At 72.2% G+C, this 89,098-nt stretch carries 85 protein-coding genes, 3 tRNA genes and 1 pseudogene; 40 read left to right on the top strand and 49 right to left on the bottom strand.

Going from position 1 to position 89,098, the window contains the following annotated elements; translation table 11 throughout:
- Positions 1-325 (bottom strand): annotated as a pseudogene (locus IF61_RS33540) (hypothetical protein); the annotation flags it as partial.
- A gap of 281 nt (positions 326-606) precedes the next feature.
- On the opposite strand from IF61_RS33540, the gene IF61_RS0125195 reads away from it, so the two are divergent.
- Together IF61_RS0125195 and IF61_RS0125200 are read left to right on the top strand one after the other, a co-directional pair.
- Positions 607-1,458, top strand: coding sequence for a helix-turn-helix domain-containing protein (locus IF61_RS0125195; RefSeq protein WP_030368819.1), 852 nt, complete (start codon positions 607-609; stop codon positions 1,456-1,458).
- 10 nt (positions 1,459-1,468) lie between these two features.
- A complete protein-coding gene (locus IF61_RS0125200; protein ID WP_030368820.1) occupies positions 1,469-1,660 on the top strand; it encodes a hypothetical protein in 192 nt (63 codons plus the stop codon).
- A 10-nt stretch (positions 1,661-1,670) separates the two neighbouring features.
- On the opposite strand, the gene IF61_RS32660 is transcribed toward IF61_RS0125200, so the two are convergent.
- Positions 1,671-2,642 (bottom strand): ArsR/SmtB family transcription factor, encoded by a 972-nt coding sequence (locus IF61_RS32660; RefSeq protein ID WP_043190667.1) that lies wholly within the window; start codon positions 2,640-2,642, stop codon positions 1,671-1,673.
- A gap of 148 nt (positions 2,643-2,790) precedes the next feature.
- Here IF61_RS32660 and IF61_RS0125210 point away from each other — a divergent pair, with 148 nt between their 5' ends.
- A complete protein-coding gene (locus IF61_RS0125210; RefSeq protein WP_030368822.1) occupies positions 2,791-3,171 on the top strand; it encodes a hypothetical protein in 381 nt (126 codons plus the stop codon).
- A gap of 111 nt (positions 3,172-3,282) precedes the next feature.
- Here IF61_RS0125210 and IF61_RS0125215 read toward each other — a convergent pair whose 3' ends face one another.
- Both IF61_RS0125215 and IF61_RS0125220 read right to left on the bottom strand, forming a co-directional pair.
- Positions 3,283-4,176 (bottom strand): NAD(P)-dependent oxidoreductase, encoded by an 894-nt coding sequence (locus IF61_RS0125215; protein ID WP_030368823.1) that lies wholly within the window; start codon positions 4,174-4,176, stop codon positions 3,283-3,285.
- Positions 4,177-4,228: 52 nt separating this feature from the next.
- Positions 4,229-4,723, bottom strand: a complete 495-nt coding sequence (locus IF61_RS0125220; protein WP_030368824.1) for a DUF3145 domain-containing protein — start codon at positions 4,721-4,723, stop codon at positions 4,229-4,231.
- A gap of 321 nt (positions 4,724-5,044) precedes the next feature.
- Here IF61_RS0125220 and IF61_RS0125225 point away from each other — a divergent pair, with 321 nt between their 5' ends.
- Both IF61_RS0125225 and IF61_RS0125230 read left to right on the top strand, forming a co-directional pair.
- The gene (locus tag IF61_RS0125225) at positions 5,045-5,938 is read left to right on the top strand and encodes an SGNH/GDSL hydrolase family protein (protein WP_030368825.1); all 894 of its coding nucleotides are present in this window, start codon (positions 5,045-5,047) and stop codon (positions 5,936-5,938) included.
- A 349-nt stretch (positions 5,939-6,287) separates the two neighbouring features.
- Entirely contained in the window at positions 6,288-6,803 is a 516-nt protein-coding gene (locus tag IF61_RS0125230; RefSeq protein WP_030368826.1) for an isochorismatase family protein, read from the top strand.
- 190 nt (positions 6,804-6,993) lie between these two features.
- On the opposite strand, the gene IF61_RS0125235 is transcribed toward IF61_RS0125230, so the two are convergent.
- Complete coding sequence (locus tag IF61_RS0125235) at positions 6,994-7,434, bottom strand: MarR family winged helix-turn-helix transcriptional regulator (protein WP_030368827.1); 441 nt, start codon at positions 7,432-7,434, stop codon at positions 6,994-6,996.
- An 89-nt stretch (positions 7,435-7,523) separates the two neighbouring features.
- Between IF61_RS0125235 and IF61_RS0125240 the strand changes: the two genes are divergently transcribed.
- Together IF61_RS0125240 and IF61_RS0125245 are read left to right on the top strand one after the other, a co-directional pair.
- On the top strand, positions 7,524-8,537 hold the full coding sequence (locus IF61_RS0125240) for an NADP-dependent oxidoreductase (RefSeq protein WP_030368828.1): 1,014 nt from the start codon (positions 7,524-7,526) through the stop codon (positions 8,535-8,537).
- A 124-nt stretch (positions 8,538-8,661) separates the two neighbouring features.
- Complete coding sequence (locus IF61_RS0125245) at positions 8,662-9,468, top strand: EI24 domain-containing protein (protein ID WP_030368829.1); 807 nt, start codon at positions 8,662-8,664, stop codon at positions 9,466-9,468.
- Here the strand turns inward: IF61_RS0125245 and IF61_RS0125250 are convergent.
- Positions 9,461-10,195 (bottom strand): carbon-nitrogen hydrolase family protein, encoded by a 735-nt coding sequence (locus tag IF61_RS0125250; protein ID WP_030368830.1) that lies wholly within the window; start codon positions 10,193-10,195, stop codon positions 9,461-9,463. The two genes, IF61_RS0125245 and IF61_RS0125250, sit on opposite strands and share 8 nt — an antisense overlap.
- Before the next feature lie 7 nt (positions 10,196-10,202).
- Positions 10,203-11,489 (bottom strand): pyroglutamyl-peptidase I, encoded by a 1,287-nt coding sequence (locus IF61_RS0125255; protein ID WP_030368831.1) that lies wholly within the window; start codon positions 11,487-11,489, stop codon positions 10,203-10,205.
- A 90-nt stretch (positions 11,490-11,579) separates the two neighbouring features.
- Between IF61_RS0125255 and IF61_RS0125260 the strand changes: the two genes are divergently transcribed.
- From IF61_RS0125260 to IF61_RS0125270, 3 genes are all read left to right on the top strand, one after another.
- Positions 11,580-12,341 (top strand): MgtC/SapB family protein, encoded by a 762-nt coding sequence (locus IF61_RS0125260; protein ID WP_030368832.1) that lies wholly within the window; start codon positions 11,580-11,582, stop codon positions 12,339-12,341.
- A gap of 153 nt (positions 12,342-12,494) precedes the next feature.
- Positions 12,495-13,301: a VOC family protein gene (locus IF61_RS0125265; protein ID WP_030368833.1), complete on the top strand. Its 807-nt coding sequence runs from the start codon at positions 12,495-12,497 to the stop codon at positions 13,299-13,301.
- Positions 13,302-13,397: 96 nt separating this feature from the next.
- On the top strand, positions 13,398-13,913 hold the full coding sequence (locus IF61_RS0125270) for a DinB family protein (protein ID WP_030368834.1): 516 nt from the start codon (positions 13,398-13,400) through the stop codon (positions 13,911-13,913).
- A gap of 67 nt (positions 13,914-13,980) precedes the next feature.
- Here IF61_RS0125270 and IF61_RS0125275 read toward each other — a convergent pair whose 3' ends face one another.
- The 3 genes from IF61_RS0125275 to IF61_RS0125285 all read right to left on the bottom strand — a co-directional run bounded on the left by IF61_RS0125275 (position 13,981) and on the right by IF61_RS0125285 (position 17,122).
- Positions 13,981-14,499: a hypothetical protein gene (locus tag IF61_RS0125275; protein ID WP_030368835.1), complete on the bottom strand. Its 519-nt coding sequence runs from the start codon at positions 14,497-14,499 to the stop codon at positions 13,981-13,983.
- 176 nt (positions 14,500-14,675) lie between these two features.
- Positions 14,676-16,409 carry a DUF6297 family protein gene (locus IF61_RS0125280; protein ID WP_052393021.1) on the bottom strand — a complete coding sequence of 578 codons (1,734 nt, stop codon included), beginning with the start codon at positions 16,407-16,409 and terminating at the stop codon, positions 14,676-14,678.
- Positions 16,406-17,122, bottom strand: coding sequence for an ATP-binding cassette domain-containing protein (locus IF61_RS0125285; protein WP_052393022.1), 717 nt, complete (start codon positions 17,120-17,122; stop codon positions 16,406-16,408). Before IF61_RS0125285 ends, IF61_RS0125280 begins: the two co-directional genes overlap by 4 nt.
- A 94-nt stretch (positions 17,123-17,216) precedes the next feature.
- Here IF61_RS0125285 and IF61_RS0125290 point away from each other — a divergent pair, with 94 nt between their 5' ends.
- Positions 17,217-17,837 (top strand): hypothetical protein, encoded by a 621-nt coding sequence (locus tag IF61_RS0125290; protein WP_052393023.1) that lies wholly within the window; start codon positions 17,217-17,219, stop codon positions 17,835-17,837.
- Positions 17,838-18,002: 165 nt separating this feature from the next.
- The gene (locus IF61_RS0125295; protein WP_030368838.1) at positions 18,003-18,584 is read left to right on the top strand and encodes a class F sortase; all 582 of its coding nucleotides are present in this window, start codon (positions 18,003-18,005) and stop codon (positions 18,582-18,584) included.
- A gap of 36 nt (positions 18,585-18,620) precedes the next feature.
- Here IF61_RS0125295 and IF61_RS0125300 read toward each other — a convergent pair whose 3' ends face one another.
- From IF61_RS0125300 to IF61_RS0125325, 6 genes are all read right to left on the bottom strand, one after another.
- Complete coding sequence (locus IF61_RS0125300) at positions 18,621-19,046, bottom strand: OsmC family protein (protein WP_030368839.1); 426 nt, start codon at positions 19,044-19,046, stop codon at positions 18,621-18,623.
- A gap of 107 nt (positions 19,047-19,153) precedes the next feature.
- Complete coding sequence (locus tag IF61_RS0125305; protein WP_030368840.1) at positions 19,154-19,750, bottom strand: histidine phosphatase family protein; 597 nt, start codon at positions 19,748-19,750, stop codon at positions 19,154-19,156.
- On the bottom strand, positions 19,743-20,159 hold the full coding sequence (trxA, locus tag IF61_RS0125310; RefSeq protein ID WP_030368841.1) for a thioredoxin: 417 nt from the start codon (positions 20,157-20,159) through the stop codon (positions 19,743-19,745). The genes IF61_RS0125305 and trxA overlap by 8 nt, the downstream gene beginning before the upstream one ends.
- Positions 20,160-20,415: 256 nt before the next feature.
- A tRNA-Ile gene (locus tag IF61_RS0125315) sits at positions 20,416-20,489 on the bottom strand.
- 191 nt (positions 20,490-20,680) lie between these two features.
- Positions 20,681-20,753, bottom strand: a tRNA-Asn gene (locus IF61_RS0125320).
- Positions 20,754-20,758: 5 nt separating this feature from the next.
- A tRNA-Asn gene (locus IF61_RS0125325) sits at positions 20,759-20,831 on the bottom strand.
- Positions 20,832-21,032: 201 nt separating this feature from the next.
- Between IF61_RS0125325 and IF61_RS0125330 the strand changes: the two genes are divergently transcribed.
- Both IF61_RS0125330 and IF61_RS0125335 read left to right on the top strand, forming a co-directional pair.
- Complete coding sequence (locus tag IF61_RS0125330) at positions 21,033-21,320, top strand: hypothetical protein (RefSeq protein WP_030368842.1); 288 nt, start codon at positions 21,033-21,035, stop codon at positions 21,318-21,320.
- 131 nt (positions 21,321-21,451) lie between these two features.
- Positions 21,452-22,879, top strand: coding sequence for an FGGY family carbohydrate kinase (locus IF61_RS0125335; RefSeq protein WP_030368843.1), 1,428 nt, complete (start codon positions 21,452-21,454; stop codon positions 22,877-22,879).
- Positions 22,880-22,927: 48 nt separating this feature from the next.
- Here the strand turns inward: IF61_RS0125335 and IF61_RS0125340 are convergent, their stop codons facing one another.
- The 4 genes from IF61_RS0125340 to IF61_RS0125355 all read right to left on the bottom strand — a co-directional run bounded on the left by IF61_RS0125340 (position 22,928) and on the right by IF61_RS0125355 (position 29,347).
- On the bottom strand, positions 22,928-24,118 hold the full coding sequence (locus IF61_RS0125340; protein WP_030368844.1) for an RNA polymerase sigma factor: 1,191 nt from the start codon (positions 24,116-24,118) through the stop codon (positions 22,928-22,930).
- A 475-nt stretch (positions 24,119-24,593) separates the two neighbouring features.
- Positions 24,594-26,525: a DNA primase gene (gene dnaG / locus IF61_RS0125345; RefSeq protein WP_030368845.1), complete on the bottom strand. Its 1,932-nt coding sequence runs from the start codon at positions 26,523-26,525 to the stop codon at positions 24,594-24,596.
- 39 nt (positions 26,526-26,564) lie between these two features.
- The gene (locus tag IF61_RS0125350) at positions 26,565-27,842 is read right to left on the bottom strand and encodes an NAD(P)/FAD-dependent oxidoreductase (protein WP_030368846.1); all 1,278 of its coding nucleotides are present in this window, start codon (positions 27,840-27,842) and stop codon (positions 26,565-26,567) included.
- A gap of 179 nt (positions 27,843-28,021) precedes the next feature.
- Positions 28,022-29,347: a deoxyguanosinetriphosphate triphosphohydrolase gene (locus tag IF61_RS0125355; protein WP_030368847.1), complete on the bottom strand. Its 1,326-nt coding sequence runs from the start codon at positions 29,345-29,347 to the stop codon at positions 28,022-28,024.
- Positions 29,348-29,512: 165 nt separating this feature from the next.
- On the opposite strand from IF61_RS0125355, the gene IF61_RS0125360 reads away from it, so the two are divergent.
- A complete protein-coding gene (locus tag IF61_RS0125360; RefSeq protein ID WP_030368848.1) occupies positions 29,513-30,196 on the top strand; it encodes a SanA/YdcF family protein in 684 nt (227 codons plus the stop codon).
- A 147-nt stretch (positions 30,197-30,343) separates the two neighbouring features.
- Here IF61_RS0125360 and IF61_RS0125365 read toward each other — a convergent pair whose 3' ends face one another.
- Together IF61_RS0125365 and IF61_RS0125370 are read right to left on the bottom strand one after the other, a co-directional pair.
- Positions 30,344-31,291: a trypsin-like serine peptidase gene (locus IF61_RS0125365; RefSeq protein ID WP_245684606.1), complete on the bottom strand. Its 948-nt coding sequence runs from the start codon at positions 31,289-31,291 to the stop codon at positions 30,344-30,346.
- Positions 31,292-31,439: 148 nt separating this feature from the next.
- Positions 31,440-32,228 carry a sulfite exporter TauE/SafE family protein gene (locus tag IF61_RS0125370; protein WP_030368850.1) on the bottom strand — a complete coding sequence of 263 codons (789 nt, stop codon included), beginning with the start codon at positions 32,226-32,228 and terminating at the stop codon, positions 31,440-31,442.
- A 208-nt stretch (positions 32,229-32,436) separates the two neighbouring features.
- Between IF61_RS0125370 and nirD the strand changes: the two genes are divergently transcribed.
- Together nirD and IF61_RS0125380 are read left to right on the top strand one after the other, a co-directional pair.
- Complete coding sequence (nirD, locus tag IF61_RS0125375) at positions 32,437-32,802, top strand: nitrite reductase small subunit NirD (RefSeq protein ID WP_030368851.1); 366 nt, start codon at positions 32,437-32,439, stop codon at positions 32,800-32,802.
- A 137-nt stretch (positions 32,803-32,939) separates the two neighbouring features.
- Positions 32,940-33,869, top strand: coding sequence for an oxidoreductase (locus IF61_RS0125380; protein WP_030368852.1), 930 nt, complete (start codon positions 32,940-32,942; stop codon positions 33,867-33,869).
- Positions 33,870-33,909: 40 nt separating this feature from the next.
- On the opposite strand, the gene IF61_RS0125385 is transcribed toward IF61_RS0125380, so the two are convergent.
- A complete protein-coding gene (locus tag IF61_RS0125385; RefSeq protein WP_052393025.1) occupies positions 33,910-34,521 on the bottom strand; it encodes a hypothetical protein in 612 nt (203 codons plus the stop codon).
- Between the two features lie 220 nt (positions 34,522-34,741).
- Here IF61_RS0125385 and IF61_RS0125390 point away from each other — a divergent pair, with 220 nt between their 5' ends.
- From IF61_RS0125390 to IF61_RS0125405, 4 genes are all read left to right on the top strand, one after another.
- Complete coding sequence (locus IF61_RS0125390; protein ID WP_043190672.1) at positions 34,742-36,643, top strand: APC family permease; 1,902 nt, start codon at positions 34,742-34,744, stop codon at positions 36,641-36,643.
- A gap of 74 nt (positions 36,644-36,717) precedes the next feature.
- Positions 36,718-37,968: an ABC transporter substrate-binding protein gene (locus tag IF61_RS0125395; RefSeq protein ID WP_030368855.1), complete on the top strand. Its 1,251-nt coding sequence runs from the start codon at positions 36,718-36,720 to the stop codon at positions 37,966-37,968.
- The gene (locus tag IF61_RS0125400; RefSeq protein WP_030368856.1) at positions 37,968-38,897 is read left to right on the top strand and encodes a carbohydrate ABC transporter permease; all 930 of its coding nucleotides are present in this window, start codon (positions 37,968-37,970) and stop codon (positions 38,895-38,897) included. The genes IF61_RS0125395 and IF61_RS0125400 overlap by 1 nt, the downstream gene beginning before the upstream one ends.
- Before the next feature lie 4 nt (positions 38,898-38,901).
- The gene (locus IF61_RS0125405) at positions 38,902-39,738 is read left to right on the top strand and encodes a carbohydrate ABC transporter permease (protein WP_030368857.1); all 837 of its coding nucleotides are present in this window, start codon (positions 38,902-38,904) and stop codon (positions 39,736-39,738) included.
- Here the strand turns inward: IF61_RS0125405 and IF61_RS32665 are convergent.
- The 3 genes from IF61_RS32665 to dusB all read right to left on the bottom strand — a co-directional run bounded on the left by IF61_RS32665 (position 39,696) and on the right by dusB (position 45,610).
- Positions 39,696-40,730 carry an ArsR/SmtB family transcription factor gene (locus tag IF61_RS32665; protein ID WP_030368858.1) on the bottom strand — a complete coding sequence of 345 codons (1,035 nt, stop codon included), beginning with the start codon at positions 40,728-40,730 and terminating at the stop codon, positions 39,696-39,698. The two genes, IF61_RS0125405 and IF61_RS32665, sit on opposite strands and share 43 nt — an antisense overlap.
- 629 nt (positions 40,731-41,359) lie before the next feature.
- Positions 41,360-44,077 (bottom strand): pyruvate, phosphate dikinase, encoded by a 2,718-nt coding sequence (gene ppdK, locus IF61_RS0125415; protein WP_030368859.1) that lies wholly within the window; start codon positions 44,075-44,077, stop codon positions 41,360-41,362.
- Positions 44,078-44,467: 390 nt separating this feature from the next.
- Entirely contained in the window at positions 44,468-45,610 is a 1,143-nt protein-coding gene (dusB, locus tag IF61_RS0125420) for a tRNA dihydrouridine synthase DusB (protein WP_030368860.1), read from the bottom strand.
- 102 nt (positions 45,611-45,712) lie between these two features.
- Between dusB and IF61_RS0125425 the strand changes: the two genes are divergently transcribed.
- Both IF61_RS0125425 and IF61_RS0125430 read left to right on the top strand, forming a co-directional pair.
- A complete protein-coding gene (locus IF61_RS0125425; RefSeq protein WP_030368861.1) occupies positions 45,713-47,140 on the top strand; it encodes an MFS transporter in 1,428 nt (475 codons plus the stop codon).
- A complete protein-coding gene (locus IF61_RS0125430; protein WP_043190674.1) occupies positions 47,137-47,571 on the top strand; it encodes a MarR family winged helix-turn-helix transcriptional regulator in 435 nt (144 codons plus the stop codon). Before IF61_RS0125425 ends, IF61_RS0125430 begins: the two co-directional genes overlap by 4 nt.
- A 153-nt stretch (positions 47,572-47,724) precedes the next feature.
- Here IF61_RS0125430 and IF61_RS0125435 read toward each other — a convergent pair whose 3' ends face one another.
- Entirely contained in the window at positions 47,725-48,642 is a 918-nt protein-coding gene (locus IF61_RS0125435; RefSeq protein WP_078660487.1) for a helix-turn-helix transcriptional regulator, read from the bottom strand.
- A gap of 101 nt (positions 48,643-48,743) precedes the next feature.
- On the opposite strand from IF61_RS0125435, the gene IF61_RS0125440 reads away from it, so the two are divergent.
- The 3 genes from IF61_RS0125440 (at position 48,744) to IF61_RS0125450 (ending at position 52,420) form a co-directional block, all read left to right on the top strand.
- Positions 48,744-50,219, top strand: coding sequence for an MFS transporter (locus IF61_RS0125440; protein WP_030368864.1), 1,476 nt, complete (start codon positions 48,744-48,746; stop codon positions 50,217-50,219).
- 164 nt (positions 50,220-50,383) lie between these two features.
- Positions 50,384-51,388, top strand: a complete 1,005-nt coding sequence (locus tag IF61_RS0125445; RefSeq protein WP_030368865.1) for an aldo/keto reductase — start codon at positions 50,384-50,386, stop codon at positions 51,386-51,388.
- Between the two features lie 447 nt (positions 51,389-51,835).
- The gene (locus IF61_RS0125450) at positions 51,836-52,420 is read left to right on the top strand and encodes a TetR/AcrR family transcriptional regulator (RefSeq protein WP_030368866.1); all 585 of its coding nucleotides are present in this window, start codon (positions 51,836-51,838) and stop codon (positions 52,418-52,420) included.
- 7 nt (positions 52,421-52,427) lie between these two features.
- Here IF61_RS0125450 and IF61_RS0125455 read toward each other — a convergent pair whose 3' ends face one another.
- Positions 52,428-52,784, bottom strand: a complete 357-nt coding sequence (locus IF61_RS0125455; protein ID WP_030368867.1) for a DUF6415 family natural product biosynthesis protein — start codon at positions 52,782-52,784, stop codon at positions 52,428-52,430.
- Positions 52,785-52,972: 188 nt separating this feature from the next.
- Between IF61_RS0125455 and IF61_RS0125460 the strand changes: the two genes are divergently transcribed.
- Positions 52,973-54,250 carry an NsdA family TPR-like regulatory protein gene (locus IF61_RS0125460; protein ID WP_030368868.1) on the top strand — a complete coding sequence of 426 codons (1,278 nt, stop codon included), beginning with the start codon at positions 52,973-52,975 and terminating at the stop codon, positions 54,248-54,250.
- Here IF61_RS0125460 and IF61_RS0125465 read toward each other — a convergent pair.
- From IF61_RS0125465 to IF61_RS0125475, 3 genes are read right to left on the bottom strand one after another with little or no spacing between them, the layout of a single operon-like run.
- Complete coding sequence (locus IF61_RS0125465) at positions 54,231-54,893, bottom strand: HAD family hydrolase (RefSeq protein ID WP_030368869.1); 663 nt, start codon at positions 54,891-54,893, stop codon at positions 54,231-54,233. The two genes, IF61_RS0125460 and IF61_RS0125465, sit on opposite strands and share 20 nt — an antisense overlap.
- A gap of 31 nt (positions 54,894-54,924) precedes the next feature.
- Positions 54,925-55,569: a response regulator transcription factor gene (locus IF61_RS0125470; RefSeq protein WP_030368870.1), complete on the bottom strand. Its 645-nt coding sequence runs from the start codon at positions 55,567-55,569 to the stop codon at positions 54,925-54,927.
- A complete protein-coding gene (locus IF61_RS0125475; protein ID WP_030368871.1) occupies positions 55,557-56,759 on the bottom strand; it encodes a sensor histidine kinase in 1,203 nt (400 codons plus the stop codon). The genes IF61_RS0125470 and IF61_RS0125475 overlap by 13 nt, the downstream gene beginning before the upstream one ends.
- 167 nt (positions 56,760-56,926) lie before the next feature.
- Here IF61_RS0125475 and IF61_RS0125480 point away from each other — a divergent pair, with 167 nt between their 5' ends.
- Complete coding sequence (locus tag IF61_RS0125480) at positions 56,927-57,541, top strand: Uma2 family endonuclease (protein ID WP_030368872.1); 615 nt, start codon at positions 56,927-56,929, stop codon at positions 57,539-57,541.
- Between the two features lie 72 nt (positions 57,542-57,613).
- Here IF61_RS0125480 and IF61_RS0125485 read toward each other — a convergent pair whose 3' ends face one another.
- Positions 57,614-58,996 carry a glycine--tRNA ligase gene (locus IF61_RS0125485; RefSeq protein ID WP_030368873.1) on the bottom strand — a complete coding sequence of 461 codons (1,383 nt, stop codon included), beginning with the start codon at positions 58,994-58,996 and terminating at the stop codon, positions 57,614-57,616.
- A gap of 187 nt (positions 58,997-59,183) precedes the next feature.
- Here IF61_RS0125485 and IF61_RS0125490 point away from each other — a divergent pair, with 187 nt between their 5' ends.
- From IF61_RS0125490 to IF61_RS0125505, 4 genes are all read left to right on the top strand, one after another.
- The gene (locus tag IF61_RS0125490; RefSeq protein WP_030368874.1) at positions 59,184-60,170 is read left to right on the top strand and encodes a metal ABC transporter substrate-binding protein; all 987 of its coding nucleotides are present in this window, start codon (positions 59,184-59,186) and stop codon (positions 60,168-60,170) included.
- Positions 60,171-60,190: 20 nt separating this feature from the next.
- Positions 60,191-60,958, top strand: coding sequence for a metal ABC transporter ATP-binding protein (locus tag IF61_RS0125495; RefSeq protein ID WP_030368875.1), 768 nt, complete (start codon positions 60,191-60,193; stop codon positions 60,956-60,958).
- Positions 60,958-61,848, top strand: coding sequence for a metal ABC transporter permease (locus tag IF61_RS0125500; RefSeq protein WP_030368876.1), 891 nt, complete (start codon positions 60,958-60,960; stop codon positions 61,846-61,848). Before IF61_RS0125495 ends, IF61_RS0125500 begins: the two co-directional genes overlap by 1 nt.
- Before the next feature lie 105 nt (positions 61,849-61,953).
- A complete protein-coding gene (locus IF61_RS0125505) occupies positions 61,954-62,364 on the top strand; it encodes a Fur family transcriptional regulator (protein ID WP_030368877.1) in 411 nt (136 codons plus the stop codon).
- An 87-nt stretch (positions 62,365-62,451) separates the two neighbouring features.
- Here the strand turns inward: IF61_RS0125505 and IF61_RS0125510 are convergent, their stop codons facing one another.
- Positions 62,452-63,273, bottom strand: coding sequence for an isoprenyl transferase (locus IF61_RS0125510; RefSeq protein WP_030368878.1), 822 nt, complete (start codon positions 63,271-63,273; stop codon positions 62,452-62,454).
- Positions 63,274-63,303: 30 nt separating this feature from the next.
- Positions 63,304-64,050 carry a DNA repair protein RecO gene (gene recO, locus IF61_RS0125515; RefSeq protein WP_030368879.1) on the bottom strand — a complete coding sequence of 249 codons (747 nt, stop codon included), beginning with the start codon at positions 64,048-64,050 and terminating at the stop codon, positions 63,304-63,306.
- Positions 64,051-64,351: 301 nt separating this feature from the next.
- Between recO and IF61_RS0125520 the strand changes: the two genes are divergently transcribed.
- Entirely contained in the window at positions 64,352-65,401 is a 1,050-nt protein-coding gene (locus IF61_RS0125520) for a hypothetical protein (protein WP_157848662.1), read from the top strand.
- Positions 65,402-65,403: 2 nt separating this feature from the next.
- Here the strand turns inward: IF61_RS0125520 and IF61_RS0125525 are convergent, their stop codons facing one another.
- Together IF61_RS0125525 and leuA are read right to left on the bottom strand one after the other, a co-directional pair.
- Positions 65,404-66,141, bottom strand: a complete 738-nt coding sequence (locus IF61_RS0125525) for a TerB family tellurite resistance protein (protein WP_030368881.1) — start codon at positions 66,139-66,141, stop codon at positions 65,404-65,406.
- 274 nt (positions 66,142-66,415) lie between these two features.
- The gene (leuA, locus tag IF61_RS0125530; RefSeq protein WP_030368882.1) at positions 66,416-68,188 is read right to left on the bottom strand and encodes a 2-isopropylmalate synthase; all 1,773 of its coding nucleotides are present in this window, start codon (positions 68,186-68,188) and stop codon (positions 66,416-66,418) included.
- A 307-nt stretch (positions 68,189-68,495) separates the two neighbouring features.
- On the opposite strand from leuA, the gene IF61_RS0125535 reads away from it, so the two are divergent.
- Together IF61_RS0125535 and IF61_RS0125540 are read left to right on the top strand one after the other, a co-directional pair.
- Positions 68,496-69,554 (top strand): M4 family metallopeptidase, encoded by a 1,059-nt coding sequence (locus IF61_RS0125535; protein WP_030368883.1) that lies wholly within the window; start codon positions 68,496-68,498, stop codon positions 69,552-69,554.
- Between the two features lie 94 nt (positions 69,555-69,648).
- Positions 69,649-69,921, top strand: coding sequence for a protealysin inhibitor emfourin (locus tag IF61_RS0125540; RefSeq protein ID WP_030368884.1), 273 nt, complete (start codon positions 69,649-69,651; stop codon positions 69,919-69,921).
- A gap of 19 nt (positions 69,922-69,940) precedes the next feature.
- Here IF61_RS0125540 and era read toward each other — a convergent pair whose 3' ends face one another.
- The 4 genes from era to IF61_RS0125560 all read right to left on the bottom strand — a co-directional run bounded on the left by era (position 69,941) and on the right by IF61_RS0125560 (position 73,088).
- Positions 69,941-70,882: a GTPase Era gene (gene era, locus IF61_RS0125545; protein WP_030368885.1), complete on the bottom strand. Its 942-nt coding sequence runs from the start codon at positions 70,880-70,882 to the stop codon at positions 69,941-69,943.
- A 159-nt stretch (positions 70,883-71,041) separates the two neighbouring features.
- Positions 71,042-71,392 (bottom strand): cytidine deaminase, encoded by a 351-nt coding sequence (locus IF61_RS0125550; protein ID WP_030368886.1) that lies wholly within the window; start codon positions 71,390-71,392, stop codon positions 71,042-71,044.
- A gap of 44 nt (positions 71,393-71,436) precedes the next feature.
- Positions 71,437-72,195, bottom strand: coding sequence for a hypothetical protein (locus IF61_RS0125555; RefSeq protein ID WP_030368887.1), 759 nt, complete (start codon positions 72,193-72,195; stop codon positions 71,437-71,439).
- Positions 72,196-72,269: 74 nt separating this feature from the next.
- Positions 72,270-73,088: a helix-turn-helix transcriptional regulator gene (locus tag IF61_RS0125560; RefSeq protein WP_078660488.1), complete on the bottom strand. Its 819-nt coding sequence runs from the start codon at positions 73,086-73,088 to the stop codon at positions 72,270-72,272.
- Positions 73,089-73,229: 141 nt separating this feature from the next.
- Here IF61_RS0125560 and IF61_RS0125565 point away from each other — a divergent pair, with 141 nt between their 5' ends.
- Entirely contained in the window at positions 73,230-74,708 is a 1,479-nt protein-coding gene (locus tag IF61_RS0125565) for an MFS transporter (protein ID WP_030368889.1), read from the top strand.
- 75 nt (positions 74,709-74,783) lie between these two features.
- Here the strand turns inward: IF61_RS0125565 and IF61_RS0125570 are convergent, their stop codons facing one another.
- From IF61_RS0125570 to IF61_RS0125590, 5 genes are all read right to left on the bottom strand, one after another.
- Positions 74,784-75,806, bottom strand: coding sequence for an alpha/beta hydrolase (locus tag IF61_RS0125570; RefSeq protein WP_030368890.1), 1,023 nt, complete (start codon positions 75,804-75,806; stop codon positions 74,784-74,786).
- 237 nt (positions 75,807-76,043) lie between these two features.
- Positions 76,044-77,339, bottom strand: coding sequence for a hemolysin family protein (locus IF61_RS0125575; RefSeq protein ID WP_030368891.1), 1,296 nt, complete (start codon positions 77,337-77,339; stop codon positions 76,044-76,046).
- The gene (gene ybeY / locus IF61_RS0125580) at positions 77,336-77,833 is read right to left on the bottom strand and encodes an rRNA maturation RNase YbeY (protein ID WP_030368892.1); all 498 of its coding nucleotides are present in this window, start codon (positions 77,831-77,833) and stop codon (positions 77,336-77,338) included. Before ybeY ends, IF61_RS0125575 begins: the two co-directional genes overlap by 4 nt.
- A 7-nt stretch (positions 77,834-77,840) precedes the next feature.
- The gene (locus tag IF61_RS0125585; protein ID WP_030368893.1) at positions 77,841-78,842 is read right to left on the bottom strand and encodes a PhoH family protein; all 1,002 of its coding nucleotides are present in this window, start codon (positions 78,840-78,842) and stop codon (positions 77,841-77,843) included.
- A gap of 140 nt (positions 78,843-78,982) precedes the next feature.
- The gene (locus tag IF61_RS0125590) at positions 78,983-80,188 is read right to left on the bottom strand and encodes a carbohydrate kinase family protein (RefSeq protein WP_078660490.1); all 1,206 of its coding nucleotides are present in this window, start codon (positions 80,186-80,188) and stop codon (positions 78,983-78,985) included.
- A 71-nt stretch (positions 80,189-80,259) separates the two neighbouring features.
- On the opposite strand from IF61_RS0125590, the gene IF61_RS0125595 reads away from it, so the two are divergent.
- The 4 genes from IF61_RS0125595 to IF61_RS0125605 all read left to right on the top strand — a co-directional run bounded on the left by IF61_RS0125595 (position 80,260) and on the right by IF61_RS0125605 (position 85,456).
- The gene (locus IF61_RS0125595; RefSeq protein ID WP_052393026.1) at positions 80,260-81,627 is read left to right on the top strand and encodes a 6-phospho-beta-glucosidase; all 1,368 of its coding nucleotides are present in this window, start codon (positions 80,260-80,262) and stop codon (positions 81,625-81,627) included.
- 72 nt (positions 81,628-81,699) lie between these two features.
- A complete protein-coding gene (locus tag IF61_RS0125600) occupies positions 81,700-82,503 on the top strand; it encodes an HAD family acid phosphatase (RefSeq protein ID WP_030368896.1) in 804 nt (267 codons plus the stop codon).
- Positions 82,504-82,757: 254 nt separating this feature from the next.
- A complete protein-coding gene (locus tag IF61_RS35990) occupies positions 82,758-84,695 on the top strand; it encodes a tetratricopeptide repeat protein (protein WP_157848663.1) in 1,938 nt (645 codons plus the stop codon).
- A gap of 38 nt (positions 84,696-84,733) precedes the next feature.
- Entirely contained in the window at positions 84,734-85,456 is a 723-nt protein-coding gene (locus IF61_RS0125605; protein ID WP_030368897.1) for a hypothetical protein, read from the top strand.
- An 86-nt stretch (positions 85,457-85,542) separates the two neighbouring features.
- Here the strand turns inward: IF61_RS0125605 and IF61_RS0125610 are convergent, their stop codons facing one another.
- The 4 genes from IF61_RS0125610 to IF61_RS0125625 all read right to left on the bottom strand — a co-directional run.
- On the bottom strand, positions 85,543-86,451 hold the full coding sequence (locus IF61_RS0125610; protein WP_030368898.1) for a ribonuclease Z: 909 nt from the start codon (positions 86,449-86,451) through the stop codon (positions 85,543-85,545).
- Positions 86,452-86,461: 10 nt separating this feature from the next.
- A complete protein-coding gene (locus IF61_RS0125615) occupies positions 86,462-86,818 on the bottom strand; it encodes a histidine triad nucleotide-binding protein (protein WP_030368899.1) in 357 nt (118 codons plus the stop codon).
- A 61-nt stretch (positions 86,819-86,879) separates the two neighbouring features.
- Complete coding sequence (locus tag IF61_RS35475) at positions 86,880-88,040, bottom strand: tetratricopeptide repeat protein (protein ID WP_030368900.1); 1,161 nt, start codon at positions 88,038-88,040, stop codon at positions 86,880-86,882.
- A gap of 2 nt (positions 88,041-88,042) precedes the next feature.
- Positions 88,043-89,098: ATP-binding protein (locus IF61_RS0125625; protein ID WP_030368901.1), on the bottom strand; the 1,056-nt coding region annotated here is incomplete at its 5' end.

Raw genomic sequence — 89,098 nt, forward strand, 5'->3', positions numbered from 1 at the left:
CGTCGCACCAGCGGAGGGAGTGGTAGAGGTCCTGTCCGGGCGCGAACCGTGTCGCGCAGGCGACGAGTTCTCCGGCCACGGAGAGGGCGGGCTCTTCGACCGCGGTGAGCCCGTGGGCGCGCAGGACGCTGCGGATGGTGGCCCGGACGACGGTCGCGGAGAGCGGGCCCCCGGGCACGGTGAAGCTGTAGGAGAGCGCGGAGGGGTCGGAGGAACGGGGCTTGTAGACGGGGCGCTGGGTGGTGGCGAGGGTGGACGGGTTGAGCGGGGTGGGAGTGATGAGGGGGCAGAGGGCGTCGGAGGCGGTGTCGGTGGAGGGCAGCATGGAGCGGCTCCGGGTGGGGTGAGGGTGTGCGGGGTGTGCGGCTGAGCCGGTGGCCTGTCTCCCTGACGCGGGCACGCCCCTCCCAGGGCAGGAGGACGCGGGCATGCTCGCGCGATGCGCTTCCGGCTGGCGCCGTTGCGTGTGCGGTGCGGCACCGACTGTAGGACACGCAGGAGTACACGTACTACGGTTCCGTGAGGTCATCACCCTTCGGTGGACCGGGCGATCGCGACGCGGGCAGACTGCTCCCGACGTCCGCCGGCCCGGAGCAGGGAGAACGCATGCCCCCTAGAAGCACACCAACGGCGCGCCAGAAGCGGCTCGGCACCGAGCTGCGGAAGATGCGTATCGCCGCGGGCATGACCACCGAGTTCGCAGCCGGGCTGCTGGGAGTGCCCCGTACGAACGTGCCGAACATGGAGTCCGGGCGATCCGGGATCAGCGCCGACCGGGTGCGCATTCTTGCCAGCAACTACGGCTGCACCAACACGGAGTTGGTCGAGGCATTGGCGTCGATGGCCGCAGAGCGCGGCAAAGGCTGGTGGGAGTCCTACCGCGGGTCATTGCCGGCCGGTTTTCTGGATATCGCCGAGATGGAATGGCACGCCACACGGCTGCGCATCGCATTGACGGTGCATCTTCCCGGGCTGCTCCAGATCAAAGACCATGCTCGCGCCCTCTTCGAGCACGTTGTGCCGCGCCTGCCCAAGGCTGAGGTCGAAGCCCGGGTGGCCCACCGTATGGACAGGGCGCAGGTCCTCGGCAAGGCGAACCCGCCACAGGTCGACGTAATCGTCCATGAGGCGGCGCTGCGTATGGAGTTCGGCGGCCGCGAGGTGTCACGCCGACAGCTCACGCACCTCCTCGAGGCGAGCTGCCACGACAGCGTGACGTTGCGGGCCATCCCGTTCCGAAGCGGCGGGTTCCCCGGGGCAGGCCACTCGGTCGTCTACGCCGAGGCCGAGGTCCCCCAGCTCGACGTGGCCGAACTCGACTGCTCTCACGGTCCGGATTTCCTCGACTCGGAGATGCAACTCAAGAAGTACCGTACTCAGCTGGAGCAGTTGGAGGCCGTGACGCTTACACCGAAAGCGTCACGCGACTTCATCCGCGATATTGCCCACCAGCTCTGAGGAACGCCACATGCCAATGATCACTTGGGAAGAAGCCTTCTGCGGCGAGGGAGCGAATTGCTTCCGCGTGGGCACTGACGCCGCCGGCAACGCCTACATAGCCGTATCCGGCGCCGAAGACCACTACATCACCGACACCCACGACGCCCTCCGCGCCCTGATCCGCGACATCAAGGCGGGCAAGGCCGATCACCTGCTCTGAGACCGGCAGGTCACGACGCCGGGCGGTGCGCGTGCACGAGCAGGTCCAGGCCGAGCGGTGTGCAGCAGTGCCACACCGCCTTGCCCTCCCGCCGGGAGTGGACCAGCCCGGCGTACCGGAGGGCCTTGGTCTGTGTGGAGGCGGTGCTGATGCTCATCGTGAGCTGCCGTGCGAGGTCCGTCGTCGTGCGGCGGTGGACCAAGAGGCCCAGGATGTGGGCCCGCGTGCTGCCCAGCAGGGTGACGAGGGGGTCGTCGGCCGGTCCGAGGGGGTGGAGGCTCAGCGGGGTGACGGCCGGGTAGACGAGGAGGACGCGTCCGTCGGGCTGCGGGGCCGCCAGGAGGTGGTGCGTCCAGAAGAAGGTCGGCAGCAGGACGATGCCCTGCCCCTGCAGGGTGATCTCGACGTCCCGCGGGAGGTCCGCTTCCAGGGTCGTCCCCCGCCACCGGGTGCCCGGGGCCAGCGAGGTGATCGCGGCCTGCAGTCCCTGCTGGGCGATGACGCGGGAGCGCCAGGCGGTCTCGGCGCGGAAGCCGGACGCGAGCCGGGCCCAGTCCCGGCGGATGACGTGGCGGTGGCCCGCGCGGACGGCGAGTTCGAGTTCGTGCCACGCGGAGCGGTCGAGGTCCGCGAGGGAGCGGAGCCACGGGGTGGCCGGCAGCCCCGTGGCGCACACCCGCTGGAGTTCGGCCCGCACCCGTGCGCGGGGTGTGGCCAGAACCGACTCCAGGCCCTCCTCGAACCCCTCGCTGGGCGGGTCCAGGAAGAGCGGGCCCGCGCCCTGCGGCGAGACCAGCTGGAACAGCGGGCGCGCGGCGCGCGGCAGGCCCCTCAGCGACCGTCTCCACCACCGGCCCTGCTCCGGCGGGACGTCGTGGCGCTGCAGTGCCGCGAAGGCCAGGGAGAGTTCGAGGAGCGGCGCGGGGTGATCCGCGACGGTGACGTTGAGCAGGTCCTGAGGGGTGCAGTGGATGCGCAGCATGACGACCTCTTGCCCGGCGCGACCTTTCAGCGGGAGCCGAAAGGATGGCGGCCGCCGCGCGGGGTCGGGAAGTCTGTTCCGAGTCAAACCGCTCGCCCGTTCGCCGAACGTCCGGCGCAGGGCGAACCGCAAACGACGGGGAGAAACCATGAACAAGGTCCAGAGGGCCGGGCTCGCACTGGCCGCCGGCGTGGCCGGACTCACCGTGGCCGTGGCACCGGCGGGCGTCGCCGCCGCCGACGGCGGCGGGGCCGGCATCCTCAGCGCGACCGGCTGTCACGGGACGACGTGTATCTACGTCAACGGCAGCGGCCTGAAGGTCAATTACGCGGTGGTGACCAACAAGAAGGGCAGCACGGTCGGCCGCGGGATGATCTCCAGCAACTGGGACGGCCGTACGCACACGGGCCCCCGGCTCAAGAAGGGCCAGTCCTGGCGGTTCGACTACAACCGCATCATGAACAACGGCAACAAGGTGTGCGGCTCGATCGAGGGCATCGACGTCGCCTGCGTGACGATCCACCGCTAGCGGGCCGCCCGACGACGTGGGCGGCAACGTCCGTCGAGGCGGTCGCCGGGCGTCGTCCTCCGGCAGCTGGGCAGGGTGATGATTCACCCTGCCCAGCCCTTGATCCGGCCTTCACACCGCGTCGAAGGACGCGTAGTACGAGGCCGCCATGTCCTCCTGCGCGTGCCCCTGCTCGGCGGCCCGCCGGAACCGCTCGGCGCCCGCGGCCGCCACGTCCATCCGTACGCCCGCCTGCTCGCCCGCCGCGACGATCAGCCGGGCGTCCTTCTCGGCGGTGGCGGTGGTGAAGCTGGGGGTGAGGTCGCCGCCGAGGATCAGGCCGGCCTTGGCGCGCAGGTAGCCCATGTCCAGGGGGCCGCCGGCGACGGCGTCCAGGAAGCCGGCCGGGTCGACGCCGAGGCCCTTGGCCAGGGCGAGCGCTTCGGCCGTGCCGTGGGTGACGGCCAGCACCCAGCTGTTGATGACGAGCTTGAGCCGGGTGGCCGTGCCGCTCGCGGCGTCGTCGCCGAGCCACGTCGTCCGGCTGCCGACGGCGGCGAAGACCGGCTCCAGGACCTTCCGCGCCTCCTCGGGCCCGGCGGCCAGCACGGTCAGCTTCCCCTCCTCCGCGGGCTGCTTGGTGCCGAGGACGGGCGCGTCGACGAGGGTGAGGCCGTGCTCGCGGGCGAAGGCGGCGAGGCCGCCGAAGCCCTCGAGGCCGACGGTGCCCGACTGGGCCCAGACCGTGCCGGGCCGCAGGGCGGGGGCGGCGGCGCGCATCGCGTCGAGGGTGGCCGGGCCGTCGCGGAGCATGGTCAGGACGACGTCGGCGGTGCGGACGGCGTCGGCGGGGGTGTCCGCGATGCGCACGCCGTCGGCGGCGAGGGGCTCGGCCTTCTCCCGGCTGCGGTTCCAGGCGGTGACGGGGAGGCCCGCGCGGACGAGGTTGCGGGCCATGGCGGCGCCCATGATGCCGGTGCCGAGGACGGTGACGGACGGTGCCGGGCTTGCGCTGGTTTCGGTCATGGCCCCGACGCTAGGTGCTGGAGCACGCTCCAGGGCAAGCGCGCACGTCCGGTCAGACGACCTGGTGCAGCCAGCGGACCGGGGCGCCCTCTCCCGCGTACCGGAAGGGCTCCAGCTCGTCGTCCCACGGCTTGCCCAGGAGCTTGGCGACCTCCGCCTCCAGCTCCGTCTCGCCGCGGGCGGCGCGGGCGAGGGCGGCGCGCAGCCGGTCCTCGGGGACGAGGATGTCGCCGTGGATGCCGGTGACGGCGTGGAAGATGCCGAGGTCGGGGGTGGAGCTGTAGCGCTCGCCCTCCGCCGTGGCGCACGGCTCGGCGGTCACTTCGAAGCGCAGGAGGTGCCAGCCGCGGAGCGCGGAGGCGAGCTTGGAGGCGGTGCCGACCTGTCCCTGCCAGGAGAATTCGGCACGCCAGGTGCCGGGTGAGGCGGGTTGTCGGATCCAGTCGAGGGAGACCCGCACGCCGAGCACGCCCGCGACCGCCCATTCGACGTGCGGGCACAGCGCGCGCGGTGCGGAGTGCACGTAAAGAACTCCACGTGTCGTCACCGGGACCTCCAGTGCGGTTCGAGGTTCGCCTTCCCCAGCGGCCTCGCACCCGTACCGGTCCCGCCCGGGACAGCATGCAAGATTCTGCCCCAATGGCCACTCCCGCACCAGCTCGCGAGGTTACCAACAGTAAACACCATCGGGAGCATTTCTCCTGAAAGGGACAGGATGTGACGTGTCGTATTTCAGTTGTGCCGGAAGTGCGAAGCCGCCCCGGGGCACGGCACGACCGCCCCGGGGAAAAGCTACCGTGCGAACGGACTCCCGCGGTGACGTACCGTCGGACCCGAACAGATATCACCCGGCCGGAGGGGAAGAGCGATGCACCGCAGCACGGGACGGAAGGCGCGCGGGGCCGCCAGGGCCGCCGTCGCGGCGGCCACCGCCTTCTCGACGGCACTCCTTGTCACGGGATGCGACTCCGGCAAGGAGGACGCCTCCGCCGGAAAGCCGAGCGCCCGCCCCGCCGCCGCCCCCGTATGGAATACCCGCCCCGCGTCGATCGCCTCACTGGGCGACTCCATCACGCGCGGATTCGACGCCTGCTCGGTCCTCGCGGACTGCCCGGAGGTCTCCTGGGCCACCGGCACCCGGGTCGACAGCCTCGCCCGCAGGCTGCTGGCCTCGCCGCAGACCAGCAGCTGGAACTACGCGCGGACCGGCGCGCGAATGGCCGACCTCCCGGGCCAGATGCAGTCCGCCGTCGCGCAGAAACCGCAGCTGGTGACCGTGCTCCTGGGCGCCAATGACGCCTGCCGCGACAAGGTGGCCGACATGACGCCGGTGAGCGCGTTCCGCGCGGACTTCGAGGCGTCGGTGAAGGAGCTGCGCACGGCGCTCCCGAAGTCCCAGCTCTACGTGGCCGGCGTGCCCGACCTGCAGCGCCTGTGGTCGCAGGGGCGCACGAACGGCTACGCCAAGACCGTCTGGAAGCTGGGCATCTGCCCCTCGATGCTCAAGGACTCCGAGTCGGCCGATCCGGCGGCGGAGCAGCGGCGCGCCCAGGTCGTACAGCGGGTAGGCGAGTACAACGCGGTCCTGAAGGACGTCTGCCGCCGGGACGCGCTGTGCCGCTTCGACGGGTCGGTCACCGCCTACGAGTTCACGGGCGAGGCGCTGAGCAAGTGGGACTGGTTCCATCCGAGCCAGCAGGGTCAGGGCGAGCTCGCGGCGCTGGCCTACCGGACCGTCACGGCCGAGAAGCACCCCTCTTAGGGCGGACCGGCGAGGGGGCTTGGTGGGGCGGGGCCTGTCAGGTGGCCCCGCCCCGGTCAGACACGGGCCGTGCGGGCTGCGCGCGGCGCGAACGTACGTACCCTCGCTCCGGACATCCGGCACCGCGCACACGCGCCCGGAGGCGTCCGTGCCTGCTCTTCAGCACGGTATCCGATGAACAGACCTTACTCATAAGCAAGTTCACCCCCGCGCTGGTCAACTTCCGTACGGCGGGGGTGACGGCGGGGTGCGGGCTGCCACGCGGACGTAGGGCAAGCTTTACCTATCGTCATCCCGGAGGGGGTTCGGAGGCCGCCCGCGGCCCGTGCCCGACCGGTACGGTCTGGCCATGACGGAAATCGACCCGCGGACCACCGCCCTCGTCCTCATCGACCTGATGGAGCGCGTCGTCGCGCTCCCCCTCGCCCCGCGCAGCGGGGACGACGTGGTCCGTACGGCGGAGGAATTGGCGCGGTCGTTCCGGAAGTCGGGCGGCACGGTGGCCGTGGTGCGCACCGAGCGGCCCGGGCCGGCGGAGCAGCCGCCGGGCAGCGGGCTGCTCGCGGGGGTCGCCGAGGAGGGCGACGTCGAGGTGGCGAAGCGGTCGCTGGGGGCCTTCCACGGCACGGAGCTGGACGCGCGGCTGCGGGAGCGGGGCGTGCGGACGCTCGTCCTCGGCGGGATCGTCACCAACCTGGGCGTGGAGTCGACGGCCCGGGCGGCGGCCGACCGCGGCTACGGGCTGGTGTTCGTGGAGGACGCGATGAGCGCGCTGACCGCGGAGGAGCACCGGGGTTCCGTGACGCTGAACATGCCGCGCCTGGGCACGGTGGTGCGGGCGGGGGACTTGCGGTTCCCCGCGTAGGGGCTCGGGGCGGCCCGGAGCCGGCGCTTCTTCTCCGCCGCGACGGCGGGCCACCGCAGCGAGGCTGACCGGCGGTGCCGGATCGCTCCGCGCCCTCGACGGAAGCACCCTGGAGGCAGGATGCAGTCAGTCGGCTGCGGGTCGCAGGTGGCTGGTCGCGCAGTTCCCCGCGCCCCTTAAGGGGCGCGGCTCAGCGGGGCGCGGCAGTGCCAGGGTCCAGGACCCGCCGCAGCAGGTCCCGCAGGGACGTCCGTTCCTCGGCCGAGAGGCCGGCCAGCGGCTCGCGGGCGAAGTCCAGTGACTCGCCGAGGCGGCCGGCGGTCTCCAGGCCGGCCGGGGTGGCCGCGGCGAGCTTGACGCGGCGGTCGTCCGGATCGGGGCCGCGCTCGACGAGGCCGCGGGCCTCCAGGCGGTCGACGATGCCGGTGACGTTGGACGGCTCGCACTTCAGGAGCTGCGCGATCCGCCGCATCGGCATGGGCTCGGCCGCGAGCAGGCGGAGGACCTTGGCCTGGGCGCCGGTGAGCGCGTGCTTGGCCGCCGCCTCCTCGTACTCCTCGTGGTAGCGGGCCACGACGGCCGCGATGAGGTCGACGACCTCACGGGTCAGGGCATCGGTTCGGGGGACCATGACACCCAGGTTACCGCGTTGCTTGACAACATGAAATATCGAGGCGCATGGTTGTTTCAGTTACTGAACCATTTAGGAGGCCGGGTTCCATGTCCGCAAAGCCCACCACCAGCCGTGAATGGCACCTCGTCGCCCGCCCGCACGGCTGGCCGAAGCCGGAGGACTTCGCGCTGCGCGAGGCCGCCGTGGCCGAGCCCGGCGAGGGACAGATCCTGGTGCGCAACATCCACATGTCCGTGGACCCGTACATGCGCGGTCGGATGAACGACGTCCGCTCCTACGTCCCGCCCTTCGAGCTGGACCAGCCGATGCAGGGCGGTGCGGTCGGCGAGGTCGTCGCCTCGCGCAGCGACGCCTTCCAGCCCGGTGACCACGTCCTGCACCCCTTCGGCTGGCGCGAGTACGCCCTGGTCGGCGCGGAGCACGCGGTGAAGGTCGACCCTGAGGTCGCGCCCCTGTCCGCCTACCTCGGCGTGCTCGGCATGCCGGGCCTGACCGCCTACGCGGGCCTGCTGGAGGTCGCCTCCTTCAAGGAGGGCGACGCCGTCTTCGTCTCCGGCGCCGCGGGCGCGGTCGGCCTGCAGGTCGGCCAGATCGCCCGGCTCAAGGGCGCCTCGCGCGTCATCGGCAGCGCGGGCACGGACGAGAAGGTCAAGGCGCTGGTCGAGGAGTACGGCTTCGACGCCGCCTTCAACTACAAGAAGGGCCCGGTCGCCCAGCAGCTGAAGGAGGCCGCGCCCGAGGGCATCGACGTCTACTTCGACAACGTCGGCGGCGACCACCTGGAGGCCGCGATCGGCGCGCTGAAGCTGCACGGCCGCGCCACGCTCTGCGGCGCGATCGCCGGTTACAACGACACCGAGCCGCAGCCGGGGCCGCGCAACATGGTCGCGATCATCGGCAAGCGCCTGCGCCTGCAGGGCATGATCGTCCGCGACCACCAGGCGCTGCAGCCGCAGTTCGTCCAGGAGGTCGGCGGCTGGGTGCGCTCCGGCGAGCTCAAGTACCGCGAGACGGTCGTGAACGGCGTGGAGAACGCCGTGGACGCGTTCCTGGGCATGCTGCGGGGCGAGAACACCGGCAAGATGATCGTGACGTTCTAAGGCCGGTCCGGCACCGCCGGACACCTTGCCGGTGGTTGCTCGCCGGCTACGTGACCGGCGGTGCCGAGCCCACCGCGGCCGCCGCCGGTCCGGCCCCGGCAGCGCTGCGGATACCCTTCCCGCCATGCGAGATCTCATGGCGGGAATGGCGTACCTCGGCAAGGGCCAGCGCTGGGTGGCCCGCAACCGCCGGCAGTGGGGGTTCGGGCTGCTGCCGGGGCTCGTCACGCTCGTCGGCTACGCGGTCGCGGTCGTCTGCCTGGCCCTGTACGCGGACGACGCCGTCGCCTGGGCCACGCCCTTCGCCGACGACTGGGCCTCCCCGTGGTCCGGCCTGTTCCGGGGCGCGCTGACCGGCCTCCTCTTCGGCGGCGGCCTGCTGCTCGCCCTGATCTCCTTCACCGCCGTGACCCTGCTGGTCGGCCAGCCCTTCTACGAGGAGCTGTCCGCGCGGGTCGACCGCTCGGTGGGCGGCGAGGCGCCCGAGTCCGGGCTGCCGCTCTGGCGGGAGCTGTGGATCTCCGCCCGCGAGAGCCTCGCGGTGCTCGTGCGCGTCGCCGCCTGGGGCGTGCTGTTCTTCGCCCTCGGCTTCGTGCCGTTCGCCGGGCAGACCGTGGTCCCCGCGGCCGGCTTCTGCGTCTCGGGCTTCTTCCTCGCCGAGGAGCTCACGGCGGTCGCCCTGCAGCGCCGCGGGGTTTCGCTGCGAGAGCGGCTGCGGCTGCTGCGCTCCCGCAAGCTGCTCACGCTGGGCTTCGGCGTGCCGCTGGCGCTCCTCTTCCTCGTGCCGGTGGTGGCGGTGTTCGTGATGCCGGGCGCGGTGGCGGGCGCGACGCTGCTCGTACGGGACCTCATGGGGGAGGAAGCTCCGGCGGAGGCGGAGGCCGAGGCCGAGGCCGAGCCCGAGACGGTGGGCGACGGCGCCCTCACCTGAGGGACAGCTCCGCCGCCACCAGCCCCTCCCCCGCGTCCGGGCCCTCGGCGAGGACACTGCCGTCGGGCGCCCACACCGCGCTGAGGCCGCAGGCGTCGTAGGGGCCCGAGGGGCCGTAGTGGTTGGCCAGCAGCACGTGGAGGCCGTTGTCCTTCGCGAGCGCCGGGAAGATCTCCATCCGCTCCCGGGCGCCGCCGCCCCGCCCGTACAGCGAGCTGGCGAGCAGCACGCGGCACCCGTCGGCGGCGGCACGGGCCGCGCACTCCGGGAAGTGGGCGTCGTAGCAGATGACGTGCCCGAAGCCGACGCCGTCCAGCGTGAACCGGCCCTCCCCCGTCCCCGGCACGAAGCCCGCGGCGATCTCCGCGCCGGTCACGTGCACCTTGTCGTAGCGGGTGAGCAGCGCCCCGTCCCGGCCGTAGACGAAGCTGCTGATGGTGGGGCCCGACCCGCCGGCGGCCCGCCCGGGGGCGCCTACGACGGCGGCGACGCCCGCGGCCCGGCACGCCTCCCGTACGGGGGCGAGCCGCGGGTCGCCGGGGTCCAGGAGCAGCCGGTCCCCGCCGGCGACGATCGCGTCGAGTTCGTAGCCGGTGACGGCGAGTTCGGCGAAGACCACGAGCGCGGCACCGCGCTCTCCTGCCTCGGTGACGAAGGCGGCCATCCGGGCGGCGTTCGCCGCGATGTCGCACGGCCGGGAGGTGAACTGCGCTGCTGCGATGATCATCCGTCCATCATGGCGTCCGGGCGTGCGCGACGGCCACGACTGTGAGCGACCGCACCTGCTCGACGATCGCGAGCCGGTTCCGTACGAACTCGGGGTCGGTGACCGTGCCGGTCGCGGGATCGGTGTTGCCCGGGCCGAACTGCAGCACCGGGGTGTGCAGGTGCCCGCCGGGGACGGGCAGGCGCACGGCGTCGCGCAGCAGGGTCGCACGGTAGGCGATCTCGTTGGAGAGGTAGTCGCCCCCGCCGCCGGCGCGGGCGGTCGAGCCCGGGGTCGGGCCGTCCGGCCGGTCGACCGGTTCGGTGGCGCCCGCGGGTATCTCGGTGACCTCGGTGTTGTCGTGCACGGGGAACGGCCCCGTCGTGGCGGCCGTCATGGCGGCGTACGGGAGGCTCGTCGACGTCCACTGCGGCTGCGGGCGGACGATCGGCACGCCGGGCGGTACGGGCACCGTCTCCGTACGGGAGGCGTTCGCGTTGTCGGGGGAGCCGCCGCGCCAGGCCCCGTTGGTGCGTTCGACGTCGAAGCGGCCGGGGCGGCCCTGGCTGATCGTGGTGAAGAGGTCCGCGCGGCGGGGGCCCGGCCGGAAGTGCGGCAGCAGCGTGCGCTCCACCGTGCCGTCGGCGAAGTCCGCCCAGCGGACGGGGAAGACGGCGGCCTCGATGCGGGCCGGGCCGGCCGGGGTGTCGACGGTCGTGCCGTCCAGGGCGAGGGCGGCCGCGCCGGAGGGGTTGGAGCGGCGGGGGTCCGCGTCGAGCTGGAAGGGGTCGAAGCCGGTGACGATGACGCGCTTGACCTGCGTGCCCGCCGGGAGGTCGAGGGAGTCCTGGCCGCGCGAGGAGCGCTCGACGCGGCCGGTGAGCTCGGTGCGCTGCGCCCCGGACAGCCGGAAGGCAGGCTTCCATTCCTGCAGGGCGCGGGTCATGCCGAGCCGCGCCCAGTACAGCGGGCGGTCGTCGTCGCGGCTCAGGTCCCCGGCGCGCTCCGGGCCCGGCCCGCGGCCCTGCGCCCGGTCCACGGCCCGCCGCCACAGCCGCTGTCCTTCGGCGGTCGCGAGGCGCTGCGCCTGCGGGAGCGTGCGGGTGCGGTCCAGGGCGGCGGCGAAGCCCGGAGCCGCGCCGGCGAAGCCGCCGCGGCGCAGGATCTCCTGCGGCACGGGGCCGTCGAGCCGCTGCTCCTCGACAGTGAGGGACGGCCGGGGCGCGGGGGCGGCAGCGGCGGCCGTGGGAACGGACGCGCCGGCGGCGAGGAGGGCGGCGGCGAGGGCTGTTCCGCCGAGTCTGGTGGGATGCATGAGGCGGAAGCTACCCACTGCGTCCGGCCGCGCGATAGAGAGGCCGTCAACTCTCTTTTGAGGCAGTCGAGTTCAAGCCACAATGGCGCAATGAACATAGCTCAGCACTTAGCGGCCCCGCTCTTCGACCCCGGCAGCGGTCAAGGCGTGCGGCAGTTCACCGAGTTGGGCCTCGCACTGCTGCTCTCCTCGCTCATCGGCCTGGAGCGCGAGCTGCAGCAGAAGAGCGCCGGACTGCGCACCCACACCCTCGTCGGGGTGGGCAGCGCGCTGTTCATGGAGGTGTCGATCCACGGCTTCGGCGCGGTGTCCGCGCTCGCCGGCGCCCGGCAGGACCCCTCGCGGGTGGCCGCCCAGATCGTCTCCGGCATCGGCTTCATCGGCGGCGGCCTGATCTTCGTGCGCCGCGACGCGGTGCGCGGCCTGACGACGGCGGCCACGATCTGGCTGACCTGCGCCCTGGGCATGGCCTGCGGCGGCGGCCTGCCGCTGCTCGGCGCCGCCGCGACCCTGGTGCACTTCCTGGTGGTGCGCGGCTACCCCGTGATCACCCGGCGCATGGCGCTCGTGCCCGGCGACCGGGTCGAGCTGCACCTGTCGTACCGCACCCGCAGGGGGCTCCTGGGGCGCGTGCTGGAGCTGTGCACGAAGCGCGGCTTCCGGGTCACGGACGTCCACATCGAGCCCGAGCAGGCGACGGCGGACACGCGGGAGAAGGGCAAGGCCAAGGAGGCGGGGGTGGTGCTGAGCCTGGAGGGGAAAGGCCCGGCCCATCCGCTCGTGGAGGAGCTGACGTACTGGGACGGGATCACCGGGGTGGGCCTGCGGGCGCACCAGGACAGCGGGGACTGAAAAGGGGTGCGGATGGGGTGCAGCCGGGGGGCAGTCGGGGGTGCGGTGGGCGGGCCGGGTGACCGCATGCCCCCGGACCTGCGCCGACGGGCGATTGTCAGTGGGGGGTGTCAGGCTGACTTCGCAGAGGATCCGCGAAGGGAGATCGCTTCCATGATCACCACTGACTTTGTCCCCGGCTCCCCCGTCTGGCTCGACCTCGGCTCGCCCGACACCGCGGCCGCCGCGCGCTTCTACGGCTCGGTGTTCGGCTGGGATTTCCAGCCCCACGGCCCCGAGACCGGCGGCTACGGCATCTTCCAGCTGGAGGGGAAGACCGTGGCCGGGATGGGTCCGCTCACGGAGGAGGGCGCCCGCTCCGCCTGGATGATCTACTTCCGGACCGCCGACGTGGATGCGACGGCCGCGTCCGTGCAGCGCGCGGGCGGCACGGTGCGGGTGCCGCCGATGGGCCCCGGCGAGGGCGAGGGCCGGATGGCCCAGTTCACCGACCCGCAGGGCGGTCAGTTCGCCGTCTTCCAGCCCGGGACGTACCGGGGCCTGGAGACGGCCGACCGGGCGGGCACCCTGTCCTGGACCGAGCTCTACACCACCGACGCGGCGGCGGCGAAGCAGTTCTACGGCACGGTCTTCGGCTGGGCCACGGAGGACATGCCGCTGCCGGGCGGAGGAGGCACCTACTCCCTGATCACGCCGGTGGGCCAGGGCAAGGAGCGGATGCAGGGCGGCCTCATGGAGCTCCCGGCCGAACACCTCGCCCTGAACAGCGGCCGCCCCTACTGGCACCCGGTCTTCGGCTCCGACGACTGCGACGCGACGGTGGCGAAGGTCACCGAGGGAGGCGGCACGATCCAGATGGGCCCGGAAACCGCACAGGGCGTCGGCCGCCTGGCGGTCTGCCTGGACCCCGCGGGGGCGGACTTCGTCGTCCTCCAGCCGGAAGAGGGGTCACTCGGCTGACGGCCGGGCAGCACCGCAGGCCGGGCGGCAGGGCCGCAGGCCGGGCGGCCGGGGAAAGGGCTCGCGCAACCGTACGGACATCGACATGATCACGACATGACATGGACAGCACCCGGGGTCACCCGGCCCGGCGGATCGCTCGCGGCCGACGAACGCACCCTGCTCACCGGCCTCCTCGCCTGGCACCGCAGCACCCTGCTGCACAAGTGCGCGGGGCTGACCGGTGAGCAGTTGGCCGAGCGGTCCGTGCCGCCGTCGGACCTGTCGCTGCTGGGGCTGATCCGGCACTTGGCGAAGGTCGAGCGCATCTGGTTCCGCGAGCGGTTCGCCGGCCAGGACGTGCCCCGGCTGCACGGCACGGAGGAGAACAAGAACGCCGACTTCGACGAGGTGGACCCGGCCCGTGCCGCCGAGGACTACGCCTGCCTGCTGGAGGAGCAGCGCCTGGCCGACGCGGTCGTGGCGGAGGCGTCCCTGGACGAGACGTTCACCGCCGGCGGCGAGACGTACTCGCTGCGTTTCGTCCTCATCCACCTCATCGGTGAGTACGCCCGCCACAACGGGCACGCGGACCTGGTGCGGGAGCGGGTGGACGGCGTCACAGGAGGCTGAGCGGGCGAGGCGGTGGCCCCGCCGGTGAGGCGGTGGGCCGGCGGGGCCACGTGTGACGCGCTCGCGGTCAGCCGAGGGCCCCGTCGGTCAGCGCGAGGGTGAATCCGTTGTTGATGACGAAGTGGTGGGCGTGGTTGACCGACTGGGTGCCGCCGCCGAGTTCCTCTTCGTCGGCGGGGTGGAAGAGACCGTTGACGGTGGCTCCCGCACCCGTTTCCGTCACCCTGTTGCCGCCGGTCGGCACGAACGTCCTGGCCTCGGTCAGCCTGGTCTGGGCGCCCGTGTTCCACTTGATGGTGTCGCTGGTCGTGGTCTCCACGATGCTGTCGGAGACGGTGGGCAGCCCCGCCATCTTGATCGTCGCGGACGTCAGGTTGGGGTGTCCGGGAGCGGAGCATCCGGTGAGGGTGCCGCTGCCGGTCGCCGTGGCGTTGACGTCCATGGTGAAGCCGCCGCCGGTGCAGGTGACGAGCGTGGCCTGCTGGGCCGACGCGGCCGTGCTGCCGAACGTCCCGAGCCCGAGCGCGAGCGCCCCGGCGAGTGCGGCCGCGCCGGCCGTCAGCCGGCGGGGCGTGGATGGGAACATGCCGTCCTCCTTCGCTTGGCAGGCGTCCCGGCGGAACGGCAGCCGGGAGCCCCTGTTGGAGGGAGGGTGCGCACCATCCTGCCCAGAGTGTGCTCGCGTCAGCACTAGTTGCGGAATCACCCATTCAGGTGAACCGCGGCGGGTGCGCGAACCCCCTGCGACCAGTGCGAAGAGCGTCAACTCCCGGGCCGTACGAGCCGGTCGGCGGACCGTGCGGCGAAGAACAGCAGCCCGGCCGTCAACACCGCCGCCGAACCGGCCGCAACGGCCACGGCACCCGCGCCCGGCGCGTGCCTCAGCACCCCGTGGAGGACGATCCCGAGCCCGCCCACCGACACCAGCGGCCCCGCCGCGTACCAGAAGAAGAAGCGGAACACCCCGGGGTCGCCGATCGGCGAGCTCACCCCGGAGAACAGCATGTCCGTACGGGCCGGTCCGCGGCTCGCCGAGAAGACCGCCGCCGCGGCGAACGGCAGCGCGCACACCGGCATCAGCACCAGCGCCCACGGCGCCCCCGCCACCGCGAACGGCACCGCCGCGAGCAGCGCCAGCAGGGCTCCGAGCACCGCCGGCATCACCGCGTGCTGAAGCATGAGCGTACGGAAGCGGAAGGGGGACCAGGCCGCGCGCCGCACGTCGTCCGTCTCCAGCCGGGCCGGCTCGGCGAGGACGCCCACGGCGAAGTAGCCGAGCAGCAGGGCGGCGGCGAGGCCGACGGCGCGGGCGCCGCCGGAGAACTGCAGGCCCAGGGCGGCCGCCGCCGTGGCGCAGGCCAGCCACATCAGGGCCTTTCCCGGGCGGGCGGGCGTCCGCAGCAGGGACAGCAGGTCCCGCCAGACCACCACGAGGTATTTGCTGCGCGGGCGCGGCAGCCGGACGCTGCGCATGCGGCCGGCGCCGGGGCCGGCGGCGGCGGCCGCGTCCATCAGGGCGAGCTTGGCGGCCCGCAGCTCCGCCGAGTACATCACCGACGACACGGTCTGGGCGGTCGCCGCCCGCCGCCGCAGCTGCGCCGTGGGCACGAGCGCGGCGTCCCGGTGTCCCTGCACCAGGCCGGCGGCCGTCAGGAGCGCCAGCAGGACGACGGCGGCCGGCCAGCCGGCGGCGTGGCCGCCGGTGACGGAGACGACGGGCTGGGCGGCCCAGCCCCACGGCCCGGACCACAGCTCCACCTGCTCCAGCAGGGTGCTCCGGTGCCCGGCCGCGGCGGCCGCGGTCTGCCCGGCGAGCAGCATCAGCACGACCACGGCCAGGGGCGAGAAGCGGCGGACGAGGTGCGCGAGCCCGGCCCGGTGCTCCACCGCCATGCCCGCCGCGACGGCCAGCAGCGGCAGGCACACCGCAGCCGGGAGCAGCGCGAGCAGGGCGCCGCCCGGCGAGGCCAGGCCCAGGACGCGCAGGACGACGGCCGCGGCGACCGCGGCCACCAGGGCGGTGACGGCCGACACCCCCGACGACAGCCAGAACCAGGGGCGCAGGATGACGGACCTGCGCACGGGCTGCGCGAGGAGCCAGCCGACCGAAGGGGCGGGGACGACGACGGGGCCGCGCCACAGGGCGTCGCGCGCGGCGAGCAGGGCCAGGGCGGCGGTCAGGAGCGTGAAGAAGGCCGGCAGGGCGGCCTGGACGTGCGCGCCGACGTCGCTGTAGTCCGCGCCGAGCCGGAGCCGGTGCAGGAAGTAGACGGCGTACCCGCCGCCGTAGCCGGCGCCGAGGAGCACGAGCGTATAGACGAGGACGGCGACGTCGCGGCCCTTCTGACGGCGGTGGGACTTGCGCTTCTCCCGCAGCCAGCGCAGCGTCTCGGCGGTGCGGTCGTCCTCTCCCTCGCTCCACACGAGTTCGTCCTCCGCGGACTCGTCCCGTACCGGCTCGTCGAGCTCGCCCCGTACGGACTCGTCGTGGCTCATCCGCGCAGCCCCAGCTCGGCCAGGACCTCCGCCGGCGGGCCCTCCGCGATCACCCGGCCGTCCTCCAGGGCGATCATCCGGTCCGCGATGGTCTCCGCGAGCTCGGCCTGGTGCGTGGCCAGCAGGACGGCCACGCCGTCGCGCTTCTCGCCGTTCAGGAGCTCCGCGAGGCGGACCCGGGCGTCCGGGTCGAGCCGCTGCTCGGGCTCGTCGAGGACGAGCAGGTCGCGGGGGCGGACGAGGGCGGCGGCCAGCAGAAGGGACTGGAGCTGGCCGGAGGAGAGCGAGCCGGGCAGCGCCTGCGCGTGGCCGGACAGCCGGCGGTCGGCGAGCACCTCGTCGATCCAGGCGTCGGCGTCCTCCACGGCGTGGGCGACGGTGACGAGTTCGAGGTGCTCGCGCACGGTCAGGTCCGGGTAGGTCGCGACGGTGTCGCCGACGACCGCGACCCTGGCCCGTACCTCCGGATCGTCCTCCGAGATCTTGCGGCCCGCGAAGTGCGCAGTGCCGCTCGTCGGCTCGTCCCGGCCGCACGCGATCCGCAGCAGCGTGGACTTGCCGGAGCCGTTGTGGCCGAAAAGGGCGGTGCAGGTGCCGGGTTCCAGGTCCAGGTCGAGCGGGAGCAGCGCCTTCCGTTCCCCGTAGGTGCGGCTGACCCCGCGCAGCCGCAGCAGCGGGGCGGGGGCGCCTTGCGGCGCCGTCGAGCCGGTCATGAGAAGCCTCCGTACGCGGGTGATCACTCAGCCAGACCCTAGTGAACGGACGACGCCCGGCGGTGCCCGCCTCCCGTGCGCGACGATGGCCCCCATGAACCCAGCGCGCGACTCCGCACCCGAGCCCGCACCCCTGTCCGGCACCTCCGGCACCGCTGGCGCCTTCGGCCCGCTCGGCTTCCAGCTCGTCCTGCTGCGGCGGATGGCCGACCACCAGCCCGGTCTCGTCGAGGACGCCCTGCACGAGCTCGGCGTCGGCAGGGCGGAGATGCGGGAGGCCAACCGGCGCTGGCAGGCCATGCTGCGGGCCCCGGGGCGGCGCGGGGCAGGCCCGCGCTACCGCTCGGTACTCGGCCCGCCCGACGCCACCGGCGAGCGCCGCATCGGCGACCTGCCCTTCGAGGCGTCGGCGTGGCGGCTGCCGCTCTGGCCGGACCTGCGGTTCGAGGTGCTGGCGGCGCCCGGCGGGGCCGTGTGGAACGAGTGGCTGGTCCGCGCGCCCGGCGCGCCCGGCCCCGAGCTGCGCACGGTGGAGGACCTGCGGCCCTGGTCGTGCACGGTGGACGAGGTGGCGCGCGCCTTCGCCCCCGCCCGCCCCTTGGAGGGCACGGCCCCTACCCGCTGGCGCCTCGCGTTCACCGCGCCGGACGCCGCCGGGAAGCGGGGAGAGTACGTGGTCGAGTTCACGTGGGGGCTGCTGCAGCGGTTCGTCTGAGGCGGACAGGGCGCACGGTCTGCGGGCTGCAGTAGTTCAAACCCGAACCGTCCTCATCCTTTAGAGGGAGACAGAACTGGCCGTTCACCCGAGGCGGCGGACACCGGCCGGTCCCTAGCGTGAACGGGTACCACGACCGGATCCCCCACACCGGACGGACAGCCCATGCCCCGCAGGACCTCCTCCGCACCCGCCCTTGCAGCGGCCCTGATCCTGCCCGCCGCGCTCGCCACCGCCCTGCTCACCGCCTGCTCGTCCGGCACGGCCGGCAGCACGGCAGCCAGCGGCACCCCGGCCTCGCCCGAGGAGCCGGCCCGCCTCTCGATCCCCTCCATCGGCGTGGACAGCGCGCTGCTGCGCCTCGGCAGGAACGGCGACGGCACCGTGCAAGTGCCGCCGCCGGAGAAGGGCATGACGGCCGGCTGGTACACGGGCGGGGCCGTGCCCGGCGAGCCCGGCGCCGCCGTCGTCATCGGCCACAGCGACACCCGCGAGGGCAGGGCCGTCTTCCACGACCTGGAGAAGGTGGACGAGGGGACGGCCGTCGACGTCCGGCGCGGGGACGGCAAGCTGCTGCGCTTCTCCGTCACCGGCAAGGAGACGGCCGGCAAGTCCGCCTTCCCCACGCGGAAGGTCTACGGGCCGACGAAGGAGCGGGTGCTGCGGCTGGTCACCTGCGCGGGCGGCCCGGACGCGAACGGGCACCCGGTGAAGAACCTCATCGTCTACGCGGCCCTGACGCCGTGACGACGCGGGCCGCGCAGACGCGCGGGGCGGGAGGGGTCAGGCCAGCTCGGCCGTCAGCGTGATCGTCGTCCCGGTGAGGGCCTGGCTGACGGGGCAGTTCTTCTTGGCGCCCTCGGCGGCCTCCTGGAAGCCCGCCGCGTCCAGCCCCGGGACCTCGCCGCGGACGGTGAGGTGGATGCCGGTGATGCCCTCGCCCGGCTGGAACGTGACGTCGGCCTTGGTCTCCAGGCGGGTGGGCGGGGTGCCCGCGCCCGTCAGGCCGTGCGAGAGGGCCATGGAGAAGCAGCTGGAGTGCGCGGCCGCGATCAGCTCCTCCGGGCTCGTCTTGCCGTTGGCCTGCTCGGCGCGCGACGGCCACGACACCGGCTGCGAGCCGATGCCGGACGAGTCGAAGCTGACGGTGCCGCTGCCCTTGAGCAGCTCGCCTTCCCAGACGGTGTGCGCGGTGCGGATGGTGGCCACGGATCGTCCTCCAGATCACTGCTCGGTTTCGGAGATCAAAGCTTATGGGCTCGGCGCGGGCACGGGGCCCTGCTGCGCGCGGGCACGGTGAAGAGGAACGTGCCGGATCACGCCGAGCGCACGTTCCAGGCCACGAGCGCGGGGCGCCCGTGCTCGGCGCCGATCCGGCTGACGGTCGCGGTGTCGAGCCGGAAGAGCGCGCCCGCGGCGGGCGGCAGGCCGAGCCTGCGGGCGGTCAACACGCGCAGGAAGTGCCCGTGCGCCACGAGGACCACGTCCCCGCCGCCGGCCTCCAGCAGGGGGACGACGCGGGCCAGCACCCGGTCGGCGCGCGCGCCGACCTGCGCGGGCGTCTCGCCCGGGTGCTCCGGCGGCCCGGGGACGACGCCGTCGTCCCACAGGTACCAGCCGGGGCGGGTGCGGTGGATCTCCTCGGTGGTGACGCCCTCGTAGCCGCCGTAGTCCCACTCGTGGAGGTCCGGGTCGGTCTCCGTGTTCTCCAGCCCGGCGAGCTCGGCCGTCCGCAGGGCCCGCTTCATCGGGCTCACCAGGACCTTCGCGGGCGTGCTGCCGGCGAGCAGCGGGCGCAGGGCCTCCGCCTGCAGCTCGCCGCGGTCGGTCAGGGCCACGTCCGTGAAGCCGGTGTGGCGGCCGTCGCGGCTCCACTCCGTCTCGCCGTGCCGGATCAGCAGCAGCTCACTCACCGGAGGGCTGCCCCTCGCCCTGCGCCGCCGGCTGCCCGGCCTTGGCCTGCTCCTCGGCGACGGAGGCGCGCACCTCGTCCATGTCGAGCCCGCGGGCCTGCCGGATGACGTCCTCCAGCGCGGCCTCCGGCAGGGCGCCCGGCTGCGCGAACACCGCGATGTTGTCCCGCACGATCATCAGCGTCGGGATCGACCGGATGTCGAAGGCGGCCGCCAGCTCGGCCTGGGCCTCGGTGTCGACCTTGGCGAAGACCAGGTCGCCGTGGCGCTCGGCGGCCGCCTCGTACACGGGCGCGAACTGCCGGCAGGGGCCGCACCACGACGCCCAGAAGTCGATGAGCACGAATCCGCTGCCGGAGACGATCTCGTCGAAGTTGTCCTTGGTGAGCTCCACCGTGCTGCTGCTCATGCGTCGCTACCTGCTTCCGCTGTGGCGTCGGGTGACCGTCGGACCGGCCCAGCAGCGCCAACAGGATGACGCCGGGCCGTATTCCGCCGCATACCCGTGCGGGGACGGGGCAGACGGCCCGCGGGGCAGGACGTGGCCGAAGTCGTGCGGTCCCGGGCCCGCACAGCGCGAAGCCCCGCCGGGCCGAGCGGGAGCCGGGCCGGGCGGGGCTTTCGAAAACGCAGGTCGCATCGTTTCTGCAGCGACATCGCGTGGGTGGGGCGGGTGGGACTCGAACCCACGGCCGACGGATTATGAGTCCGCTGCTCTAACCGGCTGAGCTACCGCCCCGTTCACGGCGCGTCGCGCACATCTGTGCGCGCCGTCTGCCGCAGCATAGCCGCTCATACGATCTGCTGCCCCTGAGGGGGCGTATTGCGTGACCTACCTGACCATGAGGACTTCGATCACGGCGGGACGGTTCCCTCCGGAAGCACTTCCGGACACGAAAAAGGACCCCCGAAGGGGTCCTCGATCGCTTGCTCCTCCGACTGGACTCGAACCAGTAACCTGCCGGTTAACAGCCGGCTGCTCTGCCAATTGAGCTACAGAGGATCGCGCTCCCCCGACTGGACTCGAACCAGTAACCTGCCGGTTAACAGCCGGCTGCTCTGCCAATTGAGCTACAGGGGACTGCTGCGTTTGCTTCGAATGCCCTTCCGACCGGTCTTCCGGGCGGCGGGCGCTCGCTGCGAGACATACATTAGCGCAAGCAGGGGGGTGCTCCGCCAATCGGTACCCCGGGAGTGACCTTCGCACCCGGCGGGTAGGCGGCGACCACGGTGCGACGACGGTGTCCGAGGGATCCGAGGGATCCAAGGAAGGGTGTGCGGGATGCGCTACCGGCTGACGTTCATGTTGGGAGCAGCCGTCGGATACGTCCTGGGGGCGAGGGCCGGCCGGGACCGTTACGAACAGCTGCGCAAGGGGGCCCGGCAGATCGCGCAGAACCCCGCCGTCCGGAACACCGTCGAGTCCGCCGCGCAGAACGGCCGGGCACTGGCCTCCCAGGCCCTCGCCAAGGCGGGCGACCGGATGCCGGAGTCCGTGGCCGAGCGCGTGCGGTCCCTGCGCGAGCGGGGCCGGGGCTCCGAGGACGACTGGGGCACCAGCAACACCTGACCCGGCCGTCCCGCCCGCCCCGCCGCGGTCACACCCGTCCCGGCGGTTTACTCCTGACCCCGGCCGGTGGCCGACCGGCTAACACCCCTCCGGCGCGCGGAGCATGCCCCGGGGTTTGGCATCATCTCGGCATGGGCATAGTCGCGGGCTTGGACAGTTCCACCGAGAGCACACGGATCGTCGTCTGCGATACGGACACGGGTGCCGTGCTCCGGCAGGGGTACGCCCCTCATCCGCACACCGAAGGCGACCCTCAGGCCTGGCTGATCAGCCTGGGCGAGGCCGCCGCCGGCGGGCTCCTGGAGGGCGTCCAGGCCATCGGGGTGTCCGCGCAGCAGAACGGCCTGCTCGCGCTGGACGCCGGCGGGGTGCTCGTACGGCCCGCGATGCTCGGCAACGACAAGCGGATGCAGCCCTCCGCCGCCGACCTGACCGACGCGCTCGGCGGGCGGGCCGCGTGGGCGCAGGCCGTCGGCTCCGTGCCGCAGCCCGGCCAGATGGTCGCCAAGCTGCGCTGGCTCGCCCGCAACGAGCCCGAGTCCGCCCAGCGCATCGCCGCCCTGCTGCAGCCCCACGACTGGCTCGTGTGGCAGCTCCTGGGCCGCCCGCTGCGGCGCACGACCGACCGCGGCGACGCCTCGGGCACCGGCCTGTGGTCGGCCGCGACCGGCTCCTGGCGGCCCGACCTGGTGGAACTCGCCCTGGGCCGCCAAGCGGTGCTCCCCGACGTGCTCGCGCCCGCCGAGCCCGCCGGGCACACCCCCGAGGGGCTGCTGATCTCCGCGGGCACGGGCGAGACCATGGCCGCCGCCTTCGGGCTCGGCGTGGGGCCGGGCGACGCGGTGATCTCGCTCGGGGCCTCGGGCTCGGTGTTCGCCGTCCACCACGAGGCGCTCGTCGACGACACCGGGACGATCACGTCCCTCGCCGACGCGACCGGCATGCACCTGCCCGTGGTGCACACCCTCAACGCCGTACGGGTGCTGCGCGGCACGGCCGAGCTGCTGGGCACGGACCTCCCCGGCCTGTCCGAGCTGGCCCTGCAGTCCTCCCCCGGCTCGTACGGGCTCGTGATGCTGCCGTACCTGGAGGGCGAGCGGACCCCGCACCTGCCGCACACGGCGGGCAGCCTCGCGGGGCTGCGGCGCGAGAGCATGAAGCGCGAACACCTGGCGCGGGCCGCGTTCGAGGGCATGCTGTGCGGGCTGACGGACGCCCTCGACGTGCTGCGCACGCGCGGGGTGCAGGTGCGGCGGGTGTTCCTGCTGGGGCCCGCGGCGGAGCTGCCCGCCGTGCAGGTGATAGCGCCGGCCCTGTTCGGCACGCAGGTCGTCGTGCCGCAGCCCGCGGACTACGCGGCCCTGGGCGCGGCCCGGCAGGCGGCCTGGGCGCTGGGCGTCCAGCAAGGGGGGCTGGCGCCCCACGAGCCGCCCATGTGGCCCGCCGCCGCCGGTCAGGCGTTCGACCCCGGGGAGGATCTCGCCGTGGGGCAGGCGGTGCGGCAGCAGTACGCCGCCGTGCGCGATCAGACGCACCCCGGAGCGTTCCGGGCCGGCTAGCCGCGGCTCCGCCGTCCCGGGCTCCGGTCCCGGGCCCGGCCCGCCGGGTCAGTCGAGGTAGCCGCGCAGCTGGTCGGCGAAGGCGTGGTCGCGGAGCTTGTTGAGGGTCTTGGACTCGATCTGGCGGATCCGCTCGCGGGTCACGCCGAAGATGCGGCCGATCTCCTCCAGCGTGCGGGGGCGGCCGTCGACCAGCCCGTAGCGCAGCTGCACGACCTTGCGCTCGCGCTCGCCGAGCGTCGACAGGACGGCCTCCAGGTGCTCGCGCAGCAGCAGGAACGCGGCCGACTCCACGGGGGAGGCCGCGTCGCCGTCCTCGATCAGGTCGCCGAGGGCGACGTCGTCCTCCTCGCCGACGGGCGCGTGCAGCGAGACCGGCTCCTGGGCCAGCCGCAGCACCTCGCTGACCCGCTCCTGGGTGAGGTCGAGGTGGGCGGCCACCTCGTCGGCCGTGGGCTCGTAGCCGCGCTCCTGGAGCATGCGGCGCTGGACGCGCACGACGCGGTTGATCAGCTCGACGACGTGCACCGGGACGCGGATCGTGCGGGCCTGGTCCGCGAGGGCCCGCGACATGGCCTGGCGGATCCACCACGTCGCGTACGTGGAGAACTTGTAGCCGCGGGCGTAGTCGAACTTCTCCACGGCCCGGATCAGGCCCAGGTTGCCCTCCTGGACGAGGTCCAGCATGGTCAGGCCGCGGCCGATGTAGCGCTTGGCGACGGAGACGACGAGGCGCAGGTTGGCCTCGATGAGGCGCCGTTTGGCCATCCGGCCGAGCACGACCAGGCGGTCGAGGTCGAGGGCGAGCCGGGAGTCCAGGTCCGGGGCGCCGGCGAGCTTCTCCTCGGCGAACAGGCCGGCCTCCACGCAGCGGGCCAGCTCGACCTCCTCGGCGGCGGAGAGCAGCGGGATGCGGCCGATCTCGCGCAGGTACTGGCGGAAGAGGTCGGAGGAGGGGCCGCCGGTGTCGGGGCGTACGGAGTCCGCGGAGGCGGCCCGGGGGGCCTCGGGTTCGGCCTCGGGTTCGGCCTCGGACTCGGCCTCGGACGCCGCTTCGGTCTCGTTCTCGGTCTCGGTCTCGGCTTCGGATTCCGCTGCCCGGCTCGCGGCCGGATCCGGCAGGAGCGGCTCGTCGGGGAGGCTCTCGGCCTGCGGTGCGGCGGGCTGCCGGGGCACGCCCTGGGCCGGGGCGGCGGCCGGGGGCCGTGGCTGGGGCCTGGTCGGGGTCCGGGTCTGCACGGGGGCGACCTCCAAGGTGATCGCTGCCAGTTCGGGGCGGCATGCGCCGGAGGGGCGGCAGCGGCCTGGCCGCCGGCCGTCCCGGGGATCAGGAGCGGCTTCGCGAAGGGTTCCGAGTTCCGGGTCCGAGCGGCCGGGCCTGCCGCGTCCGAGGACTCAGGCACCGCCCACCAGTGTGGGGTACGACGCGGGCCCGCCACGAGGGGCTTGCGGGCACTTTCTGAGTCCGTTCCGTGACCGGTGGTTACGACCTCCGCTTCCGCGGCGGTGGGCCGACAGGGCCGGGCCCTTGGATCCGCCGCCGCGGCGATCAGCCGGTACGGCGCGGTCCGGCGGTGCCGGACGAAGCTGCCGGGCAGCCCGGCACCGCCGGATCACTCCGTGGGGGTTTCTCGCCGTCGCGGCGGAATTGAAGGGCATGCGCCCTTCACCCGCCGGTTCCCGGCGGCAAGCCCGGCCCCCTCGGGGGCGGGCCCTACAGCGCCGCCGCCCCGCGGTCCTTCAGGGAGCGGGCGTACTGCTCCAGGACCCACAGTTCGTTCTGCACGGCGGCCAGGTGTTCCGGGTCCGGGCGGCTGCCCAGGCGGATCAGGCTGCCCTGGACCTCCTGGATGCGGCGTTCCACGGCGCGCAGCCGGACCTGGACGAGCTGTATTCCCGCGTAGACCTCGTCCACGTTCTTGTGCCGGATCGCCTCGACGGCCAGCTCCGTGATCATCGCCCGGACGGTGTCGTCGGGGGCGGCCTCCCGGACGCGGGTGAGGTAGTCGGCGGGGGCGGCGGTGACGCCCCCGGCCTCCTCGATAGCGCGGCGCACGGCCACGTAGGGCGCGGCGGTGAACTCGTCCTCGCCGTACGCGTCGAAGGCGGGGGCGACGAGCTCGGGCCGCTGAAGGGCGAGCTTGAGCAGCTCGCGCTCGGTGAGCGCGACGGGGCTGCGCAGGTTGAGCGCGGGGCCGCGGGCGGCCTGCGGCCCGCCGGCCCGGTGGTGGGCGAGCCCCGCCGCGGGCCCGGTGGCCGGCGCGCCGGCCCGGCCGGCGGAGCGCTGCTGGGGGCCGCCGCGCTCCCCGCGCTCGCGCGCCCAGCGAGCCAGCTGCCCGACGCGCATGACGACGAACTGGGTGTCGAGGATGCCCAGCAGGCCGGCGAGCCGGACGGCGTACTGGTGCCGGATGGAGCCGTCCTTGATGTTCGCCACGATGGGCGCGGCTTCCTCCAGAGCGGCGGCCTGGCCCTCGGGATCCTCAACGGTGTGCCGGGCGACCACGGAACGGATCGCGAACTCGAAGAGGGGGGTGCTCTCCTCGACCAGTCGCCGTACGGCGTCGTCGCCGTCGGCGAGGCGGAGCTCGCACGGATCCATCCCGCCGGGGCTGACAGCGATCTTGGTGCTCGCCGCGAACTTCTGGTCGTCCTCGAAGGCCCGCAGGGCCGCGCGCTGCCCGGCGGCGTCACCGTCGAAGGTAAAGATCACCTTCGCGCCGGAGTTGTCCATCAGCAGCCGGCGGAGGATCTTGATGTGGTCGCCGGCGAAGGCGGTGCCGCAGGTGGCGATGGCGGTGGTGACGCCGGCCAGATGGCAGGCCATGACGTCGGTGTAGCCCTCGACGACGACGGCGCGGCTGGTCTTGGCGATGTCCTTCTTCGCGAGGTCGATGCCGTAGAGGACGTGCGACTTGCGGTAGAGGGGCGTCTCGGGGGTGTTGAGGTACTTGGGGCCGTTGTCGTCGTCGCGGAGCTTGCGCGCGCCGAAGCCGACGACCTCGCCGGTGATGTCGCGGATGGGCCACATCAGGCGGCCGCGGAAGCGGTCGATGGGGCGGCCGCCGCGGCTCTCCTGGGCGAGGCCGGAGAGGATCAGCTCCTTGTCGCTGAAGCCCTTGCCGCGCAGGAAGCGGGTGAGGTGGTCCCAGCCGGCGGGGCTGTAGCCGACGCTGAAGTGCTCGGCGGCGTCCTGGCCGAAGCCGCGGCTCGCGAGGAACTGCCGGCCGATCTCCGCCTCGGGGCTGCCGAGCTGCTCGGCGTAGAACTTCGCGGCGTGCTTGTGGGCCTCGACGAGGCGGATGCGCTCGCCCTGCTGGCGGCCCGGGGTGTAGCCGCCCTCCTCGTAGCGCAGGGTGATGCCGGCCTGGCCGGCCAGCCGCTCGATCGTTTCGGCGAAGGAGAGGTGGTCGATCTTCATGACGAAGTCGACGGTGTCCCCGCCCTCCTGGCAGCCGAAGCAGTAGAAGAGCCCCTTGGCCGGGCTGACCTGGAAGGACGGGGACTTCTCGTCGTGGAAGGGGCACAGGCCCTTGAGGTTGCCGCCGCCCGCGTTGCGCAGCTGGAGGTACTCGGACACGACGGCGTCGATCGGGACCGCGTCCCGGACCGCCTTCACGTCGTCATCGTTGATCCGTCCTGCCACGCGTGAATTCTACGGGCGGGGGGCGGCGGCGCGGACCGGTCAGGACTGTGCCGGGCTGGGCAGCAGGGCCTCCAGGGGGGCGGCGGGGTCGGCGAGGGCCTCGGGGTCCAGGGGGGCGCCGGAGCGGATGAGCTTCTGGATGGTGTCCGTGACATCCCACACATTGACGTTCATCCCGGCGAGGAGGCGCCCCCCGGCGAGCCAGAAGGCGATGAACTCGCGCTTGCCGACGTCGCCGCGGCAGACGACCTGGTCGTAGGAGCCGGGCGGGGCGTAGCCGGAGTACTCCAGGCCGACGTCGTACTGGTCGGAGAAGAAGTACGGCACGCGGTCGTAGGCGACCTCCTGGCCGAGCATGGCGCGGGCGGCGGCCGGGCCGGTGTGGAGGGCGTTGGCCCAGTGCTCGACGCGGAGCCTCGTGCCCATCGACGGGTGCTCGGCCGCGGCGACGTCGCCCGCGGCGTAGATCTCGGGGTCGGAGGTGCGCAGGGAGGCGTCGACGGCGATGCCGCCGCCGTCGGCGCGGTCGACGAGGGCGAGGCCCGCGGATTCGGCGAGGGCGGTGCGGGGGGCGGCGCCGATGGCGGCGAGGACGGCGTGGGCGGGGTGCTCCTCGCCGTCGTCGGTGCGGGCGGCCAGCACCATGCCGTCCTGGCCGGTGATCTCGGTGAGGCGGGCGCCGAAGTGGAAGCGGACGCCGTGCTCGCTGTGCAGGTCGGTGAAGAGCTGGCCGAGCTCGGGGCCGAGGACGGGGTGCAGCGGCGTGGGCTCGGGCTCGACGACGGTCACCTCGGCACCGTAGGAACGGGCGGCGGCGGCCACTTCGAGGCCGATCCAGCCCGCGCCGGCGATGACGAGGTGGCCGTTGTCGCGGCCGAGGGCGGCGAGGACGCCGCGCAGCCGCTCGGCGTGGGCGAGGCGGCGCAGGTGGTGGACGCCGGCGAGGCCGGTGCCGGGGATCTCGAGGCGGCGGGGCTCGGCGCCGGTGGCGAGCAGCAGCTTGTCGTAGTGGACGCGGGTGCCGTCGCCGAGGCGGACGGAGCGGTTCGCGCGGTCGAGGTGGACGGCGGGCTGGCCGAGGTGCAGCTCGATGTCGGCCTGGGCGTACCAGGCGGGCTCGTGGACGAAGACGCTGTCGCGGTCTTCCTTGCCCGTGAGGTAGCCCTTGGAGAGCGGTGGGCGCTCGTAGGGGTGTTCCCGCTCGTCGCAGATGAGGATCACCCGGCCGGTGAAGCCTTCCGTGCGGAGGGTCTCCGCGGCCTTCGCCCCGGCCAGGCCCCCTCCGACGATGACGAACGTCTGGTTCGCGTCGACCACTTGCTGCCTCCTCGCTGCCACGCGCTGCGTCTGCAGTGCGTCTGCGGTGAACCGCCCCCGGCCGGAATCGGCCCGTGCAGAGGTTGCCGCACGGGGCCCGCCGCCGGAAGAGGGACTACCCCGGACGGGTCAGTACCCGCAAGGTGTGGGGGAAGTCCTCGGATTCTGTGGACATTCGGTCACCCTTCTGACACACGACGCCCTTCGGTGAGGCGGGCGAGCAGGGAGCGCGCCGAGACGTCGGTCAGGGCGGAGATCTGGTCGACGACGGCGCGCTGGCGGCCGGCGTCGTCCGTGGCGGCGGCGTGGAGGGTGCGGAACTGCGGGTCGAGGCCGTCGGGGGCGCGGGCGGTGAGGGCCGCGGCGAGCTCGGCGATGACGACGCGCTGCTCGGCGCGGAGCTTCTCCTGGTCCTCGCGCTGCATCACGTAGCGGTCGGCGACGGCCTTCAAGACCGCGCATTCGAGGCGGATTTCGCGGGGGACGACGAGCTCGGCGCCGTAGCGGGTGAGCCGGCCGGGGCCCCATGCGGCGCGGGTGGCGGCCTCGGCGGCCAGGCAGAAGCGGCCGATGAGCTGGCTGGTGGCGTCCTTGAGGCGGGCCTGGGCCACGGCCGAGCCGTCGTAGCCGTGCGGCCACCACTCCTGCTCCAGGAGCCGGTCGAGGGCCTCGGCGAGCTCGCCGGGCTCCGCGCCGGGGGCGTAGCGGCCGGCGGCGACGTCGAAGACGTCCCGGCGCTCGGGGGCGGCGAGCAGCACATTGGGGTCGAGGTGGCCGGCGTGCAGGCCGTCCTCGACGTCGTGCACGGAGTAGGCGACGTCGTCGGCCCAGTCCATGACCTGGGCCTCGAAGCTCCGCCGGCCCGCGGGGGCGCCCTGCCGCAGCCAGGTGAAGACGGGCATGTCGTCCGCGTAGACGCCGAACTTGCGGGAGGCCGGGTCGGTGGGGTGGCCGCCGCGCGGCCAGGGGTACTTGGTGGCGGCGTCGAGGGCGGCCCGGGTGAGGTTGAGGCCGACGCTGACGAGCTCGCCGCCGTCGCCCGCGGGCACGAACCGCTTGGGCTCCAGGCGGGTGAGGAGGCGCAGCGACTGGGCGTTGCCCTCGAACCCGCCGCACAGGCCCGCGACTTCGTTGAGCGCCTCCTCGCCGTTGTGGCCGAACGGGGGGTGGCCGAGGTCGTGCGCGAGGCAGGCGGCCTCGACGAGGTCGGGGTCGCAGCCGAGGGCCGCGCCGAGCTCCCGGCCGACCTGGGCGCACTCCAGGGAGTGGGTGAGGCGGGTGCGGGGGCTGGCGTCCCAGGCCTGGGCGCTGACGCCGGGCGTGACGACCTGGGTCTTGCCGGCGAGGCGGCGCAGGGCGGCGGAGTGCAGCACGCGGGCCCGGTCGCGCTGGAAGGCGGTGCGCCCCGGGCGTTTGTCGGGCTCGGGGGCCCAGCGCTCCAGGTCCTGCTCGTCGTATCCGGCGATGGGGGGCTGCTCGCCCTCGGTGCGTGCCGTTCCGTTCATACTCCTGACGGTAACCGCCGGGTCTGACAGCAGCGACGGCGCGGGCCGCCGCGGGCCCCGGTTCCGGACGCGGCGTCGGGCGCACGGCCCTGACCTGCGGGGGCCGGGGAACCGGCCGGGTGTCCGGTGCGTTCTTACCGGTCGACGGGGAGGGTGATCGACATGATGCGGGGCCGCGTGCTGCGGATGCGGGTACGGCTGCCGCGGACGCGGCGGGAGCGGCGGCGGCTGCTGTGGGCCGCCGTGGCCGGCTGTGTGCTCGGGCTGCTGCCGGCGACGTGGGTGTACGCGGCGGCGGAGCCGCGGATGCGGACCGCCCGAGACGTGCCGGCCGCGCCGGTCGCCATGGTCTTCGGCGCGGGCCTGTGGGACGGCAAGCCGTCCCCGTACCTGGCGCACCGCCTCGACGCCGCGGTCGAGCTGTACCGGGCGGGCAAGGTCCGCGTGGTGCTGGTCACCGGCGACAACAGCCGCGAGGAGTACGACGAGCCGGACGCGATGCGGGCGTACCTGACGGAGCGCGGGGTGCCCGCGGACCGCATCGTCAGCGACTTCGCGGGCTTCGACACGTGGGACTCGTGCACGCGCGCCGTGCGCATCTTCGGCGTGAAGAAGGCGGTGCTCATCACGCAGGGCTTCCACGTCCGGCGGGCGCTGGCGCTGTGCGGGGCGGCGGGGATCGACGCGTACGGGGTCGGGGTGGCCGCCAAGCACGACGTGACCTGGTACGCGGGCGGTGCGCGGGAGGTGTTCGCTTCGGGAAAGGCCGCCCTGGACGCGGTGATCCGCCCCGGTCCGCGGTTCCTCGGCCCCCGCGAACCGGGCGTGGAACAGGCGCTTTCGCGTTAGGGCCACCGGCTCCGGGTTACCGCGCGTTCCGCCGGAGCCGCGGCGCGGTGGCCTGTCTCCGTTGCGGCGGGCCGCTTCTTTCCGCCGCTTCTTTTCGCCGCGGCGGCGCGCAACCACGACGGTGCGGACCGGCGGTGCCGGACCGGCCTAGTCCCGTACGGGCTCGCGGTCGTTTATGGCGTCCAGGTACAGCTTGAAGATCTCGTCGTCGTTGACCGGGCTGTACGAGATCCGCGCGCTCTCGTCGCCGTCCGGCCCGCCGCCGTTGAGGCCGCCCAGCACGCCCACGAGGTCGCCGGTGCGCGTGCGCTCGTCGAAGTGCGTGAGCCACGGGCTGCCGGAGGTGCCCGAGACGAAGCCGTCGCAGCGCATCCGCAGCTGGTTGCGGTCTTCGAGGCGGGTGGTCATGGCGGTGCAGCGGACGGCCTTGTCGGCGGGGTCGTCGTCCGCGTCGGGATAGCCGATGACGGTGACGCGGTTGACGTAGCCGGGCGTGCGGACCAGCCGGTTGGCGCCGGTGACGCGCTCGATCTGGCGGCCGCGGCCGTCGGCCCTGACGGTGGCGAACGCGAAGTCCAGGTCGGAGCCCGCGCCCGTGTCGCTGCGGCGGGGGTCGGCGTAGACGTGGTCCACGGGCCACACCCCGTACGGCTGCTTGCCGGCCCCGGCGCGGTAGTCGGGGACGAACGCGGCGTCGTCGCCGAAGGAGCAGTGCCCGGCCGTGACGATCAGATTGCCCTTGGGGCTGTGCACCACACTGGCGGTGCAGTGGTGGTTGCGCATGTCCTCGCCGACGGAGAAGAGCATGCCCACGGACGGCACCCCGTCGAAGTGGCGGGCGCTGCCGGTGATGCGCTGCGTGTCGGGCGCGGCGTCGCCGTTCTCGCCGTCGGCCCCGTCCTGCGCCGGGTGCTCCAGCCGCGTCGGGCCCCAGAACCGCCGGGCCTCCTCGCTGGACCAGCTGCCCTCCCGGCCGTGGCCACCGGCCCCGCGCGGCACGGCCGCCGCGAGGGTGACGACATAGAGCCCCGCGAGCACGGCCCGGACCCACCGGGCCCGGCCCCACCGGGAGAAACGCACGAGAACCCCCACCACGTCAGGAAGGTAGTGGTCAGGCTAGCCCCATTCACCGGCACACCGGATCGCGCCGGGCCTATTTAAGGGATTTCTTATGCAAGCGCCAGCCGTTCGGTGCATCCGGGCGCCTTTGCGCAGCTCAGACGGCCCGGGCGGCTCGGGCGGGTCAGCCGCCCCACTGGTCGTAGCCCAGCTTGCACACCAGCGACAGGACCACCACGACGAGCACCCCCCGGACGAAGCCGCTGCCCCGCTTCAGGGCCATGCGGGCGCCCAGCGCGCCGCCGGTGAGGTTGAACAGCGCCATGGGGGCGGCGATCTGCCAGATCACGGCGTGCTGGAAGGAGAAGGTGACGAGCGCGCCCACGTTGGTGCACACGTTGACGATCTTGGAGGTGCCGGAGGCCGTCACCAGGTCCATGTGCAGGATCGCGGCGAGGGCGAGCACGAGGAACGTGCCCGTGCCGGGGCCCATGAGCCCGTCGTAGAAGCCGATGCCGAGACCCGCGACGACGATCGCGGCGAGGACGCGGCGGCGCGTCACCGGCTCGGCCGCCGGGAGCGCGCCCGTGCCGAAGGAGGGGCGCAGCAGCACGAAGGCCAGCACGGCCACCAGGATCGCCATGATCAGAGGGCGCAGGACGGCGCTGCTGATGGCGGAGGCGAAGAAGGCCCCCGCGAAGGAGCCCCCGAGCGCGGCGAGGCCGATACGCAGCGCGGTGCGCCCGTTCACCGGTGCGCGGCGGGTGTAGGTGACGGCGGCCGCCGCGGTGCCGCAGATGGCGACGGCCTTGTTGGTGCCGATGGCGTGCGGGACCGGTACGTGCGGCAGGGCCACCATCAGCGCGGGGAGCTGCAGGAGGCCGCCGCCGCCCACCACGGCGTCGACCCACCCCGCCGCGGCCGCGGCGAGGCAGAGCACGAGCAGCGTCGTCAGCGATATGTCGGTGGTCACCCCGGCGATCGTACGGGTTCCTCCCAACTCGCTTGCGGAAGACGGCGGCAGGCCGTGCCGGAGCCGGACACACAGCCGTCACAGGTGTGGGGAAAACGTGTGCCGGGGTGGCGACAGACGGCGGCGGCTGTGCCACAGTGCTGGGCGCTCCGCAGCCCGGCCCGCTCCCCCACCGTCCCTGTCCGCTCGCCCGAAGGGACCTCCCGCGATGACCGTCGCTCCCGAGCAGCTCCCGCCCGCGTCCGCCTCCGCACGCGTCGAGGCGTTCCTCGGGCGCCGCTGGCAGGCCCTCTGCGAGCTGGGCGATCTGACGCCCGGGCGCGGGGTGGCGGTCCTGCTGCCGGACGGCCAGCAGGCCGCCGTCTTCGTCGACCGGGCGGGACGCGCGTACGCCATAGGCAATCAGGACCCGTTCAGCGGGGCGTTCGTCCTCGCGCGCGGCCCGCTGGGCTCCGCGGGCGGGCGGCCGTACGTCACCTCGCCGCCGGCCGGGCGGCGCTTCGACCTGACGGACGGCCGGTGCCTGGACGACGCCGCCGTGTCGGTCCCGGCGTATACGGTCCGGCTGCGCTGAGCGGGGGCGCCCCGCGCGCGGGCCACCGTATCGGGCGAATGCCCGCCCTGCACCCGCTTCCCCTCGCCTACGCTGGGACCGACGAGGGCTACTGACGCGTATGTGCCGGGTGCGGACCGCAGAGGAGCGCAGCAGACGTGACTGGATGGAACGCGAGCGAGATCCCCGACCAGAGCGGCCGCACGGCGGTGGTCACGGGCGCCAACAGCGGCCTCGGCTACGTCACGGCCCGCGAGCTGGCGCGGCACGGCGCACGGGTCGTCCTCGCCTGCCGCGACGCGACGCGCGGCAAGGCCGCCGAGGAGCGGGTCCGCGCGGCGGCGCCCGGCGCCGACGTGCAGTTCGCCCCGCTCGACCTCGCGGACCTGTCCTCGGTGCGGGCCTTCGCCGCGGACCTGCCCGGCGACCGGCTGGACCTGCTGATCAACAACGCCGGGGTGATGGCGCTGCCGCAGCGCCGCACGGTCGACGGGTTCGAGATGCAGTTCGGCACGAACCATCTCGGCCATTTCGCACTGACCGGCCTGCTGCTGCCGCGGCTGCGGGAGGCCGGGCACGGCGCGCGGGTCGTCACCGTCGCCAGCGGGCTGCACGTCCTGGGCACGGTCGACCCTCGCGACCTCAACATGGAGCACCGCTACCGCCGCTGGATCGCCTACGGCCGCTCCAAGAGCGCCAACCTGCTGTTCACGCACGAGCTGGCGCAGCGGCTGACGGCGGAGGGCTCGCGCGTCATCGCCGCCGCCGCGCACCCCGGCTACGCGGCCACGAACCTGCAGACGGCCGGGGCGCGGATGGAGGGCCGGACGACGGCCGAGCACCTCGCCGAGCTGGCCAACCGGCTCTTCGCCCAGAGCCCGGAACAGGGGGCGCTGCCCACGCTGTACGCGGCGACCGCGCAGGACGTCCGGCAGGACGACTACTTCGGGCCGCGCTTCGAGCTCCGCAGCGCGGGGGCGCCTACGCGGCGGGCGGTACGGGCGTGGTGGACGCGCAATGACCGTGCCAGTGCGGGGCTTTGGGCGGCGTCGGAGCGGCTGACGGGCGTGACGTACACCTGGCTGTGACCCGGACCTGACCACGGCCATTGTCCTCAATCTCCCCCAGCTACCGCTGGGAGGTGCCCCCGGACGGGCTTTGATGGGTGAGCGTCTCCAGCAGCCGCCGCGCCCCCTCCCCGTCGATCCGTTCCGCCAGCTCCGCCAGCGGCGCCCCGCCCTCCCGCAGCAGGCCGCTCTCGCGGGCGCGCCGCACCCCCGTGTCCAGCCAGTGCCAGAGCAGCGGGTTGGCAACGAGCACCTGCGGGTCGAACTCCACGCGGTTGCCCCCGGCGTCCCGCAGCACGAGCCGCGGTGTCATGCCGTCCGCCCGGCGCACCTGTGTGAGCAGGTCCGTACGGACGCGTTTCTCGCCCAGCAGGCCGCGCACGGCGAGCCAGCCGTCGCCGGCGGTGACCCGCTGCGGCAGCAGGACGGCCAGCAGGAGCGCGCCGAGGCCGGTCCAGCAGGCGGCGCGCGGTCCGTCGAGCCCGCCGCGGGCGAGGTCGGCGAGGAGGAGGACGCCCGCGAGGGCTGAGCCGCAGTACCAGGCGGCCCGCGCCTCGCGCCGCCAGCCCCGGTCGTGGGCGAGGACCGCACCGCCGGGCGGCCGGGCCTTGGTCCGTGCCGTCCGCGCGACGGGTCCGCCCGCCCGCGCCTTCGAGAGCTGTCGCCGTCCCATGCCCGTGACGCTAGGCCCGTACCGGGGGCGGAACGTCCGGTATTGACGGGCTGCTGACGTCACTTGGGCCAACCCTTACGCCCCGCTGACGTATCCCGGCCCCGGCCGTCAAGAACGCGTGAAGATCCCTCCGGAACGCGCCAAGAGCCCGCCAAGGGTGTGCGCGGGCGCGCGGGGCCGGCTGCACGCTGGGCGTCCCACTCACGGAGGTACGAACAGAATGTCCCTGCTCGCGCACGCGCACCAGCGGCCCGAAGGGGCCGACGAGGAACCGCCCGATACCGGCGCCGCGCAGCCGTCCGCCGAGGACCGGCACCGGCTGACCGCCCCTCAGGGGCTCGCGGCCCTCTCGCTGGACGCGATGGCGTCGGTGGCCTACGGGCCCGAGGCGATCGTCCTGGTGCTGGCCGCGGCGGGCGCGTACGGGCTGGGCTTCACGCTCCCCGTCACCTTCGCGATCGCCGCGCTGCTGGCGGTCCTCGTCGCCTCCTACCGGCAGGTCATCGCGGCGTTCCCGGACGGCGGCGGCTCGTACGCGGTCGCCAAGCGGCACCTCGGCCGGCGCACCGCCCTGGTGACCGCGGCCTCCCTGGTGCTGGACTACGTGCTGAACGTGGCGGTGTCGGTCACCGCCGGCGTCGCCGCCCTGACCTCCGCCTTCCCCTCCCTCTACGCGGACCGGCTGTGGATCTGCCTGGGCGTGCTGGCCCTGGTGACGGGGGTGAACCTGCGCGGCATCGTGGAGTCCGCGAAGTGGTTCATGCTGCCGACCGCCGTGTTCGTCGGCTCGATCCTGACCATGATCGTGGCCGGGCTGCTGCGGGACGCCCCCGCGAGCACCGAGGCCGCCGCCGGGCACGCCTCCGTGCTCGCCGGGAACGCCACGTCCGTGGGTGCCCTGCTGCTCCTGAAGGCGTTCGCCGCCGGCTGCTCCGCCCTCACCGGCGTCGAGGCCGTGGCCAACGCCGTGCCGGCCTTCCGCGCCCCGGCGCAGCGGCGGGCCCAGCGCACGGAGGTCGCACTGGGCGCCCTGCTGGGCGCCATGCTGATCGGCCTGGCGGTGCTCATCGGCCGCTTCCACCTGCAGCCGGTGGAGGGCGTCACCGTCCTCGCGCAGCTCGCCGACGCCTCCCTCGGTCACAACTGGGCCTTCTACGTGGTGCAGTTCGCGACGGTCGTGCTGCTGGCGCTGGCCGCGAACACGTCCTTCGGCGGGCTGCCCGTCCTGATGGCCCTGCTGGCCCGGGACAACTACCTGCCGCACGTCTTCGGCCTCAAGGCGGACCGGCAGGTGCACCGGCACGGCGTGCTGGCCCTCGCGGCGGTCTCCGCGCTGCTGCTGGTCTTCTCCGGGGGCGACGTCAACACGCTCGTGCCGCTGTTCGCGATCGGGGTGTTCGTGGGCTTCACGATCTGCCAGGTCGGCATGGTGCGGCACTGGCGGCGGGAGCGCTCGGCGGGCTGGCGCGGCAAGGCGCTCCTCAACGGCTTCGGCGCGCTGCTGACGGGCGTGTCAGCGGTCGTGGTCACGGCCACGAAGTTCGAGGAGGGCGCCTGGCTGATCGCCCTGGCGCTGCCGCTGATGGTCCTGGTCTTCGAGGCCGTGCACCGTTCGTACGGGCGGATCGGCGAGCGGCTGGGGCTCGGCCGGGTGCCCGAGGCGCCGCGCCGCTGCCACAGCGTGGTCGTCGTGCCCGTCTCCTCCCTCTCCCGGCTGACCAGCAAGGCCCTGACCGCCGCCGTGTCGCTGGGCGACGAGGTGATCGCGGTGACCGCCGTCCAGCCCGACGCGGAGGGGGCGCGGGCCGCCGAGACGCTGCGGCGCGACTGGGAGCTGTGGAACCCGGGCGTCGACCTCGTCGAACTGCCCGCCCCCACGCGCGCCCTGGGCCGCCCCATCGTCGCCTACGTCCACGAGCTCACCGACCGGCACCCCGGCAACCGCGTCACCGTCCTCATCCCCGAGGTCGAGCCCGCCCACGTCTGGCAGCGGCTGCTGCAGAACCAGCGCGGCGCGGTCGTGGCCCACGCGGTGCGCCGGGACACGGACGCGGTGATCTGCCGCCTCCGCTTCCGCATCGGCGCGGAGCCGGCCGCCCGGCGGACCGGCACACGGCGCTAATCACCCTGTCGTAATCCTCCCCCATCGTTGATCGTTGGTCCGTACGGTCCCGACCGCGAGGGGGAGAACCGAACATGCCGATCAGCCGCAGACTGCTCTTGGCCGGGGGTGCGGGCATCGCACTGACCGGGTGCGGGTCCAATACGGGGCGCGGCGGGGAGGAGGGGCCGGGCCGGCCCCGGCTCTCCCACTGGTACCACCAGTACGGCGAGCCGGGCACGCGGCAGGCGGTGGGCCGGTACGCCGCCGCGTACAAGGACGCCGCCGTGCGGATCGAGTGGCGGCCCGGGAACTACGACCAGCAGACCGCCGCCGCCCTGCTGACGGACTCCGGGCCGGACGTCTTCGAGGTGGCCGGCCCGACGGTCGAGCAGATCCAGGCCGGCCAGGTGACCGACCTGACCGGCCTGCTGAAGGACGTCAAGGGCGAATTCGACCCCGTGATCCTCGCGCCCCGGACCTACCGGGACCGCGTCTGGGGCATCCCCCAGCTCGTCGACACCCAGCTGCTCTACTACCGCAGGAGCATGCTGGACGCGGCGGGCGTGCGGCCGCCGCAGTCGCTGGACGAGCTCGTGGACGCCGCCCGGCGGCTGACGCGCAAGGACGTCAAGGGGCTCTTCCTGGGCAACTCCGGCGGCGCGGGCGCCCTGGGCGGCACGCCGCTGTACGCGGCCGGGCTGTCCCTCGTCACCCCCGGCGGACAGGTGGGCTTCGACGACCCGGCCGCGGCGCGCACCCTCGGCAAGCTGCGCCGGTTCCACACCGACGGCTCGCTGCTGCTGGGCGCGCCCACCGACTGGTTCAACCCGGCGTCCTTCACCCAGGGGCTGGCCGCGATGCAGTGGTGCGGGCTGTGGGCGCTGCCGCAGGTGAAGAAGGCCCTCGGGGACGACTTCGGGGTGCTTCCCTTCCCGCCGGACGGGCCGGCCGGGCGGCCGTCCGTGCCCGTGGGCGCGTGGGCGGCGGCCGTCAGCAGCCGCAGCGCGCACCGGGAGGCGGCCGAGGCGTACGTGAAGTGGCTGTGGGTCGAGCGCACCGACTACCAGCAGGACTTCGCACAGTCCTACGGGCTGCACATCCCCGCCCGCGCCTCCCTCGCCGCCCGGGCCGACCGGCTGAAGTCCGGGGCGGCCGCGGAGGCCGTGCGCTTCACCAAGGAACACGGCTACGCGCGGCCCCTTTTGTGGACGGAAGCGAGCCAAACCGCCTATCTGGATGCCCTCAGCCGCATCACCCGGGAGGGCGCCGACCCCGGCAGCGAGCTCAAGGCGGTGGTGCGCAAGGCGAGCGCCGAGCTGCACCGCGTACGGAGCCGCGGCTGATGCCCGCGGCCCCGCGCCGCCTCCCCGCCGCCCGGCAGCGGCACCGCGCGCTGTGGTTCTGGGCCTTCGTGGGCCCCTTCGCCGCGGGGCTCGCCCTCTTCACCTACGTACCGCTCGCCTGGAGCGTGTACCTGAGCTTCTTCGACGCCCACAACACCGTCTCTCCCACCGAGTTCGTCCGGCTGGACAACTACGCGACGCTGCTGGCCGACGCCTCCTTCCGCTCCTCGCTCGTGACCTTCGCGGTCTTCAGCGCCTTCATCGTGCCGGCCACGTACGCGCTGTCCCTGGGGCTGGCGCTCGCGGTCAACCGGCTGCGCGCGGGCCGGGCGTTCTTCCGGTCGGTCTTCTTCCTCCCCACGGCGTGCAGCTACGTCGTGGCGGCCACGGTGTGGAAGCTGTCGGTGTTCAACGGAGTGCGCTTCGGGCTGGCCAACACCGTCCTCGGCTGGTTCGGGGCCGAGCCGGTGGCCTGGCTGGCCGCCACCGACCCGCCCTGGTACTGGCTGGTCATCGTCACCGTTCGGCTGTGGCTCCAGGCGGGGTTCTACATGGTGCTGTTCCTGGCCGGCCTCCAGCGCATCCCGCCGCGGCTGTACGAGGCGGCGGCCCTGGACGGCGCCCGGCCCGGCTGGCAGACCTTCCGCCACATCACGTTCCCGGCGCTGCGCAGCACCTCGGTGGCCGTGGTGCTGCTGCTGATCATCAACGCCTTCCAGGCGTTCGACGAGTTCTACAACCTCCTGTCGGACCAGCGCGGCTACCCGCCCTACGCCCGGCCGCCGCTGGTCCACCTGTACTACCTCGCCCTCGGCCAGGGGCAGGACCTGGGGCTGGGCAGTGCCGGGGCGGTGCTGCTGGCGCTGATCATCGCCGTGGTGACGGTCGTGCAGGCCCGCTGGTCGGGGCTCGGCCGGAGAGAGGACTGACGACGTGGACGACGCCCTCGTACGCACCGGGCGGGCCCTGCGGCTGATGCTGCTGACGGCCCTCGCCGTGCTGTTCCTCATCCCCTTCTACCTGCTGGTGCGCGGCGGCCTGGCCTCCGAGGAGGAGATCACCGCACCCGGCTGGACGCTCTTCCCCACCAGCCCGCACTGGTCGAACGTGCGCGAGCTGTTCACCGACCCGGACGTGCCGATGGCCCGGGCCCTGCTGAACTCCTCGCTGATCGCGGTGGCCACCACGCTGGGCACGCTGCTGCTGGCCTCGCTCGCGGGCTACGGGCTGGCCCGCATCCCCTACCGGCACGCCGACGCCGTCTTCTACGCGATCCTGGGCACCCTGCTGGTGCCGGCGGCGGTCACCTTCGTGCCGTCGTTCGTGCTGGTGTCGTCGCTGGGCTGGGTCTCCAGCCTGCGCGGGCTGATCGTGCCGACGCTCTTCAGCGCCTTCGCGTGCTTCGTCTTCCGCCAGTACTTCCTGGGCTTCCCGCGGGAGCTGGAGGACGCGGCGCAGGTCGACGGGCTGGGGTACTGGCGCACGTACTGGCGGGTCGTGGTGCCCAACTCCCGGCCGGTCTTCGCGGCCGTGGGCACGATCGTCTTCATCGGGGCGTGGAACGCGTTCCTGTGGCCGCTGGTGATCGGGCAGGGCCGCGACTCGTGGACGGTGCAGGTGGCCCTGTCGACGTTCACCACGGCCCAGACCGTTCAGATCCACGAGCTGTTCGTCGCGGCCGCGGTCTCGATCCTCCCGCTGCTGCTCGTCTTCCTGCTCTTGCAGCGCTACATCGTTGCGGGGGTCGAACGTTCGGGGATCGACGACTGAGGCGCCCTCTGCGCGAGCTGCGTCGTCTTGTGACCGCCGCGCAGGAGGGCCGCGCCCAGGGGCGTCAGGGTGTGCATCACCGCGCTGCCGTTGCGCAGCGTCAGGACCAGGCCCGCCTCGCGCAGCACGCCCGCGTGCTGGCTGGCCGAGGCCGCGGACACGCCGACGCGGCGGGCGAGTTCGCTGGTGGTGCAGCCGCCGCCGATGGAGCCGAGGACCGCCGAGCGGGTGTGCCCGACGAGCTTGCCGAGCGAGCGCGGCGCGGTCGGCACGGCGGGCGCGGACTCCGACATGTGCCGGGCGGGGTAGACGAGGACCGGGGTGAGCTCGGGGTCCTGGTAGGTGACGGGCGTGCGCCGGCAGAAGAAGGAGGGAACCAGCAGCAGCCCGCGGCCGTTGAGGTGGACGTCGCGGTCGACGGGGTAGTCGGCTTCCAGGACGGGCGCGCGCCAGCGCATCATGGGCGGCAGTGAGGAGAGCAGGGCGTCCGCGCCGCCGTCCAGCAGGGCCCGGCCGCGCACGGCCCGGTCGGCCTCGATCTGGGCCTGGATGTGCTGCCAGTAGGGTGCTATCGCGGCGTCGTGGTAGGCCTGGAGCGCGCCGGTGAGCTTGGCGTAGGCGCGCTCGTCGCCCTCGGCCATGGATCGTATCCAAGCGGGGAGCGTCCGGGCCGTGGAGAGCCGGCCGAGCTCGCGGTGCACCCGCTCGCCCGGCGTCTCGCGCAGGGCCTGCATGCCGGAGTCGAGTCCGAGTACCCCTTCGGGGGGCGTGAGGAAGTCCGGAAAATACCCGCGGGAAGGCACCAGCGGGGCGAGAAGCCGAGTTTCACCATTCAACCTGGCCCGGGTTTCCGAGCGCCAATCCCCGAAGATCGACTCGCCTTGTTTGTCCCGGAGCCGGTGGAGGCTCAATACGGTTTCCCAGAGTGCGTCCGGGTCTCCGGCCAGGCGCAACCGGGCCAGATCGAGTCCAGTGAAATGGACGCGCAGCACCAAACCCCCACATGAGACATCCGCAACCACCCCCCGCTCACTGAGTATGCACACCGATACGAGCTGTTACCACGCCCTTTTGGCCACAGTTGAAAGGACTCGCGGGGAACGTGGGGGAAGCGAAATGCTATTCACGCACTCGGGGCCGCGCCCCGCTCGTTCCCGTGGGGGGTGGCGAGCGAAAAAGCGGCCGCTGAGTATGCGAGTTGCCGCCCGAGCCGATGCGGGCGGCAACAACTCCCGGTGGGGGAGTAAAGAGGGGCGGCGCTCCCGCACGGGCGCCGCCCCTTCGCCCTGTCCGGCACAGGGAAGCCACAGGTCGGGCACATCTCGGGCGCAGGATCACCACGGGATGACCACCTACCGGTAACCCCGGCGTCATGTGCCGGAGACGCTGCCGCCCCATCTCGCGCCTCACGGGCCCCATGGGAGCGGCGGAATCCGGCCACCGGGGTTCCGGATGAAGGGCCTTGGTCCGTACCGGACGGTCCGTGCGAAGGGGCGGCCCCCCGCACGGGAGCCGCCCCTTCGAGGTGCTGGAGCCGCCGCCGGGGCTGAGGGTCGGGGTCGCCCGGGCGGCGGCTCCGCCGCGCCGTCCCGGTTCGTGCCGGGCCGGCGCGGCAGCCGCGTCAGCGGCTGTCCGAGCCCCCCTTGCCGAGCGCGGCCGCACGGCCGGCCTCCAGGCGTGCCACGGGGATGCGGAAGGGGGAGCAGGAGACGTAGTCCAGGCCCACCTCGTGGAAGAAGTGCACCGAGTCCGGGTCGCCGCCGTGCTCGCCGCACACCCCGAGCTTGAGGTCGGGGCGGGTGGCCCGGCCGGCCTCGGCGGCGGCCCGTACGAGCGAGCCCACGCCGTCCCGGTCGATGGTCTCGAAGGGGCTGACGCCGAAGATGCCCTTCTCCAGGTAGGCGGTGAAGAAGCTCGCCTCGACGTCGTCGCGGGAGAAGCCCCACACGGTCTGGGTCAGGTCGTTGGTGCCGAAGGAGAAGAACTCGGCGGCCTCGGCGATCTGACCGGCCGTGAGCGCGGCGCGGGGCAGCTCGATCATGGTGCCCAGGGGGAGCCGCAGGCCGGTGCCGGCGGCCTGCTCGACCTCGGCGATGACCCGCTCGGCCTCCTCGCGGACGATCTCCAGCTCCTGGACGGTGCCCACCAGCGGAATCATGATCTCGGCGCGCGGGTCGCCGCCCGCGTTCAGCCGCTCGGCCGCGGCCTCGGCGATGGCCCGTACCTGCATGGCGAACAGGCCCGGGATGACGAGGCCGAGGCGGACGCCGCGCAGGCCGAGCATCGGGTTCTGCTCGTGCAGCTTGTGCACGGCCTGCAGCAGGCGCAGCTCGTTCTCGTGCGCCTCCTCGCGGGCCTCGGCGAGCGCGACCCGCACCGACAGCTCGGTGATGTCGGGCAGGAACTCGTGCAGCGGCGGGTCGAGCAGGCGCACCGTGACGGGCAGCCCGTCCATGGCCTCGAAGAGCTCCACGAAGTCGGACTTCTGCAGCGGCAGCAGGGCCTTGAGGGCCTCGTCGCGCTCGTCCTCGTGGTCGGCCAGGATCAGCCGCTCGACCATCTCGCGGCGCTCGCCGAGGAACATGTGCTCGGTGCGGCACAGGCCGATGCCCTGGGCGCCGAAGCGGCGGGCGCGGGCGGCGTCCTCGGCGTTGTCGGCGTTGGCCCGGACCTGCAGGCGGCGCCCGCCGTCCGCGTAGGTCATCACGCGGTGCACGGCCTTGACGAGCTCGTCGGCGTCCTGCGCGGCGCCGTCCGTGCGGCCCTCGAAGTACTCGACGACCGGGGACGGCACGACGGGCACCTCGCCGAGGTAGACCTTGCCGGTGGAGCCGTCGATGGAGACGACCTCGCCCTCCTCGATGACGACGCCGCCCGGCGCGGTCATCCGGCGGCGCTTGGTGTCGACCTCCAGCTCCTCCGCGCCGCAGACGCAGGTCTTGCCCATGCCGCGGGCGACGACGGCGGCGTGCGAGGTCTTGCCGCCGCGGGAGGTGAGGATGCCCTCGGACGCGATCATGCCGTCGAGGTCGTCGGGGTTGGTCTCGCGGCGGATCAGGATGACCTTCTCGCCCGAGCGCGACCACTTCACGGCGGTGTAGGAGTCGAAGACGGCCTTGCCGACGGCGGCACCGGGCGAGGCGGCGATGCCCCGGCCGAGCAGGTTGGTCTTCGCCTTCTCGTCGAAGCGCGGGAACATCAGCATCGCCAGCTGGGCGCCGGTGACGCGCTGCAGCGCCTCGGCCTCGTCGATCAGGCCCTGGTCGACGAGCTGGGTGGCGATGCGGAAGGCGGCGCCCGCGGTGCGCTTGCCGACGCGGGTCTGCAGCATCCACAGCTTGCCGCGCTCGATGGTGAACTCGATGTCGCACAGGTCCTTGTAGTGCGTCTCGAGCGTCTCCATGATCTGCATCAGCTGGGCGTAGGACGCCTTGTCGATGCGCTCCAGGTCGGCGAGCGGCACGGTGTTGCGGATGCCCGCGACGACGTCCTCGCCCTGGGCGTTCTGCAGGTAGTCGCCGTAGACGCCCTGGTGGCCGCTGGCGGGGTCGCGGGTGAAGGCGACGCCGGTGCCGGAGTCGGGGCCGAGGTTGCCGAAGACCATGGAGCAGATGTTGACGGCGGTGCCGAGGTCGCCGGGGATGCGCTCCTGGCGGCGGTAGAGCTTGGCGCGGTCGCCGTTCCACGAGTCGAAGACCGCCCGGACGGCGAGGTCCATCTGCTCGCGCGGCTCCTGCGGGAAGTCCCGGCCGGTCTCCTTGGCGACGATGCCCTTGAACTCCTCGACCAGACGCTTGAGGTCGGCGGCGCCGAGCTCGACGTCCGTGGTGACGCCCTTGGCGCGCTTGGCCTCGTCGAGCGCCTCCTCGAAGAGCTCGCCGTCGACGCCGAGCACGGTCTTGCCGAACATCTGGATGAGGCGCCGGTAGGAGTCCCAGGCGAAGCGCTCCTCGCCGGCCTGGGCGGCGAGCCCGGCCACGGAGGCGTCGGAGAGCCCGATGTTGAGGACGGTGTCCATCATGCCGGGCATGGAGAACTTGGCGCCCGACCGGACCGAGACCAGCAGCGGGTCGTCCGCCTGCCCCAGCTTCTTGCCCATCCGCTTCTCGAGGGCCCCGAGGTGGGCCGAGACCTCGTCGCGCAGGGCCGTGGGCTCGCTGCCGCTGTCGAGGTAGACCTTGCAGGCTTCGGTGGTGATGGTGAAGCCGGGGGGAACGGGCAGGCCGAGGTTGGTCATCTCGGCGAGGTTGGCGCCCTTCCCGCCGAGCAGGTCCTTCAGGTCCTTGTTGCCCTCGGTGAAGTCGTAGACGAACTTCTGCTGATCTGTGGTTTCCGGCACGGGACTCGACTCCTCACTGGGGTCCCCCCGTACACAGTTGGGGGAAGGCGTGCTCAAACGTGCTGACGGCGGGGAGCGTACCCAGATCGAAGGCTTATAGGGAGGTCCACCCCCCGGCCATATGGGCGTAACCGCCTGTCAGCCAGCAGATCGAAAGTCACGCCCCGGTAAAGGGTCCGGAAGCCGGTTATTCGACTTCTGAAGACAGAATGACAAACAGAAGTCGCCACATCACGGAGCGTCGACCAAATGGAGGATGCGGGGTCAAGTCATGAACGCAAGAGGGGTGGCACGCAGTGCCACCCCTCAAGAGATGCACCCCTGTGTATACCGCTCATCTGAGCGAGGTACTGATCAGGGGTGGCGAGAATCACGCCGTCGTGCGACGCATCAGCCGCCGGATGTGTCGAGTTCGGCGTCGGCACTGACGGCCGCACAGTCGTACGGGTCGTTCAGCCAGCCGTCCGGGAGCACCACGCGGTTGCGGCCCGACGTACGGCCACGGGGCCCGTCGGCGCCGGCGGGCCAGGGCTGGTCCAGGTCGAGCTCGCTCAAATGAGCGCCGAGCTCGTCCAGGGACGAGGCGACCGCCAGCTTCTTGCGCATCTCCGAGCCGACCGAGAAGCCCTTGGTGTACCAGGCCACGTGCTTGCGGAAGTCGATGACGCCGCGCTCCTCGCTCTCCAGCCACTCGCCGAGGAGCGTCGCGTGGCGCACCATCACGCGGGCCGCCTCGCGCAGCGTGGGCGCGGCGGGGGCGCCGCCGCCCTCGAAGGCCGTGACGAGGTCGCCGAAGAGCCAGGGGCGCCCGAGGCAGCCGCGGCCGACGACGACGCCGTCGCAGCCGGTCTCGCGCATCATCCGCACGGCGTCCTCCGCCGACCAGATGTCGCCGTTTCCGAGCACGGGGATCTCCGGCACGGTCTCCTTCAGCCGGGCTATGGCCTCCCAGTCGGCGGTGCCGCCGTAGTGCTGGGCCGCCGTGCGGCCGTGCAGGGCGATGGCCGTGACGCCCTCCTCGACGGCGATCCGGCCGGCGTCGAGGTAGGTGATGTGGTCCTCGTCGATGCCCTTGCGCATCTTCATGGTGACGGGGAGGGAGCCGGCGTTGCCGACGGCCTCGCGCAGGATCGAGCGGAGCAGGTTGCGCTTGTACGGGAGCGCCGAGCCGCCGCCCTTGCGGGTGACCTTGGGGACGGGGCAGCCGAAGTTGAGGTCGATGTGGTCGGCCAGGTCCTCGTCCACGATCATGCGGACGGCCTTGCCGACGGTGACCGGGTCGACGCCGTAGAGCTGGATCGACCGGGGCTTCTCGGTGCCGTCGAAGTGGATCAGACGCATGGTCTTGGCGTCGCGCTCGACCAGGGCCCGGGTGGTGATCATCTCGCTGACGAACAGCCCCTTGCCGCCCGAGAACTCTCGGCACAGCGTGCGGAAGGGTGCGTTCGTGATGCCCGCCATGGGGGCGAGGACCACCGGCGGCCACACGGTGTGCGGGCCGATCTGGAGCGGCGTGGCGGCGTCATGCGTCATGGCTCCATTGTCGCGTACCGCCATGGAGCGTTTAGTTGTACTCTTTAAATCATTGGAGATGTACAACTATCTGTTGTGCGCCCGTACCCCAGGGGGTCCCCCGTGCCCGAGCTCTCCCGGCGCCGCCGGCTGCTGGTCCTCGCCATCTGTTGCACGAGTCTGCTGATGGTGAGCCTCGACAACACGATCCTGAACGTGGCGCTGCCGTCCATGCAGCGCGACCTGCACACCACCGTCCCCGGCCTGCAGTGGACGATCGACGCCTACACGCTCGTCCTGGCCTCGCTGCTGATGCTCGCCGGCTCGACCGCCGACCGGCTGGGCCGCCGGCGGGTCTTCCAGGCGGGGCTGGTGCTCTTCACCGCGGGGTCCGTGCTGTGCAGCCTGGCGCCGGGGCTCGGCTGGCTCGTCGCCTTCCGCATGGTGCAGGCCGTGGGCGGCTCGATGCTCAACCCCGTCGCCATGTCGATCATCACCAACACCTTCACCGACCCGCGGGAGCGGGCCCGCGCGATAGGGGTGTGGGGCGGCGTCGTCGGCATCAGCATGGCGGCCGGGCCGGTCATCGGCGGGGCGCTCGTCGAGACCACCGGCTGGCGGGCCATCTTCTGGATCAACCTGCCGGTGGGGCTGGCCGCGCTCGCGATGACCGCCCGGTACGTGCCCGAGTCGCGCGCGCCCAAGCCGCGCCGCCCCGACCCCGTCGGCCAGGCGCTGATGATCGTGCTGCTCGGCTCGCTCACGTACGGGATCATCGAGGGCTCCGCGGCGGGCTGGGCCTCGCCCCTCATCCTCGGCTGCTTCGCCGCCGCCGGCTGCGCCCTGGCCGGGCTCGTCGCCTACGAGCGGCGGCGCGCCGAACCGCTGATCGAGCCGCGGCTCTTCCGGAGCGCGCCCTTCAGCGGGGCCACGGTGGTGGCGGTGAGCGCCTTCGCGGCGCTGGGCGGCTTCCTCTTCCTCAACACGCTGTACCTGCAGAACGACCGGGGCCTGTCCGCACTGGACGCCGGCCTGTACATGCTGCCCATGGCCGTGATGTGCCTGGTGTTCGCGCCGCTGTCGGGCCGGCTGGTGGGAGCCCGCGGGCCGCGGCTGCCGCTGGTGCTCGCGGGGGCGGCGATGACGGCGAGCGGCGTGCTCGTGGCGGCGAGCGGCGCGGGCACCTCCGCCGGCTCCTCCGGCCTGCTGCTGTTCTCCGCGTACGTCCTCTTCGGCATCGGCTTCGGCCTGGTGAACGCGCCCATCACCAACACCGCCGTCTCCGGTCTGCCGCGCTCCCGGGCCGGCGTCGCGGCCGCCGTCGCCTCGACCAGCCGGCAGGTCGGCAGCTCGCTGGGCGTCGCGGTGATCGGCGCGGCGGTCGCGGCGGGAATGCGGGAGACGGGCTGGTGGATCGTCACGGGCTGCGGCGCGGCCGTGCTCGTGGTCGGTACGATCACCACCGGCCGCTGGGCCGCCCGGACCGCCGAGCGGGCCGCGGCCCGGACCGGCCTCCCCTCCGAGCAGAGCAGGATCCCGGTGACACCATGACCGCGCACGACACGCACGCCGCTACGGCGGAGCGCGCCTGGGGCCAGCTGCGGGAGATCGTCCTCGGCGGCAACGAACGCCGCAAGGAGGTCGTCGACGCCCTCGGCATGAGCTTCTTCCGCATCAAGGCCCTGCGGCGCATCGCCCGCGGCCCCCTCACCCTCCGCGAGCTGGCCGAGCAGCTGCTGACGGACCGCCCGTACGCGACGCTGGTCGTGGACGACCTGGCGGGCCGCGGCCTGGTGGAGCGCACCGCCAACCCCGCCGACCGCCGCTCGAAGATCGTCTCGGTCACCCCGGCGGGCAAGGAGCTGGCGGCCCGGGCGGAGCGCATCCTGGGCACGCCGCCGCCGGCCCTGCTGGCGCTGCCGGCGGAGGACCTGGCGGAGCTGGAGCGGATCACCTCGCGGTTGGCGACCTACGGTTCGTGAGAGAACAGGTGGTTGCTGCGGCCACGTAGGCCGCCGGACCCTCGCCGTAGCAGTTGCTCACCGTAACGGCGGAAGAGAAACCGCCCGCCGCAACGGCGAGCAACCACGGCGTGGGAGACCGGCGGCGCCGGACCACCCCGGCCCGTAGAACGGCTACGCGCCCCGCGCGAGCGCGCTCAGCTTCTCCAGCCTCTCCCGCGTGACGTCGTCCGCCGGGGTGAGCGTGAGCAGCCGGCCGCCCGGGTGGGGGCCGGTCCACAGGCTGGTGATGTTGAGGCGGAGCTCGCCCACCTCCGGGTGGCGGTGGCCGCGCATCCGGGGCGACGTGATCGGGGCGACCTCGTGGCGGGCCCAGATCATGCGGAACTCCGGGGAGGCCGCCAGCAGCTTGGCCAGGAAGCGCTCCCACGCCGGCTCCCCGAGGTGTTCCGCCATCGAGGCGCGGAACCTGGCCGCCATCGCGCGGGTCGTCTCCTCCAGGTCGGCGAGCGTCGCGCGGACCTCGGCGTTGGTGAACGCGAGCCACATGCAGTTGCGGTCCTCGCGGGGCAGCTTGTCGAGGTCGCACATGAGCGCGCTGTACGTGCGGTTGTAGGCGAGGAGGTCGTACCGCGAGTTCTGGATGACGGCGGGGAACGGCTCCAGCTGATCCAGCATCATCCGCAGGTCCGCGGAGACCCCCGGGCAGTCGGCCTCCGGCATCGGGTCGACCGCGTTGGCCAGCGCGAAGAGGTGGCTGCGCTCGCTGCGGTCGAGCTGCAGGGCGCGGGCGACGGCGTCCAGGACCTGCGGTGAGACCTTGATGTCGCGGGCCTGCTCCAGCCACGTGTACCAGGTGACGCCCACCGCGGCGAGGTGCGCCACCTCCTCCCGGCGCAGGCCGGGCGTGCGCCGCCGCGGCCCGCGCGGCAGGCCCGCCTGCTCGGGGGAGACGCGCTCGCGGCGGCTGCGCAGGAACGCGGCCAGCTCCCCGCGGCGGACGTCGTCGGCGGTGGGCGCGGAGGGGACGGGCATCGCGGAGGGGACGGGCGTGCGGGGAAGGGTCCGGGGCTCCTGCAGCATCGTGGTCATGCCTCCAGCGTGCGCGAGGCCTGCGGCCTGTTCCAGGTAGTGCCGGTACCAGGATAAGGACGCTCTGGTACCGGGCTGGGCGAGCAGCCATTGTCGATCCTGTGAGCGATACCCGAACAACTCCCCCTGTCACCGAATCCGTTGCGACGCCCGCCGGAGGATCCCTCCGGCCCTCCTCCCCCGCCCTCACCCCCCTCGGCCTGTTCACCGTGCTGACCGGCGCGGCGCTGCCGATGATCGACTTCTTCATCGTCAACGTCGCCCTGCCCGCCATCGACCACGACCTGCACGCCGGCCCGGCCCTGCTGGAGATGGTCGTGGGCGGCTACGGGGTCGCCTACGCCGTGCTGCTGGTGCTCGGCGGGCGGCTGGGCGACATGGTGGGCAGGCGCCGGCTGTTTATGTGGGGCACGGCGGCGTTCGGCGTGACGTCGGTGGCGTGCGGCCTCGCGCCGGGAGCCTGGTGGCTGGTGGCCGCGCGCATCGCGCAGGGCGCGGCGTCCGCGCTGATGCTGCCGCAGGTGCTGGCGACGATCCAGGCCACGACGAGCGGGGCGGGCCGGGCCAGGGCGCTCAGCTTCTACAGCGGCACGTCCGGGATCTCCGCCTCGGTCGGCCAGGTGCTGGGCGGGGTGCTGGTCGCCGCGAACGTGGCCGGCACCGGCTGGCGGTCGATCTTCCTGGTGAACGCGCCGGTCGCGGCGGTCGCCCTGATCCTGGCCGCCCGCGCGGTGCCCGAGACCCGCTCCACGCACCCGACGCGGGTGGACGGCCTGGGCACGGTGCTGCTGTCGCTGTCGCTGATCTCCTTGCTGGTGCCGCTGACGGAGGGCAGGGCGACGGGCTGGCCGGTGTGGTCGTGGGCGCTGCTGGTGGTCTTCCCGTTCGCGGCGGTGGCGTTCGCCGTCACGGAGCGGCGCCTGGAGCGGGCAGGACGGGCAGGGAAGGCCGGGCGGACGCCGCTGGTGCCGCCGTCGCTGCTGCGGGTGCGGTCGGTGCGGACGGGGCTGGCCGTGGTGGTGCCGTTCTCGCTGGGCTGGGGCGGCTTCATGTTCGTCCTCGCGGTGGTGCTGCAGGAGGGGCTGCGGCTGGGCCCGCTGGCGGCGGGGCTGGCGCTGGTGCCGATGTGCGTGACGTTCTTCGCGGGCTCGCTGGCCGGGCCCCGGCTCTTCAGCCGGTACGGGCGGCGGGCCGTCACGGCCGGGGCGCTGATCCAGGGCGTGGGCCTGCTGGGGGTGGCCGCGGCCTTCTACTGGGGCTGGGAGGGGCGCGACATCTGGGGCCCGTGCGCGGCGATGGCCGTCCAGGGGCTGGGCCAGGGCCTGCTGCTGCCGCTGACGCTGCGGACGGTGCTGAGCGAGGTGCCGGTGGCGCAGGCGGGCGTGGGCAGCGGGGTCATGGTCACCACGCAGCAGTCGTTCATGGCGCTGGGCGTGGCCACGCTCGGGTCGCTGTTCCTGACGCTGTCGGAGTCGCTGGGCATGCGGGACGCGCTCGCCGTGACGCTGGGGGTGCAGGTGGTGGCGGTGGTGGCGTCGGCGCTGCTCACGCTGCGGATGCCGCGTACGGAGGCCTGAGCCGGGGCCCGGACCGGTGGGCCGACATGGGGATGGACTGACAGATATTGAAATCTGTCAGTCCATGTGTCACTCTTCAAGGGAGCCGCAATCCTGCTTACCCGCTTATGGGTGGATTGCACTGATATTTCCGCGTTTCCCGCCTCCCTCCCGAAGGAGCTCCCGTGCAGCACCGCACCCTCGGCACCACCGGCCCCCGGGTCTCCGCGCTCGGCCTCGGCGCGATGGGCATGTCCGCCCTCTACGGCGAAGCCGACCGCGCCGAGTCCATCGCCACGATCCACGCCGCCCTCGACGCCGGCGTCACCCTGATCGACACCGGCGACTTCTACGGCATGGGCCACAACGAACTGCTCATCGGCGAAGCCCTGCGCACCGCCGGCGAGGCGTCCCGCGCCAAGGCGCTCACCAGCGTCAAGTTCGGCGCCCTGCGCGACCCGGACGGCGGCTGGTCCGGCTACGACGGCCGCCCCGCCGCCGTGAAGAACTTCGCCGCCTACTCCCTGCAGCGCCTCGGCACCGACCACATCGACGTCTACCGCATCGCCCGCGTCGACCCCGACGTGCCGATCGAGGAGACCGTCGGCGCCATCGCCGAGCTCGTCGAGGCCGGCCACGTGCGCCACATCGGCCTCTCCGAGGTGGGCCCTGACACCCTGCGCCGGGCCGCGGCCGTCGCACCCATCTCCGACCTGCAGATCGAGTACTCGCTGATCTCCCGCGGCATCGAGGACCGGATCCTGCCCACCGCGCGCGAGCTCGGCATCGGCGTCACCGCGTACGGCGTGCTCTCGCGCGGCCTGATCAGCGGCCACTTCGACCGCGACCGGCAGCTCGGCGCGGGCGACTTCCGCGGCATGAGCCCGCGCTTCCAGGGCGAGAACCTCCAGCGCAACCTCGACCTCGTCGACGCCCTGCGCAAGGTCGCCGAGGGCAAGGGCGCGTCCGTCGCGCAGACCGCCATCGCCTGGGTCCTCACCCAGGGCGAGGACATCGTGCCCCTCGTCGGCGCCCGCCGCCGCGACCGCCTCACGGAGGCGCTCGGCGCGCTCGACCTGACCCTGGACGCGGCCGACCTCGCCGCGATCGAAGAGGCGGTCCCCGCCGGCGCCGCGTCCGGTGCGCGCTACCCGGAGTCCCAGATGGCCCACCTCGACAGCGAACGGTGACGTGAGCCCTGCGGGCGGCTCCCGGACGGCCCCTGCCGGGGCCCGGTCCGGCACCGCCGGAATCCACCGCGGTGGGTTGCGCGCCGCGGCGGCGGAAGACCATTCCGCTTCCTGCCTCCGGGCAAGGAATCCCGCCGCGACGGCGAGAAGCCGGACGGCGCGTCCCGGCGGTGCCGTGCAGCCCCGGCCCGAGGCCGGTCCGGCACCGCCGGGATCCACCGCGGTGGCTGCGCGCCGCGGCGGCGGAGGCAGAGAGGCACGGCCTCTCCCTGTTCCCTGCCGCAAGGCAGAAAGCCCGCGACGGCGCGCAACCCCCACCGGAGGTGACCGGCGGTGCCCGGCCGGCCGATGCGGCCACCGCCCCGCGCCCCCGGGGACCGGCCCGGTACCGTCCATATGGGCGCATCACCGGGACCGCCCGCCCCCAGCCGAAAGGTACGAGCCCGCATGCCGCCCGAGCCGCTGACACCCGAGCGCATCCTCGAAGCCACCGAGGACGTGCTGCGCCGCTACGGCCCCGCCAAGGCCACCGTGGTCGACGTCGCCCGCGCGCTGGGCGTCAGCCACGGCAGCGTCTACCGGCACTTCGGCAGCAAGGCCGCCCTGCGGGAGGCCGTCACGCAGCGCTGGCTGGACCTGTCGCACGCGGAGCTGTCGGCCGTCGCCGGCGCGGAGGGCCCCGCCGGGCCGCGCCTGCGCGCCTGGCTCACGGCACTGTTCGCCGCGAAGCGGCGCAAGGCGGGGGGCGACCCGGAGCTGTTCGCCACGTACATGGTTCTCGTGGGCGAGAACAGTGCCACCGTCGACCGGCACATCGAGACGATGATCGGCCAGCTCGCGCAGATCGTGGAAAGCGGCACCCGCAGCGGCGAGTTCGCCACGACCGACCCCATGGGCACGGCCCGCGCCCTGTGGGACGCCACGAACCGCTTCCACGACCCCGCGTACGCCGCGGACTGGTCGCTCCCGGGGATCGACGCGGCGTTCGACGCGGTCTGCGACCTGGTGCTGCGCGGCTTGCGCCCGGCCTGAGCGGACCTCAATCGCCGGTAACCGCCGGGCGGGCTTCCTCGCGCGCGGCCGGGCGGTGGCCGAGAAGGGCCCGGCAGACGTGAGCGAGGCTGTTCACGTGCTCGGCGGCGGACCGCAGCCCCGCACCGGGTCCGTCGAGGAGCACGGCGCGGGCGCGGGCGAGCGTGAACCTTCGCATGGCCCAGTCCTTGCTCACGGGGCCCGGACAGGCGGTCTGCGCAGCGACGACGGGCAGCAGGGCGTGAATGTGCCGACGGAGGTCCGCTTCGAGCTCCTTGAGCTCGGTGTGCGTCGGAAGTACGGGAGTGTTGAGGGCGCGGTCGATGGTGCGGTTGATGTGATCGGCGTCGATGAGGTCGGGCATGGGGTTCCTCGCCGTTGGGTGGTGGGTGCTCAGCCTTGGTGAGAGCGTCTCGTTAGAGACCGTTCGATTCGAGGACTCTTGGAGGACGCTAGAAGGACTCTCAGGGGACCTCGATAGACCCAAGTGGGTGACCTCATCAGGCCTTGCCGGGACGTACCTTGGGGGCGAAGGCTGCGTCTGGAGGATCCGTGTCACGAGCTCCCGGGAATGTCCGGCTGAAATCAGCGCGAGTGGCTGCCGGGTTCGCGTCGCAGCAGGCGCTGGCAGATGCCATCGGCCGAGCCGCGCCCAAGCTGGGGATGCGTGGTGTGACGGCAGGAGTACGTCAGGTGCGGCGCTGGGAATCAGCCGCTCCACCCTGGCCTCACCCGGACGTCGGCCGTGTCCTCGTGCACCTGCTCCGTCAGCCCCTGGAGGAGCTGGGTTTCACTCCGCCGTGGGGGCAGTCCGAAACCCGGCCCCCAGACCCCTTGCACCTCGATCCCGTCAATGGTGCGACGACTGCGGCAACCTTGACGCCGATACCCTCCAGAACAGCGAACATTCTCCACCAGGCCAGCGTCGGCCAGGACTTCGCTGCTATCACCCGGGCACACCGACGCCTGTACTGGTCGGTGGCACCGGCGACCCTGCACCCGGCAGTGCTCGGCCATGCCCGTCTGGGGTGCGCTCTCCTCTCGGAGACAGCCGGCGGATGCCGAGCCGTTGTCGCGGCGGCCCTCGCGGAGAGCTACCTCCTCGCCGGGCGCATCGAGTTCTTCGACCTGAGGCAAGCGGACCGGGCGGGCGAGACGCTGCTGCGTGCGCTGCAGGCGGCCGGTGAGGCGGACGACGCTCTCTTGGGCAGCGCCATCCTCGCGCACACCGCGTTCATTCCCGGCTGGGCCGGACGTAGAGACGACGCGGTCGAGCGCCTCGTGGCCGCTCGCGCCTACGCTCGCCGTGGCCCGGCGTCGGCGGAGTTCTGGGCATGGCTGGACGCCGTCGAGGCGGAATGCGAAACACGGTGCGGCAATCTGCGCACGGCCCTCCACTTGATCAGGCACGGCGAGGACGTGCTGGCGGAGGGATCCGAGGACGCGTCACCACCGTGGATGGACTGGTTCGACGCGACACGACTCGCGGCGTTCAAGGGCAATACCCAGCTGAAGGCAGGGCATCTGCCCCAGGCCCGGGAGACACTGCAATCGGCACTCGATCAGCTGCCTGCCGAATCCGCCAAGCAGCGCACGGTGATCCTCGGCGACCTCGCGGCAGCCGAGGCGGCCGCGGGCGATCCGGAGAAGGCATGCGCGTACGCGTGCCAAGCCCTCGACCAACTCGGCACGACCTGGTACGCAACGGGCATGGACCGGGTGCGGGACGTACGGCGGTCGCTCGCGGCCTGGCAGCACGAGCCGTGCGTGCGGGGCCTCGACGACCGGCTGTACTCCTGGGGAGCTACCGTCAGCGCGCTTCGGCGTTGAACTTCGCAATGCCTTCCACGAGTTCCGTGAGCCGCTCGACCCGGAACGTGGGAACGTTCTGCGCATCCGGCGTCTGCCACTGGATCGTCGCCCACGGGCCGCGCCGGACGAGAGCCGTGTGCATGCCCGCGGAGACGGCGGGCCGGATGTCATTGTCGACGCGGTCACCGACGTACAGGACCTCTTCCGGCCGGAACGGCACGGCCTCGGCGACCCGGACGAAGAACTCCGGGTCCGGCTTGGACGCACCCCAGTCGTCGCTCGTCCCGATGAGGTCCACGTCGCCGGTGAACAGCTCACGAAGCAGGCCACCGGCCCGGACGGTCTGATTTCCGGCGATGCCCAGCCACAGTCCCGCCGCCCGGAGCTCCCTCAGCGCGGGCCGCACGTCCGGGTACAGATCGTCCTCGCCGAACCATTCGGGCTGCCCGGCCGCCGCGCGGGCCGCACGTTGCTCGGCGAGGTCGAAGCCCGGCCGGAACCGCTGGAAGGTCTCGCGGTAGTCGCCTCCCTGCGCGATCACCGCTCCGAACATCGCGGCGAAGGTGTGCCGCGGCACGCCCAGCCAGTCGGCCCAAGTCCCGTACTCGCGGGTCTCGTCCACGAGGCACTCGCCGACATCGAACACCACTGCGCGAATCATGACCGCAGACTAGAGCACCGCCGGGCCCCGCCTACCCCACACCCAAGAACCGCAGCACCGCCAGCACCCGCCGGTGGTCCGCGTCCGCCTTCGGCAGGTCCAGCTTGGCCAGGATCGAGTTGATGTGCTTGGCGACGGCGCTCTCGCTCACGAACAGCCCCTCCGCGATCCCCGCGTTGGAGCGCCCGGACGCCATCAGCTCCAGAACCTCCCGCTCGCGCGGCGTGAGCCGGTCGAGTGGATCGCTGTGCCGGCGCAGCAGCAGCTGCGAGACGACCTGCGGGTCGAGCGCGGTGCCGCCGCCCGCGACGCGCCGCAGGGCGTCGATGAACTCCTCCACGTCGGCGACCCGTTCCTTGAGCAGGTAGCCGACGCCGCGCGTGTCGCCGGAGAGCAGGTCGGCGGCGTAGCGCTCCTCCACGTACTGGGAGAGCAGCAGTACGGCCGTGTCCGGCCACTGCTGCCGGATGACGAGGGCGGCTCGTACCCCCTCGTCGGTGAAGCCCGGCGGCATGCGCACGTCGAGGACGACCAGGCCGGGCCGGTGTTCCTCCACCGCGGCCAGCACCGCCTCCGCGTCGCCGGTCTCCGCGACCACGTCGAACCCGGCCGTCTCCAGGACCTTCACCAGGCCGATCCGGAGCAGGACGGAATCCTCGGCGATCACGGCGCGCACGGCAGCTCCACGGTGACGATGGTCGGGCCCCCCGCGGGGCTGCTGATCGAGAACGTGCCGTCGACCGACGCGACCCGCTTGGCCAGCCCTGCCAGCCCGGTTCCGCCCGTAGGGTCGGCCCCGCCCACGCCGTCGTCGGTGACGACGACAAGAAGTATGCCCCCGCGCGTTTCGACGCGGACATCGGCCCGGCCCGCGCGCGCGTGCTTGACGACGTTGGCGAGCGCTTCGGAGACGACGAAGTAGGCGACGGCCTCGACCGCGGGGGCGGGCCGGACGGGCAGGTCGACCGTCAGCCCGACGGGCAGGGGCGCGCGCTCGGCGATGCCGGACAGCGCGGCGTCGAGGCCGCGGTCCTCCAGCACGGCGGGGTGCAGGCCGCGGACGAGGTTGCTGAGCTCGGCGATGGCCTCCTTGGCCTCGCGGTGCGCCTCGTCGATGACCTTGCGGGCGTCCTCGGGCAGGTCCGTGAGCGTCACCTTGGCCAGCCCCAGGTTGACCGCCATCGACACGAGCCGCTGCTGCGCGCCGTCGTGCAGGTCGCGTTCGATGCGGCGGCGCTCGGCGTCGGCGGCGTCCAGGACGCCGGCGCGGCTCTCGGTGACCTCTTCGACGCGCTGCTCCAGCAGCTCGGCGCGGCTGGGGCCGAGGCGGCGGACCGCGGCGCGGGTGTCGAGCCGGGCGAGCGTTCGGGAGAGCCAGGCCGCGCCGTAGAGCCCGGCGAGGCCGGCGGCGGTGAGGTAGCCGGCCTGTACGGCGTAACCCGCCTGCGCCAGGCGCGTCTCGGTCGGCAGTGCCCACACCCAGACGTACGTGGTGGCCGCCACCGCGGACGCCGCCCACAGCAGCAGCGTCAGCGCGCCGCCCAGCGCGATCAGCGGCCCCGCCGCCAGGTGGTAGCCCAACTGCCGCCACGACCAGGACCGCCCGGCCACGGGTATCTCCACCCCGAGCCGTGCCCGGAACCGCGCCCGCTGCATCCGGGTCAGCAGGGGGCAGCCGGCGGCGAGGACGGCCACCATCGCCACCACGGCCACCAGACAGCTCGACGCCTTCGTCGGCCCGCCGTCCAGCCACGGCACCGCCATGACGACGAGCGCGCCGCACTGGACGAGCACGCCGGTGGCGAGAAGGGCGACGGCACGCCCGGCCCCGTCGAAGGGGCCCCTGAGAAAGGTGGGGATTCGCATGGTCACACGGTAAGTGCGCAGGTCAGGGCGGGCGATGGTACTGGTGTCCGGCTCGTTGGTACAGCCAGTGCCACCATCGGATGAACGTGCGAGGGGAATTGCCCTGCCGGGCCGTCCGGCTCACCACGCTGAGTGTCTGACCGCGCACACAGCCAAGGAGGCGCATCATGGCAGTCATGGTCGAGACACCACCGCCGCCGCAACTGATAGTCCGAGGCCCGGGGCTACCGGGGGACTTCGAAGAGCTCTGCACGATTCTCGAGAAGATCAACGATGATCTCCCGGACGGCTACTACCCGGAGATCATCGGGGGGCAGGTCGTCGTGTCACCTTGGTCCAGGTCCTTCTACGACCTCATCCTCGATGAGCTCGTCGACCAACTGGGTCCACACGTACCCAAGGGACATCGGGCACGGGCATACCCCAGCCTCTACAAGTTCGCCGACCACGACGGCGCCTTCGGCCCCGACTTCCACGTCGCGGAGTCCGCCGCACTGCGGACGGACAGCATCTACAGGCCCGGCGACGCGTTGTCGCTCGTCGCCGAACTGACGTCCCCTTCGACGGCCGACGCCGACCGCAAGGAAAAGGTCGAGGTCTACGGCAGGGCTGACGTGCCTGTCTACGTGCTCGTCGACATGCTGAAGGGCGTTGTCATCGTGCACTCCGATCCGTCGGACCACGGCTACCGCACGATCACACAGATCGAATTCGGCGGAACGGTGCATATCCCCGCCCCCTTCGACTGCAAGCTCGACACAACCGGCTGGGAGCAGATCTGACCCTCGCAGCAAACCGAAGGCCCCGGCCCCCGCAGCGCGGGACCCGGGGCCTTCAGCCGTTACGGAACGACGTCAGCAGCCCAGCAGACGCGAGCCCAGGTAGCCCTCGATCTGGTCGAGAGACACCCGCTCCTGCTTCATCGTGTCGCGCTCGCGCACCGTCACCGCGTTGTCCTCGAGCGTGTCGAAGTCGACCGTGACGCAGAACGGCGTGCCGATCTCGTCCTGGCGGCGGTAGCGGCGGCCGATGGCGCCCGCGTCGTCGAACTCGATGTTCCAGTTCTTGCGCAGGTCCGTCGCGAGGCCCTTGGCCTTCGGGGAGAGCTGCGGGTTGCGGGACAGCGGCAGGACGGCGACCTTGACCGGGGCGAGGCGCGGGTCGAGGCGCATGACGACGCGCTTCTCCATGACGCCCTTGGCGTTGGGGGCCTCGTCCTCGTTGTACGCGTCGAGCATGAAGGCGAGCATGGCGCGGTTGAGGCCGGCCGCCGGCTCGATGACGTACGGGAACCAGCGCTCGCCGGCTTCCTGGTCGAAGAAGGTGAGGTCCTGGCCGGAGGCCTGGGAGTGGGCCTTCAGGTCGTAGTCCGTGCGGTTGGCGATGCCTTCCAGCTCGGAGAACTCGGTGCCGCCGAAGTTGAAGCGGTACTCGATGTCAGTGGTGCGCTTGGAGTAGTGGGAGAGCTTCTCCGCGGCGTGCTCGTACCACCGCATGTTCTCCTCGCGCATGCCGAGGCCGGTGTACCAGCTCCAGCGCTGCTCCATCCAGTACTCGTGCCACGTCTCGTCCTCGCCCGGCTTGACGAAGAACTCCATCTCCATCTGCTCGAACTCGCGGGTGCGGAAGATGAAGTTGCCCGGCGTGATCTCGTTGCGGAAGGACTTGCCGGTCTGGGCGATGCCGAACGGCGGCTTCTTCCGGGAGGTCTGCTGGACCTGGGCGAAGTTGGTGAAGATGCCCTGCGCGGTCTCGGGGCGCAGGTAGCTGACCGAACCGGAGTCCTGGGTCGGGCCCAGGTGGGTGGACAGCAGGCCGGAGAACAGCTTGGGCTCGGTGAAGGCGCCCTTGTTGCCGCAGTTCGCGCAGTTGATGTCGGCGAGGCCGTTCTCGGGCAGCTTGCCGTGCTTGGCCTCGTACGCCTCCTCCAGGTGGTCCGCGCGGTAGCGCTTGTGGCAGGAGGTGCACTCCGTCAGCGGGTCCGTGAAGGTCGCGACGTGGCCGGACGCCTCCCAGACCTCACGGGCCAGGATCACCGACGAGTCGAGACCGACGACGTCGTCGCGCGAGGTGACCATGGAGCGCCACCACTGGCGCTTGATGTTCTCCTTGAGCTCCACACCGAGCGGACCGTAGTCCCAGGCGGCACGCTGTCCGCCATAGATCTCACTGCACGGATAGACGAAGCCACGGCGCTTGCTCAGGCTGACGATGGTGTCGATCTTGTCGGCGGCCACGGTGCTCTCTTCATTGCGACGACGAACAGCGAATGATTCAGGTTACCGGCGCTGCACCCCCTCTCATCAAATCGGCTCTGGCCTTGGCTTGACCACGTCCTTCCGCGGCCCGCCCCGGACCCCTCTTTGGACCTTTTTGAGAGCCTCTTGTTGACAATCGTTTCCATCTTTGTTGAAAATGAGTGTCATGAACGTAAGCCGTCTCCGTCCCGCCCGCGCCTCCCGAATACGCACCACCGCCGTCGCCGCGGCCGCCGCTCTGGGGCTGCTCGCCCTCTCCGCCTGCTCCTCGGCGGACGAGGCCGGGAAGGCGGAGGACGGCAAGCTCGCCGTAGTGGCGTCGTTCTACCCCATGCAGTACCTCGCCGAGCAGATCGGCGGCGACCACGTCAGCGTGACCAGCCTGACGAAGCCCGGCGTCGAGCCGCACGACCTGGAGCTCAAGCCCAAGCAGATCGGCTCCCTCGCCGACGCGGGCGCGATCGTCTACCTCAAGGGCGTCCAGCCCGCCGTCGACGAGGCGATCAAGCAGTCCAAGAACAAGCACGCCGTGGACATGGCCTCCCTCACCTCGCTGGAGGAGCACGGCACCGAGGTCGACGGCCACCACCACACCACGGGCGACAACCACTCGCACTCCGAGCACGAGGGCGGCACCGACCCCCACATCTGGCTCGATCCCGTGAAGTACGCCGAGGCCGCCCAGGGCGTCGCGAAGACCCTCTCGGAGGCGGACCCGGACCACAAGGGCGACTATGAGAAGAACGCCGCCGCCCTGGCGAAGAAGCTCGGCGCCCTCGACGCGAAGTTCAAGGACGGGCTGAAGAACCGCGCCTCGGACACCTTCATCACCACCCACGCGGCCTTCGGCTACCTGGCCGAGCGCTACGGCCTCACCGAGGAGGCCATCAGCGGCCTCGACCCCGAGTCCGAGCCGAGCGCCGCCCGCATCAAGGACCTGCACGCGCTCGCCGAGGAGCACCACGTCTCGACGATCTTCTTCGAGACGCTCGCCAACCCGGCGACCGCGAAGACGCTGGCCAAGGACCTCAAGCTGAAGACCGACGTCCTGGACCCGATCGAGGGCATCACGGACGAGTCCAGGGGCCACGACTACGTCGAGGTCATGGAGGCCAACCTGGCCGCCCTGCAGAAGGCGCTAGGCACCAAGTGAGCGTCTCGGAGGAGATCACCATGGAGCAGCCCGTCATATCCCTGCGGGGCGCCGGCGCGAGCCTCGGCGGCCGCCCCGTCCTGCGCGGCGTGGACCTGGCCGTGCACCCCGGCGAGGTCGTCGCCCTGCTCGGCGCCAACGGCTCGGGCAAGTCCACCGCCGTGCGCAGCATCGTCGGCCAGGTGCCGCTCACCGGCGGCGAGCTGGAGCTCTTCGGCACCCCGCAGCGCCGCTTCCGCGACTGGGCCCGCGTCGGCTACGTCCCGCAGCGCACCACCGCCGCCGGCGGCGTGCCCGCGACCGTCCGCGAGGTCGTCTCGTCCGGGCGGCTCGCCCGCACCCGGTTCGGGATGATGCGCAGGGCCGACAAGGAGGCGGTCATACGCGCCCTGGAGCTCGTCGGCATGGCGGACCGGCTCGGCGACCCGGTGGACGCGCTCTCCGGCGGCCAGCACCAGCGGGTGCTCATCGCCCGTGCCCTGGCCGGCGAACCCGAACTGCTGATCATGGACGAGCCGATGGCCGGCGTGGACCTCGCGAGCCAGGAGGTGCTCGCCGACGCCCTGCGCGCCCAGGTCGCCCGCGGCACCACGGTCCTGCTCGTGCTGCACGAGCTCGGCCCGCTGGAGCCGCTCATCGACCGCGCGGTCGTCCTGCGCGACGGCTGCGTCGTCCACGACGGACCGCCGCCGGAGGCCGTGGGCCAGCACGCGCTCCCCGGACACGACCATGTACACCCGCACGCCGGCCCGGCTGCGGAACCGATACGGACAGGGCTGCTGACCTGATGGACATCCTCGACCACGCCTTCATGCAGCGGGCGCTGCTCGCGGCGCTCCTCGTCGGCGTCACCGCGCCCGCCATCGGCACCTACCTCGTCCAGCGCCGCCAGGCCCTCATGGGCGACGGCCTCGGGCACGTGGCCCTCACCGGCGTCGGCCTCGGCTTCCTGCTGAACTCCAGCCCCGTGTGGATGGCCACGGCCGTGTGCATCGTCGGCGCCGTCGTCATGGAGCTGATCCGCTGGTACGGGCGGACGCGCGGCGACATCGCCCTCGCCATGCTCTTCTACGGCGGCATGGCCGGCGGCGTGATGCTGATGAACCTCTCCGACACCGGCTCCAGCGCCAACCTGAGCAGCTACCTCTTCGGATCGATCGCCACGGTCTCGGAGGAGGACATCGTCGCGATCTGCGTCCTGGCCGCTTTTGTGATCCTCACCACGGTCGGGCTGCGCCGCCAGCTCTTCGCCATCTGCCAGGACGAGGAGTTCGCGCGCGTCACCGGCCTGCCGGTGCGGATGCTGAACCTGCTCGTGGCCGTCACCGCCGCTGTCACCGTCACCGTCGCCATGCGCGTCGTGGGCCTGCTGCTCGTCAGCGCCCTGATGGTGATCCCGGTGGCCGCCTCGCAGCAGATCGCCCGCAGTTTCAAGGCGACCTTCGCCCTCGCGGTCGGCATCGGCGTCACGGTGACGGTGTCCGGCACCGCCACGTCCTACTACGCCGACGTGCCGTCCGGCGCGACCATCGTGCTCATCGCCATCGGCCTCTTCGGCGTCCTCACGGCGCTCGCCACGCCCCTGGCGAAGCGGCGGGCGGGGAAGGCGGTCGCCGCGGCGGAGTGCACCCTGGACGCGCCCGGGGAGCGCACGGCGGCGGACGACGTCAGGGTCTGACGCCCGCCCGGGCCCGCCGGGGCTTGCCCACCCGCTCTCGCGAACTGGCACAATTGCCGTGCGACATGTGCGGATGGGTGTTCATGCGAGCTGGAGGAGGCAACTGTGGCGACGGCGGGTCCCCCCGTACGCGGCCGGTCCACCAAGCAGCGGGCAGCGGTGGCGGCCGCGCTCGACGAGGTGGACGAGTTCCGTAGCGCGCAAGAGCTCCACGACATGCTCAAGCACCGCGGCGCGTCGGTCGGCCTGACCACGGTCTACCGCACGCTGCAGTCCCTCGCCGACGCGGGCGAGGTCGACGTGCTGCGCACCAGCGAGGGCGAGGCGGTCTACCGCCGCTGCTCCAGCGGGCACCACCACCACCTGGTCTGCCGGCTGTGCGGCAAGGCCGTCGAGGTGGAGGGCCCCGCCGTCGAGAAGTGGGCGGACTCCATCGCGGAGGAGCACGGCTTCGTGGACGTCGCGCACACGATCGAGATCTTCGGCACGTGCGGGGACTGCGCCGCGAAGCGCTGACGCTTTCACGTGAAGGGCCCCGGGCGATGCCCGGGGCCCTTCACGCGTTCCGCGCCGACGCGCCGGCCGGTCCCCCGGCCGGCGATGTCAAGCGCCGCCGTCCTCCACCGCGTTCGGGATCGCGCCGCCGAACCGGCGGTCCCGCTGGGCGTACTCCAGGCAGGCGTTCCACAGGTGGCGGCGGTCGAAGTCCGGCCACAGCACGTCCTGGAAGACCATCTCGGCGTACGCGCTCTGCCAGATCAGGTAGTTGGAGGTGCGCTGCTCGCCCGAGGGCCGCAGGAACAGGTCCACGTCCGGCATGTCCGGGTAGTAGAGGTACTTCGCGAAGGTCTTCTCGGTGACCTTGGACGGGTCGAGGCGGCCCGCCCGCACGTCCTCCGCCAGCGCCTGCGCCGCGTCCGCGATCTCCGCGCGCCCGCCGTAGTTCATGCAGAAGTACAGCGTGAGCTTGTCGTTGCCCTTGGTCTGCTCCTGGGCGATCTGGAGCTCCTTGGCGACCGAGCGCCACAGCTTGGGCATGCGGCCCACCCAGCGCACCCGGATGCCGAGCTCGTCGAGCTGGTCGCGGGTCTTGCGGATGAAGTCGCGGTTGAAGTTCATCAGGAAGCGCACCTCGTCCGGCGAGCGCCGCCAGTTCTCGGTGGAGAAGGCGTAGAGGGAGATGCTCCCGACACCCATCTCGATCGCGCCCTGCAGCACGTCCAGCACGCGCTCGGCGCCGACCTTGTGGCCCTCGGTGCGCGGCAGCCCGCGCTCCTTGGCCCAGCGGCCGTTGCCGTCCATGACGATCGCCACGTGCCCGGGGACCAGCTCGCCGGGGATCTTCGGCGGCCGCGCCCCGGTCGGGTGCGGGTCGGGTGTGCGGTACTCGCGTCGGGAACGGCCCAGAATCCCGCGTCGTGCCATGCGTGCCACTACTCCTTGGTCCCTGTTTCCCTATTTCTCGACATACCGGAGCGAGCGGAGGCCCCGCTCCAGGTGCCAGTGCAGATATGCCGCGACCAGGCCGCTGCCCTCTCTGACGTGGCGCGGCTCGCAGGCGTCCGCCGTAGCCCAGTCGCCGGTCAGCAGCGCACCGAGCAGCCCGATCGCCTCCGAGGAGGGTACGACGCTTCCGGGCACCCGGCACTCACCGCAGACCACACCGCCCGCGGCCACCGAGAAGAACCGGTTCGGACCGGGCATTCCGCACCGGGCGCAGGCGTCGAAGCTGGGCGCGTAGCCGTTGACGGCGAGGGAGCGCAGCAGGAAGGCGTCCAGGACGAGGCCCGGGGCGTGCTCGCCCGCGGCGAGCACGCGCAGCCCGCCGACGAGCAGCAGGTATTGCTGGACGGCCGGTTCGCCCTCGTGGTCGGTGAACCGCTCGGCGGTCTCCAGCATGGCGGTGCCGGCGGTGTAGCGGGCGTAGTCGGTGACGATGGAGCCGCCGTACGCGGCGATGGTCTCGCTCTGCGTGCACAGCGGCAGGCTGCGCCCGACGAGCTCGCTCCCCCGCGCGAAGAACTGCACGTCGACGTGCGAGAACGGCTCCAGACGCGCCCCGAACTTCGACTTGGTCCGCCGCACGCCCCGGGCCACGGCCCGCACCCGCCCGTGCCCGCGCGTGAGGAGGGTGATGATGCGGTCGGCTTCGCCGAGTTTCTGGGTCCGCAGGACAACGCCGTCGTCACGGAAAAGACTCATCGCACGCCCCCACGGGTGTCCGGCCGGGGGACCGGGGGTCGCCCCCCGGGAGAAGGCAGCATGATGCGATCGGCTTCGCCGAGTTTCTGGGTCCGCAGCACGATGCCGTCGTCGCGGAAGAGGCTCATGGAGCTATTCTCCCGTACCCACGAGGGCTGAACGCCCGCGTCTGACGAAGGCACAATGTGAGCGCCATGTCGATCTTCCTCCCCCCAGTGAGTACCCGGTGACCCCCTCCCGCCGCCGACGCCGCAGGCGCCGCCATCCCGTCCGTTCCGCCGTCGCCGCGACCCTCGTGTGCGTGCTCGCCGCGTTGTTCCTGCTGTTCGTCACCGTGCCCGGCAAGCGCGCCGACAGCCGGGCCTTCGCGACGGCGTCCGCGTGTGTGGGCGACGAGCCGGCCCTGGAGTGCCGCAAGACGATCGAGGGCACGGTGAAGGGCACCGAGACCGTGCCCCGGGGCAAGACGACGCACTACTGGCTCACCATCACCGGCCGCGGCGGCGACACCCACCGCGCCGAGATGAACGGCCCGTCCTCGGTCTTCGGCCGCGTCAAGCCCGGCGACTCGGTGAAGGCGACCTACTGGCGGGGCAAGATCCGCTTCGTCGACTTCCGCGGCACCGTGCAGCTCACCGCCGACCAGCCGAAGGACGCCTACCGCTTCCCGTTCGCCTGCGGCATGGGGCTGCTCGCGCTGGGCGGCACCTTCGCCTGGCTCGCCTACTGGATGGTCCGGCAGGTCGGCCGCCACCCGGCGCGCTACGCCTGGCAGGCCACCGTGCTGCCGTGCGCGGGCGTCCTGACCGGGATCGTCGCGTTCGTCGCGCCCCTGGTCACGGACACGGTGCCGACGGCCCTGGTGCTGACCGGGGCGGGCGCGGTGCCGGTCGTCCTGGGCGCCCTGTGGCGCATCAGGGTGCGCCGCCGGCAGTCGGAGGAGTTCGAGGTCGCCCCGGTCGTGCCGGAGCGGGAGGAGTGCGTCGAGGGCGGTGTCGCGGCGCGCACCCCGTACCGCGGCGAGCTCATCGGCCCGTATCTGGTGGTGGGCCCCGGCCTGCTGGCGGTGACCCCCGACCCGGAGGGCCGCGCCCTGCGCAGGGTCCTGCCGCGCACGCTGGTCGTGGAGCGCGTCCGCGTGCCGTACTGGTCGGATCCGTCGGGCGTCACCGCGGAGACCCGCGGCTGGCGGAAGGCGCTCCGCCAGGTGGTCGTCGTCTGCCGCGACGGCGCCGACGAGGTGCTCATCGGCGTGCAGCGCAAGCACGTGCCGTGGGTGCTGGGAGCGCTGCGGGGGCAGGCGGCGGCCGGGGAGCCGCGGGCGGCTGCCGCCTCGGAGGGCAGGGCGTAGCGCTACGAGGGGGTCCGCGCCGCGGCCAGCAGCCGGTCCGTGTCCTCCGGGGGGAGCATGAGGGCCCGGCCCACCGTGGCGAGGACCTCCCGCTCGGCGGGCCGGTAGGGCCCGTCGGCGAGGGCGATGCGGGCGCCCTGCAGCAGGATCGATTCGCGACCGGCGGGCGCGAGGTGGGGGGCGAGGGGCTCCAGGGCCTCGTGGAGCTCGATGGCCAGGGCCGTGCCCCGGGGGTCGAAGCCGTCCCGGCCGGCGTAGGGGGACGGGGTGCCCAGGTCGGTGCCGTACGCCCCGGGGAGACGGCCCGTGTCGGCGGCGAGGGCCTCGATCAGGGTGATCAGCTGTTCCTCGCTGCAGTCCACGAATCCCGCGGCCCGGACGGCGCCCACGGCGGCTCTTCGGACCGTGCGGGCCTCGGTGCCGCCCGCGGCGAGGACGGCGAGCGCGACGGTGTGCACGGCGTCGCGCAGCATCGCCGAGAAGCGGGTGGTGGTGGGGTGGTCGAGGACGTCCGTGCCGTAGCGGGCGCGGCACGCGGAGCACTCCACGACCGGCCCGACGGGGCCGCGCGGCAGCAGCGGCAGGCCGAAGGCGACGAGGCGGCGGCGCCCGGTGCGGCGGCGGTAGTTGCGGTCGCCGCCGCAGCCGGGGCAGTAGAACTCGCCGTCGCCGACCGTGCGCCACACGGTGCGTACGCCCACCACACACCGGTCCCGGCCGGGTCGGCCCTGCGCGTGCATCACGGCGCACACCTCCATAACGCCACGGCCTCGTCGCCGCGTTGACGTGATGTTAGCCACATCGATGATGCGACGTCAGTACCCCGTGCGCAGCGGGCGGGCGTCATACGGGGGATCTCGCCACGGCACCACCGGATACGGTGGTTTCCCCCCAGGGCCCTTGACGAGGCCCCGGACCGCGGCAGTACCGCGCCCCAAAGGGGCGCGGGGCTGTGTCAATCTGCGGCTCCGCCGCGTGGGCGCGACCAGCCACACGCGGCCCGCAGCCGAGCGTTCACTTCCGGTAAGCCCGGTTCACCGCGGAAACCACCGCCTTGATCGACGCACGAGTCGTGTTGGGGTCGATGCCAATCCCCCACAGCACCGTCCCGTCGATCACGCATTCGATGTACGAGGCGGCGCGCGCGGCGGCGCCCTCGCTCATGGTGTGCTCGCTGTAGTCGAGGACGCGGGCGTCCACGCCGATCGCGGCCAGCGCGTCGACGAAGGCGGAGATCGGGCCGTTGCCCGTACCGGTCAGGACCGTGTCCGCGCCGTCCACGACCGCCTCGACGGTCAGCGCGTCGCCGCCCTCGCCCGTGGTGGACGTCTGGGTGGAGCGCAGCGCGATCCGGCCCCAGGGGTTGCCGCCGGTGGGCAGGTACTCGTCCTGGAAGACGGACCAGATCTCGGCCGGGGTGACCTCGCCGCCCTCGGCGTCGGTCTTGCCCTGGATGATCCTGGAGAACTCGATCTGCATCCGGCGCGGCAGGTCCAGCTTGTGGTCGTTCTTCAGGACGTACGCGATGCCGCCCTTGCCGGACTGCGAGTTCACCCGGATGACGGCCTCGTAGGAGCGGCCGACGTCCTTGGGGTCGATCGGCAGGTACGGCACCGCCCACTCGATGTCGTCCACGGTCTTCCCGGCGGCGGCCGCGTCGGCCGCCATCGCCTCGAAGCCCTTCTTGATGGCGTCCTGGTGGGAGCCGGAGAAGGCGGTGTAGACGAGGTCGCCCGCGTAGGGGTGGCGCGGGTGGACCTCCATCTGGCTGCAGTACTCAGCGGTGCGCCGCACCTCGTCGATCTGCGAGAAGTCGATCATCGGGTCGAGGCCCTGGGAGAACAGGTTCATGCCCAGGGTGACCAGGTCGACGTTGCCGGTGCGCTCGCCCTGGCCGAACAGGCAGCCCTCGATCCGGTCGGCCCCGGCCATGATCGCCAGCTCGGCGGCGGCGACGGCGGTGCCCCGGTCGTTGTGCGGGTGCACGGACAGGCAGACGTGCTCGCGGCGGGACAGGTGCCGCGACATCCACTCGAAGCGGTCGGCGTGGGTGGAGGGCGTGGAGCGCTCGACGGTGGCCGGCAGGTTCAGGATGATCTCGCGGCCGGCCTCGGGCTGCCAGACGTCCATGACGCCCTCGCAGACCTCCAGGGCGAAGTCCAGCTCGGTGTCGGTGAAGATCTCCGGGCTGTACTGGAAGCCGAAGACGGTCTCGTCGCCGAGGATCTTGTCCGCGTACTCCACGACCAGGCGCGTGCCGTCCACCGCGATCTGCCTGACCTGCTCGCGCGAGCCGCGGAAGACGACCCGCCGGAAGACCGGGGCGGTGGCGTTGTAGAGGTGCACCGTGGCGCGGCGGGCGCCGCGCAGGGACTCAACCGTGCGCTCGATCAGCTCCTCGCGGGCCTGGGTGAGGACGGAGATCGTCACGTCCTCGGGGATCGCGTCCTCCTCGATGATCGAGCGGACGAACTCGAAGTCGGTGGCGCCGGAGGACGGGAAGCCGACCTCGATCTCCTTGTAGCCCATGCGGACCAGCAGGTCGAACATCTCGCGCTTGCGGGCCGGCGACATCGGGTCGATCAGGGCCTGGTTGCCGTCGCGCAGGTCGGTGGAGAGCCAGCGGGGCGCCTTGGTGATCCGCCGGTCCGGCCAGGTGCGGTCCGGGATGTCCACGGCCTCGTAGGGGCGGTACTTGTGCACCGGCATCCCGGAGGGGCGCTGGGTGACCGTGGCGGCGGTGACGGGGGTGGGACGGCCGACGGAAGCGGGGGTCGTCTCAGGCATCTGCGGGGGCTCCTCGTAGTGTCCTTCTGGGACCTCTGGGACGGCCGACGGGCGGGTCACCGGATGACCGCAACGCCTCACTCCGCGGGGAGGGGGTCGGCCGATCGACTACAGGCCCTCGCCGCGGCAGCTAAGAAGAAGCAGCCCGAAACGCATGATGCACAGCACCGTAGCCGAGCCGGACGGGATGCGGTACGGGCGTTCCAGCATGCGGGACAGGTAGCTGGGAGAGGAACGGTGCCACTCGATTGTGTTAATCGGTGCGCCGGGGCCTGACAAGGCCGGGGGCCACTGCCAGATTCGGGCCATGAGTGACACCGTGAAGAGCGTTTTCTGCACCATCGTCCCGCCGCACGTGCTCGACAGGCTCGCGCAGGCCGGCGATTCCGCGCGGGCCGAGCTCGCCCAGCGCACCCTCGAACACGACTCCATGCAGCGCACCCGGCGCCGGGTCACGGCGCTGCGCGGCGTCGCCGCCCCGGCGGGCACCCCTTCCGACAGCCCGCAGCGGACGATCTACGACGCCGGGCACCGGGTGGTCCAGCCGGGCAAGAAGGTCCACGCCGAGGGCGACGCCCCCTCGAAGGACGCGACGGTCAACCGCGCCCACGCCGGGCTCGGCGCCACCTTCGAGCTTTACCTCAAGGCCTACGGACGGCACTCCATCGACGACGCGGGCCTGCCCCTGGACGCCACCGTCCACTACGGCCAGGGCTACAACAACGCCTTCTGGGACGGCAGCCAGATGGTCTTCGGGGACGGCGACGGGGACATCTTCCTCGACTTCACCATCCCGGTGGACGTCATCGGCCACGAGCTCACCCACGGTGTCACCCAGCACACGGCCAACCTGGAGTACTACGGCCAGTCCGGGGCGCTGAACGAGTCCGTCTCGGACGTCTTCGGCTCGCTGATCAAGCAGTACGCCCTGGGGCAGACCACCGACCAGGCCGACTGGCTGATCGGCCAGGGGCTGCTGGGGCCGGGCATCGACCGCGGGGTGGCCCTGCGCTCCATGAAGGCGCCCGGCACGGCCTACGACGACGACGTCCTCGGCAAGGACCCGCAGCCGGCGACGATGGACGACTACGTCCGCACCTCGCGCGACAACGGCGGGGTGCACATCAACTCGGGCATCCCCAACCATGCCTTCTACCTCGTGGCCACCGCGCTCGGCGGCCACGCCTGGGAGCGGGCCGGGAAGGTCTGGTACGCGACGCTGACCGGCGGGGAGCTGGCGTCCGACGCCCAGTTCGCGGACTTCGCCCGGCTGACGGCGGCCTCGGCCCGGACCCTGTTCGGCGAGGGGGACGCCGTCCAGGCCGTGCTCAAGGCGTGGAGCCAGGTCGGCATCCCCGTGACATAGACCCGGCACGGGGCCGGCCCAAGGGCCGGCCGGCCCCGGAATGCGGGCCTTTTGGACCGGGAGCGATCGCGAGCCGTGGGGTAGGGATGACGGCATGCGTATCGTCATCACCCGTACCGGCGGGTTCGCCGGCATCGAGCGCAGGGCCGAGCTGGACACGTCCGACCGGCCCGACGCCATGCACCTGGAGGCTCTGGCCCACCGCGCCCTGGTGCCGGGCCGGGACGACCCCGGCCCTGCCCGGGGCGTCCCGGACGGCTTCCACTACGTGATCGACGTCGACGGCCGCTCGGTCCGCCTCGCGGACCCCCACCTCTCCGACGACCAGCGCGAGCTGATCCGCACGGTACTCAAGGAGGGGGCGTGACGACCGGCGGCCCGGACGGCTAGAAGCCCAGCTTCCGGAGCTGCTTCGGGTCGCGCTGCCAGTCCTTGGCGACCTTCACGTGCAGGTCGAGGTAGACCGGGGTGCCGAGGAGCGCCTCGATGTGCTTGCGGGACTTCATGCCCACCTCCTTGAGGCGGGCGCCCTTCGGGCCGATGATGATGCCCTTCTGGCTGGGGCGCTCGATGTAGACGTTCGCGTGGATGTCCAGCAGCGGCTTGTCCGCCGGCCGGTCCTCCCGCGGCAGCATCTCCTCGACCACGACGGCGATGGAGTGCGGCAGCTCGTCCCGCACGCCCTCCAGCGCGGCCTCGCGGATCAGCTCGGCCACCATGACCTGCTCGGGCTCGTCGGTCAGGTCGCCCTCGGGGTAGAGCGGCGGGCTCTCCGGCAGCATCGGCACCAGCAGGTCGGCCAGCAGGCCCACCTGCTTGTCGCCGACGGCCGACACCGGGATGATCTCCCGCCACTCGATGCCGAGCTCCTCGCCCAGCTTCTGGATGGCGATCAGCTGCTCGGCGAGCGCCTTGGAGTCCACCAGGTCGGTCTTGGTGACGATCGCGACCTTGGGGGTCTTCTTGATCCCGGCCAGCTCGGCCGCGATGAAGCGGTCGCCCGGGCCGAGCTTCTGGTCGGCGGGCAGGCAGAAGCCGATGACGTCGACCTCGGCCCACGTGGTGCGGACCACGTCGTTGAGCCGCTCGCCGAGCAGCGTGCGGGGCTTGTGCAGACCGGGGGTGTCGACCAGCACGAGCTGGGCGTCGGGCCGGTGCACGATGCCGCGGACGGTGTGGCGGGTGGTCTGCGGACGGTTGGAGGTGATCGCGACCTTCGTCCCCACCAGTGCGTTGGTCAGGGTCGACTTGCCCGCGTTGGGGCGGCCGACGAAGCACGCGAAGCCCGCGCGGTGAGGGGCCCGGGAGGGGGACGAGGCGTTATCCATACCGGCCATTCTCCCCGATCCCGGCCCGCCCGCCGACCAGCGGCCCCGTCCGGCCGGCGGGGCCGGGAGCCCCGCAGGACCCCGGCGACGGGCTGCAGCAGGGCGGCCGCGGGGGCGAACCGGTTCGTGCCCTCCCCGCGCGTCGGGCCCTGCCGCGGCTCAGCCCGCGTCGACCCTGCTGCGCAGGGTGCCGTCGGGGCCCGCGAGGAGAACGGGGGTGGCGGGACCGCCCAGGTCGCGCACGGCCGCGCGGTCCTCCGCGGAGATGCCGGCCGCCTCGGAGACGACGGCCGCGGCCTCCAGGGACTTCGCGCCGCTCGCGACGGCCATGGCGACCGCGGTCCGCAGCGCGCTGAGCCGCAGCGAGTCGAGCGCGACCGTGCCGGCCACGTACGTCCGGCCCGTCTCGTCCCGTACGGCGGCGCCCTCGGGGACGGCGTTGCGGGCGCGCGCGGAACGGGCCAGCGTGATGATCTTGCGGTCTTCGGGGTCCAGCGTGGTCTCCGTCATACCGGGGAGCATAAGCAGCGCCGGTCCGCCCGATCGCCCCGGGATCAGGCCTTGCCGGCCTTCTGCACCTTCTCCACGGCCTTGCGCAGCGCCGCCTCGAAGGCGTCGGAGCCGGCGGTGGTGAAACTGGCCTGGGCGACGGTCACGACGGTGCCGCCGACGCGGACGGCGGCGATGTCGTGCTGGATGCTCACGCCCTCGTCGGTCGCGGCGAAGACCACCCGCACGCCGCGGGCCTCGTCGCCCAGCGCGGGCACGGTCAGCTCGCTGCCGGCCGCCTCGTCCACCGAGCCGTCGACGGCCTTCGCCGTGAACTTCCCGCAGGCGCCGACGTCGGTCTTCTCCTGCATGACCTTGACGGCGTCGGCCTGCCGGTAGGAGGTGACGCCCAGGGACATCATGGTCCCGGCCTCGCCGCCCTGCTTGAGGTCGGTCATGGCGTGGGCCTGCGCCTTGGGGCCGTTGTCCGCGCCGACGAAGGCGTCGAGCAGCGGCTGGCACGCGGCCTTGTCCGCCTTGCCGAGCTGCATGGCGGTCGGGCCGACGTCGTAGGCCGGGATGCTCTTGTCGACCTCCCAGCCGGAGGACAGGTCGGCGGGGGTGAGCAGGGCGGCCTTGGCCTGGGCGGCGGTGAGCGGCGCGGGCCCGGCGGCCTCCTTGCCCCGGTCGGGGGCGGCGCTTCCGCTGCCGCTCCGCCCCGCCGCCGGCTTGCCGTCCTTGTCACCGTCCCCGCACGCGGAGAGGGCGAGGAGGGACGCGGCCGCGAGAGCGGCGAGGGCGCCACGGCGCAGGGAAGCGGACACAGCGGAAATCCTTAGGTAAAGAGAACGTATGCCGCAAGTATGTCAATGGCAAAGTCCCGCGCCGGTGCCGGGTCTCAGCCCGCGACCGAGTACATCCCTCCGCGCCGGCCCTCCGGCGAGACCAGCCACTCCAGCTTCGCGGCCGTGCCGGTGTCCGCCACCGGGTTGTGCATGACGATCGTCAGGTCCGGCCGGGCCGGCACGCGCAGGTGCGTGCTCTCCAGGTACAGCGCCCCGGCCACCGGGTGGTCGAACTCCTTGACCAGCTGGCCGCCCGCCTGCACGTCGCCCTGCGCCCACAGCTCCACGAACTCCGGGCTCACCGCGGACAGCTCCGCCACGATCTCCTGGAACCCCTCGTCGTCCGGTCGCTCCGAGCACGCGGCGCGGTACTGGGCGACGACCCGCCGGGAGTTCTGCTCCCAGTTGGCCGCGCGGGCGCGGTAGGCGGGGTCGGTGAAGAAGTCGACCAGGCAGTTCGGCCGCGGCTTGCGGCGGAAGCCGATGACCATGCGGGCCGAGTCGTTGAAGGCGACCAGGTTCCAGTACGGGTCCATGATGTGCGCCGGGTACGGCATCCAGCCGTCGATCAGCCGCTGCAGGCCCTCGCACAGGTAGTCCGGGGCGGGGGACTCCGGCTGCGGCGGGTTCAGCCCGGCGAGCACGTACAGGTGCCGGCGCTCGTCGCCGCTCAGCCTGAGCACCTTCGCCACGGAGTCGAGCACCTGCGGCGAGACGGTGATCTCCCGCCCCTGCTCCAGCCACTGGTACCAGGAAGCGCCCACGCCCGCGAGGACCGCGACCTCCTCGCGGCGCAGCCCCGGCGTGCGCCGGCGGGCCCCGCCGTCCGGCAGGCCCACGTCGGCCGGGGACACCCGGGCCCGACGGCTCATCAGAAAGTCACGCAGCTCCTGGCGGCGACGCGGCTGTGCGTGTGTAATCGACCCGGTCAACTCTCCCCCTTGCCTGGTGGTACGGCCACCACCATAAGCACGCTCTCCCCACGTTTCTTCCGCGCGCCGGAAGGTGGGCGCATGGCGATCGACTCCCCTCCCCGCACGACTCCTCCCCGTACCGCCCCTGACGTCCCTGACGCCGCGGCCGCCGCGGCCGGGCCGGTCATGTCCGGCCGCGACAAGCTGGTCCTGCTGGTGCTGTGCGCCGCGCAGTTCATCGTGGCCCTGGACTTCTCCATCCTGAACGTGGCGCTGCCCGTCCTGGGCGACGACCTGGGCATGGGCCAGGCGGACCTGCAGTGGGCGGTGACCGCGTTCGCCCTGCCGTCCGGCGGCTTCCTGCTGCTCTCCGGCCGGATCGCCGACCTCTACGGGCGCCGCCGCGTCTTCCTGGCCGGCCTCGCGCTCTTCACCGCGTCCTCCGTGCTCGCCGCGCTCGCCTGGGACCCGGCCGTCTTCCTCGCCGGGCGGGCCCTGCAGGGGCTCGGCGCGGCGATCATCGTGCCGACCGGCATGTCCTTGCTGACCACGACCTTCGCCGAGGGGCCGCAGCGCGAGCGCGCTCTCGGCGTCAGCAGCACGCTGCTCTCCCTCGGCTTCACCATCGGCATGGTGCTCGGCGGCGTCATGACCGACACGCTGGGCTGGCGCTCGACGATGGGCCTGCTGGCGGTGGCCGGCCTCGGGATCCTGGCCGTCGCACCGGGCCTGCTCTCCGAGTCCCGGCCCGCCGAGCGGCCCCGGATCGACATCCCGGGCGCGGTGACCGTCACCGGCGGTCTGCTGGCCCTCATCTACGGCCTGTCGACCGCGGCCCAGCAGGGCTTCGGCAGCGCCGGCGTCCTGATCGCGCTCGTCCTGGGCGCCGTGCTGCTGGTGGCCTTCGTGGTCGTGGAGTCCCGGGCCGCGGAGCCGCTGGTGTCCCTGCCGATGCTGCGGCGCCCGACGGTGGCCTGGGGGAACCTGGCCGGTCTGATCACGTTCGGGATGATGACTGCCGTCGTCTTCCTGCTCACGCTGTATCTGCAGGAGGTGCTGGAGCTGTCGGCGTTCCGCACCGGGCTCGTCTTCGGCGTGCAGGGCGTCTTCGCCGTCGTCGCCGGCATGACCGCCCCGAAGGTCATCGCCCGCCTCGGCACCCGCACCACGCTCATCGCCGGCCTGTCCGTCCAGGCCGTCTTCACGGCGGCGCTGCTCGGCCTGGGGCGGGACTCCTCCGGCGCGTGGCTCGCGCTGGCGGCGGCGAGCATCGCCTGCGTCGGGCACCTGTGGGCGATCGTCGCCTACGGGGTGACGGCGACGTCGGGCCTGCCGGACACCGAGCAGGGGCTGGCCACGGGCCTGGTGACCAGCTCCCAGCAGATGGGGATCACGATCGGGATCCCGCTGCTGAGCGCGGTGGCCTCGGCCCGGACCGCGGCCCTCTCCGAGGGCGGCTCGGGCTTCGCGGCGGCCACGCTGGGCGGCATCCGGCTGGGGCTGGGGGTGGACGCGCTGATCGTCGTCGTGGTGGCGGCGGCGGTCGCGGTGGGCCTGCGGAAGCGGCGCGCGGCCTGAGCACACGCGGAGGGGGCGGGCCGCAGATGCCGGCCCGCCCCCTCCGCGTGTGTTTTCCGAAAAGCGATCAGGCGATCAGGAGGAGGGCGTCGGCCCCTCCATCTGGTCACTGATCCACTTCATGGGGTCTTCCATGTTCTTGAGGTACGTGGCGCCGTTGTGGGTGCCGCCGGGTATCTCCCACGTCTTGGTGTGGACCGGGCCCTTGCCGTAGGTCGCCGTGAACTTCTTGACGTCGGCGATCATCTTGGCGTTCTCCTTCGAGCCGTACTGGAAGGCGATGTAGACGTCCTTCCCCTTGGTGGCCGCCAGCTGCTTGGCCAGCACCTCGGGGTTGTTCTCCGCCTTCTCCTTCTCGTGGCCCCGCCACAGCGGCGAGTCGGGCACGACGTCCGGGCCGTTGGCGATCGCGGTCTTGAACTTGTCGGGGTGCTTCAGCACGGACTTCAGGCTCGCGAAGCCGCCGGTGGAGGAGCCCATGTAGCTCCAGCCGTCGCGCGACTTGATCGTGCGGAAGTTGGCCTTCATCAGGTCCGGGACGTCCTCGGTCAGCCAGGTGCCCATCTTCGCCTGGCCGGGGATGTCACTGGCGTCCCAGTAGATGCCCTTGTCGTCCGGGCCGGGGTTGAGGATGGGCATGGCCAGCAGGAACGGCTTGCTCTTGTTCTCCTGGTACCACTTGGAGATGCTCTTCTCCAGCGAGAGCTTGTCCGGGCCGAACTCGCCCAGTGCCCAGTAGTTGCTGTCGTTCCCGGGTCCGCCGGGCAGGGCGACCATGACGGGGAAGCCGCTGGAGGCGAACTTCGGGTCGTCGGTGTACTCCTTGGGCGCCCACACCCACACCTTGCCCTTGAACCCGGACTTCTTGCCGTCCAGCGTGACGACGCTGACGTGGGTGCCGTCGGCCAGCGTCTTGACGTTCTTGAAGGACGCCTGCGGGCCCGTGGGCATCAGCGTCTTCGCGTCGGCGCCCTTCCCACCCTCCCCACCACCGGCCTGGCCGTAGCTGACGGGGTCGCCCTTGTCGGTGAACGGCGGGATCTCGTAGTAGCTCATCACCGGCCAGGCGATCAGCCCCAGCGTGGCTACGGACGCCACCGCAACGAGCCATCGTCGGGCACGGCGAGCACGGTTGCGGCCGCGGGACTGGTAGGCCCCGGTGGAGGGATTCGTCATCGTGGTGCTCCGGCAGACAAAGGCGGTCAGTTCTGTGCCTGCAGATGTACGAACCAGGGCCGAAGGTTCCGGAATCTCCCCCTCAACCCGCTCCTGATACGAAATGCTCATAAAGCCCCTCGCGCGGACGCGGGGGCTTCAAGGAGGCCGGCCGCGGGGTCAGCGGACCGGCTCGACCAGGACCGTCACGATGCGGTTCCGGCGGCCCGCGGACGCCTCCGCCGTCAGGCGCAGGCCCGTGAGGCCGCCCGGCTCGGCCAGGCCGTACTCCGCGAGGTCCACCTCGGCCACGGCGCCCGCGATCGGCACCCGGCCCAGGGACTTCGCCAGCAGGCCGCCCACCGTCTCGACGTCCTCGTCGTCGAGCTCGCCGAGGCCGTAGAGCTCGCCCAGGTCACCCAGGTCGAGCCGCGCGGTCACCCGGTAGCGGCCCTCGCCGAGCTCCTCCACCGGCGGCAGCTCCCGGTCGTACTCGTCGGTGATCTCGCCGACGATCTCCTCCAGGATGTCCTCGATGGTGACGATGCCGGCGGTGCCGCCGTACTCGTCGATGGCGACGGCGCAGTGGTTGCGCTGCTGCTGCATCTCGCGCAGGAGGTCGCCCGCGTTCTTGGTGTCGGGCACGAACACGGCGGGCCGCATCGCGGTCGACACCAGCTCGGACTCCGCGTCCCGGCTGATGTGCGTCTTGCGGACGAGGTCCTTGAGGTAGACGAGGCCCACGATGTCGTCCTCGCTCTCGCCGGTGACCGGGATCCGGGAGAAGCCGGAGCGCAGGGCGAGGGTGAGGGCCTGGCGGATGGTCTTGCCGCGCTCGATGACGACGAGGTCGGTGCGCGGCACCATCACCTCGCGCACCAGGGTGTCGCCGAGCTCGAAGACGGAGTGGACCATGCGCCGCTCCTCGTCCTCGATGAGCGACTCCTTCTCGGCGAGGTCGACCATGGCCCGCAGCTCGGCCTCGGAGGCGAAGGGACCCTTGCGGAAGCCCTTGCCGGGCGTGAGGGCGTTGCCCAGGAGGATCAGCAGCTGCGGCACCGGGCCCATGATGCGGGCGAGCGGCAGCAGCACGTAGGCGGCCGCCGTGGCCGTGCCCAGCGGGTGCTGGCGGCCGATGGTGCGCGGGGAGACGCCGACGGCCACGTAGGAGACGAGGACCATGACGGCGATGGCGACGGTCAGCGCCTGCCAGGTCTGCTCGAAGCCCTGCAGGCAGACGTACGTGACGAGCACACCGGCCGCCATCTCGCAGGCGACGCGGACGAGCAGCGCCACGTTGAGGTAGCGGGTGGGGTCGGCGGCGACCGCCATCAGCCGGGCGCTGCCCCGCCGCCCGGACCGGACGGCCTCCTCGGCGCGGAACCGGGTGGTCCGCGCGAGGCCGGCCTCGGCGCAGGCGGCGAGCCAGGCGACGACGAGGAGCAGGACCGCGACCGCGATCAGGCGCCCGGTCACGTGATCGTCGGGGCCGGGGAGGGCCCCTCGATCCCGCGCTCGGCGCGCCAGCCGTCGACGATGGCGGCCTGGAGGCCGAACATCTCGGCCTTCTCGTCGGGCTCCTCGTGGTCGTAGCCCAGCAGGTGGAGGACGCCGTGGACGGTGAGCAGCTGGAGCTCCTCGTCCATGGAGTGCCCGGTGGGCGCGTCCTCGCCCTGCTTCTTGGCGACCTCGGGACACAGCACGATGTCGCCGAGGAGGCCCTGCGGGGGCTCGTCGTCGTCCTTGGCCGGGGGACGGAGCTCGTCCATCGGGAAGGACATCACGTCGGTGGGCCCGGGCAGGTCCATCCACTGGATGTGGAGCTGCTCCATGGCTTCGGCGTCGACAACGATGACCGAGAGTTCGGAGAGCGGGTGGATGCGCATCCGGGCGAGGGCGTAGCGGGCGATGTCGAGGACCGCCTGCTCGTCGATGTCCGTGCCGGATTCGTTGTTGACGTCGATTGCCATCGTGTTCTTACCGGGGGGTGCTTTCGTTTCGGCTGTCGTACTGCTCGTACGCGTCGACAATACGGCCGACGAGCTTGTGCCGGACGACATCGTTGCTGGTGAGCAGGGAGAAATGGACGTCCTCCACCCCTTCGAGGATCTCCCGCACCTGGCGCAGGCCGCTCTTCGTACCGCCGGGGAGGTCGATCTGGGTGATGTCGCCCGTGATGACGATCTTGGAGTCGAAGCCGAGCCGGGTCAGGAACATCTTCATCTGCTCGGGGCTCGTGTTCTGGGCCTCGTCCAGGATGATGAAGGCGTCGTTGAGGGTGCGGCCGCGCATGTACGCCAGCGGCGCGACCTCGATCGTCCCGGCGGCCATCAGGCGCGGGATGGAGTCGGGGTCGAGCATGTCGTGCAGCGCGTCGTAGAGGGGGCGCAGGTACGGGTCGATCTTCTCGTAGAGCGTGCCGGGCAGGAAGCCGAGCCGCTCGCCGGCCTCGACAGCGGGGCGGGTCAGGATGATCCGGTTGACCTGCTTGGACTGCAGGGCCTGGACGGCCTTGGCCATGGCCAGGTAGGTCTTGCCGGTGCCCGCGGGGCCGATGCCGAAGACGACCGTGTGCTTGTCGATCGCGTCGACATAGCGCTTCTGGTTGAGCGTCTTGGGCCGGATGGTGCGGCCGCGGCTGGAGAGGATGTTCTGGGTGAGGACCTCGGCGGGGGTCTCCGGCCCCTGCTCCTCGTTCCTGAGCATGGCGATCGAGCGTTCCACCGCGTCCTCCGTCATCGGCGCACCCGTGCGGAGCACCAGCATCATCTCGTCGAACAGGCGCTGTACGAGGGCGACTTCCCGCTGCTCCCCCGTGGCGCTTACCTCATTGCCCCGTACGTGGATGTCCGTCGACGGGAACGCTTTCTCGATGACCCGCAGGAGGGAGTCCCCGGAGCCCAGGACCGTCACCATGGGGTGCTTGGCCGGGACCGTGAACTTCGCCGTCGCCTGCGGTCGTATGGGTGTCTGAGTCATGGGCCGGCCCTCTGGCCTGCTCATCGCCTCTTTTCTGCATTCCGGTGTCCGGAGATCCTTGGAATACCAGGGTACGACGAAGCCTCCGGCGGCCTGAGGGGTTTTCCCGCCCGGGGCCGGGCCCCCGGGCGGGACGGGGGCTAGGGACGGCGGAAGCCGAGCGTGGGGACGGCCCGGCGCAGCGGCCAGGGGCGGACGGCCGCGGGCAGCAGGCCGTCGAGGAAGGCGTAGCGGCGGCGGACGGCCGGGGTCTGGTCGTCGTAGGAGCGCACGTGCTTCCACCAGGCGGCGATCTCGACCCACCCGGGTGCGGACAGCGACCCTCCGAATTCCTGTACGGACAGGGCGGCCGTCAGCCCGGCGAAGGCGAGCCGGTCGGCGAGCGGCCAGCCGGCCAGGGTGCCCGTGACGAAGCCCGCCACGAAGACGTCGCCGGCGCCGGTGGGGTCGAGCGCCTCGACGGCGATCGCGGGGACCTCGGCGCTCTCCCCCGTGCTGCTGTCGACCGCGAAGGCGCCCTTCTCCCCCATGGTGACGACGGCGACCGGCACCTTCTCGGCGAGGGCGCGGGCGGCGGCGCGGGGGCAGTCGGTGCGGGTGTAGCGCATGGCCTCCTCCGCGTTGGGCAGGAAGGCCTCGCAGTGCTCCAGGTCGGCGAGGTCGGCCGGGTCCCAGCGCCCCGTCTCGTCCCAGCCGACGTCGGCGAAGACCCTGCTGCCGCGGGCGGCGGCGCGGGCGATCCACTCCTCCTGGCGGCCGGGCACGAGCAGGGCCACGCAGGCCCGCGAGGCCGGCGGGCACTCGGGGGCGGGCACCCCTCCCCCGTTGCCGGGCGGCGGCGCCTCGTGCCCGTGGGAGACCATCGTCCGCTCGCCCTCGTAGGCCATGGAGACGGTCACGGGCGAGTGCCAGCCGGGCACCTTGCGGGAGAGGCCGAGATCGATCCCCTCCCCTTGTGCGAGCGCCTCCCAGCAGTACTCGCCGTACATGTCGTCGCCGAAGGCCGCGGCGAGGGAGGTGCGCAGGCCCAGCCGCGCCAGGGCGGTGGCCATGTTGGCGATGCCGCCGGGGCTCGACCCCATGCCCCGCGCCCAGGACTCCGTTCCCCGCACGGGGGCCGAGTCCAGGCCCGTGAAGATGATGTCCAGGAAGACCGTTCCGGTGAGGTACACATCGGTGGGCGGATCGGCCTCCGAGCGGACCTCGGCCAGCGGGTCGAGGACCGGAGCCGCCCCCCGGAATCCCTCGAAGCCCTCCGTGCGCTCGCCCGGGCAGTGCCCGTCCCGTAGGTCCTGCAGATCCTTCAGGTCCTTATGGGGGGCCGAGTGGGGCGAAGAGGTCGTCATACGCGCTCGCTGCTCCTCTCACGGGGTGCGGATCCGGACAGTGTGCCCGATGCTGGGGTACCTTCCGGAATATGAGGCTGACGATTCTCGGCGGTGGCGGGTTCCGGGTGCCTCTGGTGCACCGGGCCCTCCTTGACGACGCGCGGCGCGGCACTCCGGGCCGCTGTACGGAACTCGTGCTCTACGACACCGATTCCATGCGCATGAGAGTGATCTCCTCGGTGCTGGCGGCCCAGGCCGAAGGGGTGCCCGGCGCCCCCTCCGTGCGCCTCGCGCACAGCCTGGACGACGCGCTGCGCGGCACCGACTTCGTGTTCTCCGCGATCCGCGTCGGCGGCACGGCCGGCCGGGTGCTGGACGAGCGGATCCCCCTGAGCGAAGGGGTGTTGGGGCAGGAGACGGTCGGCGCCGGCGGGGTCCTGTACGGGCTCCGCACGGTGCTGGTGGCCCTGGAGATCGCGGAACGGGTGGCGGCGGTCGCGCCCGGTGCGTGGGTCATCAACTTCACCAACCCGGCGGGCATGGTGACGGAGGCGATGTCCGCCGTCCTGGGCAGACGGGTGATCGGCATCTGCGACTCCCCCGTGGGCCTGGTGCGGCGGGCCGCGCGCGCCGTCGGAGCCGACCCCGATCGGGTGAGCTTCGACTACGTGGGCCTCAACCACCTGGGCTGGCTGCGGACGTTGAGCGTCGACGGCGTCGACCTGCTGCCGCGCCTGCTGGCGGACGACGCGGCCCTCGGCTCCTTCGAGGAGGGCAAGCTCTTCGGCGCGGACTGGCTGCGCGCCCTGGGCTCCCTCCCCAACGAATACCTCCACTACTACTACTTCCGCCGGGAGACGCTGCGCTCGGTGCTGGAGTCGCCGGAGACCCGCGGCCAGTTCCTCGACGAGCAGCAGAGCGGCTTCTTCGCCCAGGCGGCGGCAGCCCCGGACCGCTCGTACGAGCTGTGGGAGCGCACCCGGCTGCAGCGCGAGTCCACCTACATGGCCGAGAGCCGCGCGGCGAGCGGCGGCTGGCAGCGGGACTCCTGCGACCTGGACGGCGGCGGCTACGACAAGGTGGCGCTCGCGCTGATGGCGGCCATCGCCCGGGACGAGCCGGCCCGCCTGATCCTCAACGTGCCCAACGGCACGACCGTCCCCGGACTGGCCCCCGAGGCCATCATCGAAACGGTGTGCGAGGTGACCGGCGAGGGCGCGCGGCCGCTGCCGTGCGCGCCGCTGCGCGAGGACCAGCTGGGGCTGATGCTGCAGCTCAAGGCGGTCGAGCGGGCCACGATCGCGGCGGCGGTGCACGAGGACCGCGACGCGGCGCTGCGCGCCCTCGCCCTGCACCCACTGGTCGACTCGCCTGCGGTGGCGGCGCGGATCCTGGAGCGGGCCGGGCGTAGGGCCGTTCGGCGTACGGGAGGGGACACGTCACCCCTACCCGCGTAGACAATGCTTGACCTGCACTCGCCAAGGCCCTAGCTTCGCGCTGCACCGCCTTTGCTACTCAGGAGTACACACGTGCAGCTCAGCCTTGCGTCCAAACGCGCCCGCATCGCCGCGGCCGGCGCCGCCCTCGCCGTCGGCGCCGGCCTCTACACGGCCGGCGCCGCCAGCGCCGAGCACTCCGTGCCGCGCACGGACAAGGAGATCCCGAACCTCACCAAGGTGACGGACAAGATCAAGGCCTACTACGGCGACACCGTCGACAAGAACGGCCAGCACTACGCCTCGCCGGACAGCAACTACGCCAAGCAGGTCGCCGACATCCAGAAGAAGGCGAAGGCGCAGCTGGAGAAGGCCGTCAAGAACCAGTCCGGCTCCGGCAAGAAGGGCGCCCCGAAGCCCGCCATCGTCCTGGACGTGGACGACACCACCCTGCTGACCTACAACTACGAGCTCCAGCAGGGCTTCCACTTCACGCCCGAGTCGCAGGACGCCTACCTGAAGTCCACCGACATGGCCCCGGTCTTCGGCATGCCGAAGCTCGTCAACTGGGCGCAGTCCAAGGGCATCACGGTCTTCTTCGTCACCGGGCGCGACGAGCACCAGCGCGACTGGAGCGTGCGCAACCTCAAGAACGCCGGCTACAAGCCCGCCGCCGACACCGCGCACTTCTTCCTGAAGAACAAGAAGACGCCGCCGGCGTACCTGCCGTGCGGCGCCACGTGCACCACCGTCGAGTACAAGGCGGGCACGCGCAAGCACATCGAGTCGCAGGGCTACCGCATCGTCGGCAACTTCGGCGACCAGTACAGCGACCTGCAGGGCGGCTACGCGCAGCACACGTACAAGCTGCCGAACCCGATGTACTTCCTGCCGTAAGGGTTTCCCCTCCGGCCCACCGTGCTCCGGGCACCGCGTATCTGGTGCCCGGAGCACGGCGCGCAGGGCTTGGCACCGTCAGTGCCGAGATGCGTCACGCTTGAGCGCTTCCCAAAATGGTGAGTAGGACACCGCCGTCTGCCGAAAAGGCGTCGGAGGCTGCGATGAGCAAGAAGCGAGGAAGACTGTCCCGCGCTGCTATGTCGCCACTCCTCGTCCCTCGGGTGTGGGCATGGCGCACAGCAGGTTTCGCGGTGGCTCTGACACTGCTGGTCGCCATGTGGTGGGCAGGGGCCGAGCACACCAAGCCGCGAACCCTTGCATGGGAGGCGACGCGGGGATGGTCATGGCTCCATGTCCTGTCCGACTGGCTCGCTCGACTCTTTTATGGTCTGTCCTCGCTCATCAGCGGCGACAACATCTCGCTTGGTGGCCGGCTGGCCTGCCTGGCGCTCGCCCTGCTCTTCCTGTACGTCGCCTGGCGGGCAACGCGCTCCTCACTCGCCTACCGGCCTGGGCCGGTGAACGTGGAAAAGTTGGTCGACTCAACGTCCGGGGCAACCACGCCACCTTTGTTGGAGCTGACCGCGCAACTCAGCAGACTCCTATCCGAGAATGCCCTCTACTCACCCACGACCGTTCCCTCGGACGTGCCCCCGACCGCCTTTCTCGATATTTTGGGCGACGTCGATCTGGAGAAGCCCGGCTCCTCTATCCCGCGTGCACTCGCTCGGCTGCACCCGAAACTCACCTATAAGGTCAGTGGCGTGCTGCACCTCAAGAGCGAGGGGGCAGAACGTTACGGCATGACTGTGACTCTCACCGCATACGTGTTCAGCGGAGCTCAGGCGACGACAGTGTGGGGGCGAGACTGGGACGAGGTCGTGAACCAAGCCGCGAACTGGGTAGTGGCGGCACTGCTGCCGATCACAAAGGCTGGTAGGCGGCCACCCTGGCGCGACTGGTGGGCCCGCAAGCTGCCGACCGAGCTCTTCACCGCATACCAGAAAGCGAAGTGGCTGAGTCATAATCAGCGATTCGATGAAGCTCTGGATCTCTATTACGAGGCCCTGAAATACGATCCACAGAATATCTACCTGCGGGCCGAGATCGCAGGCACCCAGGAGAAACTTGGTTTGCACATAGACGCCCTCGATACCTGCCAGGGGGCGCTCGCCCTCGATAATCAAAGCCCGGACAAGTACAGCAAGCGACTATGGCTTCGCAGAAGCCTACGCCCGACCAACTTCCGATACCTCGGACATCCGCGCCGGTTTGTTGAGTTCTTCGGTGTCCGATACCGGAATGCCGTGATCCTTGGATCGCCCGAGGTAACAGCGGAACAATGGTTCGACCTCAGTGGTCACGTCCACAGAACCGAAGAGCGGGAAAAAATCCGGAAACGGCTGCGGCCGACCATCGTAGATCGCTACTGGCCTGCCGCTGTGGACTTGGCGCTCAACGACCTTCCAACAGTGGATAACCGCTGGTTCGCTGCCACCTACGCTCTCGACCGGCCGTCAGAATTTGAAAAAATTAGGATGAACAAGCGTCGGGTCGAGGAGAACGCGAAGGAGTGGCTCCGGGAGCAGCTTACCGTTGTCGGCGCCGACGGATACAGACGCAACAATACGAAGCAACGCAAAGTTGCCGTGGTGTTCCAGAGGGCTTGCGCCCAAGAAATGTACCGGCTTGCCCGGGACGATATTCATGCTCGCCTTGCGCACTTCACATGGCTCCTCTGGCTCGCCAGGATTCTGTGCAGGGCATTTCCAGGCTACAGCCAGGAGGTTCGCGCGCCCTACGTCAGTACTCACACCGTTCTGACAATTAACCGGGACGTATGGGCCCCGCTTCGACTGGCATGGGCATCCAGCGTAATCGACCGGCCCGGCCGCCGGGCCAAGCCGGCGATCCCGCACCGGCCGACGCGGTGGCGGGGAAGAGCCTTTACGCGAAAGGCAAGAGTAATCACATGGAATACGCCTCCCAAAAAGCTTGAGAGAAGACTTAGGAAGAAACTGAGCCGCCTCCGCCTATCCCCGTTCTCCTGGCCCAGCCGTGAATGGCAGGATCACTACACGGCTGCATGCGTGTACTCGATCGCCATGGAGAGGCGCAAAGATTTCACAGAACCGAACAATGAAAACTGGCACAAAGAACTGGCGGATCGAGCAGTCGGGCCCTACTAAGGGCAGAAAGCGGATACACAACGGTGGAGCGATCTTGGATGCTCTCCGAGGATCCTGACTTGGCGGCTCTGCGTGGGCACCCAATCTTCAAGAACTTTGAACAGACCGCGTACCCGAACGCTGAGCCGCCCGGCGACGGGCATGCGCTCATGGAACATGACGATCGCATGGCCAGGTACGACCATCAGTTGATGCGAAGCACCGCGGAGATAATGGAGTCCGCATGGCTGGAACGGGGGCACAGGGCCCCCGCCGACATCAAGCTACTGGCCGAGTGGCTACATTCCGAGGAAAGGATCTGGGAACTGCTGAGAGACGTCGCCACCGGACGTGCACGACATTGGCCCGACCGTGTCAAACTCATCAAAGCTGTCCAGAAATGCGATCCTGCTACAGCCACACAGAAGAAGTATCCGCCGCGCATAAGTGACTCTCCCAATGACGGCGTCAGAAACATCGACGAGACCCTCAAGCAACTGGCGGCTGACCTGGCTCCCCAAGACGGCTCCATCGTCGAGCGCAGCCGTACGTGGTCCGCGACGCTGGACGACGCTGAGGCTGCAGGCGAGATTTCCATGGACAAGTACTCAACACGCAACCTATGCGCGCACTACGCCGCAGCGTGGCTGAGGCTCCGCATTTGGATGGACTCCGGCCAGCACCTGGAAGTGTTCCAGCAGGCGATACGGCATATCCCCGAGCCGAAACGTCGTGCGGCGATGGACCCCGAGTTCATCCGGATCACCATCAGCCGTAACTGAGCAACCGCCGAAGGCACATAGACTCCGGATGCTTGAGCTGTAACGACGCCAACCGATCTGGCGAACTCATCGGCCTGCAGCCGCGCTCAGCGCCGCTTGGGCACCGGCACCCGCATCAGGTCCCGGGCGACCGTGAGCTCGCCCTCGAAGCCCGCCGAACGGGCCTGCCGTTCGAAGACCTCCGGGTCGTCGTACCGCTGCGAGAAGTGCGTCAGCACAAGGTGCCGCACTCCCGCGCCGGCGGCGACCCGGCCGGCCTGCCCCGCCGTCAGGTGGCCGTGGTCCGCGGCGAGGGCCGCGTCCTCGTCGGTGAACGTCGACTCGATGACGAGCATGTCGCAGCCCTCGGCCAGCTCGTCCACGCCGTCGCACAGCCGGGTGTCCATCACGAACGCGAACCGCTGCCCGCGCCGCACCTCGCTGACCTCGTCCAGCGTGACCCCGCCGACCGCGCCCTCGCGCTGCAGCCGGCCGACGTCCGGCCCGCTGATGCCGTGCGCGGCGAGCCGCTCGGGGAGCATCCGCCGCCCGTCGGGCTCGACCAGGCGGTAGCCGTAGGACTCGACGGGGTGCGAGAGTCTGCGCGCCTCCAGGCGGTAGGCGGGCCCCTCGTACAGGACCCCGCCCGCGCCGGAGACGGGCTCCTCGGCGAGCTGGACCGTCTCGCGGTAGGCCGTGGCGTACCGCAGGCGCTCGAAGAAGCGCTTACCGCTGCGCGGGTAGTGCGCGGTGACCGGGTGCGGCACCTGGTCGAGGTTGATGCGCTGGATCACCCCGGCGAGGCCGAGGGAGTGGTCGCCGTGGAAGTGGGTGACGCACAGCCGGTTCAGGTCGTGCGCGGCCACCCCGGCGCGCAGCATCTGCCGCTGCGTGCCCTCGCCTGGGTCGAAGAGCAGGCCCTCGCCGTCCCAGCGCAGCACGTAGCCGTTGTGGTTGCGGTGGCGCGTGGGCACCTGGCTGGCGGTGCCCAGGACGACCAGTTCACGTACGGACAAGGGGTGCTGCCTACCCGGGGGGCCAGTTGAAGCCGCGGCCGCCGAGGACGTGGGCGTGCGCGTGGAAGACGGTCTGGCCGGCGCCGGCGCCGGTGTTGAAGACGATGCGGAAGCCTTTCTCCCCATTCTCCTGCAGGGCCACCTCGCCCGCCTCGCGCAGCACGTCGGCGGCGATCCCGGGCTCGGCCGCGGCGAGCGAGCCCGCGTCCGCGTAGTGCACCTTGGGGATGACCAGGACGTGCACGGGCGCCTGGGGGTTGATGTCGCGGAAGGCGACGGTGGTCTCCGTCTCCTTGACGACGGTCGCGGGCACCTCCCCCTTGACGATCTTGCAGAACAGGCAGTCCGCCTGCGGTTCTCCCGCCACCGGTGGGCTCCTCACGGGTCGTCGGCTCGTCGGCTCGGTCTCGGCTCCTACGGTCCGGATGTTACCGGGCGGCCTCGGCCCCCTTCTCGCGGGCGGCTTTCAGCCGCTTTTCCTTCGCCTTCTCGGCGGCGTCGCGCTCGTTCCGCCGCTGGGCGGCCCCGTACCACATGGCGAGCACCACGGGCACGCCGCCGATCCACACGAGCGCCTGCTCGTAGCCCCGGTCCGTCCAGGGCACGGTCACCAGCAGCACCGCGCAGAGCGTGCCCCACAGCGAGTGCGCCACGGCCAGCTTCGCGGCGAAGGCGCGCCGGATCACCGACAGCAGGGTGATCTGGGCGCCCCGCGGGAGCTTGAAGTACGTGCGCCAAACGCACAGCCCCCACCCCACGCACATCAGGAAGAAGAACCACATCCGGGCGCCGAGCGGCGCGGGCAGGGAGGTCGGGTCGTCGCCGGTCGGGAAGGCCCGGGAGGTGACGGCGGCGTACAGGAGGCAGAGCAGGGCGACCCAGCGGGTGCGGCGCACCAGGCGCAGGGCGACGTCCTCCAGCTTGGCGACGATGTACGCGCTGCCGGGGTCGGCTCCCAGAGCGGCGGTGTACTCCCTGGCCAGCTCCGGCAGCCTGAGCTCACGGGTCTCGTCCTTGAGCCCGGCGAGCACGGCGCGCGCGTCGGCGTCCTCGGGGGCGAAGCTCAGGACGTCGCGCATCACCTGCTGCGCGCCGGCGTTGTCGCCCATGTCCAGCAGGACGTAGTAGCGGGCGAAGTGCGAGGCCGCGACTTCCGGGCCGAGCCGCACCGCTTCGTCGGCAGCCCGGAGCGCATCCTGGAGGTCGCCCGCGGCACGCAAGGCCGCCGACAGCGACTGGTACGGGGAGGGGTGGTGCGTGTGCAGTTGCACCGCCTCCCGAGCCGCGGTCACCGCCTCGTCGACCCGGCCCAGGCGCCACAGCGCCTCGCTGCGCAGCATGTGGGCGTCGCCGTGGTCCGGGTTGACGCGCAGAGCGTTGTACGTGAGGAGCTCGACCGCCGGCCACTTCTGCATCCGGTAGAAGCAGGAGGCGGTCAGGACCAGGGCGGCGGGGTCGTGCTTGTTCTCCTCGCTCTCGTTCATGTAGGCGAATAGGAGGTCGCGCGCGTCCTCGGTCCGGCCGAGGGCCAGCAGCGCCTCGGCACGGGCGACGGTGGGATGCTCGCCGCCGTACGGGGTGTCACTCACGCTCAGAGCATCCTCTTCTTCTTGAGGTACGCGAGCAGCTCGTCGTACTGGCCGCCCTCGTTGGCGAACTGTGCGACCCTGCGGGCGGAGTCGAACCACGGGCCGGTCGACGCGCGCACCTGGCCGAGGACCGCGAGCAGGTCGTCGGTCTCGATCATGCGGGCCCGGCCGGTGCGGACCGAGTCCATCAGGGCGCGCTCGGCGGCGCTCTCGCACAGGTGGCGCAGGTCCGCGCCGGAGAACCCGTCCGTGCGCTTGACCAGCTTGCGCAGGTCGATGCGGGCCACCGGGCGGTCCTTGAGGTGGTGGCGCAGGATCGACTCGCGGGCGGGCTCGTCCGGAGGCAGCACCAGGACCGTGCGGTCGAGGCGGCCGGGGCGGCGCAGGGCGGGGTCGACGTCCCAGGGATGGTTGGTGGCGGCGAGCACGAACAGGCCCTCGTTGGCCTGGGCGTCCACGCCGTCCAGCTCGGTCAGCAGCTGGTTGACCGTGGTGCGCAGGCCGGAGTGGCGGATCTGGCTGCGCTTGGCGCCGAGGGCGTCCAGCTCGTCGAGGAAGACGACGCAGGGGGCGTTGCGGCGGGCCGTCTCGAAGAGCTCGCGCAGATTGCGCTCGGAGTTGCCGATCCACATGTCGAGGACGTCGGTGATGCTCACCGTCATGAAGCGGGCGCCCAGCTCGCCGGCGACGGCGCGGGCGATGTACGTCTTGCCGCAGCCGGGCGGCCCGTACATGAGGAGTCCGCCGCGCAGGCTCTTGCCGTAGAGCTTGCGGAGCTCGGGGTTGCGCATGGGGGCCAGGAAGGCGGCCTCCAGGCGCTCCTTGACCTGCTCCATGCCGCCGACGTCGGCGAGGGAGAGGCCGGCGGTCTCGACGTCCCAGGCGCTGGCGGCGGCGGGGTCGTCGTCGCCGTGGGCGGAGAGGGGCTGCGGCTCGGGCTCGGACGGCTCTACGAAGCGGGGCGGGATGACGTCGGAGAGCTCGTCCTCGGCCTGCTTCCAGTCGTAGCGGGGGGCTTCGGCGGGGGCGGGGGCTGCTGCTTCGGCGGGGGCGGCCGG

This window comes from Streptomyces roseoverticillatus (assembly GCF_000719265.1).
GTDB lineage: Bacteria > Actinomycetota > Actinomycetes > Streptomycetales > Streptomycetaceae > Streptomyces > Streptomyces roseoverticillatus.

Excerpts from the sequence above, each read along its gene's own strand:
- IF61_RS0125480 (WP_030368872.1), top strand. The coding sequence starts at position 56,927 with ATGGCAGTCATGGTCGAGACACCACCGCCGCCGCAACTGATAGTCCGA.
- IF61_RS0125510 (WP_030368878.1), bottom strand. The coding sequence starts at position 63,273 with ATGGCACGACGCGGGATTCTGGGCCGTTCCCGACGCGAGTACCGCACA.
- IF61_RS0125200 (WP_030368820.1), top strand. The coding sequence starts at position 1,469 with ATGCCAATGATCACTTGGGAAGAAGCCTTCTGCGGCGAGGGAGCGAAT.
- IF61_RS0125590 (WP_078660490.1), bottom strand. The coding sequence starts at position 80,188 with ATGACGACCTCTTCGCCCCACTCGGCCCCCCATAAGGACCTGAAGGAT.
- IF61_RS0125490 (WP_030368874.1), top strand. The coding sequence starts at position 59,184 with ATGAACGTAAGCCGTCTCCGTCCCGCCCGCGCCTCCCGAATACGCACC.
- IF61_RS0125605 (WP_030368897.1), top strand. The coding sequence starts at position 84,734 with ATGCTCTCCGAGGATCCTGACTTGGCGGCTCTGCGTGGGCACCCAATC.
- IF61_RS0125230 (WP_030368826.1), top strand. The coding sequence starts at position 6,288 with ATGACGGAAATCGACCCGCGGACCACCGCCCTCGTCCTCATCGACCTG.
- IF61_RS0125400 (WP_030368856.1), top strand. The coding sequence starts at position 37,968 with ATGCCCGCGGCCCCGCGCCGCCTCCCCGCCGCCCGGCAGCGGCACCGC.
- IF61_RS0125240 (WP_030368828.1), top strand. The coding sequence starts at position 7,524 with ATGTCCGCAAAGCCCACCACCAGCCGTGAATGGCACCTCGTCGCCCGC.
- leuA (WP_030368882.1), bottom strand. The coding sequence starts at position 68,188 with ATGCCTGAGACGACCCCCGCTTCCGTCGGCCGTCCCACCCCCGTCACC.
- IF61_RS0125265 (WP_030368833.1), top strand. The coding sequence starts at position 12,495 with ATGATCACCACTGACTTTGTCCCCGGCTCCCCCGTCTGGCTCGACCTC.
- IF61_RS0125500 (WP_030368876.1), top strand. The coding sequence starts at position 60,958 with ATGGACATCCTCGACCACGCCTTCATGCAGCGGGCGCTGCTCGCGGCG.
- recO (WP_030368879.1), bottom strand. The coding sequence starts at position 64,050 with ATGAGTCTTTTCCGTGACGACGGCGTTGTCCTGCGGACCCAGAAACTC.
- IF61_RS0125225 (WP_030368825.1), top strand. The coding sequence starts at position 5,045 with ATGCACCGCAGCACGGGACGGAAGGCGCGCGGGGCCGCCAGGGCCGCC.
- IF61_RS0125335 (WP_030368843.1), top strand. The coding sequence starts at position 21,452 with ATGGGCATAGTCGCGGGCTTGGACAGTTCCACCGAGAGCACACGGATC.
- IF61_RS0125540 (WP_030368884.1), top strand. The coding sequence starts at position 69,649 with ATGCGTATCGTCATCACCCGTACCGGCGGGTTCGCCGGCATCGAGCGC.
- IF61_RS0125585 (WP_030368893.1), bottom strand. The coding sequence starts at position 78,842 with ATGACTCAGACACCCATACGACCGCAGGCGACGGCGAAGTTCACGGTC.
- IF61_RS0125260 (WP_030368832.1), top strand. The coding sequence starts at position 11,580 with ATGAACATAGCTCAGCACTTAGCGGCCCCGCTCTTCGACCCCGGCAGC.
- IF61_RS0125275 (WP_030368835.1), bottom strand. The coding sequence starts at position 14,499 with ATGTTCCCATCCACGCCCCGCCGGCTGACGGCCGGCGCGGCCGCACTC.
- IF61_RS0125195 (WP_030368819.1), top strand. The coding sequence starts at position 607 with ATGCCCCCTAGAAGCACACCAACGGCGCGCCAGAAGCGGCTCGGCACC.
- IF61_RS0125495 (WP_030368875.1), top strand. The coding sequence starts at position 60,191 with ATGGAGCAGCCCGTCATATCCCTGCGGGGCGCCGGCGCGAGCCTCGGC.
- IF61_RS0125355 (WP_030368847.1), bottom strand. The coding sequence starts at position 29,347 with ATGAACGGAACGGCACGCACCGAGGGCGAGCAGCCCCCCATCGCCGGA.
- IF61_RS0125390 (WP_043190672.1), top strand. The coding sequence starts at position 34,742 with ATGTCCCTGCTCGCGCACGCGCACCAGCGGCCCGAAGGGGCCGACGAG.
- IF61_RS0125565 (WP_030368889.1), top strand. The coding sequence starts at position 73,230 with ATGGCGATCGACTCCCCTCCCCGCACGACTCCTCCCCGTACCGCCCCT.
- IF61_RS0125385 (WP_052393025.1), bottom strand. The coding sequence starts at position 34,521 with ATGGGACGGCGACAGCTCTCGAAGGCGCGGGCGGGCGGACCCGTCGCG.
- IF61_RS0125255 (WP_030368831.1), bottom strand. The coding sequence starts at position 11,489 with ATGCATCCCACCAGACTCGGCGGAACAGCCCTCGCCGCCGCCCTCCTC.
- IF61_RS0125280 (WP_052393021.1), bottom strand. The coding sequence starts at position 16,409 with ATGAGCCACGACGAGTCCGTACGGGGCGAGCTCGACGAGCCGGTACGG.
- dusB (WP_030368860.1), bottom strand. The coding sequence starts at position 45,610 with ATGACGCATGACGCCGCCACGCCGCTCCAGATCGGCCCGCACACCGTG.
- IF61_RS0125245 (WP_030368829.1), top strand. The coding sequence starts at position 8,662 with ATGCGAGATCTCATGGCGGGAATGGCGTACCTCGGCAAGGGCCAGCGC.
- IF61_RS0125210 (WP_030368822.1), top strand. The coding sequence starts at position 2,791 with ATGAACAAGGTCCAGAGGGCCGGGCTCGCACTGGCCGCCGGCGTGGCC.
- IF61_RS0125560 (WP_078660488.1), bottom strand. The coding sequence starts at position 73,088 with ATGAGCCGTCGGGCCCGGGTGTCCCCGGCCGACGTGGGCCTGCCGGAC.
- IF61_RS0125430 (WP_043190674.1), top strand. The coding sequence starts at position 47,137 with ATGACCGCGCACGACACGCACGCCGCTACGGCGGAGCGCGCCTGGGGC.
- IF61_RS0125270 (WP_030368834.1), top strand. The coding sequence starts at position 13,398 with ATGACATGGACAGCACCCGGGGTCACCCGGCCCGGCGGATCGCTCGCG.
- IF61_RS0125360 (WP_030368848.1), top strand. The coding sequence starts at position 29,513 with ATGCGGGGCCGCGTGCTGCGGATGCGGGTACGGCTGCCGCGGACGCGG.
- IF61_RS0125290 (WP_052393023.1), top strand. The coding sequence starts at position 17,217 with ATGAACCCAGCGCGCGACTCCGCACCCGAGCCCGCACCCCTGTCCGGC.
- IF61_RS0125285 (WP_052393022.1), bottom strand. The coding sequence starts at position 17,122 with ATGACCGGCTCGACGGCGCCGCAAGGCGCCCCCGCCCCGCTGCTGCGG.
- IF61_RS0125450 (WP_030368866.1), top strand. The coding sequence starts at position 51,836 with ATGCCGCCCGAGCCGCTGACACCCGAGCGCATCCTCGAAGCCACCGAG.
- IF61_RS0125525 (WP_030368881.1), bottom strand. The coding sequence starts at position 66,141 with ATGCACGCGCAGGGCCGACCCGGCCGGGACCGGTGTGTGGTGGGCGTA.
- IF61_RS0125455 (WP_030368867.1), bottom strand. The coding sequence starts at position 52,784 with ATGCCCGACCTCATCGACGCCGATCACATCAACCGCACCATCGACCGC.
- IF61_RS0125435 (WP_078660487.1), bottom strand. The coding sequence starts at position 48,642 with ATGACCACGATGCTGCAGGAGCCCCGGACCCTTCCCCGCACGCCCGTC.
- IF61_RS0125235 (WP_030368827.1), bottom strand. The coding sequence starts at position 7,434 with ATGGTCCCCCGAACCGATGCCCTGACCCGTGAGGTCGTCGACCTCATC.
- IF61_RS0125535 (WP_030368883.1), top strand. The coding sequence starts at position 68,496 with ATGAGTGACACCGTGAAGAGCGTTTTCTGCACCATCGTCCCGCCGCAC.
- IF61_RS0125465 (WP_030368869.1), bottom strand. The coding sequence starts at position 54,893 with ATGATTCGCGCAGTGGTGTTCGATGTCGGCGAGTGCCTCGTGGACGAG.
- IF61_RS0125215 (WP_030368823.1), bottom strand. The coding sequence starts at position 4,176 with ATGACCGAAACCAGCGCAAGCCCGGCACCGTCCGTCACCGTCCTCGGC.
- trxA (WP_030368841.1), bottom strand. The coding sequence starts at position 20,159 with ATGAGCAGCAGCACGGTGGAGCTCACCAAGGACAACTTCGACGAGATC.
- IF61_RS0125330 (WP_030368842.1), top strand. The coding sequence starts at position 21,033 with ATGCGCTACCGGCTGACGTTCATGTTGGGAGCAGCCGTCGGATACGTC.
- IF61_RS0125475 (WP_030368871.1), bottom strand. The coding sequence starts at position 56,759 with ATGCGAATCCCCACCTTTCTCAGGGGCCCCTTCGACGGGGCCGGGCGT.
- nirD (WP_030368851.1), top strand. The coding sequence starts at position 32,437 with ATGACCGTCGCTCCCGAGCAGCTCCCGCCCGCGTCCGCCTCCGCACGC.
- ybeY (WP_030368892.1), bottom strand. The coding sequence starts at position 77,833 with ATGGCAATCGACGTCAACAACGAATCCGGCACGGACATCGACGAGCAG.
- era (WP_030368885.1), bottom strand. The coding sequence starts at position 70,882 with ATGGATAACGCCTCGTCCCCCTCCCGGGCCCCTCACCGCGCGGGCTTC.
- IF61_RS0125295 (WP_030368838.1), top strand. The coding sequence starts at position 18,003 with ATGCCCCGCAGGACCTCCTCCGCACCCGCCCTTGCAGCGGCCCTGATC.
- IF61_RS0125595 (WP_052393026.1), top strand. The coding sequence starts at position 80,260 with ATGAGGCTGACGATTCTCGGCGGTGGCGGGTTCCGGGTGCCTCTGGTG.
- IF61_RS0125250 (WP_030368830.1), bottom strand. The coding sequence starts at position 10,195 with ATGATCATCGCAGCAGCGCAGTTCACCTCCCGGCCGTGCGACATCGCG.
- IF61_RS0125550 (WP_030368886.1), bottom strand. The coding sequence starts at position 71,392 with ATGACGGAGACCACGCTGGACCCCGAAGACCGCAAGATCATCACGCTG.
- IF61_RS32660 (WP_043190667.1), bottom strand. The coding sequence starts at position 2,642 with ATGCTGCGCATCCACTGCACCCCTCAGGACCTGCTCAACGTCACCGTC.
- IF61_RS0125395 (WP_030368855.1), top strand. The coding sequence starts at position 36,718 with ATGCCGATCAGCCGCAGACTGCTCTTGGCCGGGGGTGCGGGCATCGCA.